Source organism: Portibacter lacus, from assembly GCF_021533215.1.
GTDB lineage: Bacteria > Bacteroidota > Bacteroidia > Chitinophagales > Saprospiraceae > Portibacter > Portibacter lacus.
Genome location: NZ_JAJNKA010000001.1, coordinates 461371 through 576713, shown reverse-complemented (window position 1 = coordinate 576713; position 115343 = coordinate 461371). Strand labels below are relative to the sequence as shown.

The window sequence follows — 115343 nt, the reverse complement described above, 5'->3', positions numbered from 1 at the left end:
GAGTTTTCCTCCCACATTTGAGAAAGAACTCAAGTCCGTTGAACTTGTTGAAGATGAAATAGATATTGAGCAAAGTCTAAAATTAATATTATCAACTAGACCTGGGGAGAGACTTACTAATCCAGAGTTTGGATGTGCTATACACGAATATTTATTCGAACCAATAAATGCAACTCTAGAATACTTCTTAAGAGATGCAATCCAGAAATCAATTTTATATTTTGAACCCCGAATTACCTTAAACGAAGTTATAATCGAAACCGACCGTGAATTTGAAGGAATTGTGGATATTAAATTAGAATATACCATAAGAAAAATCAACGTCAGGAGTAATATTGTCTTTCCTTTTTATAAATTAGAGGGAACTCTCGTAGACGAGGACAATATTTAGATTTTAACTTTACAGCCCAATTGAAAATAAATGAAGGAAGTACTACACAATAGTTCCTCTTTTTTCGGTAATGGTACACATCAATCTGCCCGACTACTAAAGGCTCTAGACCCTAATTATGTAAAATTAGAAGACAGAGATATGGCAATTATGCTTGCCTTTATCGCAGATCTAAGTGAACATATTAAGTACTATAATTTAGAAGACGAAGAAGACGGTAACTGGAACGAATTTTATACCTCAGATATCTCTATCGTTCTTGCTTCTATAATTAGTACTGACTTAGAAAAAATAGAAGAACGTTTCAACCTAATCATCGAGAATTTCTATAAAAATCAAAATTTCGATTCTAGATATACTGAATTTAGTAATCTAGTCTATTTGATTTATGAATCATTTACCAAATTCAACAAATGGTATCTGGATATATCTAAAATAAATATCCAATCTAAAAGATTTGAAAGCACTGTAGAATATGAATTCCACAATGTTATCGAAGAAAAAATTAAAGCCCCTTTTCATCGTTTTAAATCTTACATCCTTGCACTCAATGGTGATAAAGTAATTAACAAAAAAATAAACTTTGATTTCGGAAAGTATAACCTTATCTGGGATCATGAAGATATAAAAGAAGATAATATATTTTTCGGTAAAGATAAATTAGAGAAAATCACTTCTGCAATGCTACAATTTAGATTAGTGTTCAGATCTTTATACAATTCTCTACATTATTCTGTCTACCATTTCGAAAAGTACTTTATAAACTCGCTAAAATTCAAGAGCGATCATCATCCTAACATTGGCCTTTTAATAGCTTTTCTTAAGTTATTTAACCATGTTCAAGATGATTATAATTCTATTAGCTCTAGGCTGCTGAATTACTACTATAAGAAATATTTAAAATTAGAACCTAGAGGTCCTGTTGCAGATAAAGCATTCGTTAATTTCAAATTGTCATCCTTTCTCGATCGATTTCATTTGCCCAAAGGAACTAGACTAAGTACAAAAATTAACATCGATGGTGTAGATGTGGTATTTGAAACATCGAAAGACTTAGAAATAACTCGAGCTAGTATCAATTCATTCAGAACATTATACTTGAGTAGAATCGATGACCTAGATACTAGTCATTATAAATTAGTTAGTCATATCTACTCCGCGCCAGTTGCTAATTCGAAAGACGGTATAGGCGGTAAATTCGAAAACATATATGATGAGTGGCCCATCTTCGGTGAAGAGCAAGAGTACAAGCCACAAGGTCAAAATACAATGAAGAATGCAGAGATTGGTTTTGCTATCGCATCTCCAATTCTTGATTTAGCAGAAGGTAGAAGAGAAGTGACATTACGATTAAATTTCACTCCTGAATCAACCAGAATCTTCAAGCGTTTGGTGTATGACGTTCATGAAAAGGTTAATGCAAGTAAAGAAGCAGATGAGCCCATGAACACCATCGAAGAAACTTTCTATAAAAGAATCTTTAATCAAGTAGATACAACTAGAAACTTTAGAATTTACTTAACTGGTGAACAAGAATGGATAGAAGTTGATCCAAGTACCATTACCATCAGAGCAGTAGGTGAAGGAAATTGGTTATACGATTTCTCTAAAAATATAGAAGATTGTATAGAAATCATGAATTCGTTAGAAATCAAGTTTTCTATTTCTAAAGCCAAACCTGCAATTGTTCCATTTAATTCTAAAAAAATAACACATGAATACTTTGACACCGACTTTCCGGTGATGAAAGTAATCATCAATGATAATAAGCAACCATTTTCCTATTCATTTTTGCAAAATCTGATTGTCCAAGATGTAGACATTAAGGTGAAAGTTGATCAGATTAGGAACTACCATGTCTATGATGAATCTTATAGCCTACAATCCGGTAGAAACATTTTCCCATTTGGAAATAATCCAGGCAGAAACGCCAGATCCTACATTGGGATACCTGAAATGTTCAGAAAAAATGTAACCAATGCTACTTTCCAGTTTAACTGGGCTAACATGCCAGAAACAGTATATCTGTTCAAAAACAGATATGCTGGATATAGCGAACCCGTTCATCCGTCTGAGCTTAAAATAAGATTCGGAGCTATTAATGATTATGAAGTAGTTACTAATTATGATGAATCGTTATCATTTCCATTTTTCCCGACAACTAACGGTGATTTAGAAATTCACGATGAAACGGATATCAATGAAAGTACTTTTGAGTTAAATGAGTACGCATTCGAAAATTTGGATATTCTACCAGATCCATTTCTAGCAGATGAAAACCCTCTTGACGAAAATACTAAGACTGGGTATTTTGTTTTAGAGATTTTAGAACCTCGTAATGCTTTTTCTCATAATGTTTATCAAAATGAAATTCAAGAAGCTTTAAATAGAAATATTACAAACCCCAAAGAGCAAAAGAAATTTCCATTGGAGCCTGTAACTCCTTTTGCTAGAAATATAAATATATCATATGAAGCGGAAGCTTCATTCAACGTTACATTCGGAGATCAACGAATTCCAGAAGAGTACTTCTATATTCATCCATTTGGTATTGAAAAAACATATTATGATGGTTCACCGGATAAAGACGGATTACTTCCTCAGTATGAAGATGATGGCTACCTATTCATAGGCTTAGAAAATATTAACGCTCCTGAATCTATTTCCATTTACTTCGAACTATCCTCGAAAAAAACAAAAACACTTAATGTAACAACACCACCACAAGTTGAGTGGAGATACCTTTCTTATAATAATTGGTATCCGATGGATGAAAGTAAAGTGCTTTTTGATGGCACAGAAGGATTCACCAAATCTGGTATTGTAAGATTACAATTACCGATGAAAATCAATGATAAAAATGATATTCTAGATTATGGGACCTACTGGTTGTCTGCTTCTCTAAGTGGAGATACTGAATTGGTCTGTCATGTCATCGATATCCAAGAACATGCCGTAACAGCAAATTGGGTAATTAATCCAGAAATAGAAGAAAGGCTAAGAGAACCGCTACCTCCTTTTTCCATTGATTCCCTAGAAAATAGTATTGCGCAGATATCATCTGTTCGACAAGGATTCGAATCATTCGGCGGAATTCCATCTGAGAATGATGAAGAATTTTTCGCGCGAGTAAGTGAAAGGATTAGACATAAAGGTAGAGGAATTACACATTGGGATTTAGAACGACTAGTGCTGGAAAAATTTTATGAAGTCCAACAAACAAAGTGTATCTCCTACCTAAGTAACCCACTGGAAGATAACCATATTGAAACAGTAGAAGAATACATCAATCTCGAAAAGAGTAAAGAAGATTACAACGGTGTTCAACATAAAGATGGTATAAAAATAGTGGTTATACCTCGGAAAAAAACCTACTTTAAAAATTTGACGCCTAAATTCTCATTGAATCAACTCATGCATTTTCAGGAGGAATTATCACAGCTCATTTCTCCTTTTACATCAGTAAAAATGATTAATCCACATTATGAATATGTGAGGATTATATGCAATGTGAAATTTGTAGAAAACATGAATAATGGACAAACTTTAGAAAGGTTGTCCAAAGATATCGATAATTTCATTTCTCCATGGATTAGTGATGATTCTAAGCCCATCATCATTGGTGGATCTATTAATGAAAATGTAATCCAGAATTTCATTAAAGGACTTCCTTATGTTAAATTCTTAACCAAATTTTCTATCATCCATATTATTGAAGAAGATGGTATATATAAGCTTCATGACACAGCTATGGAAAGTGATATTGTTTCTATTATTAAAGCTAGACCATGGGGTGTACTCCTTCCGGATGAAAGCCATGAAATAGAAATGGTAGAATATGAAGAAGAAGAACCACCTTCACAGCGTGTTAATACCGATGAAATTATTAGGTTCCAAGATAAAGTTAATATCTTAGGTGAAAAGAAATACATTAAGATAAAAAACCCTATTTTGGAAAAAGAAGCATTTATTGAAGAGGAAGAAGACACGAATTACGAGGTAAGCATTAAAATTTAAGAAATGGCCCAGCATACTAGATCCGAATTATACAAAATATATAAAGGAGGTTTTCATGATAAAGCCTTCGAACACTTAGTAGATAGTGCACTTAATATTAAAGACGATGGATTAGGAATTAATCCAGAACAAGGTCTTGTATTAACGGCTAAAGGTCCTTCGAAAAAACTAGCCAGTTTTTATCAAAGAATAAGTGATAAATCGACTCCCTTGTGGAGTATTTCACTCGACAATGAAAGAGGAGGTAAAGGACTAAATTTCTTAGAGGGCGATACTAGTCGACTATTTATTAAAGAAGGAGGAAGAGTTGGTATCAATACCGAAAATCCTAATTACCAGTTAGATGTTAATGGTTTAATTGCTGTAAAAGGAATCGTAGGTGCATATGCATCTGGAAAAGCGTTAGCTGACTCGAAGTGGCATACGATGGCTAAGATGACAAACCTAGATGGCTGTCAAGCTTATGAAATCATAGCACATATAGTAGATGAAAAAGATAAACGTTTCGGACTTACCATAGGTACTGTTTTAATGACCTATGGAAAAAGAGGTTATAAAACAAAAGTTATTTCTGTAGAATCGGCAAATAGATGGTTATTTGGTCGATTCTGGAATAAGATCAAATTCAGATGGATTATCGATGACCTGAATACTGAACCTGGTAAGTTAAAATACATGTGTCAGATTAAAACTAAAGGTCACTATGGTATGAAAGATGGTCAGCCTAAAGAAATCTTTTATAGAATTAAAAGAATCTGGGACATGGACTACGAATTAGAGGCCTATCCTAAAACCAACTGGGAAGAAACTAAAATAGCAAGACCTGTTTCTTCGAGTGGTAATGTTTCTGGCAGGCAAGAGGCTGTACCAGTGAAAAGGTCAGGAGGAATAGCGATTAAACGAAAATAAGATGGACACCATAAATTTGTCATTGACATTAGAAGAAACCAACATAATTATTAAATCTCTTGCGAAAGAACCCTTCCAAGATGTATTCGAATTAATTGGTAAAATCAATGAACAAGCAGATGGTCAGCTCAAAAAATTGAAAACATAATGTCTAGCTTAGAACCGAAAAGCATAAAGAAAAATAGAGTACTTCCTAAAAGTATGGACTTCAGGAGTCTGAAACGGGAAGGTATTGAACATATCCAAAACCTTTCTGGAAAGATCTGGACAGATTATAATGAACATGATCCTGGAATTACGATTCTAGAAAATCTATGTTTTGCCATTACTGAGTTAGGATACAAGTCGAATTTTTCCATTCCAGATTTATTTTTCAGTAAAAACGGAAATGATCGAGCTTTCACAAAAACCTTCTACAAACCTACAGAAGTTCTACCAGCTGCACCTGTAACTACATTTGATTATAGAAAACTGTTAATTGATAATATCAAAGAAGTTAAAAATGCATGGTTACTTCCTAAAAAAACGAGTTCTCTAGGAGCTAAAATAACAGGACTTTACGAAGTGCTCTTATTACTAGACGAAGAAAAATATGATAGAGCTTACATCACGAATAAAGTGATGAAACTGCTCAATGCTAATAGAAATCTTTGCGAAGATTTCGAATCAATAAGAATTCTTGAACCAGATCAGATAAGCATAGACGCTGATATTTCTATTTCACCAAATTCAGTAGGTGAGGCAATTATAGCTAGAATTATTAGTAAACTCCTAGATCATTTCGCACCGCAGATTTCACTCTACAACCTAGATGAAATGATCGCGAAGGGATATACCTATGAAGATGCTTTTAACAATCCGCCTGTAGAAAATGGATTCGTTCTGGATTCTGAGCTTGAAAAATCAAGCCTGCAGAAAGTCAATAAATTATTTAAGTCTGACTTGATTAAGATCATCACAGAAACTGAAGGTGTAGAAGAAGTGATCAATTTCACCGTATTTAAAAATGGTAAAGAAGTTACCACTGAGCTTATCCAGTTAGACTTGTACAAAATTCCGAATTTAGATATTCCTAAAATTTTATCGAGTAAGTCGATTTCTCTTTATGCTGGTGAGATTTTATACGCTCCAGATGAAGACGTTATACAATATACTTTAGATACCATTAGAAATAGAGATTCTATCCAGCATAAGCGTTTTATCGACTTAGATATAGAAGATACCGTATCGTCTAAGGATAAAGATGAAATAGAATATTACTACTCCATTCAGAATTCGTTTCCTAGGAATTATGGTATTACAGACTTCGGATTAATGGGGAAGCTTACTGATAAAAGAAAAGCTCAAGTGAAACAACTGAGAGCATATCTCTATATCTTCGAGCAAATCATGGCTAATTATTTAAGTCAATTGGTCAATGTAGATAAACTACTTTCTACGGATGAGACTTTAGAAGATACCTATTTTTATCAGAAATTAGATTACATCAATGGTTTCGACGATATCATCGGAAACAAGGATGACTATCATGCTAAATTCAGTGATATCTTAGGCAAATACGACCATAAATATGAACGTCGAAATAGATTCTTAGATCATCTGTTAGCTAGATTCGGAGAAGAATTCCTATCTGAAGCGTACTCTGCTATTCACAGAGAATCTAGTGCTTTTGCTAAGAAAAATTTCTTAAAAAACACTATCGATGCTAAGCTAAAATATATCAAGAATTACATTGAAATAGGACGAGATAAAGCACTTGGATTTAATAAAACAGGTGATTTTTCTGACGAAGAGAATGTCTCCGGTTTGAAAAAGAAAATCTGTCTTCTTTTCAATATTAAAAACTACGGATATAAGAGATTATCTGAAATTAAAAATTCTAAAGATTTAGAGGTTTCTGAAACAAAAATCGGTAAAAAATCTAGCAAAAAATCAGGCCAATTTAATTTCAGCTCTAATAATAAGAATATCCTTTCTGAAATTCTAGCTTATGGTGTTGACCGAGCTAATTATCACTTAGAAAGTACTGAAAAAGAAACGGTTATCTTCTTTGAGAATCCTGTTTCCAGGGAATCCATAGAGATCTATAAAGGCAAAAACATTAAAGATTGCGAAGAAGATTTAACAAAATTAATCGCTAAGCTAACGACTTACAATAACCAGTCTGAAGGCTTTCACATTATAGAACATCTATTGTTAAGAGATGTAGATTCTAGGTATGCGTTTTCCTACCTGAGCGACAATAATGTGATGTTGCAGAGTGAATTCAAGTATCTAGATCCAGATACAGATCAACTGGGTTTTATAGCTGACTTAATACAGTTTGGTAAATCCAAGAAAAATTATAAAGTTTCTAAGGCTAGTGATAAAACATTTGCATTAACCTTAACCGATGACTCTGGTAACGTTATTGTCAAAAATGAAACCTTCATATTAAAAAAATCAGCTGAAGATGCGATACCCGTTATCGTAGAAGAAATTAAAGCAACAACAATAGATAGTCCGCAGTTACAATTCAGACTACAACACGAACAAGACATTGGAAAGATAAAGGCTTATGATGAAGATCCATTTTCGCTCCAATTGAGTTTTGTTATTCCTTCATGGTCAGGAAGGTTTAATAGCAATCGGATGAAGTATTTATTCGAAAATATAGTTAAGATGAATGCTCCGGCCCATTTGAAATTCAATTTTTTATGGCTAGGTATTGAAGATCTTTCTACTTTTGAAAAATACTATGAATTATGGTTAACAGAACGTTGTAAAGAAGAACCTAAGCAACCGTTATTAGACAATTTGAGCCATATTTTGATGTTGTTAATTAAAAAATTCAGTGACAAAACCATTGATAAAAATCTAGAAAAAGAATTAGCAGCATCGTTGAAAGAAATCAAGTAATTCTTGGCATCTAAAGAAAAATTAACGATACATAAACTTGTATTCAATATACAAGTAGCTGACAAGGATGCTTTCAAGCATTTTGCAGATCGATTTAGTAAATTATGCAATCGTACACTACCTAATAGGTTAGACAAGATTCTTGAAAAGCATAAAATTCCTAACGGTAGACTAATTATTAAAAAATTAAACATTGACCTAGGGGAAATACCTCAGCACAGTTTTGAAAAAGTCATTGCTGATGCTATCACGAAGGAGTTCGACAAGTACCTAAAAAAATACATTGCAGAGATAACAGAACAAATTACAACTGCAAAATTTAGTACTTCTGCTGGAGGAAGAATTACAGTCAACACATCACTTTTTGACTTTGAATCTGAAATTTACATCAATCGAAGTGTTGATATATCCAGACAAATTCAAGATCCGGCCATTTTAGATAAATCCTATATTCCAGCCATCTTAGAAAAAAAGCCGAAAGCTCAAAAACAATTACTGAAACCTCCGAGTGTAGATGCCATTCCTGAAGACATAACATCACTGATCGAAGCAATTAACCAAGCTGGAAAAAAAGTTACTCCTAAAGATCCGGGAGCAGAAACAACATCAAAAGCATTAGTACAAGACGAGACCGTCAGTATTAAAACGAGTACTGAAACCAAGCAGATAGTGCCTACTACAAGAGCGCTCACAAAAGCCATTAAACAAGCAGATGAAAAGCAAATCGTAGCCCTACTTCAAGCCCAAAGTACTATACCAGCCGACAAGAAACTAAAAGCTATACAATTCCTTAAAGAAATTCCTGCTGATCTACCTCCTAAGACATTGACAGACCTAGAAAAGGTTTTTCTTTATCATATTAGATATGGTCGTCTTCCTTCTAATATCAAGTATGAGTTAGGAATGCAGATGCTAGATATTCTAAATATTAATCAACTCGATGTTAGGTTTTTCGAGGACTTGAAAAAGCATATAGATAGAGACGAACGTGCTAAGGAACGTTTGATCAGATTAACCGACAAGGCTAATAAAGCAAGTTTGATTAAAAAACAGATTCTTAAAACCAGAGAATTGGAACAATTTGACCCTAGAATTCCAAAATCATTCGAGGACTACTTCACCGCGTTAATGCTCGGTCGAGATTTAGATACCTTCTCTCCAGAGATGAGAAGATATAACTTGAATGATATGATACGGTTTTTCTACGCTGATCATCCGCAAAAACTCAGAGCTATTATCAAGTTTTTACTAGTGGATTACCCATCTCAAGAATCTACAAAAGATAGGCTACACAAGTTCTTTGGGCAGATAGGGAAAAGCTCTATTGTTAAGATTATAGGTTCTTACGTTAGGAAAGCAGGTTATGTAAATAAAGCCTTGAATAATCTTAATAAGGATAGTGAAAGAGGTATCAAAGATGCCCACGAAGCCGTTTTGCTTGCCTTTCTACTGGGGGAAAATCCGGTTGAAAAATTAAAGGATTCTGGATTTAAAGATTTACTCGGGAAAGATGAAGACCTGAATATTATGCCACGAGTTTTCTTAAGCGAAGAGCCTACTTATAAGGTTGAGAAATATGAAAATCAAGATTTAGTCGATTATTATTTAAGATATGGAACACTCCCCCACTCTAGTTCTACGGATGTTATCTCTTTAGATAAACTATCTATTTCGATATTGATGCTTTCCGGTGAGCAGATTAAAAAAATCCCATATTTTAGAGATCGAATGTTCGAGCAGAACTTAAAGCAAACAGCTGTTGGACAAATTTCAATGAAAGCACTAGAACATATATTAGAAGCACTAGTTCCTGATCGTGCGAAAGATGTTATTAGTAAATTCAATTACTTTAGGATAAATATCAAAAGTGGTGTTCCTGAATCCTTCCAGAAAAGCTTTCTTATGCACTATGCATTGAAGAGTTCTCCTAGAAGCTATTTAGAAGAAATGGTACAGTATTGGAAAAAGGAATTTGGAGATGCAGATGAAATAATAAAAAGAAGGTGGAATGTCAATGAAGAGCTTGGTAAGGAATTAAATAAACTCTTATACATTAAAAAGGAAACACTGGCTGAGCAGATCAAGGTAGATCCTGAATTTGAAAATTATTCTCAGGACATCAGTGTGAAAAATGCAGGGTTGGTAATTGTATGGCCATTTCTTAAGGTTTACTTTAATATGTTAGACCTCTTAAACGCTAAAGGTGACTTCAGATCTAAGGATGAAAGAGCAAGAGCATGCCATCTTTTACAGTATTTAGCAGTGAAACAATCAGGAGGAGAAGAGTTCTATTACCCACTTAACAAAATTTTAACAGGCTATCCTTTAGACGAGCCGCTGCCTTACGAAATTACGATGACGCAAAAAGAAATAGACGTTTCTAACGCCTTGTTAAAAAACATCGTAAAACAATGGAACGCTTTAAAAGGCTCTAGTGTTGATGCTTTAAGAGGATCGTTCTTGATTCGAGATGGAATTATTGTTCCTGCTCCGAATGGATGGTTATTAACCGTCGAGAAAAAAGCCTACGATATTTTGCTTGATAAATTACCTTGGGGAATAGGAATGATTAAACTTTCATGGGCGCCATATGTGCTAAGTGTTGAGTGGGATAGAAATATTATGTAACTTTAGATTGTATTAGATCGTCTTCATATAAATTATTCTTTGAATGATAAATAATAAAATCATGAATATTAAATCGATAGTAACTCTACTATTTTTATTTTCATTAGCGTTTACATCAAATGCGCAGATAGATTTAAGTAAAATAGCTCGAGATGCCAAAAAAACAGTAAACAAGCGAGTAGATAGAAATATCGATCGTGCTATAGATAACACATTAGATGAAACGGAAGATGTTATAAGAGGCAAGAAGAAAAAGAAGAGAGGCAAAAATGCGGATAAAGACGATGACATTTATTATGAAGGAGATGGTGAAGCAAGAGTTATTAAGGAAGTAAATCCGAATAGTTTTAAAGGTCAATTTTTAATCACTAGAGATGTAGAAGGTGCAGAAGATCAAAGCAATATGTATACGATTGCTATGCAAGATTATGAAACCGTCATTAGACCTTTAATGGTTAAAAAGCCACACAATCTTATTATCTATAATAAGCAGGATGAAACTCAGACTACGATTAACAATGAAATGTATAATGGTAAAGCATTAAGAGACTGGATTTCTCTTGGAGAAGAAGATTCTAAGAAAAAACTTGCTGTTGCTGAGCGAACTGATGATATAGAGACTATCGGTGGCTACATCGCTAGGAAATACATCATCGATCACCGCGATTACGAAGGTGAAATATGGTTTACGAAAGAAATAGATGCTGACATTAGCGTTATCAACAATCTTTTGGAGCTGGATGATTTATATCTAGAACCAGGCTTAGGATTTCCATTGAGAATGAATCTTATCTATGATGATGAGCGTACAGTTAATTTTGCTGTAACTGATATTAAAGAGGAAGCGGATAAAGCTTTATTTGATATATCTAACTATCAATTAGTAGATATGACGGATTTGGAAGTTGGTAATTAATGGAGAACAGTACTGTCGAAAACCCAATACTAAAACTTGAGAACAATTCTAAAACGCTTTTAGAAGAGTTAAAATGGCTGCATTTAGTCTTAGATACTAGATTCAAACTCTATTTTAATCAGCCGTGTGATTATAAAAGCATACATGATATTCCAGTCCCAGCGATTGTCGAAGGAGCCTCAGTTTATGCAGATGTGATTAAGTATTACAATGTGTCCGTAGAAGAGAGAATCATCATTTTATTAGCTATTTCTCCACATGTATGTCCACAGATATTAGACGTATTTTTCACTAAAAATGAAAAGTACGGTCGGGGATTTACTGAATTTGGAGGTGTCAAAGGAAATCAACATAGTGGATTTATTCCTACGGGAGAAACTGCTGCCTTTGTTATCGCTGGAAATGATATCCTAGGCAAGATTAAGGTAATGAACATCTTTGATCCTGATCATTACTTTTCGAAGTATAAAATCATTAGTCTAGATAAGGATAAAAGCAATGAGCCAATACTCAGCGGTATATTATCTATTACGCCAGACTATCTATCCTATTTCACAAATGGGACTCAATACAAGCCTAATTTTTCATCTGAATTTCCTGCACAGCAGATCGAGACCAAATTAGAATGGGAAGACCTCGTTATCGAAGAGTTTCTGATGGATGAAATCCAAGAAATAATGGTCTGGATTAAGAATTATTCAAAGATCTTAAATGAATGGGGGCTTGCTAAAGTTTTGAAACCTGGTTATAGAAGTTTATTCTACGGTCCTCCAGGAACGGGTAAAACAATGACTGCATCTCTTCTGGGAAAGACAACAGGTCTAGATGTGTTCAGAATAGATCTTTCTAAAATAGTTTCTAAATACATTGGTGAAACTGAAAAAAATCTAGCCAACATTTTTGATCAAGCAGAGAATAAGAATTGGATTTTATTCTTTGACGAAGCAGATGCAATTTTTGGAAAAAGAACTTCTACTTCTGATTCGAAAGATAGGTATGCTAACCAAGAGATAGCTTATTTACTTCAGAGAATAGAAGATTTTCCTGGTGTGCTGATACTTGCTACCAACTTGAAGAGTAATATGGATGATGCCTTCGCTAGGAGGTTTCAGTCGATGATTTATTTTCCAACCCCAGGTCCTCAATTAAGAATGAGACTTTGGGAAAATGCATTTAAAGGTTTTGAAATCGATGAAAACGTAGACTTATGGCCAATTTCGAAGTCATATGAAGTTACCGGTGGATCTATAATCAATGTCCTCAGACACTGTGCCTTGAATGCTGTGACGAGAAATGAGAAGAAAATATATCAAGAAGACATTATAGAAGGAATCAAAAAGGAATTTAGAAAAGAAGGAAAGACAGTATAAATAGTCTTTAGTTCCCAGTTTTTTCATTATCCGTGAATAAGAGATTTCATACTTCATTTAATACTGCATAAAAGATCTTCATATTGAGTTTTAAAATGCGCAAATTAAAATTTGTTCGCTTTCGCCATTTCAATTCATTTTTCAATCATCTGATATCCTCGAATATAACGGGATCATTCCTTTAGCTTAAGAGCTAATCATCAACTCTCTTAACTCTTTAACAAAAAAAGTCCTCCTTCACTAGTAAAAGCAAAGGAGGACGCATTATTTAGACTATATGTCTTTGACTATTTTATTACTACCATTTTCTTAGTAGCAGTATGATCTTCAGTCTGTAAAGTATAGTATAATACTCCATTGGCACCTAGATCCTGAGTATTCAACTCAATATAATTCTCACCTTTAATATAATCTCCAGTGATGGATTGAATCAGTTTTCCAGTTACATCAAATACACTCAACGCTGCTGCCTCATCTTGAGACAACTCAAACTTAATTGTTGTGTATCCTTGGAATGGATTCGGTGTATTCTGATAAAGAACAAATTCATTTCCTGTATTAGGGTTACTTCTAGTTTCCAGATTTACTTCCAGTACATCGTCAGCGGAATATGCTTCAGCTTTTGTTATCGTAGAAGTGAATGCTAATGCATTAGATACATTGATTCCTTCTTTCACATTTGCTGTGATGTAGAACAATGGCTCATCCTGCGCTACAGTACTTCCTTGGTAATTATCCCAACTAGTAGTAATTATTCCTTCTGAAGCTCTAATGGTTCCGAAGTTTACATCAGACATTTCTAATGCACCTCCTTTTACGCTAACAAATTCAAGTTTATCAGATAATTCCATAGAAAACTGATAAGCTATTATGTTATCGAAGTTATTAGCATATACAGGGATTTCAACAACAGATCCAGCCTTTAGGAAGGTACTATTGATACTAAAATCAAGTGATTTGTTACTTCTAACGGTTGCGTTCATACGCTGATTAGCAACCACAGTACCATTTACATCACCCACTTTAACACCAACGAAGTCGATATTCATATCTGAATTCAGGTTGTTAATATCATAAGACTCTCTGAATTTCTCTGTAAGTGGATTAACTGCATCAATGAATTGGTAGTTTCTATCTACAAATCTCCATGATTCATTTCCATTAAATCCTTTAGCAATTCCTAAGATCGTCTTTCTAAGTCCTAATAAATCTGCAGCAGTAAGCTTTCCATCATTATTGATATCAGCAGCTACAATCTTATAAGGAGAATCTAGTAAACCAAGACCAAGTATATGACGTTGAATCAATACTAAATCAATAGTTGATACCCCGTTCAAGTGATCTACATCCATCGATGGATGCATAACATAGTTACCGCCAGTCTTCATATTATCAAACAAGTAATATCCATCCGCATCAGTCTGAGCAGCAACCATATCTTGATTTAAAATTTCTATGCTTACTTGCTCGATAGACTCATTAGACTCTGTTGCAATCGTTCCTCCTACATTCAACAATGCATTTTCCTCTTCTTCCTCTTCTTCTTCACCTGAGAAACCTGGACATACACTTAAGTTATCCTGAATATTAATGAATGATGAACAGAAATCCTGTACAAGAGAACCATCAGGTAAGGTAGCTGTTGCCCAAATTTCCACATCTTGTTGTCCGATATCAGCACAAGTATACGTTCTATTTGCATCTGCTGGATCAGGAGAAAATGAAACAGTCACATCGTATCCACAACCATGGAAACTTCCTGCATCAAAATCAGATGCCCATATTTCTATCATTCCTGCATCAGGTACATTATCATTGTCTGTATCAACTGACATAATTTCAATTGCTAATCCGTTATAGCAATATGGTGTAGGAGTCTTACAGCTTTCCACTGTAAATAACTGCTCACATCTTGTCAAGTTTCCACATTTATCTTCAACAGTCCAGATAATTCTATGACTTCCTATAGGATAATCACCTGTAGCATCTATTATAGATACTTCTTTATCACCTATTGAATCAATTTCAGAACCAGATTGAATCAAACTTGTAGTATCTAATGATCCATCATTATTTAAATCAATTGAATATTGCCATGCTAGTGCACTTGCTGGTGTACAATCATCGCTAGCAGCCATTCTTAGAGTTACATTTCCATCAGCACATTCTCCATCAAATGTACATTCTGTAATAGCATCACATGATAACTCTAAAGTAGGAGCTACCGTATTGATTACCATAATTACCTGTTGGTAAGAAGATCTAGCGTCTTCACACCAATCCGCTACAGTGAAAGTTCTAATAATTTTAAAACAAGATGTTGAAGAGGCATTAAATATTTCAAATACCATATCATCATAATCGATACCTACCATATCACAAGCATCTTCATTAAGTGCAGGTCTTCCAGTAACATCAGGGCTAACTTCAGGTAAGTTTTCTGTTGCCATTCCCATTGATAAAGGTAGGCAAGAATTAAGAGTTACATCAGCTGGCCACTCTACATCATTCACTACATCGAAAGCGTCATCATTCACAAATGTGATATTCTGAGAAACTTGTTTAAATCCTCCATTAGCATCTGGTATAGAAAAATATCTTGTTAGAATTCCTGTATTACATGAAGTAGTAGCATCATAAAAAGATCTAATAATTTCATCTGTACCAGCTCCACAATTATCTACTGCAGTCGCATCACCGAAAGCTGCTATTAGGCCAGCTTCAGATAATTCAAATGGGAAATCACATTCTACAATTGTATCATTAGGAGCTGTAATATTAGCTGTTAGTTTGTCCTGAACTTCTACATTAACCATGCACTCATTCGTATTTCCAGCTTGATCTGTAACTCGGAATATAACGATTGCGTTCGTTCCTAAATCAGAACAGCAAAACTGAACAGCGCTTGAAAACTCATCAGCTTCAATTCCACAAGCCGCACCATTATCCATTCTTTTAACAGACATAGCAGGATTAGCTAATCCACATTCATCATAACTACCATCATCAAATGAAAGTGCTGAAACACTTGTTAATCCATTTGGATTAGAAGATAGAGAAACTACTGTATTCTGATCACAAACTGCAACTGGAGCATTATTATCTGCCACAAAAACAGTAAAGGTTTCAGAAGATGAATTCAAACATGCATCATATGCAGTTGCAGTAATAACATTCTCACCTACGTTAAGTGTAATTAATTCACTACCATCATAATCTTCTATAAATCCTCCAGGATAAGAGATATCTATACTAGAAACTTCTTTACAATTATCAGTAGCTTGAATCTGAGGAAGTAAATAAGCTGCTTGACATTCAAAGCCTGTTGTAGTTGAAATTGAAATATCATTTAAAGCAGCAATTTCTGGACCTTGATCGTCTACTATTTCTATAATTTGAGTTTGTTCAGTTATTTCATCTATTCCACATACCCATTCAGAGATCGTGAAAGTTCTCATCACTTTAGTAACACAACCAACTTCAGGTAATACTAAGTCGTTATAAGTAACTACTGTATTACAATTGAAATTAAGAGCTGGTAAAAGATTAACACCATCTAAAGATGGAACTCCAGAAAAAGATGGATCTGGGATAATACTGCCTGGCTCTAATCTTGGGTAATCACCATCACATGCTAAGGCATTAGCGGTAGATACTCTTAAATTTGCTGGAAATATGATAGCATCTGTATCTATTCTTTGTATTGTTACGGTTCTAGTACAAGGGTTTTCAGAAGTATTACCTTGTGCATCAGTAGCAGTAAAAGTTTGATCGTATTCCTTTAAGAAATCATCTGTACAAAGATTTCTATCAGGTGATTGACTGATCAAATTAATAATTGGTGCAGTTCCACATTCAATATTTTCAAATGTAGGAGCTGGTGCATTATCAGCTGAACATGATACGGTAATATCATCACATTCTATAGTAGGTGCAAGTTTATCTTCTAATACAATAACACCCCAACATCTATTAATGCTACCATTATCATCAGCTTCTATTTCAATGATAATATCTTGATTAATGTAAGTACCATCTAATAATGCAGTTGGCCCTTGAGCAATAGGTGCACCATTCATGGTTAACTTTGCTATTACGGTAAAGACACCATCAGGGCAAGAGGCACCATCATCACTTAAAATCATTTGAGCAGTAATATCTGCTTCGCAGTTTTCGTCCAATGAAACTTGTTGTTTCCCTCCACAAGACAACTCACATGCATTTGCAAGTGCCGGGCTAAAAATTATAGCAACTACTACGAGAATAGTTGATAAACACTGTTCAAAGAACCGAAATGTAAAATTCGCTTTCTTCATGAGACTTCTATAGTTTACTTAAAATGAGTTAATAATTAACTGTAGTCAGCAGTCAACAATAAATTAAAATGTAGTTATTAAATACCTTAGACGAAAAGTCCAAAATCACACAGAGCAGTCGTTTCTCCATGCTATATTATTCTTATATATCACTCAGATTTGTGCAGGTCAGATAAAATGACCCATAAACAGTTGGCTTGTTTCTAAATACAAATATAATATTTTTATAATATGTAATAGTACCTTATTTTAGGTATTTAATATATATGAGAATTTTAATGTAAAAACGGATAGGAAATAATAAGTGCGAATACAGAGCATATAGGAGCTCTACGTAGAAAAACAAAGAAATCGAGGTGATACATTAGGGAACATAAAATCCACTAAAGATTGATTAACGAGTAAAATCTAGTGAAATAGAAGCATCAATTAGGAGATAATAGAAGTAAAAGAAAATTCTACATTAAAAGTATAGATTACTATAAAATAACAATTTGGAAGAAAAAAAATTAAACTTAATATAGTAGGATTACCATGAGTTAAGCACATAAAAAAAGCCCCCCTCTAGAAAACTAGAGAGAGGCCATCCCAAAAACCGATTTTATCTTCGGCTTGCTAAGAAGGAGATTAGATCGATATTACTCGATGATAATCATTTTCTTAGTAGCTGTGAAATCATCAGAATCTAACTGGTAGTAAAGAACACCTGAAGCGTTTAAGTTTTGAACAGTAATACTGTTAAATCCTTTAACACCTGTTTCAGTTGTTGTGTACAATACTTTTCCAGTTACATCATATACCTTAAGTGTTGCGTTAGCAGCAGAAGGTAATTCGTATCCGATAACTGTAGCACCTTTGAACGGGTTAGGCTCATTCTGGTAAAGTGCGTAAGAAGCTGCATTATTTTCATTCGTTCTGAATGTTGCATCTACATTACTTACTTCAAGAGAAGCACCTACATAAGCTTCAGCAGCAGTATTCTTAGAAGAAACATTAATCATGTCGCTTAAAGAACCAGCAGTTGTAGCTGTAAATTTAACTGTGAATAATACTTCGTTAGCGTCAACAGTTGCTCCTCTTACATTGTCGTAAGAAGTTGTGATAACACCTTCAGAGATTTTATTCAACCCAAAGTTAGCTTCAGTCACGTTTAATGCGCCTGGTACGATGTCATTGAAAGTTAATCCTTTAGCAAATTCTAAAGTAAACTGGTATCCGTAAACTTCATTGAAGTCTGCAGAAGTAAATTCTAATTCAACTATCTCACCAGCAGCAAAGTCTGCATTATTTAAATCAAATGTTACAGCTTTGTTAGATCTTACAGTAGCGTTAGTATTGCTGCTTAAAGATACATTACTGTTAACATCACCAACTTTAATTGCTACGAAATTCTCAGACATAACATCTGTTTCTAAGCTTTCAATATTGATTACTTCATCAAAAGGGAATGGATTAGATGCATCAGCAAACTGGAAGTCAGCGTCAACAAATCTCCACGCTTCGTTAGAAGGTAGTTTATTCTCGTTGTATAATCCTAAGATTAATTTTCTCAATTGTAATAAATCAGCAACTTTGATACTTCCATCATTGTTGATGTCAGCAGCAATTCTCTTATATGGAGAATCTAAAGATTCAATATTTAAGATGTGCTTCTGAATTAATACTAAATCCAATGTAGATACTCCATTCATGTGGCTATCATCTCTTACTGAAGAGATTTCATAGCTTAAGAAAGCAGGATTGTTATTGAATGCATAGTTTCCGTCAGCGTCAGTATTAGCATACTTAGGGAATTCAGGATTAGCTGCCATTGCTTCAACAACAACATTATCAACAGAATTTCCTTCTTCAGTAGCAACTTTACCACCTACATTAAGTAATGCACCATCAACATCTGGACATCCACCTAAGTTATCTTGTAATCTAAAGCTTGCAGTACAGTAATCGAAATTACCAGCCTCATCTTCAACATACAATCTAACATCGATAGTAGCTGCAACTCCGTTTGCGATATACTCACAACCAAATTCCCAACCATAAACTGTTTCACCATCTGTTACATTAGTTACAGTTACTTTTGATTTCTCAAGATTCGCTCTTGGGTTATCAGTTTCATCTACAACATCTTGCTCAGGTAAAATAGTTACTGTTACATCAGTACATGCATCAAAAGAACCTCTATCAAAATCAGAAGCCCACATTGTAACTGATCCATTTCCTAACATTACAGCAGAAGCTAATCCGTCATAACAGTAAGGAGTAGGAGCTTTTTCATCTTTGATTTCTAATCCGAAAGGACAATCTTTAGAAGAAATGTTACCACATCCGTCAGAAACAATCCAAGTAATTATGTGATTTCCTTCTGGGAAAGAAGTTAAACCTAAATCAGCAGGAGTCACTGAAGAACCTTCACCTTGTGCATCGATGTCACCATCTGCATCAACATCAAGTCTCCAAGACCATCCAAAAAACTGAGAATCAGTAGTACAAGCATCAGTTGCTGTTGCAGTTAATGCACCAGTTAATGTTTCACCACATCCAACTACAGCTCCGTCACCACATTCGATGATTGGACCTTCTGTGTCAAATAAGTCATATTCTACATATAATTCAAAGTATCCGTTTTCAGCAACGAAAGGATTAACCTCCCATGTCTTAGGATCTGTAGATGGTTTGTGTAAGTAATTTTCTTGGAATACACACTGGTCAATAATTTCCCAATGAGCTAAGATTTTCTTACATCCTCCACCATTAAAGTTAAATGTATCTAAAGAAAGATTAATTCCTACTTCTGAACAAAGGTTATCAATATTTACAACAGGAGGAGTAATAGTTACACCGTCACAGTTATCGATAGTGATTGCGCCAAAGTTCTGAGTTTCAACGAAAGTTCCGTCTTCAGTATCATCAATTTGATCGTAGTTTGTATCACACCAGTGGTAACCAATAGAGTTATCAGGATTAACTACAGTCGCTTCTGGAGAACCAGCTGGGAAAGTAATATCATCACATGATAAGATGTTCTCATCTAAAACAACAACATCAATAGTCTGAGTACAAGTAGCAGTTTTACCATTAACAGTGTTTGTTACAACAACTGTTCTTTCGATTTCACCGTCTCCACATACTTCACCACCTGTTAATTGAACAGATTGCTCAACATTACAAGTAGCAGCTCCGATTGACTCACCAAATAATGCATTTACTTTAGCAACGTCAGCTTCAGATAAAGGACCTGCGTCAACTAAATCTTGAATAGCTACTAAATCAATACAATTAATAGAAGTATTAGCAGGTACTGCACATGCTGGTGGCAATTTATCTTGAACGATAACTTCTACCATTGCAGTATTACAGTAATCTCCAGTATTTCCTATCTCTCCATCCATGTTTGCATCATCACAAACTCTGAATACAACCATTACTGGTATTTGATCTCCGTTTTCGTCAAACTGAACATCTTCACAACAGAAATGTACATAATCAAACCATAGTCCTGTTGCTCCTGTTTCAGAGTCATCAGTTCCATCTTCGTTTTCTAAATCATCATCATCACCTGGAATAACTCCTTCTCCTGGAAGGTCTCCAGAACAAGCAGAACCCATTCTTTGTACTGACATTGCAATCGGTCCACAACCATCGTGTGATCCATCATCAAATGTACTAGCATAAATTTTTGCTAATCCACCTTCATTATACTGAGATAAAGAAACTACAGTATGTGCATCTGCTACAACAACTGGAGGAACCATATCCGCTACAGTTACTAAGAAAGTATCAATAGAAGTGTTTCCACAACAGTCAGAGTAATTTACATATACTTCAACTTCTTCTCCTGGCATTGTTTTAGCAACAGAAGGTAAGATTAAAACGTTTCCTACGATTGTTCCTTCAGAAGAACCATAAGAAGCAGTAATTGCTGAAGAAGCTGAACAGTTATCAGTTGCAGCTGCTGCAGGTAATGTATAAGTAGCACCACAACCCCAAAGGTCTGTACTAATAGTTACATCAGGTAACTCAGTTGCTACTGGAGCAATTGTATCTGCTACCTTAATAATTTGATTGTATTCTAAGATATCACCTGAACACCAGTCTAAAATAGTCCACTCTCTTACTACTTTGAAAGAAGGATTATTTTGTAAACATGGTTCACCTGCATCATAGCAAATTTCGATTCTTAAATCTTCGAATTCTGCATTGATCGTTCCACACTCAAATCCACCAGGTCTTCCAGTATATAACAATTCTGGGTTAGACGCACTTGGATCCGGTGAAGGATGACCATTAGCTAATAAGTTATAAAGAGCTAAATCACTACACTGGATCATTCCACTGTCAACAACAGTATATGCAACTCCATTAATAGTAACTTCAGGTCTAACTACACCATCTCTATCACCTAAACCATCATAAAATGGAGGTAAAGAAAGATCAGCAAGATCTTCAGGATTCAATGTTACTGATTGAGAACAAGTAGCAACATTTCCTTTTCTGTCAGTTACTCTATAAGTTCTTGTAATAACATCCATTACACACATTTCATTAACTCTTGCATCTGAAGAATCAATAGAAATAGTTGTACATTCAATGATAGAAGCTACCATTCCTCCTACTGTAGGAGTAATAAAGATAGTACCATCATCAACATAATCATCACAGTCGATAGTTACATCCGGCGCACAAACGATTGCTGGCGGAGCTTTGTCCTCCAATGCAAATACACCCCAACAAGAATTTGTAGGAGCATCAACTGTACCTTGGATTAAACTGTATGTGATATCCATTACCATACCACTTGCCTGAAATGCAGGAATTAATGTCACATCGATATTAACAGTTGCAGTTCCATTTCCAGTCAAAGCAGCTGCAGGAAGTCCATCTATATAGACAACATCAGCGTTAAGACCGAAAGTCGCAACGTTTACATCAACAGAACACAGTGCTGGATCTGGTGAAATATTCACGCTTCCTACACAGGAAGGTGCCGCTTGTCCGCTCAGGTTAACAGAGAAGAACAAACTTAAGAATAAGAACAAAGAGCTAGCAACATTTACGCCACGCATCTTAGTCCTCTTCAAATGAAAGAAGGTAAAATTCGCCTTATTCATGAGATTGAGTTTTGGTTATTAAATATATTTTAATTCAAAAAAAAGTTAGCCTTATTTAACTTAAGACAAAAAAATTTGGAATTACCCTAGTAAAACTTGTGTAAGTACTATCTACCTTTCGTCAAAAATAAATAGCCTTTAAAATAATTGTAGTTTTCGTTGTCTTATTATAAATAGAATACTTAGGAACACTTTTGCCCCAGCACTCACAAACACAAAGATACATTTTCGATCTTGTGATTTAATACCAACATTTTGGTATTTTTCATATTATAGAAATGTTTCATATCTAAGTAATCTAAATACTAATCCATTACAATATCTATTGTTTCTTATTTATTCATTATTTCTTCTTGATTCAACCTGCTTATGTTAAATCCTAGCGTTATTTCATGCATTCCATTATGATAAGCCTGTGACTCCTCTAGTGATACATTATATGAATAGAACACTTTAAAGTTATTCACCTGTGTGCCTAGCAAAAAGCCAAAGCGGTCATAACCCAGTGCATAAGATAATCCTCCTATTAATTGCTCTTCCATAAATCCAAATTTTAGATTCACATCTGCATGGAATGGTACACCTCTCAATTGCTTAATAAAAAGGGACGGCTCTATATAAAAGTCATAATTTGGAACATCATACTGATAACCTAAGTGAAGGATATAATTAATTGTACGTGCTGATTCTCCACCATTATCATCTAATCTTGCCCTAACTAAACCAGGTAACACTAATCCAAATTTTATATTATCATTAAAAGTCCCATATGTTGCAACAGCTACATCAAAGAATCTTGCTCCAGCTAAACGATCCTTTATCAATGGATCATCATAGCTTACTAATGGAGAAGTTAAAGCTGGACCAGATAATCCAAACTGTAAATATTCTGTAGCTATCCCAAAACTGATTTCATAATTTTCCGCTGGAATTTTATACGCAAACGACAACTGTCCTTTAATCGTCTCCTCTGCAGCAAATCCATCTCTAAATAAGATTCCACCTAATGAAAGTCGATTTGCAATCGGACCATCATACGAAAGTGTAAGTGCTTTAGGCCCATTATCGAAGCCCGCCCACTTATTATTGTAATTAAGTACTATGCCATGATCACCGCTAAAACCAGTCGCTGCTGGATTCACTAGCACAGGATTCACAAAGTGGTGAGTATATACACTTCTCTCTTGCGCATTCCCATTCAGGAACATACCCATTATTAATACTAAAGCTATTATTATTCTGTTCATGTTATTGCTTTGAAAGTTAAGGATTTTATTCCAGTTAAAACTGATCTCTTATAATACTTACTGTTCCTTTCTTAATTTCTTTAGAGCCATCTCCATTAGTGATTTCTAATATCCATAGATATCCACCATCTGGTAATTCATCTCCATTACTATTGGTTCCTAACCAAGTATTATCATAACTATCTTGTGAAAAAACCGTTTTCCCCCATCTATCGAATACGAGTAACTTATTAGCAAAGTCATCAGAACACATAATGATAAATTCATCATTATTTCCATCTCCATTTGGCGTTATAATTGTTCTAGAAGTAAAACATTCACCCCCATCACATATAATCTGTATATTTTCTCTAGCTGCTGTACATCCCCTTGCATCAGTTACCAGAACATTATACTTACCATCTCCAAGATTTGATAGTCTCTTTCCTGTACCCGTAACATTCCAAGTAAAAGTATATTCAGGTGTACCTCCTAGTGCTTCTACTTCTATAAATCCATCTTGATTACCAGAAGTACAGTTCATTTTATTTTGAATTTCAATGGTAAGTGGATCTGGATCACCTACCGTTATCGGATAAGTAATACTTTCTCCACTATCATCAGTGATTTCAAATGTATAGTCTCCAGGACATAAGCCTGTTACTGGGAATGTAATACCTGAATCATTTAGTTTATAAGTATATCCACCAGAACCTCCACTGACTGTTCCTTCTATTACACCATCACAAACTCCATTACATGAGGCATCAAATTCACCTGTTCTAACAAAGTTTATTGTATTCGAATTAACTTGAATAGGATCAGAAGTTACGCTACAGTTGTTTTCATCAGTAACCATTACCGTATAAGTTGCTGAAGCTAGCCCGCTAATATCCTCTGTTAACTGACCTCCTGACCAAACATATGAGTAAGGTCCAACTCCACCTGTTACTGTTATATCAATTGCACCGTTATCTCCATCGGAAGCCGTAGTCATACTTGATATCATTATTTCAGCTGGCTGACCTACAGTAACCGATCCTGTCCCTGTTAATGCAGGATTTGAAGAATCTGTTATGGTATAATTATAGTCACCAGCGGCAAGACCACTTATATCTTCTGTTGTGTAATCACCGGATGGACCTGACCACGTAATCGTGTAAGGACCAGTTCCCCCGCAAAAATCTATATCGATTGCTCCATCATCATCACCGAAACATCTATTATCTGTCACCTCTACATTACATGCTCCTGGACCATTAGCATTAATGGTAAAACACGTCTCAGCAACACAACCATTAGCATCCGTTGCAGTTACACAGTATTCACCTGCGCATAACTCTGTTCGAATAGCACCTGTAGAAGCATTTTCCCACAAGAAAGTATACGGACCAGTTCCTCCTATCATTTCCAGATTAATACTTCCATCACACGACTCATCTTCATCAGACTTAGAACCTCCGAAAACAATTGTTCCTGGATCTTCTAGTGTAAATGTTCTTGTTTCTTGGCAACTTGCACCATCATCTATTTCTAAGGTATAAGTTCCTGCTGCAACATTTTCAAGATCACAAGAGCTGCTTTCTTGAATAACTGTTCCTGCACTATTTTTCCATATACAGTTATAAGTTACTCCTGGGCTCCCCACATTCACAAGTATATTTCCGTCTGCTTCACCTGGACAGCTTGGTTTCTCTAATGAGCGAATAGCTATGCTACATCCATCACAATCGATCTTCACAGATCCTGATGTTCTGCTAACAGGTACTAAATCATTCGAAGAATTACTCACTTCGATTGCGAAAAACGGATCACTTGTAAAATCGATAGATGATGTTGCGTCGCAATCTCCTTTTGCTTCTAAGCAAACCTCAAAAATTACTGTACCATCTGCAACTGTTGCACTAGAAGCATTACTCCATGATATTCTTATTCTATCATCATCTTTCAATGTTAAGTTATCATCAGATAACTGATCAAGGTTAAGTGATTTCACTTCTGTAAACAGTAGTTGAGTTGGATCCCATTTCACTACAAACTGCATCGTCTGAATGCTATTAAAATTGGCAACTGAAATAGGTACACAACCAGTCTCACCCATATTAATATTAATATCATCTGCGATTAACATAAAATCATTAGGATTTCCCATTCCTTCTATCGTAAATGATCCTTGGTTAACTTCATATGGAACCGCATTTTCATCTGAGTTTGTAAATTCAATTTCAGAAGTTGCTGGATCAACAATCTCTACATCACTTACATCTCCACCACTTCCTATAGCATCAAAGCACAATTCCAATAATGTTCCTTCTAAAGTTACTGGATTCATTACTGAATTATCAAACCATAATACATTTACTTCTCCTGCTTCCGAATTATTATCTGCTATATTTCCTGAAGAAAAATCAGGTAAATTTGCATTTTGAAAGCCTGTATATTTTATTATAGATGGGTCGAATTTCACACCAAAAACAACTCCTTGAATATCTATAAAATTACTTACTGTAATCGGTACACATTTATTATCTCCTGAATTAGCTGTTACATCGTCTACTGTAATAACTAGATCATCACCTCCGCTATTACATCCTGTGCCATTAATAGAAGCTTCTCCATTTTCAGGTGTCGCTCCCACATTATTCGTATTACTATCAGAAAATTCAATTACCGTAGGCGTATTCGATAATTTCACATCGGAAACATCACAAGCACTACCAATAGCATTCAACCTTAATGTGAACATTCTTGTATTATCAGCTAATGTTTCTGGTTGGGTATTCGTTTTACTCCAAGAAACAGTAATAACTCCTGCATCTCCACCACTTGCTGGTGTGCCTATTCCTCCTGCCGTAAATTGATCTAAATCAGTTGTAACATTTACAATAGAATTAAACGAAAACTTTGTTTCATCCCAGTCGATAGAATATTGAAAAGCAATAATATCGGAAAAGTTATCAAACGTAACATCCATGTCAACTGTTCCTCCTACGTCTGTTGCATCGTCACTAATCTTAACGACGACCTGAGCAGTAGAAACTTGAATTATTGCGAATAGTCCAAGTAAAAATAGAGCGCATTTCTTTACCATGTTATAGGGACTTTTTGTGATTTGCATATTAATTTTTTAATTGTAAAATACGGACACAAAGATAGAAATAGTTTTATCATAAACTCATTTCTAAGATTTTCCAGACTCGTATTTCATGTATATTAAAACCAATATTCGTGCCACTTGAATTCAAGTAGGCTAATATTAGCAATTATCCTAATACAATACTTATGCCAAGTTGTTATCTATGGCGAACCTAACTAGCGAAACTGTATTGTGTACTCCTAATTTTCTCATGATATTTTTTTTATGTACTCCTACTGTTTGCTCGCTAATAAATAATAGTTCTCCAATTTCAATATTTGATTTTGCCAAAACTATTTGTTCTAGCACCTCTTTTTCTCTCTTGGTCAATTTTTGTTTAATCTGATAATGATCACCAAAAAGGTTCTGTCTTACCTCAGATTTAGGTTTATGTCCTATTTTAGGGGTAAGTCTTAAACCTTCTGTCATAAAGGTCTTCCCTTTTAGTACTTCACTTATTCCCTTTTCCACTTCTTCAAGTGTTGTATTTTTCAAGAAATAAGCATCGATACCACTTTGAAACGATTCTCTTACAACCTTCGTATTATCAAACGTCGATAATATTGCAATTTTCGTATCTTTTCTTAACCTCCTAATCTTCCTAATCTGCTTTTGTTCTTCCAGTAGCTTCATATCTAACTCCAAAAAAAGCAGATCAACTTTTGCACTTTGGTCTTTTTTCAAAAGGTCATCAAAGCTTAGACTAAGAAAGTTAAACTTATGTTGCTCCATGTTATTCAGTAATAATTTAAATCCTTCGGTAAAGAGATTTTGACTGTCTATTATTACTGTATTTAACATAAAGAAAAGTAAGATTTCGTGATTCCTAAATATACACCAGACTTTGATTAAGCATAGGCTAAAACATTAGATGCAAATTAGATGCCAGCTATTTACAAAACCATGATAAGTAAACATTCAATAGTTTTATATTTGCTAAAATATGGGCAAATACATAAGTTATATCACATTTAGAATCTTCCTTTTCATTTTTAAACTACTTCCTTTCTGGGTAGTATACAAAATCGCTGATTTACTTTACTTTCTATTATTCAGAGTTACTGGATATAGAAAAAAAGTTATCGTTACAAACTTAAAAAATTCTTTTCCTGATAAGTCCGATGCAGACATTAATTTGATTGCCAAATCCGCATATAAAAACCTAGCGGACATTATGGTGGAAGGGATTAAAGGTGCTTCTATGAATAAAAAGCAAATCATGGATCGTTACAGATTTATGAATCCTGAATTATTAGATGGCTGCTTTGAATCTGAGCAATCAGTTATTCTTGTGGCTGGGCATTACAACAACTGGGAATGGGCTGCATTATCACCACCCTACTTCATAAAACATCACACTGTTGCGCTCTATAAAAAGTTACATAATAAATACTTAGAAGATTATATGAAAAGAACCAGGTCCCATACTGGTGAATCGCTTTACGAATTAAAAGAGACGCAATTGGCTTTTGATAAGCATGTTCATGCAAATCCACCAGCTTTATTTCTCCTTGCTGCTGACCAAAGTCCGTCTAATACCGCGTCTGGTTATTGGATTGATTTTCTCAATCAAAAAACTCCTTGTCTTCATGGACCTGAGAAATATGCTAGACTATACAACATGCCCATTGTCTATTGCTGTCCTATTCGTAAAGGCCGGGGCAAATATGAATTAGTATTAGAATGGCTCGTTACAGATCCGAATGAATTTGGTGATGGCCAAATTACGCTCGCATTTATGCACCGTCTAGAAAAGGATATTCTAGAAAATCCAGGGAGCTGGCTATGGAGTCATAAGCGATGGAAACATCAATATAATGGGGAGGAAGTAGTAGATAATATCTAGTAAAACTCTTGGTTTCACATGAAGAACCTGCCAGATTACCAGCGGAACTTGTCCGATTACCAGGGGATGCTATGAATATTTTTTAATGTTGAATGGTCTGCTGCATAAAAGATGCCCGCAAATCACACAGATTAACGCAAATTTAAAACATAAAATCAAGTACATTTCCTGCTTTCACAAAAAGCCTAATCTCAGAAATATAGGGACAGCTTAGATGGAATAGCTGAATAGTAAAAAACTCTCGATACCACACATGAATAGCTTGCCCGATTACCAGCGGAACTTGTCCTATTACCAGCGGACACTATGAATGTTTTTTTTAATGTTGAATGGACTGCTGCATAAAAGATGCCCGCAAATCACACAGATTAACGCAGATTTTAAAACATAAAAGTCAAGTACATTTCCTGCTTTCACAAAAAGCCTAATCTCAGAAATATAGGGACAGCTTAGATGGCATAGCTGGATAGTAAAAACTCTCGATACCACATGAATAACTTGCCAGATTACCAGCGGAACTTGTCCGATTACCAGCGGACACTATGAATGTTTTTTTAATGTTGAATGGTCTGCTGCATAAAAAGATGCCCGCAAATCACACAGATTAACGCAGATTTAAAACATAAAGTCACGTTCATTTCCTGCTTTCACAAAAAGCCTAATCTCAGAAATATAGGGACAGCTAAGATGGCATAGCTGGATAGTAAAAAACTCTTGGTTTCACATGAAGAACCTGCCAGATTACCAGCGGACACTATGAATGTTTTTTTAATGTTGAATGGTCTGCTGCATAAAAAGATGCCCGCAAATCACACAGATTAACGCAGATTTAAAACATAAAGTCACGTTCATTTCCTGTTTTCATAAAAATAGCCTAATCTCAGAAATACAGGAACAGCATAGATGGCATAGCTGGATAGTAAAAAACTCTTGGTTTCACATGAAGAACCTGTCCGTTTACCAGCGGATATTATGAATATTTTTTTAATGTTGAATGGTCTGCTGCATAAAAAGATGCCCGCAAATCACACAGATTAACGCAGATTTAAAACATAAAGTCACGTTCATTTCCTGTTTTCATAAAAAAACCTAATCTCAGAAATACAGGAACAGCATAGATGGCATGGCAGGATAGTAAAAAACTCTCGGTACCACATGAATAACTTGCCCGATTACCAGCGGAACTTGTCCGATTACCAGCGGATGCTATGAATATTTTTTGATAGGGTGTGTAAATTAGAGAAAAGTGGACAGTGAAAAAGTGACCCGCAGATTACGCAAATCTCTAAGCTTATGTCTGTAATTCTTTAGATGGAAAACTCTTAAGGATAACGAGAAAATAAATACCTGATAATATTTACTTAATGGCTTTAACGACTGTGAAAATTCCTATGTCATTCTCAAGCTTAAAGTTATAAGCGCCCTTTGGTAAATCATTAAAATAATTTACTGGGATGATATTATCACCTTTTGTGATTTCGACTGTAGCACTTCTGATAAGCCTACCCATATTATCAAATAACTGAAGACTAAGCTCTGAATCTCTTTCAGTATAAACTTTAATGTTAGTTTCTCCATTGATAATAGGATTAGGGAAAATTGCTGCATTTAGTTGCAATCTTTCTAAATCCGGACCATTAGGAATGTTTTCATGCAACATCGCAAGAAAAACATTCTCTTGCATTAGCTCAATATCTGTATTTCTAGATATTACATGATACAACTTCGTATTCGTGATTTGTTCCTTTTCACTATTGGATAACAAAGGATCATTCAGGTAGAAGAAACGATCTCCATCTCTAATCATTCTAAACTGTCTAGCTAGAATCGTAATTCCTAACTCTCCGTAAGTAGCATTATTCTTGTGATCTTCCGCCAACATTCCAACATACGGATCTATATTGTTAATATTTCCGTAAATCTGTTCCATTTTAGCGGTAACAGTTGGATCAGCACAAATATCTGAAAACTGGTTTATCGCTGGCAAACCTAAATCTTGTCTTACCGTGTTGTAATCCGAAATCCCTCTATCTCTGCCTCTATTAATATTAATAGCAGCAATATCCATTCCTCCTTCACCAGGTTCTCCTAATCTGAAGTTCCTAATATCATCGATCATTTTACAATCAGCTTCTTGTTGCAACTGAGTTCCCATCCCCTTAAGGAATGGCTCGATTCCACCTGAAAGCCAAACTGCATCTGGATTGTAATATCCGTCTCTATATGAAAGAGATCCTAATATTTCATCTCCATTATTATTCATTCTAATAACATTAGAATTGATAAATGTGGCTCCCATATCAAATGCAGCAGCAGAGAAAATATTAGAAATCGAAGGATCTATTAATTCATTATAACCTTGATACGGAGGAATACTAATTCCTTGCGCAGGTAACCATTCATTGTATACGATAGACTGTAGAATTCCAGAGGTAATCCTTTTCGCATGTTGATAAATCTCTTCATCATTCCAGTCTGGCCTATTATTCTTTATAATATCACAATTACGATTATGCTCTCTCACAAATAGAGTGTGTAAGCCAATTAGCAATGGCGTCTTATTTGCTCTTGTATCTCCAGCAACATAATACTTGACTAATTTATGAGTTTCATCTTTCATGAATGGTGCAGAAACATCAACTGGAGAATTAAACTTACCATCTGTCGTATTCCATGGTAATAAATTATTCTCAGAAACTTTCAACTTACCATCAACGTGACTTCTTAACCAGTTAGCTCTTTCCTCATCAACTCCATAAATGGCTGAACCATCTAAAAAAGCTGTATTTTCATTAACATATCTTCTAGGATTTCCTTCCTCAGTGCCAGTACTTTCAGCATATCTGCTTCTAGTCATCAAAATCTTTTCATTCGGAAGGAAAAATTCGTCATCTGCGGGAGGAGTAATATCTAGATTCTCACTAAGATCAGAAGCGTCTGCATTTTTAATCAAGTGAATCTCGTGATCAATAAATAACCCGAAAACCCAATTGTAATCACTAAGCAGTGCCTTATTATTCATGATTTCCTCCTGAGCAAACAATAAATTGCTAATTACTCTAGGATTTTCTCTATCTGGAGCCGATGGCATAGAATAACCATCTGCAAAATCTACCTTTGTTATATTATTTAAAATCGTTCCCGATGCACCTTTACTTGCATTGAGGGTATTATTTCCTGAACCATCTAAAGTCCTTGTATCTTGACTATATCCATATACACTAACAAGTGCAAGAAGTGCACATAGGAAAAATCTAAAAGTTGTATATCTACTGTTCTGCTTCATGAGATAATCAATCAAAGGGCAAAGATAAACATTTAGCTAAATATGTCTACCATTTATATGTTTAATTTTGCACAAAAACCACTGAACATATTACAAATATATGTAATATGTGCTTAATTTATTGAATTCAAATTGCATTTTTTTCATTTTTTTAGAATATGCGAAGTCGGTAATCGTTACTTATAGCACGAATAGAACTTTTCGCAAAGTTACTTTATGAGAATCTTTTTAATCTTTTTTATTGGCCTAAGTACCTACATGTCTGCCTTTGCGCAAGGTGACTTGTCTAATATCAGGTTAAAAAAAATAAACGTAAAAGATTCTCCGATTCCTCTAGACACCTTAAGTGTCGTAAGTGGATCACTGCAATTATTTCAAGGCGACTCATTAATAAATGATCAATTTTTATTTAATATTTTTAATGATAGTCTACATATTAGACCAATAAACCCTGATGATACCACTATCTCAGATAGTATAAATATTATGTATAGGGTTTTTCCTGTTCGCTTTGGAATTCCTTATTCTCATCTAGACAGCACTAAAGTTCTTCCGCGACCAGATGAAATATATATTGGTTATGATTTCAATATTTATGACCAAAAAGACAACGAATTACTATTTTCTAAAGGTCTAGAATATGATGGTAGTTTTTCTAGAGGACTTTCTTTTGGTAATAGCCAAAGCTTGGTACTGAATTCTAGTTTTAATCTACAACTAGGTGGAAAATTGTCAGATGACTTAGAAATTCTAGCTTCCATTTCTGATGCTAACATTCCTATTCAGCCTGAAGGAACGACGCAGCAGCTTCAAGATTTCGATAAAGTATTCATCCAACTAAAAAGAAAAAACACTACCCTCCTCGCCGGTGATTATGAAATAGCGCGTCCTAATTCATACTTTATTAATTATTATAAAAAGCTGCAAGGAGTTTCTGTTATCCAAGAAAATGACTTCGGTAAAAATGGCAGTCTATTCCAAAAAGGAAGTGCAGCGATTTCTAGAGGTAAATTTTCAAGAAACACGCTAAAAGTTGCAGAGGGAAATCAAGGTCCGTATAAGTTAACCGGTAGCGAGGGAGAACGATTTTTAATTATTCTTTCCGGAACTGAAAAGGTTTACTTCGATGGTAAATTGCTAACTAGAGGTGAAGAAAATGATTATGTTATCTTTTACGATAGAGCAGAAATTATTTTCACCACGAATAGACTTGTCACAAAAGATAGTAGGATTATTGTCGAATTCGAATACGCTGATCAGAAATACCTGCGATCTTTATACCAATACAACTCCGCATATAAAAAAGGGAAATTTAATCTCGATTTCAATATGGTTAGTGAACAAGATAGCAAAAGCACTACTGGTAATATTGAACTAGATTCTACTGACCTGTTTCTACTTAGTCAAGCTGGCGACCAAGACGAAACCGCGATTCGGTCAGGAGTTAGGACCAACTTAGATGAATACAGCGCAAATCAAATTTATTATAAAAAAGAATACAATCCTATCCTTGCTGACTCCATTCTTGTTTTCACTAGCAATCCTGACAGTGCGAAATATCAAGCAAGCTTTTCAGATGTTGGTGAAAAGGCAGGATCCTATGCCATAAATACCGCCATAAATGCAAACGGAAGAGTGTATAAATTTGTCGGCCCAGGGCAGGGTAACTATGAACCTTTTATTAGACTTGTAGCTCCTGAACAGAAACAAATGTATGCACTAAAAGGAACCTACTCCTTTAACAAAAATGCTAGAGCTAATATGGAATTAGGAATGTCCTATTTTGATCTGAATAGGTTTTCTGAGATTCAGGATAATGATAATGTTGGCTTAAGTGGCAGAATGGAATTTGTTAATAAAATAGCTTTCGGAAAAAAGAAAAACTGGACCTTTTCTCCACAATTGCTCGTGGAATCCAAGGGAGAGAATTTCAGAGCATTTAATCCTTACAGAAATGCGGAATTTAATAGAGACTGGAATGTGGATCCTGAAGTCTTAACTGGTGAGTTTCTCGGTGATTTCGGATTCAATCTGAAGCAAGTGAAAGATCTTGCTTCTCTGGGGTACACTTATTCTAATTTTTCCCAGTTTGGTTTCTATGAAGGAAACAGGCATAACGTTACTGCCAATGCTAAGAATAGTGGATTCGAAGTGAACTTTAACAACAACTACTTAACATCTACTTCGAAAACAATTAACACAACATTTGCAAGGCCAAAAATCAATATTACTAAGAAATTCTCTAAGCTGGATAACTGGAGCATTGGTTATTATAGAGAGCAAGAAAGGAATGAAATTAGACAACTACAAGTGGATACTCTGAACGCGACCAGCTTCCTATATGACTATTCCAAGTTCTTCATAAAGAGTGATGAAAAAGATAAATTTAGATTCGGTGTAGGCTTTAATCAACGAAACGATTACTCTCCTAAGCCTGGGGAATTCACATTGACCACTACTGCCAATGAATATGAATTAAATGGAAGTTGGAACTTAAAGACTTTCTCCTCTGCGAGCTGGGCATTTACCTTTAGAGATTTAATGATTCGCGATGAAACATTGACTGAAGAAACCAATAACACGGTCTTGCTAGGAAATCTAAATCACATTCTTCGATTCTGGAAAGGCGCATTTAATAGCAGTATCAATTATAAAGTTTCCAGTGGTCAAGAGCCCAAAATAGAATTTGACTTTCGGGAAGTTCTACCTGGAGAAGGAGAGTACATCTGGATCGATGATGGAGACGGTGTTCAACAACGAAATGAATTCCAAATTGCACCGTATAAGGATGAAGCTAACTTCGTTAGAATTAATCTATTCAACAATGAATTTATAAGAACGAATAACTCGGGCTTAACCCAATCCTTGAGAATCGAGCCAAAAATTTTCTTCCGAGCTCAAAAGGAGAAAACTAGGGTTAAAAATTTCATTTCCAGATGGTCTATCATTTCGAATTACCGCTTAGACAATAAGAACAAAGGAAGTAGTAATGTTTTTTCTACAAGCCAATTTACGGATCAAGATACATCCTTGGTTAGCTATAGTTCTTTATACAATGGCATCTTATTTTTCAATAAAGGAAATCCAAAGTTTGACTCGCAAGTAGGAATGCGAAATAACAACAATAAACTTGTGCAAACCCAGGGCTATGAGCAAAGGGGGTTCAAGGAATACTACTGGAGAAATAGAATAGCCATAAGTAGAAATGTGGATTTCATCGTAATCGCAACTTTAGCTCAGCGGTCACTTACCTCCGAAACGTATTCTAATAATGACTTCCTGATAAAAGGTAACCGAGTAGAACCTCAACTTGCTTACCGAATAGGCCAGCAATTCCGTCTGAATGTTGACTACAAGTATGAAAACAAAGAGAATCTGGACGGCTTAGAAGGAGAAGCAGCGCTAATTAACGATCTCAACCTTGGTCTGACTTATTCTCAGAAAAGCGACTCTCGTATTATGGCCGAAATAAAATATGCCGATGTCAATTATAATGGCGTGCCTAATACTTCCTTAGAGTTGAGTATGCTAGACGGCCTTAAGGATGGCCAAAACATATTATGGTCTATAGACTACTCTAAACGAATTCGTAAAAATATAGATGTCAGTATTTCCTATGAAGGCAGAAAGACAGGAGATAAAGACACTGTTCACGTGGGTAGAGCTCAAGTAAAGAGTAGTTTCTAGATGTACATAACAGAGGAATAATCTAAAAATCTACTTATAAAGTTGGAAGACTTTCTAACTTTGTTTCCATTTTTTCGTTAATGAATACAATATCTAGTTCTAAATCATATCCATGAAAATATTTTCTGCAACACTAATTTTTCTATTCATTGTCAATGTTTCTGTAGGACAATCCTATTTCAAACCTATTCTTGAGTCAGATCTAACATTGTCAAATAGGAATCAACGTTCTATTATTCCGAATAAATACAGCGTTGCTCAGTTGGATATCAATGCAATTAAAAACTACCTAACTCAGAATGTTAGCGCAGATGGCGACTATAAAAAGATCACTCTTTTTAATCCAGCTGGTGAAATGGAAGAATATGTTGTGAAGGAGGTTAAGATGATGGAAGACGGAATTGCCGCTAGATATCCTAACATAAGAACATATAAAGGTTACAATCCACATAATAAAAGAGCAAAAATAAATTTAGGTATCAGCAACACCGGTTTCTATGCGACGGTTGCTTCTCCGGGTGCTAGTTATTCGATAGACCGATATGCAGACAAAGAGGATCGCTTTTATATTTCTTATTTCTTGAGTGATTTCGTAGATGAAAATGCCATGAGTTACACTTGTGGGACTTTGGCTTCAGAAATTAAAGAAAGTGAGCTAAGTGTTTCTACGAGAAGTACAGGTGAGAACCTTCCATTAAGAACTTATCGATTCGCTCTGGCATGTACTGGAGAGTTTGGTGCCTTTTATGGGCCTTCGAAAGAAGATGTCCTAGGCGAAATGATGAAATCTGTGAACAGAATGAATCAAGCTTTAGAGAATGATTTCGCAATTCGATTAATCATTGTTGATGAAAATGACCAATTAATCTTTTCAGATGCTGACACAGATCCATACCCTGATGGCAATACAGGTGGAACACTTTTAAGTGAGAACACGAAAGTAATAAGCGATCGAATTGGCTTTGCTAATTTTGATATCGGACATGTATATACGAGAGGATGTGACGATACTGGAGGAATAGCATTTATCAGAAGTGCCTGTTCAGGAAATAAAGGTGGCGGAGTTACTTGTCATTATAGCAATGATATTACTGCAATGGCCATCAGAGTTGCTGCGCATGAAGTCGGCCACCAACTGGGTTCTAATCATACCTTTAACAATTGTAATGGAAATGAAAGTTCTAGTACAGCATACGAGCCAGGCAGTGGAAGCACTATAATGTCTTATGGAGGTTTATGCGGTTCTGAATTGAATGTTGTGGGTGTGGCTGACGATTATTATCATGTGAGTTCCCTCATAGAAATAACCGAATATACGAGAGCATTTTTTGGTAACAATTGTGCTACATTAGTCGAAACAACTAATAATATTCCAGAAGTTAATATTCCTATAGAAGGTGGTTTTTCCATTCCGATCAGTACACCATTTGAATTAACTGGCATTGCAACAGATGATCCTGAAGATGAACTCACCTACAACTGGGAGCAATTCAATCTAGGCCCAAAGGCCACTCCAGGGGAGCCAGTAGATAATAGTCCTTTATTTATTTCTGCGTATCCGAATACTAGCCCTACAAGAGTTTTTCCTAAGATAGAGTCCATAATAACTAATGTTTATGACAAAACGGAAGTGCTCCCAACTTATGACAGAGATCTTAATTTCCAATTCATCGCTAGAGATAACAATACAGAATCTGGTGGTGTTGCTTGGGAAGAAATTGAATTTTATGCAAGTTCTTCAGCAGGACCATTTTTAGTTTCTTTTCCAGATAGTGCCGTCACAGTGCATGCTGGAGAGGAAATAGAGATCACTTGGGAGGTAGCGAATACAGATAATGATATTATTAATTGCCAATCTGTAGATATTTTCTTATCGACCGACGGTGGATTCACCTATGATTATCCGATCCTCACAGGAACTCCTAATGATGGAATAGAGAAAATATTTGTTCCTAACGTTGTCACCACACAGGCACGATTTAAAATAAAAGCAGCTAACAATATCTTTTTTGATATTTCTAACCAGAACATCACGATAGAAGAAGCAGAGAATCCAGGTTTTATCTTTACTTATTCGCCTAGTTATACTAGAAACTGTGTCCCAGATGATATCGTTCTCGATTTCGGTTCAGAAGCTTTATTGGATTTTAGCGAAGACATTTCTTTCAAGGTAACAAGCGGAATTGTAGAAGGTATGGAGGTCAATTTTGACAAGAATGTAATTAATCCCGGAGAATCAAACAGTGCAACTATTAGTTTCTCAGATCCATCTATCAGTGGAATAATAAAACTTGACATAGAAGCGCAGACCACGAGTGATACGGTGAGAAGATCTATAACTTTAGATTTACTTAGTTCAGATTTTTCTGACATCGCTGCAGTTACTCCACTACTTGGGTCTTCAGGAAATGTCGTTTCATCGCAATTCACATGGCTACCTGATTCAGATGCAAGTGAGTATACATTTAAGATTTCAGACAATCCATCATTCCGTGAAGATTTATCAGGATACCTTTATGAATTCTCTACCCAAGATACCTTCCTAAACCTACCTGATATACTATCAAAAAACACTGTTTATTACTGGACAGTAATCGGAGTAAATGAATGCGTAGAATCAGCACCAAGTGAAATATACACTTTTGCTACGGAGTCTGTAAGCTGCTCCACTTACGAATACAACGATGTTCCTTTAGGTATATCTCAATCTGGAGTAATTACCATAGATATGCCGATCGAAGTTATCGGCGAGGGCCAAGTAAAGGACGTAAACATTCAGAAAATAAGAGGTTCGCATTCATGGGTAAGCGAATTAAAAGGAGAGCTAACCAGTCCCGCTGGAACTAAAGTGCTTTTATTTAATAAAAAATGCGGAAACCAATCCGACTTTAATGCCGGATTTGATGACGATGCATTAACAGGAATAACTTGCCCGCTTAATCAAGGTAAGTTTTACCAACCAGAAGAGAAGTTAGATACTTTCATCGGTGAGGATATAGCTGGCAAATGGCTGTTCAGTCTGACCGATACGAAAGTTGGTAACGGTGGGTCCGTCCAAGAATACACTTTAGAGCTTTGTTCTAATGCAGTCCTTGAAAATCCGTACATCGTAAATAATATAGAAATGCCACTTCCTTCCGGTGTGGGCAGACGAATTTCAAGTGACTTTCTATTATCTGAAGATGATAACAACACGAACGATGAACTAGTGTATACTCTAGTTTCATTGCCAGAAAATGGTATGCTTCTGATTAATAATGATACGTTATATGTAGGAAGTCAATTTTCGCAATTAGACATCGATAATCTTTCTTTAAGATATTCTAACAACGGTGAAGGAGATAATGATTACTTTAAATTTACGGTAGAAGATGGCGAAGGTGGCTGGATAGCGCTAACCACATTTGATATCGTGATCGATAACAATACTGTTTTAGGAGTTGATGAAATTAGCCAACTGGCTTTCGATATATTCCCGAATCCGGCCTCTGGTCATTTCAGCATTGTATTTGATGGTATTCAAGATAATCTGAATGTTTCCTTAGTAGATGTAGCAGGTAGAAAAATAAAGCATTCCATTCTTACTAGAAATGATCAATTAGAAGTTAATATCACTGGAATTCAGAAAGGGATTTACTTTGTCGTTGTAGAAAGTGATCAGTATAAAGGCGTTCGAAAAATAGTGGTAGAATAAGATAAGGCATTTGATTTATGTCAATGTTGATTCTTGTAAATATCAAGAACTGATCTTAATAACAGAGCGTATCTAGCGGAAAGTTAGTCTAGAACTATTAAGGTTGCATTACTATTTCAATGCTAAGCCATGCTTGGCATAAAACAGCGTCTGTATTAATCCTCGTGCACCCATAAAAATGAGCATTGCCAGCCAAATATCTTTGATTCCAAAGAAGTATTCCATTCCAAAATAGCTTCCTAGGTAAATTAAGATTGAAATAACCATTGCATTTCTCATAGACTGTGAAGCTGTTAATCCTATAAATATGCCATCCCAGATATAACAAGCAAAAGATACAATCGGAAGCAAAATCACCCAAACTATCATACTCTTGGTTTTTTCTATAACATCCGCTTGATTGCTAAATAAACGAATGATATGATCCCCTAATCCCCAAAAAACTATTGTAAATAAGATCGCAAAGCCCAGTCCCCATGAGAACAAATACCGAATCGACTTTTTGGTATTTCGCTCATCACTAGCTCCATGAAATTTACCAACTAAGCTTTCCGCAGCATAAGCAAAACCATCTATTGCGTAGCTCATCCAGTTCATAAATTGTAGCAAAATAACATTGGCCGCTAAAAACAATTCTCCTTCTAGAGCAGCCTGACTATATAAGAATGCAAATGCAAAAGTCAAGCAGATCGTTCTTAGAAATATATCTCTATTGATATTTAAGAAGCGACCTATTTTCTCCTTTGCAATAAGTAACTTAAGCGGAATCCGCTCCACATAAATCCGGTACTGCCAAGCAATTATAAAGAGTGCAAGAAAAAATCCGAGATACTGAGCAATCACTGTTCCTAGTGCAACACCTCGAATACCATATCCTTGAATCTTAACCAGATAGTAACTTAGAATTATATTCGTCAAATTAATGACAACCGTTATCAACAAAGGAATCTTGGCATTTTGCATCCCGAAGTACCAACCAAGCAACGCGTATAATCCTAGAGAAGCAGGAGCCGCCCATATTCGAGTAAAGAAATAATCATTTACAAAGGATTGTTGATCAGCAGGGACATTCATTAAGTACGAGGAAGCCTGAGCGATCGGCAACATTAATAGCATGATCAAAGCTGCGATAACAAAAGATAACAATAATGATCGTTGTAGTAATGCAGAAATCTCATGCTGATCTTTTCGTCCATACGCCTGGGCTGTCATTCCTGTCGTCCCCATCCTAAGAAATCCGAAATTCCAGTACACAAAATTGAAGATCATAGAACCTATTCCTACCGCGCCTAATTCTACTGCTGAGAGGTGCCCCATTAGAATTGTATCGACCGAAGAAAGCAATGGTATAGAGATATTACTTATGATATTCGGAATAGCTAGACGTAGAATTTCTTTGTTCATATACTATAAATGCACAATATATCATTGATTAATCACCTTTAATAACTATCTTTCGCCTTTCAAATTTTATTTATTATTGGCAAGTTCAATTTTCAAATTTTTGACAAGTAAGTCTTTTATAAAAAATCTGTTTTTTATAGGCCTGTTTTTTCTGGCTATCTTTTTTTTAGTATTGCTATGGTTACGTATGTACACTAATCATGGACAGAAATTGGTATTACCAAATTATGTAGAAATGTCACTTTCAGAAGCTACATCAGCTGCAGAGGAAGAAAGTTTTCACCTGATTGTGAATGATTCAGTACATATGATTGGAAAACCAGGAGGCATAATCATTGACCAAAATCCTAAACCAGATTCGAAGGTTAAGGAAAATAGGAAGGTGTATGTGACGACGACTAAGTATATCGCTGATCAGATAAAAGTGAGCGCACTACCAAGTCTTTACGGTCGTGATTTCGAGCGAAAAAGCAAAGAACTTTCTTTTATGGATCTAAACGCAGCTGTAAAAGATTACGTTTACGATCCAGGTGAACCCAACCATATCCTAGAAGTTTACTACAAAGGAGAACGAATCATTTCAAGTGAAGGTAGAGATGCAGATATCAATATCGAGAAGGGCGGAACACTTGAGTTTGTACTTAGTAAAAGGTACGGTGGAGAAATGGGTATTCCGAATGTAGAATGTATGGAATACGAATCAGCTTTCTTTTTAATAGAAAACTTAAAGTTGAAAGTAAGTGAGATCATTAATTCCGGAGTCATTACAGACCAGTCTACGGCATATGTAATTGCACAGGACCCAGCATTCACGCCTGACGGACTCATTCAGATCGGAGACGAAATAAAATTAACCATCAGTCAGGAGAAGCCTGCAAATTGTAATTAGAAATGGACATTCAAATAGAAGAGTTAAAAGATAAATTAGATGCGAATGAGGAATTCGTACTTATCGATGTAAGAGAAGATCATGAGAGAGCAGAATTCAATGTCGGCGGCACACATATTCCACTTGGTTCTCTTCCATTAAACATAGAAGATCTCGAAGAATATAAGGATCAAGAAATTGTAGTTTACTGCCGTTCTGGAAACAGAAGTGGTCAAGCCAAAGCTTACATGGAACAATTAGGTTTTAAAAATGTCCGAAACCTGATTGGCGGAATGTTAGAATGGAATAGGAGACTAGGATAGATGGTTTTCAGTAGTGCAATCTTCCTCGTTTATTTTCTACCCGTTGCACTAATATCTTATTGGATTACTCCAAATCGTTTTAAAAATCTCACGGCGCTAATATTTAGCTTGTTTTTCTTTTTCTGGGGAGCTCCGCAATTCACACCAATACTTATAGTTAGTATCATTGCTGATTTTTACTTGAGTAAAAACATGAGGCAAGATGGCGTAGGAAAAAAGTCTTATCTGCTAATTTCACTCATACTTAATATTGGATTACTCGCTTATTTCAAATATGCGAATTTCTTTATTACCAATCTTGGTTTTACGTGGGAAACCATAGTGTTGCCGCTAGGGATTTCATTTTTCACCTTTCAAAAGATCAGTTACATCGTTGATGTATATCAAGGTAAAAACCCACCCTTCAAGAAAATTCAAGATTTTGCGTTATACATTCTTTTCTTTCCTCAGCTCATTGCAGGACCTATCGTTAGATATGGAGAAATAAAAACACAGATCGAAAATATAAAAGATCGATTCCGTGCTGATCAGATCACGCAAGGGTTCTATCGATTTTCAGTAGGACTTACTAAGAAAGTTTTTATTGCCGACCAAATTGCCGAAGTCGCAGATCGTGTGTTTCGGATCGATCCAGAAATGTTAACCATGGGACAAGCATGGCTTGGTGCAATAGCATATGCTTTTCAGATCTACTTTGATTTTTCAGGATATACAGATATGGCATTAGGGATCGGGTTAATGATGGGTTTCCGCCTACCCGAAAATTTTAATTATCCTTATATCTCTAGAAATTTTACAGAATTCTGGAGGAGATGGCACATGACATTGAGTGCATGGATGAAAGATTATCTATATATTCCACTTGGCGGGAATCAGGTAAACTCAAAACTCAGGTTGTATTTAAACTTGTGGATTGTATTTTTATTATCTGGTTTCTGGCATGGAGCAGAATGGAATTTTATCGTTTGGGGATTGTATAATGGCTTATTTCTAGTCATCGATCGAATTTCCAATCGGAAAATTGGATGGCTACCAACCTTCTTATTTGTACTGATCGGTTGGGTTATTTTCAGAGCTGACTCTATGGGTGCAGCGTTTATTCATATTTATAAGATGTTTGATTTTGAAAGTATTTCTACCTTAATACAAATGCCTCGCTTCTTATATGAAAGACAGTTGAGTGTACTATTATTTGCAGCTATGCTAAGTTTTCTGCCTTCTTCGAAAAAAGTACGAATATTAGTTTCAAAAGCAGAATTAACTTTGAAGAAATTTTCGGTGGTTCAGACACTCCTTGCCATACTGTTTTTTGCTTTCAGCTTATCCATCGTCCTTTCATCAGATTTGCAATCATTTATATACTTTAGATTCTAATCGTATGAAAGCTCTCCAAGTCATATTAATTATTCTTACGCTTTTAGTAAGTATCATCCTGCAGCTTATTCCTAACTTAGAAGTTGCGCCACTGAAAGGTTTCATTCCAGTAGAAGCTAAGCCTACTTTAACGAAGAAGGCCTTATTTGATTTCACGTTTCAAGACCAGTCCGAGAAATTCCTCAAGCAGAATATTCGATGGACACCATCGGCTGTAAGATTCCACAATCAATTGAAGTACGATATTTATGGCGAATTAAGGCCAGGCATGATCGAAGGTAAAGATGGTTACTTATTTGAATCAGGTTACATTGAATCTTACCTAGGTAAAGACTATATTGGCAAAGATTCCATCTGGGCGCAAACGAAAAAGTTAAAAGCAAAAATTGACACACTAGAAAAAAAAGGAACTAAAGTATTGGTTGCATTAGCAATTAATAAAGCCATGATACACCTTGATAAGCTACCAGAAAAGATTCAAAATACACCCCCTGATACTACAAATTATGAATCGTATCTAGAGGCTTTCCAATATTACGACATCCCCTACATTGATCTACATGAATATATTAAAAACTTAGCTCCGGAATTTGATCATCCATTGACCTATAAAAATGGAATACACTGGAGTAAGTTTGGTGGATTACTTGCGGCTGATACCTTAAACAAAAAAATGGGAGCGTTACTAGGCAAGAAGCTAAATAAAGTACATTTCGATTCCATTACAATCACTGATATTCCAGCGAAAGAAGATGTTGACATAGGTGAAAGTCTGAACTTAATACAGCCATTAGCCAAGGAAATGTATCATTATCCAGAATATTCGTTGCGAGCAGATTCGACTTTATATAAACCTAAAGTTCTGATGATCGGAGATAGTTTTTGCTGGACACTGTGGGGACAGTGGGTACCGCATGAGTACTGGGATATGAAAAGTAGGTTTTTATATTACAACCGAGAATTATGGGAACTGACCGAAACAGAAGATCATGGAACTTGGGTCAATAGAGCAAAACGAAATGCGTTACTCGATGATGCCGAAGTTGTGCTATTGCTGTATTCTACCTTTAATTTAAATAATCTAGGAACTGGTTTTATCGATGACTAATATCTAGAATTTATTCTTCCACATCATCGATTCTACTGGACGAATCGTTCTTTCTGTGTACTTAGCATTCTTCTTTTTATTATAGTAATTATTCACTTCTCCATCTATCATGAAGTAAATCAACTGGCCGATCGGCATTCCTGCATAAACTCTTACTGGTTTAGTGCACGATATTTCAAGGGTCCAGGTATTACAGAAGCCAACGTCACCTTTTCCAGCAGTTGCATGGATATCGATTCCTAATCTTCCTACGCTAGACTTTCCTTCTAAGAATGGAACAGAGTTGTGTGTCTCTGTATACTCTTCCGTTACACCAAGATAAAGTTCACCTGGTTGCAAAACATAACCTTCTTCACCGATAATAATCTCAGTGATCTTATTGTGTTTTTTCGCATCTAGCACCTCATCATCATAGACTGCTAAGTACTTTCCTAGATGGACATCGTACGAGTTCGTACCCAAACACTCAGGACGATAAGGTTCGACTACAATTTCACCATTTTCGATGGCACGCTTTATACTTACATCTGTTAAAATCATTCGGGTTAAATTTCGTAGCTGCAAAGAAACAAAAATTCTTCGATTACTCCTTTTTTCATTTGCGACCAAGTTCTAAAATTGACCTAAAAACGATTTTTACTTCTAATAAAAAATCAAAAATTACCGACGATGTGCAGTAAATCGATTGAAAAACCCTTTTCAGAGCTGCTGAATCTTTGGTTGAAATTAAAATTGACGTACATTTGAGTATGTCGTTATATCTAAGCAAAACTGTTTTTGAAAGTGCGAAGTTGGGTGTCTGGGAAATTGCGGAAGAGGAACAGTATTTTTCAGATGCGCTTGCCTTGACCGATGAGGAGCATTTGTTTGTGGACAGCATGAAAGGCCGAAGGAAAATCGAATGGCTTTCATCTAGGCACCTGATTCACTTGATGTCTGCTCGAACTGAACGGGCGGAGATATTAAAAGACGAACATGGGAAACCATATATCCACGATTCAGAACACCATATTTCTTTCAGTCATTCACACGGAATGTCAGCGGCGATTGCTTCCTTGAAACCTGTGGGAATAGACATTCAGTACATTGTTCCGAAGATCACGCGAATTGCTCCTAAATTCATGAACGAAGTAGAAGTGTCAAACATTGACAAAATGGATAAGTCTCTGCACCTAGATGTGATGCATATTATATGGGGAGCTAAGGAATCCTTATTCAAGGCATACGGAAAAAAATCTGTTGATTTCAAGAAGCACATGACACTACACATTACGGAATGGAATGGTGAAGCGGGGAGTTTTTCAGGTCAATTTGATAAAGCTGACTACTGCAAGAATTTTCGATTAGAAGCGATGAAGATTTTGAATCACATCTTAGTTTATGCTGAAGAAACAAATGAAGTAATCGAATAGATTGCATAATAAATATCAAGAAATGAAGAAGATTTTATTTATCGCATTAGTTGTATTTCTAGGCGCTTGTCGAGAAGAAAAGACTGTGCAAGTAGAAGAAGAACCAGTGCTCAGTACAGAGCTTCCGCAAGGATTTCACGATTTTTATGATCAATTTCATAGTGATTCCAATTTTCAAATGCAACACATCATTTTTCCATTGAAAGGGACCGCTACTAAAAAAGATTCGATGGAAACCATAACGCTGGATAAAGAGTATGTAGCGGAGAACTGGAAACTGCATAAGCCATTTAATGCGGATGCTGGATTCAATAGAAGTTTTACCGCAATGGGAGATCTGGTGATAGAAAAAATGCAGGATGATATGGGTTTGTTTACCATCGAGCGTAGATGGGGAAAGGTAGATTCGACATGGAGCTTGATCTATTATGGGACGACAGAAAAAACGTGGTAGGAAGTGTTAAAGACTTAAGTTTATAGATTCGATCCTTTATAAACTGCCCTACTATTCTTAGATTCTTTACAGGTATTTATGGCTTATCAGATAATTTTTCACATAGTCCGTCACACCATCCTCCAAACTTGAAAATTCAATTTCCCCCATTTCATCGGATAATTTCACCATGTTTGCTTCCGTGAAGTATTGATAATTATCTCTAATATCTTTAGGAATGTCAATGTATTCTATATTGGGTGTGATATCCATCGCATCGAATGTAGCCGTAACTAAGTCTAGAAAGCTTCTTGCTTTTCCTGTTCCTAAGTTATAGATACCAGATTTGATCGGGTTCTGCATTAAACTTACGATTGTAGAACAAACATCTTTCACATAGATGAAGTCTCTGAGTTGCATTCCATTTTCGAAATCGGCTCTGTGAGATCTGAAAAGTTTCATTTTTCCCGTTTCCTTGATCTGATTATAAGCATGAAATATAACCGAAGCCATTCGTGCTTTATGGTATTCGTTAGGACCGTAAACGTTGAAAAATTTGAGACCAATCCAATTCGTCGGAGCTTCATCTTGTTCTAAAAGCCATTCATCAAAAATCTGCTTAGATCTTCCATATTCATTAAGAGGCTTCAGCACAGAAATATCTTCCATCTGGTCACTGAACCCAAATGCGCCATCACCATAGGTCGCTGCACTGGAAGCATATATTAGTTGGATTTGGTGCTTAGCACACAACTCCCATATTTGCTTCGAATAGTCAATGTTTAATTCTAGGAAAATCTGAGGATCAGGATCAACAGTATCCGTTCTCGCACCTAAATGAATAATAGTGTCCAGCTCATTTGCATTCGTTTCGATAAACTTAAAAGCTTCCTTTCGATCAACTTTCAGAATACCTTCTTTATGAATATAGTTTGCTTCTTTATATTCCTGATCAAAGTCATCGATCGCAATGATATCGCTAATTTGTTCACTTTGCAAGTAACTTATCATGCATGAACCAATAAAACCAGCAGCTCCTGTAACTATAATCATAAATTATGCTTCTGCTTCTTCGTAAGCCTCTATAGAAGGACATGTACAAATTAGATTTCTATCTCCATAAGCATTGTCCACGCGCCTTACTGAAGCCCAAAACTTACTGCTTCTTAAATAATCAAGCGGATATGCTGCTTTCGATCTTTCATATGGCAAGTTCCATTCATCTGAAGTTAACATACCAAGCGTGTGTGGAGCATTCACCAAAACATTATTTTCTGGATCTGCTTTTCCTTCTGCGATTTCATTTAACTCTTTCTTTATTTCTAACAGTGCATCGCAGAATCGATCTAATTCCTCTATGCCTTCACTTTCCGTAGGCTCGATCATTAACGTTCCTGCTACTGGAAAGGACAATGTCGGCGCATGGAAGCCATAATCTATTAACCTCTTAGCAATATCTTCTGCAGTAATATTAAGGCTCTTGAATGGATTCATATCGATAATCAACTCATGTGCCGCCCTACCCTTCTCACCAGTATATAGAACTTGGTATTCAGACTCCAGTCTCGCCTTAATATAATTCGCATTAAGAATTGCATATTTCGTAGCCGCTGTAAGTCCTTTCGCTCCAAGCATTTTAATATAACCATATGATATGAGCAATATACTTGCGCTACCGTATGGTGCTGAAGAAACAGCTTTTATCGCATTCTCTCCTCCGCAATCCGCGTATTTATGTCCTGGCAAAAATGGTTTTAGTTTATCATTCACACAGATCGGTCCCATTCCAGGTCCTCCACCACCGTGGGGAATAGCGAATGTCTTGTGTAAATTCAAGTGGCAAACATCCGCATTGATATGACCAGGAGAAGTAAGTCCTACCTGAGCATTCATATTCGCTCCATCCATATAAACTAGCCCCCCATTATCATGAATGATCTGACAGATTTCTTTGATCCGTGATTCGAAAACCCCATGAGTCGATGGATAAGTTACCATCAAAGCTGCTAAATCATTCTGATGTTTCTCCGCTTTCTCTTTTAAATCCTCTACATCAATATTTCCATGGTCATCACATTTAACAACGACCACTTTCATACCAGTCATTACCGCACTTGCTGGATTTGTTCCATGTGCAGATGAAGGAATTAAAGCAATATTTCTATGCGCATTTCCATGGTGTTTATGGTATGCTGAAATAGTCAGCAAACCAGTATATTCTCCTTGTGCACCAGAATTAGGTTGCAAAGAACAAGCTGTAAATCCAGTGATTACGCTGAGATCTTTCTCTAACTGCTTGATCATTTCTAGATACCCTTTCGTCTGGTGAACAGGTGCGAATGGGTGTATATTTGCAAACTCTGGAGCACTTACGGGAATTAATTCCGAAGCTGCATTTAATTTCATCGTGCAAGAACCAAGTGGAATCATGGTATGCATTAAGGAAAGATCCTTATTTTCTAAAGACTTAATATATCGCATCATCTTCGTTTCTGAATGATGAGCATTAAATATTTCATGTGTTAAATATTCCGAAGTTCTCTGAAGTGACTGAGGAATTTGGAAATCATCTAACATCACGTTATGATCGATAGCTCCGGTCTTGAATTTCGAGAAAAAACTTAGCAAATTCCTTACTTGCGCATCCGAAACAGTTTCATCGATAGAAACTCGAATCTGTGCATCATCATAAAAGAAGTTGATATTTTTCTCTGTTGCTGCATTCTTGATATCATTAATCAATGTATCATTTGCATTAATGGAAATCGTATCGAAGAAATGTTCATTCGCCATTTCGTAGCCTAGTGATTTCAGGCCTGCATATAAGAATGCTGTTCTTTGGTGTACATTTTCAGCAATCGTTTTAATCCCATCAGGACCATGATAAACGGCATACATACCTGCCATAATCGCAAGCAATGCTTGAGCAGTACAAATATTAGAAGTTGCTTTATCTCTTTTGATGTGTTGCTCTCTCGTCTGCAATGCCATACGCAAAGCGAAATTACCATCTATATCTTTAGACACACCTATGATTCTTCCTGGAATGCTTCTTTTGAATTCCTCTCTTGTCGCAAAATAGGCTGCATGTGGACCACCGAAACCCATAGGGACGCCGAATCTTTGTGTTAATCCTACCACTGCATCTGCTCCAAACTCTCCTGGAGGAGTGATCAATGCCAAACTCAATAAATCAGCAGCAAAAATAGAATAAATCCCTTTTTCGTTCAATACTTCTGTGAAAGCTCTGAAGTCTGTGATTTCTCCTTCTTTATTAGGATATTGTAGTAGTACTGCAAAGTAATTGTCTTCTATGTCAATGTCTTTCCAGTCTCCAACAACTACTTCTACATCAATAGGTAATGCTCTGGTATAGAGAATATCTATCGTCTGGTCAAACACACCATTGTCAACAAATATTTTATTGATCGGCTCGTCTTTTACTCTCTTATTCTTAATGCTATAAAACATGGCCATTGCTTCTGCTGCTGCAGTGCCTTCATCTAAAAGTGAAGCATTTGCTAGCGGCATTCCTGTAAGATCTGAAAGCATCGTCTGATAATTCAATAACGCTTCTAATCTTCCCTGAGAGATTTCAGCTTGGTATGGTGTATACTGTGTATACCATCCTGGATTCTGAAAAATATTTCTAGAAATCACGGAAGGAGTAATCGTTCCGTAATAACCTTGACCGATATAATTTTCTGCGATAATGTTCTTAGCACCTAGTGCTTCGATGTGCTGCAGATATTCGAATTCAGAGAGCGCTTCATCAATTTCTAAGGACTTTATCATCCTAATATCTGTAGGAATAGTTTCGTCTATTAGCGTATCTAAACTGTCAATTTTTAAGGTCTGTAACATTTCGTACAGTGCCTCTTTAGTTGGACCAATGTGTCTATCACTAAACTGATCCCCTTTAGATGTTATCTGCATATCGTATGGCTTGGTTTATAACAGCTGCAAAGCTATTAATTTCAAAACAAAACATTGTTATTGTTTATAGAATAAATATATATTAAGTAAATATAATTTTTTCATATTTGTTTAGAAGGGAGGGGGCGAATGAAACGCAATAATCAATAAACTAAATAGTAAAAGAAGAACATCAAATGAAAATTAACGGTTGTCATTTCATCTAAGGTCTTAATTGTAAATTTTAGGGCCACACATACGGTGCCTATAAATTCGTTTTGCCAATCCTTATATTAAAATTTAAATTCTATGGAGCACTGTAATATATAGGTCAGCATTGACTAGTTATCAATCCTGCACTTCAACATAAATCACACTCTACAAGAATCTGCACACTAGCATCTACAGTGTAGTAATATACAACTGCGAAACTGATGTATCACATTCAGCTATAAGATTGAAAAATAGACATTACATTCTCAGCGCCAGAATAAAATTTTGAAAACGAATAGGAACCTATATACCGAAAGCAGCTTTTACTTTGTCTACATAATCCAGTTTCTCCCAAGTGAAAGTTTCTACTTCCATTTCCTTAGTATTCCCTGAACCGTCTGTAAAGCTTACCGTCTTAGTTTCTGGACTTCTACCCATGTGACCATAAGCAGCAGTTTCAGAATAAATAGGAGTTCTTAATTTAAGACGAGTTTCAATCGCATATGGACGCATATCAAAAATGTCATAAATCTTGTCGGCGATGTCGCCATCCGAAATTTTCACATTAGAAGTACCATAAGTATTGATGTATAAGTTGGTAGGTTTCACGACACCGATTGCATAAGAAACTTGAACCAGTACTTCAGAACAAAGTCCTGCCGCTACCATATTCTTTGCAATATGTCTTGTCGCATAAGCAGCAGATCTATCCACTTTAGAAGGATCTTTTCCAGAGAAAGCTCCTCCACCATGCGCGCCTTTTCCACCATAAGTATCTACGATTATTTTTCTTCCTGTTAAACCCGTATCACCATGTGGTCCTCCGATTACGAATTTTCCAGTTGGGTTAATATGATATACAACATCATCTGTGAATAAAGCCTGAATTTCAGGTGAAAGTTGGCTTTTCACACTCGGAATAATGACTTCTACGATATCTTTCTTAATCTGAGCAAGCATCTTTTCATCCTCATCGAAATCATCATGTTGCGTAGAAACTACTATACTATCTATTTTTTGTGGCTTATTATCATCAGAATATTCGATAGTAACTTGTGACTTAGCATCGGGTCTTAGGTAAGTAAGAATCTTTCCTTCTTTTCTTACTCTCGCAAGCTCTTCTAATATTTTATGAGAAATATCTAATGCAAGTGGCATGTAGTTCTCTGTTTCGTTCGTCGCATAGCCAAACATCATTCCTTGGTCACCCGCTCCTTGCTCTTCTTTACTTGCTCTATCTACTCCTTGATTAATATCTGGAGATTGTTCATGGATAGCTGAAAATACACCACACGAATTCGCCTCAAACATATATTCTGACTTGGTATAACCAATTCTTTTGATTACATCTCTTGCAATGGTCTGCACATCAAGATAAGTATTGGATTTCACCTCACCTGCAAGAACTACTTGCCCTGTGGTTACCAAAGTCTCACATGCTACTTTAGATTCAGGATCGAATGCAATAAAGTGATCAACTAATGCATCAGAAATTTGATCAGCAACTTTATCAGGATGTCCCTCAGATACAGATTCAGAAGTAAATAAATAAGCCATTATATATATTTAGATTATTATCAATTTATAAATAGACCGCAAAGATATTATTTATATAGAAATCATTTAATATAACACGTTAATAATGATCGATTTCCTATAAATCCTTCTAATTTATCACCGATAGTAACAGGCCCTACACCTGCTGGAGTGCCTGTATATAATAGGTCTCCCTTATTAAGAGTGAAGTATCTAGACACATAAGATATGAGGTAATCAAACGAAAAAATTAAATCTTTCGAGTTTCCGACTTGCACTGCTTCTTCGTTTTTTGTCAATTTGAAATCAATATTCCTTTCATCTAAATCTTCCTTCGAAATGAATTCGCCGACGATAGCTGAATTATCGAAGGCCTTCGCAATTTCCCATGGATGACCTTTTTCTTTACATCTATTCTGAACATCTCTTGCTGTAAAGTCAATCCCAAGTCCAATTTCTTCGTAATAACTACTCGCAAATTTTTCTGCAACATGTTTGCCATTCTTAACGATCTTGAGTACCAATTCTAATTCGTAGTGAATGTCATTGCTAAATTCTGGAATGTAAAACTCATTTCCGTTTCTTGGAATGGCCGTTTTAGGCTTCATAAAAATCAATGGTTCCTTCGGGACCGGATTGCTTAATTCCTTTGCGTGATCAATGTAATTTCTTCCGATGCAAATTATTTTCATGTTGATTTACGATTTTGGATTTACGATTTACGATTTACGATTTCAGATTTCAGATTTCAGATTTCAGATTTTAACTTCAGACTCAAGACTCACGTCTCACGACTTACGACTCAAGACTCACGACTCACGACTCACAATTTCACATTCAACAATCCTACCAGATCTTTCACCTCCCTTAACGTTTCCTGTGCTCTCTTTCTAATCTCAGCAGAAGATTGCTTTACCTGATATTTGATATCTTTCTTATTCTTAACTACATCACTTTTCTGATCTTTGAATTGATCCGTTAGTAGCACCAATTGATCAGCAGTCGCAGCTTTCAAATCCGAATATTTAAGATTTCCGGCATTGTAGTCATGAGTTAGACTTTCATGCGCTTGTGCACCACCACTAATTTTCAATAGCTCGAACAGATTGTAAACCCCTTCAGACATTTTTCCTTCTACTGCATCTCCGGCATCCGTTACTGCTGACTTAATTTGTTTCCTTATCCTTGCTTCATCCTGGAATAAAGAAATATAGTGTTTCTCCCCAGCAGATTTACTCATTTTTCTCAATGGATCCGCTGTAGATCTAATTTTAGGGGTTTCTGTGTAAAGTCCTTCTGGCAGAACAAAGTATTCTTTCCCTACAGAGTGATTGAATCTCCCAGCGATATCTCGTGTTAATTCTAGATGCTGCTCTTGGTCTTTTCCAACTGGTACATAATCCGCTCTATAAATCAATATATCTGCTGCTTGTAGTACTGGATAATCCAGTAAACCTACAGAAATATACTTATCACTTCCTGACTCACTCACCTGCGAACTCTTGTCTTTGAATTGGGTCATTCTTGTCAACTGACCATATGAACAAAAGCAATTAAATATCCATCCCAGTTCTGAATGTTCTGGAATTAAAGATTGGACGAAAAGATTCTCCGCTTTAACTCCCACTGCTAGCAAATTGAAAATCAACTCCCAAGTGTTGTTTCTCAACTTCTTAATGTCATAGGGCATGGTCATCGCATGATAGTCCACAACACCGTAGTAGCATTTGTAATCTTTCTGCAGATCTACCCAGTTTTTTACAGCACCAAAGTAGTTCCCTAAGTGCATGTCACCAGTGGGTTGTATACAAGAGAGTACGCTTTTCATCTAGTCTTTTGTTATTTGTTATTTATTATTAGCCTTCTACTTCGACCAATTTTACTTTACGGCAATTACAGAAATCTCTACATTGACATATTTCGGTAAGTTAGCGACTTCCACTAATTCCCTTGCTGGAGCAGTATCTTCATCAAAATATTCTGCATACACTGCATTAATTCTACTGTACATTTCCATATCAGCGACAAAAACAGAACACTTAACGATATTATCGAAAGTCATATCAGCTGCTTCAAGCACAGCTGTCAAATTTTTCATGACTTGATGTGTTTCCGTTTCAATATCAGAGGTGATTAATTCCCCACTTGATGGATCTAAGGCAATCTGTCCAGAAACATAAAGTGTATTTCCAGCCATCACGGACTGATTATAAGGTCCAACAGGTGAAGGCGCTTTCTCTGTGTTTATAATTTTTTTCATTGGATTGATTTTTTATTGTTAGGTAAAAATGCGGCTAAGAATTCGAATAAATCTTACATTTTCTTCAATCAAGCTATGGCTATCCCAAAAAATGTAGAATTTAGTCAAGTGAAAATATTTTCAAAAAAACACAAATAGCCCCTAATCCATAAAGGAAAAGGAGCTATTCTATATTTCTTAAGTGGAAGTTTATACTTCCTCTGCTGCTTGTATCACTACCTTACCCTTATAGAACATACTACCTTCTGACCAGTAAGCTCTGTGGTAAAGATGTGCTTCACCTGTATTTTTACAGATAGCAATCTGAGGAGCAGTCGCCTTTTTGTGCGTTCTTCTCTTTCTTTTTCTCTGTTTTGAGATCCTCGACTTTGGATGTGCCATATCCCTATATTTTTAGTTTAACTTAATATCTTTTAATGCGTCCCAGATTTTACTCTGTTCCTCTATTTCTTCTTCTTCTAATTTTTCAGATTGTTCTTCGAGTTCATCGTAGTAATCTAAAACTTTTTGATCACAAAACTCATAATCATTTGCTTCACAATCAATGGTATTTGATATCGGTAGAGAGAGTGAAACAAATTCATAAATCAGATTAGCAACATTCAGATTGGTTTCTTCAGTACTAATATAAATTACTTCGTCGGTATCTTCTTTACCAAAATCATCAAATTTGACAACTATTCTTTCCATTGCTTCCACTGGAACATCTATAGATGCTAAACATCGATCACAAGGATTATTTATCGAACCTTTAATTTCAAATTCAAGGTCCAACATGGTTTCCTTCTTATCCATGTTCACTTTTATGTCAAATTTCCCTTTCTCAACAACACTATCTTCAAAATTAGCAAAGAAATTATCGTCCACTTGAAAATGATATTCATGAAGACCTAATTTCGCCGTTTTAAAGGGAATGTTGAAAATATTATGACTCTTCATAACAATTTACTTTTCAAAAGGAGTGCAAAGATAATATTTACAATGGGAATCAGAAATTAAAGTTGAATATTTTCAAAGTATTAAAAATTAATATGAAAATAATTTATGTTACCTCTGATTCCACATAATTTTAATATTCATTTTAAAACATAAACCTATAAGACAAAAATGACAAATTTGAAAAAAACTTAACATTGCAAATAATGATTTATTAGTAATTAAATATTAACATAGTGAATTAACACCTTATTTAATTTTTTAACATTTTAAATTATTTATATGAAAAAATTTTAAATTCTAGGGCTTTTCATTTCTTTAATAATGATTACCCCCAATTTAATTTCTCAAAGCTGTTCCCCACCGACTGATCCGATGGCAAACAGCGCTTTATTTAATGGCATGCAAATTCCATGCGCTTGGACCTTGAGTAATGGAAATCAAAATATCATTATTGCAATTATGGATAAATATATCGATGATGAACATTTTGATTTGGTGGGAAAAATTCCATACAAATATGGTACAAACAACCCTATAAATCAAGATCTTAATCATGGTGTACAGTCTGTTGGAGCTGCGGTTGGTATCCGAAATAATGGAACTTGCAGTGCTGGTTCTGGCGGAAACTCAAGAGTAGCTGCTTATAGGGGGCAGTATGCTAATAATAGTAATATTATTGATGCATCAAATAAAGGTTATCAAATTATAAGCATTTCTGCTTGGAATACTATTTCTAGAGCAACTATGGTAACAGCAACTCAAAATGGAACTGTTGTATTAGTTGCTGGTCTAGATTAATATCACCAGGCCTATGAAGATGTACCTGGTGTAATACATGTAGGAAGATGCTATAGAAATGGACAATACAATCAATACAATAGTTCAGGAGGTTCAGGACACAATCAGAATCTTGATGTTCTAGTTGACACTGAAGGATTAAATAGTACAAAGGAAGGACAAGGTTGTGGTCCTGGTGGAAATGGTATAACAGCAGGGACGTCAATGGGAACTCCATTATTAGCTGGTGTAGTTTCGCTCATGATCGATGTAAATCCTTGCCTTACACCTGCAGCTATAGAAGAAATTCTTGTACAAACTGCAGATCCTATTCCACCAAATGCAAACTCGAGTATAACAAGAGCAGGTAAGATAAATGCTTATGCTGCAGTTCAAATGGCTCAAAATTTATCTCAAAACAAAGTTTATGCTGGAACACAGACTATAGAAAATGACTATATTTCAGGAGATCTTACAATCATTTGCTTATGATAAATTACAGATGGATCATTGAGTCTCACGGAAAGTGATAACATCAGGCACTGATCTAATGTGTCGCTTTTCAAGCTAGGATTTGTGGGACGCGAAAAAGTGATGCATTTCTATGGAAGTCAGTCTATCAAATCATTACCATCAAAGCACGTCATTCATGGTTCCCTACTTTCCTTTTATTTTTTGATTAAATTTCGTCCTAAAAAATTTCCTAGGATCACTGGAGATGATTCTATCAAATTTTTTAAACTCAAAGCTCACCACTCAATGCTTTCCCCCTCTAAACAATATTCACTTCATAGTTCTTACCATCCCATTTTTCAGATTCTTTCCAATAAATAGTAAATTTGAGTTGCCCTTCTTCCATCGATTCCGTAGGTAGATCCGTATAATGAATCCCCAAACACATATCCTCTGTGTCTACTTCATTAACGGTCTTCCAGTCATCCTTCGTCCATTTGATGAATGCAGGTGAAACCGTCTCAATTCTCAACTTCCTTCCTTTGGCAAAATCCTTAATTTTTAATTCTTTCCTCCAGATCGTCACCTCCGCTTGTACTCCATCATCCACCAAATACCCAAATACCCATAAATATTCTGCTCATCCTCTGAAAAAGCGACCAAATTCTCCATGATTTCTGGCGTTATTTCTGAAAGTGAATCTAGAAAGGTTTTGATCTGATTTTTAGTCATCTCCTTCAAGTTAGATGATAAATACAAAGCTGCCTTTTCTGTCGACAAACTTAACTTATTCACCAAAAGTGTTTTGGTATTCGAATCAAAGCCCGCATAATTTGAATAAATCGAATCTACAAAAGTTGTGTTCTTCCATATTTCTAAAGGTAATTCCTTCAAAATCCAAGCTCGATCTAATGGTCTTGCCTGCAGAATTACCATTGTCACTTCCTTTAAATATCTAGTAAAATCTTGATCGTCAAATTGCTTTATCGCATAAACCTGATAATCAGAAATTCCAGATTCCATGAAATCCTGAGCTAATGCTGGCGTATAAATGCCAGACAAATTTTCCTTTATTCTTACGCTAATTTCTCCATTGGCCAATTGCCATAGCGTAAAACAAGAATACAAAGCACCTTCTACAACCGTCTCTTTGATCTCTTTCTTCGTAGCTCCACTTATCCCATCCACCTCCTTTCCTTTAAACTCAATAACTTTTTCTCTTTTCTTACTAGGATCATATAAATCGGTCAGTTTCTTGCCTTCTAATTTGGAATATGGATCAGCAAGTAATCGATCTAGTTTTTCATAATCTTGTTCTGTAAATAAATCGTGGTCAAATTTGCTCAAAAGTTCATCTGGATATACACCGAAACCTGAATATTGACCTAAAAGATCCCAGTACAACTCTATGAACAGTGGCTTACATAGTCCGTCAATGCACACATCCGCTAAGACATCCGCATAGTATATCTGAGGAATCCCGCTGTCATTATACAACAAATAAACTTCCTGACCATACAGCGTATCTAATCCATGATCAATAAATGTTAACTCACTTTCCACCCAGTCCTTTTGCAAGCGATCTCCAGAAAGAAACTTGGTGGGATTCTTCGGAAGATGGCTATACCCAAGGATGCTGACCATTAATACGAAAGTGATGATAAATTTCAATTCCTCTTATGGTTTAAGATATTTCTGATCTTCAATAAGTTGCATGTATTCTGCTAGGTACTTTTCGTAAACGTCCCGCGGATTAGCATTGTATTTCTTACAAATAGAAGCTGCAAAACCTACCGCTGCTCCCATCTGACCTGTTGTTCTCATTACTCTTGGACCACCCAGGCCCACGTGTGAACAACTAAAATTCCTCCCAGCCATAAACAAGTTACTAATGTTCCGAGAATATAAACTTCGGTAAGGAATATAGTATTTCGGTGTTCTATAAAACAAGGCCTTCGAAAGAAAATCTGGTTTACTTTCGTCTTTTAAGTTTTGCTGAAAATGAATGTCAACTTCTCTTTCTTCCTGTACAACTGAATCTTGAAATTTGGTTAATCCTGTTACATCATTGAAGGTAAATACATGATCCCCAATTAATCGTCTAGACTCTCGTTTCCCTACCAGATAAGATACCCAATCCAAAGCATATTCATCATTTTCGGTGAGTTCTTTGGCATTAGAAAAAGAACCATAAATAGCCTTTAACATATGGTCTCTAATTTCTTCTGCATCGTCAATTTGGTGTAAGTCATTTCTGGAAAACTCCCAATACCATTCCCCTGCGACAGCCTTATGCTCTTGAGCTACAGGTTTTGCCCAGGGAACATCAGGGAACTCACTTTTAGCAGCCCTCTTTGACGTTTGAAACAGAATCGAAGATCCCATAACCACATTATCCGCCTTCTCCGGACTCCATAATTCACCGTGCTTCGTCCATTCCTCTCCATATTTATACACACTTTCTCGCCCATAGGAATAATCCGCTCCTGCCCAATAACCAATCCATCCATCTCCCGTCGCATCAACGAACAAAGGAGCTTCGAACCTGATTCTTTCTCCTGTATGCGTATGTCTAGCATCCACATATTTAATTTCTTCATTTTCTGCATGCGCATCATATGCTCTCCAGTTTAAATGAAGATCAATATTCTGATAACTCTTTACATTAAGGTCTCGTTTTTCCTGATCTTTTTCTGCTTCGATCGAGCCATTCGGATAATGCTCTGTATCTATTTTTCTAAGAATTCGCTCGTATTTCCCGTAAATTCCAAGCGTATGAACTCTTATTTCACTGCTCGCATTTCCACCAAGTAAAGGTCGATCATGAATCAATGCAACTTTAAGCCCTTCTTCTGCTGCCGCAATTGCCGCTGCACAACCTGCTATTCCTCCACCAGTGATAACTAAATCATAATGCTGCGTTTTAGCAGGAACCATTGGCTCTTTTCCGATTTCCTGTCTCCAGGCCAATAACTCTTCCCATTCATTCGGAGGAACATCCGTACCTTTTGTAAAATAAATCGCATCACATCGACCATTAAATCCTGTCAGATCAACTAATTCGATAACATTGACCTTCTTATCAAAAGTTACACTACCTGCTTTCTGCCAATTCCATTCTGGAATCACACCCAACTCTTGGCTTAACTGAATCCCATTGACCTTTAAGAAAAAACGGCCCGGCGCATCCCAAGGTCCAGGCGCCCAATCTTTAGTTCGAACCCAAACTTGGTATTCCCCTTTACTTGTAACTTCTATTTCTGTAGATGCATTCCGAACTGGAATACCCATGCCATGTGCCATTAAATAAGAAGATCCAACTTGCTCAACAAATTGAGGATCTACAACCCATCCTCCTTTATCAGAAAATGACTCTGCTTCTATTAAAAATCGATCTTGCGCAAAAGAAGTCGCAATACTTATAACCAAGCTTAGGAAAACAATTAAAGTTCTTTTCATATTTGATTGTAGATTTCTTGAAGGGAAAGTTTATCATCCATTTCAACCTGCAACTTCATCAAATCTTCAAACATCGACTTTACTCGATCGTGCTGATCATCATTGGCAGCAATATTCGTAATTTCTTCAGGATCTTCAGTAAGGTCAAATAACAACACCGTTTCGCTTTTAGGATAAACAATGAGCTTGTAACCATCTTTTCTGATCATTCGCTGAACATTAATATATGCACCATATATTTCGTCGTAATTCTTTTCTTTCGATATTCCCTTTGCTTGCGGCAGGAAACTTTTGAACTCCACGTAATCTGGTTTTTCAATTCCCGCTATGTCTAAAGAAGTCGCCATAATATCTTGTAGATATACATCTGAATCAATACGTTCTCCTTTGGGAATACCTGGACCCATCACCATCATAGGTGGTCGCACGCTGTGATCATACATAGACTGCTTGCCGATTAATCCATGCTTCCCTACTGCTAATCCGTGATCCGCCGAAAAGAAAATATAGGTATTATCCATTTTCCCAGAAGCTTCTAAAGCATCCAATATTTCTCCGATCTGTGCATCTAAGTGTGTGATGATTGCGTAATATTCTTTAATATTTACTTTAACTGCATATTCTGTTCTTGGATAAGGAGCCAAGGCTTCATCTCTAAGTCCACGTCCATTCCCCATTAATTCCTTATCAGGATATTCAGGTAAAAAACTTGCTGGAACTGATATATTATCCAATGAATACATATCTAAATATTCTTGTGGTGCTTGTCTTGGGTCATGAGGTGCATTAAATGCTAAGTACATGAAGAACGGATTGTCTTTATCCTTCGCCATGTCGATGTATTCTAGCGCATCATCTTTTAAAACTTCACTCCAGTGTTTTCCGCCTTCCCAGAAACCTCCAAACTTTGGATCTGCTGGATCCCAAGAATCATCATCCTCGCTCTTCGGTCGATTATAACCTACTGGCATGATATCGTCCGCAGTTACTAATCTACCATCTATTTTTTGCTTCCCAACTACTTCATTAAATTTCCGTCCAACTTGAGCTTTCCCCCAAGCGTCCTTCGGCATTCCTGGTCTGATGTGCTTCGAATGTTGGAAAACTTTATCTGCAGGTGCTCCCACATGCCACTTTCCAGTCATGTATGTATCATATCCACCTTTCTCCATTAGCTTTCCCCAAGTATTATGGATGGCAACCGTATCATCCTTACCCCAGTTCTTTTTATATTCATTTGCTCTCCACAAGTGTCTACCTGAGATCATCATCGCTCTAGAAGCTGCGCAAATGGCACCATTCCATCCACCCATGTTATAAGTATGTGTAAAGCTTGTTCCGTTCTGGACTAGTCTATCCAAGTTAGGGGTGTGAATTTCTTCATTTCCGAGCGCATGGATTGCGGTATAGGTCATGTCATCAGCAAAGAGGAAAACGATATTGGGCTTTCCATCTTCCGTTGTTTTCTTTTCATCTGACTTACAACTTACAGTAAGTAATGCTATCAGTAAAAAATAAATAGGAATTCTTTTCATCTGAGAAAATTAGTATTAATTTTTAAAAATATTAAGGTTTCACTGCGCTTATGCACATAAAAGAAGGAAACTTATTGAGTCTATCATAATATCTGCGATCTGCTTTCTTAAATTCTTCCGTGGGTTTCGGTTCTAGTACTTTTTCGAGCATAAATCCAGCTTGCAAAATCGGGTTAATGCATTCCGCAAGTGGTCGACGATAACTGTTAACTTCTACAGGTTTTCCGAAACCGCCCCACTCCGCCCGAACATGCTCCACTTCGAAATACTTCTCAGACTTAAAGTAAGTGTATTCAAAAAATGGATGTTCTATCGAAATAACCAATTGGCCACCTGCCTTTAAAACTCTAAAAAATTCAGACATCGTTATCGTCCAGTCTTCTAAATAATGCAAGGCCAATGCACACAATACTACATCCATTTCACCATCTTCGATCTTATCAAATGGCTCCGAAATATCATGTACATAGAATTGATCATTTCCTGGATTTCTTTCTTTTGCAAATGCGATCATTTTCGGACTGATATCGTAACCGATTACTTCTGCTCCTGCTCCACTTAAGATCTCAGCGTATTTTCCCGGGCCACAAGCTGCATCTAATATTTTCTTTCCTTTGACTTCTTTTAAGAGGCTGAGGGTATTAGGTCTATCGTAGTAAGCATTATGCGGTTTATGGTCAATTTTATTATTATAACTTTTTGCCAATTTTTCATAAGCTTGAAAAATTTTCTTTTTAATTTCCATTTTACTTATGTTTTATGCTACATATTGATTTCAATGAATACAATTTCTTGGATAATATGCAACATATTCATTTTTTTCTCCCTATTTTTATGGGAATGTTAACGTTAACACACTAATTTTAGTAATTTACTATTTTTATCATATAAAGACAGTTATCTGAATATGATTTTGCAAAATAAACTATAAATAAACGATGAAAACTTACTTACGATCTATTCCCTTCTTATTCTTTTTTATGTCAATGTTTTTTCTTGCCACAGGCCAAGATAGGCAAGGAAATATTGTCGAATACTTTGGCAAAGAAAAGGTGAATGAAATAAATGAAGGAAAACTCTTTCACGTCTTCCAAAAAGGTCTGGCTGTAAAAGTCCAAGGCAGAGCTCCTATCAACTTCCCTAAGGATCAAGTTTTTGATAAATTCTTAAATGATGGCAGTTACAATCCAAGTGCAGGTGATATTTTTGATATCGACGGAAGAGGAGATGCCATGAAATGGGAAGCGATTAGTGTAGACTCCACTAGTTCATTCAGTGATCGAAGTTTGCGGTCTTCATTTGTATATTTATCGTTTACATCAGAAAAAGAAAAGATCGTTTTATTCGAAGCATCGGGTCATTCTGTGGCGTTGGTCAATGGTTTTCCTCATGAAGGTGATCATTACGATTTTGGATATTCTTTGATTCCGATCAAGCTAAAAAAGGGTCTTAATACCTTTGTAATGAAAGTAGGAAGGTTCCCAAGAATACGAGCAAGGCTAATAGAGCCAAGTGCTCCCCAGTTATTTACTTCAAGAGACATGACCTTACCAGATATTCTGAATGAGGAATCCATGCAATATTTAGGTGGAATTAGGGTTGTTAATTCTAGTGAAGAATGGATTAAAAACTCAAGCGTAAAAGCAGCGTTAGAGGGCAAATCTGATGGCTTAAGATTAGGACTAATTGACTTGCCACCTTTATCAGTAACTAAAATTGCATTCAGAACTCCAACAATCGGAGGGCTTTCGGAAGAAGAAGCTTTAATAAACCTTGATCTTATTGATTCAAAGGGAAAATCTCTTGCGGCTACGGAGGTAACATTGAAAGTAAAATCAAAAAATGATTACCATAAGCGCACTTTCTTAAGTGAAATAGACAACAGTGTTCAGTATTTCAGTGTCACTCCGACAACAGAGCCTGCAACTGAAAATCAGGCGCTATTTCTTTCGGTGCACGGCGCGTCTGTAGAGGCCACGAATCAAGCTCGAGCATATAAAAAGAAAGATTGGGGGACGTTAATTGCTCCGACGAACAGAAGACCGTTTGGGTTTGCGTGGGAAGATTGGGGTCGAATCGATGCAATGGAAGTTTTAGCCGAGGCAAAATCAATTTACAAGCCGGATCCACAGAAAGTTTATTTAACAGGACACTCGATGGGTGGACATGGAACATGGTACTTAGGTGCAACCTATCCTGATCATTTTGCGGCAATTGCACCATGTGCTGGATATCCTGATTTATTAGAATACCGTAACAGTTTCACAAGGAGATTAAGAACAATGAATGCGGAACAACTGAAGCGATTCGGAATGACTCCAGAAATGGTCGCAGAAATGAGTAATCCACCTGCTTTATTGCCAATGGACGCGATGGTTCAGAGAGCTGGAAATCCTTCTAGAACGTTAAAAATTAAACGAAATTACTTACATCTGGGTGTTTATATTCTTCATGGAGAAAAAGACAATGTTGTACCGACTTTCATCGCACAAGATATGAGAAAAACGTTGGGTGAATATCACAATGATTTTGTTTATTATGAGTACCCTGATGGTACACACTGGTATGGAGATCACAGCGTGGACTGGCCACAGTTATTTGATTTTTTCAAAGCACGAAAAATTCCAGAAACCAGTTCTTTAAAGAAATTAGAATTCTATACCACATCGCCAGGTGTTTCTGCTAGTTCTCACTTTGTTACTATTCAACAGCAGGAGAAGCCTTTCGAGTTAAGTAGTTTCAATTTCAATAATGAGGAAGGATTCACGATTGATTTTGAAAATACAGCGACTGCTGAGCTTGATTTGTCAAGTTTCGAAAGTGTTCCAGAAACAATTGTAGTGAATGACCAAGAAATAAAAACTGGAAGTGCTAAAAAATTGGTTTTAAAACATGTAGATGACAAGTGGGAAATAGGAAGCGCTGCACCGAAAAGTGAGAAAGGGCCACACAGAAATGGTGGCTTTAAGGATGCTTTTAGAAATAATGTGGTTTTTGTTTATGGAACGAAAGGGAGTGCGCAAGAGAATGATTGGAATAAAATGAAGGCTATGTTTGATGCGGAAACGTTCTATTATAGAGCAAATGGGAAAGTGGAAGTGATCCGTGATACTGATTTTTCGGCGGCGACTTACAAGGATAGAAACGTTGTTATTTACGGAAATAGTGATAGCAATGGAGCGTGGAAAGCGCTTCTAAAAGATTGTCCGATACAGGTAGAAACAGGAAAAGTAGTTATCAATGGAGTAACTCTTAGTGGAAAACAATGGGGAAGTTATTTTGTATATCCAAGACAGGATAGTGATGTAGCGACAATCGGTGTTGTTACTGGAACTGGACTTGCGGGCATGAAGGCGACTTATCCGAATCACTATATGGTTAACGGGACCTCGTTTCCTGACTTTACTTTGTTTGATTCTTCGGCATTACAGATTGGCTTAGATGCTATTAAGTGTGCTGGATTTTTTGGCAATGACTGGAGTATGGAGACAGGAGATTTCCAGTGGAAGTAAGAACGACGATGCCGAAGGCTGGAATACGACAGTTTTCCAAGGAGTGAACCGCGAAAGCGGCTGCGGCCGCTAGTTAGTGGATAGTGGATAGAGGAAAAAACTCCATAGAATCAACTTTAGTGAGCCTAACAGATAGGCTAAAACAACATCTGCCCTTACTCAGAATTCCTGATGTTATCGCTTTTAGCGATGACATCAATCTTGCAAGGAAGTATTAGAAGTCTTACGATTCTAAAAAATAGAAATTTCGCCAAGGCGCGGAGTTCGCAGAGGAATCAAGCGTGGAAAGTAAGAGAAGCAAGAAAACATTGTAATTAGATCACTGAGCCCGAGAGACGAAGGGATCGCTGGGCTCAAGTTGTAACATTAGGATTCCTCGATTAGCTCGCCGATCCGTACACTTCGTTTCGGCTCGACGATCTAGTATTCTGTTTCTATTCTACCACTAAAGACCTTACACCCTGTCCGCTTACCAACGGATTCTCGCTTACTCACAAGACTCCTCTTAAAAAATGTCAGGTCGAGTTTAATTCAAAATCGCTTAATCACAGTTCATCGGATCACTGGAGATGAGACGATCAAGTGGTTTTCCTAAACCATCTTACTCTATCAACTCCAACATCTCCGTACCAGCTAATAAGAATGCGCCGACTCCATATACTTCCGTCATTTCAGCAGTCACTTTTTTAGGATCCTCTCCTATTGGCTGAACCCAACCAAGTTTACCATCTGGATGAACTGCACTCACTAATGCTTCCCATGACTTTGTCACCACCGGTAAGTATTTATCTTTTTCTAATAATCCAGAATTAATCCCATATGCTAGTGCATAACAGAAAAATGCGCTAGAACTCGTTTCAGGATTCGGGTAACTTCCTGGATCAAGCATACTTGCATGCCAGAATCCCTCCTTACCTTGACATTCAACAACTTTCTCCGACATTTCCTTGAAAAGCTCCTCATAGAATGGTCTATATTTACTGTCCTTCGGTAAGTCTTTAAGCATCGAAACCAATCCACCTAACACCCATCCATTCCCTCGGCCCCAAAAGATCTTTTCTCCATTCGATTCCAATTTTACATCTGGAAAAAACCGGTGATCTCTATAAAACAAATGTTCCTCTTGGTCATATAAAAAATCATACGTCGCCTTAAATTCTTGATCCATGAAGGACAAATACTTATCATCGCCAGTAATATTGGCCATTTTTACATATACAGGTGGTGCCATAAATAATGCATCACACCACGACCAACGTTCCAATGTTTGCGCATCTCTATAATTCAAAAGCAATGTTCCCTTCGAAGGATTATTGATCACATAATCTAGTCTCGCTTTAGTCGGCCCCAGAATTCGGTAACTATTTTTATCAGCTTTCTTTTCCTCATACATATCTAAGTACATCTGACTGACGACCACATCATCTGCATGATACATTCGATAATACGGTTGCCAATGAAATTTCCAACCGATCCTATTTAACCAATCCAAATATTTCTTATCTGAACTTGTCTTAGCCCAAGTCATCATCCCAGCATAAAGTGCTCCATTCGTCCAGTCTAAAGTATGATGCTTCACCAAATGAAAATTATCGATCTGCCAATCCGCAACTGCCGTCAAAACCGCTTTTACGGAATCTTCAGAAATTTTCCCACTAAACTTATTTGCTGGTTGGTTTCCTTTAATAGCCGTGTGAAATTTAGTGTAGTGCTCGTAGTGATCTACATTCATCCAAAGCACTCTCGGTGATAATTCTTTCGGCGCATTTCTTACGACGACAGGTCGAATATTATCTCTTAACGAATTTGTAGTTACTGAGTTAGATGAAAAGGACTTACCATTATCCATTGTCGTCCATTCTTCTATTTCATATCGATCGTTATGCGGTTTCGAAAGATAAACTGTATTCGTTTTATTATGGTCAATGGAAATGCCACCAGAATAATGTGGTTCCCGATTTCTCTCCTCCTTTTTCCTTACAAATCGTGGAAATGAACTTCCTGCACTACAGATTTGATTAGTAATCCATTCCTTACCATTCCATATTCCATAATTATAAAAATGGTTGGTTTCTTCAGGCATGGTGGTAAATGCGATTACTGGATTGCTTTGCTCATTTAAAGCGATATCCCAGATCCAAGCTCTTTGGTTATGTTCTACTCCGTCATAAGCCTTGGGAATGGATTCCTGTCTAATAGGCAAATGATTAACATCGCCTAATACTTTGCCACTAGCATCATAAAAACTTCCACCTTCATATCGCAAATAATAGATAGAGTTCTGACTTTCATCTCGTGGATGTCCATCGGTAAATGCAAAATGAATATTAGCTATACCATCTGAAACAACTTTAGTATAAGGGCGATTAGAACTAACATTTATCTCTTTCGAAACGAAAGATTTTGGCTTAGACCAATTCTTTCCTAAATCATCAGATGTGATGTAAGAAGGTTTCCAGTCATACCCACCTCTATAAAACAAATATATCCGATTCGCCTCACCGCTCAACAATACAGGATTGGTATAGCAACTCATTTTTCCTAAATTCAATGAATTCACTTTTCCAAACTTAGATATGTCTTCTGGCAATTCTGAAGTGGTATAATAAAGTAAGCCATTATGTTTCGTAAAGAAAACCATTAATCTCCCATCAGGGAGGAATAGAATGGAAGGATTCACATGGTCATCTACCTCAAGATTTTTGTAAATGGTGTGCCTGGATTCTAGACCAGATTTATGATCCTTAGATGTAATTACAATGTCTCCTTCTGAAGTTACAAATCCAGTATAAGTGCATTCTTTTTTCCCTTGATGATATACTGATCTTGGATCGGAGAACCAGCACCAAGATCCATCTTCAGATAATGTCTTGTAGTCTTCTGCTCTTTGTCCACTCGCAAAGATATAGCTACAGATAAAGAAAAAGGATAGTAAAATTCTTAATTGCATAAGTTCCTGTATTTTCATGGTCATATTCCCTTAAATGTGCATTATACATCATTTAAGAGTTAGGATTTTATTGATACTTTATTAAAATATCTATGTAAATATCCAAGACTTTTATTCATCAATGATCATTGATTCTAAATATACAAAAGAAGTTGAAAGAAGGTAGAATTATGAATAAAAAGCCAGCAATAAATCAAGGATTACGATTGTAATCTCAGAAATTCAGCCCTTATTTTTTCCCAGCTTTCTCTAGTTATTTTTCCCATAAAATAATAAGAGATTTTGATCATGCTATCGTTATAGAAATTTTGCTTTTCGAGTTTTTCTAAAATTGACTTCACTAACCAATCTTCTTTAAAGCCACTCCACGCTCCAGCGACACTAATCAAATTGGTTTTCAATATGGGAAAGACTTCATACTTATCGATGGCTTGAACTTCAGCTAATGAATATGGACTTTCATTGATAATTTTCGCAATATTCTTGTGCTGATAATCCTGTAATTCAGTATCTAAATAAAGATTAGAAATAGCGATCCAGATTGGTTTCCGCTTGACTAAGTCCTTTTTATTAAAAGGTATTTTCTTCATCCTGACTTGCTTTTCTTTATTCATTCAAGTCTAAAATTGACATAAAAGAAAGTGATATCAAAATCTCAAATATCAAGAAACGTAAAAATCCCTTAGACCACTTATGATATTCTGAACGGCATAAGAAGCAAGGATAAGTCCCATAATTTTACTAATCACCGTAATCCCATATGTTCCGATAACCTCCTGTACTTTGTTAGCCGCCAAAAGAATGAGGGCTGTTACTGCAACGACTACCATAACCATTACAGTTGTAACTGCTTGCTGCTGAAAGCCATATAAATGATTATCTGTCATAATAACCACAGCCATAATTGCTCCAGGTGATGCGATAGAAGGTATGGCAACAGGAAATATAACCACATGTTTATAATCTGTAATTCCTTTCTTTTCTGACTCTGGTTTTCCATCTCCAAAAATCATCGTTAATGCGAAGAGAAATAATATTACTCCTCCTGAAATCTGAAATGCATCCAGAGATACGTCCATCCCTTCAAAAATAATCTGACCAACTACAATAAAGAATAGTAAAATCCCAAACGCGACAAAAGATGCGCGGATGGCGATTCTTTTTCTATATTTCAAGTCAAACTCTTTCGTTGCTTCAAGATAGACTGGAACGGATCCAATAGGATCTATTACAGCGAATAAAAAGAAAAATGTTGCAAATAGTTCTGCCATAAATTACTTAATTCGTTTGCCCTCCGTTGTAAAAGAGAGGCCTTGAGTTGCTTGCATAGAATTCATTACCCCTTCGAAAAGTGGCTCCGGACTGCCTTTCGGGATATACCAATCGATCATAAAATTAGCTCCAGTTCCTCCTTCGGAATCCGTTTGCTCGATGACGATTTCTATGGTTTCCATCGGAGCTAAGTAAACTACATTTTTAAAATATGATCTAAGCTTGTCTCCTTCTGTATTAAAATACTCGATTCTGGACAGGTATATTGTATCTGTTTCGCTCGTATTTCGAAGGCTAATCATTGCCGTCAAATTGTATTTCTTTGCTAGGGTAAAACTATATATTTGAGAATATACAGACAGGTATGAAGAGCCGAATTCAAGAGAATCTAAATTAGGCAATTCAATACTTCTTTCCGACCAATTTTCTGGGTCTATTTTAATAGGAGGTTTTTCGATAGGTTCACAACCGAATAGCATGAATAATACAAAGAAAGGTAAAAGCTTCATACTAAGGCGAATGGAACTTTTAGTATCAATATTCGAAATATCCGTTTTTTTTAACATAAGATGCGGGGGTTGGTATGTGTTATATTGTTGTTTCGAAGCTCAATTTCTTACCTTGAAAAAGCAAATAAGTCTGATTCATTTCTTTAGAAACAGGACTAAATTACGGACTATAGATCCTTTTCAAAGTTGAAATTGAATTCAGCCGCTAATTTAGAAAGAATAATTAAACATCCCCTTTGTTTTGAGATTATCATTGTGCAATAACATCAATTTATTACTCGGAGATTTTTTAAAATCAATACTTATTTTTTCTTCTATCTTTCTGAATATTCTTTATCATTTTTCCAAAATCTTTTTCTTTCTTTTTCCGATCAATTTTATTCGCCTCAAAGTACATTTTCTCTTTCTCTAATTTCCGAAAATTATCATATGCAGCTTCATCTATTTCTCCATTCTCTAAGGCTGCCAATACAGCACAACCTCTTTCCTCTACGTGCCTACAGTCCGAGTACTTGCACTGATTTGCGTATTCCATTATCGTGTCAAAAGTAATTTCTAATCCTTGATTACTGTCAGAAATTCCAACCTCCCTCATTCCTGGATTATCAATAATGATCGCACCATTTTCTAAGACTGATAATTCTCTATGACTTGTTGTGTGTCGACCCTTGTTGACACTCGTACTGATTTCACTCGTTTCCATCACATCAGCACCAGCAAGATTGTTAAGTAAGGTAGATTTCCCTACACCAGAAGACCCTAACAAACAATAAGTTTTTCCTTTTTTTATATACGGAGTTAACGCTTTGTAACCACCAGCGTCATGACTAACGCAAACAACGGGAACATCCTTCATACGTGTATGGACAGATCCGATATATTCATTCAGAACTTTTTCATCCACCAGATCGATCTTACTCAATACTATAATCGGCGATACTCGAGAAGCATTACAAATGATTAAATATCTCTCAAGTCTATTCAAATTGAAATCACGATCCACCGCTTGAACTATGATGCCATAATCTATATTCGTAGCGATAATCTGGACATCGCTAGATTTCCCCACAGCTTGGCGTTCTATGACTGAATACCTTGGAAAAATTCCATGAATTAAGGCTTTGCCTTCATCGTATTCAGAAAAAGCGACCCAGTCTCCGACAGCAGGAAAGTCATATCGCGTTTCGGCTGTAAATCTCAGCCTTCCTAGCAATTCGGCTTCGTATTCAGCTTCTGGAGTCTTAATGGTATATCGCTCTTTATGTTCTGAAATGATCCTTCCAAAATCAAATGCTGCAAATCCATTTTCTTTCCGCTGATCCTCTAAAACCTCATTATAACCTAAATCTTCTATGGTCATTTGTTGATTAATTTGAAAATAAAACGTTTGGTTTCTATCTGGTGTGTCTTGCACATCTTTCCATCTCACCTTTTCCTTGCCATTTTTTCATTAAAATGTGCACTTCTTGCTAACTGCTCTTCCACATTCCATTCAAAATTAAACCTATTTTTCAAAAATTCCTTAATAGGACCAAGACCTATTTCTGCCCTTCTTTTGTCAATATTTACAGGGTCATAAACTGGCCAAACATTGAAACTTTTAGTTTCTGGATAATATTTCATCTGACCACCATAGATTTGTAACTCACCACTTTCTGTTGCAATGCGATCCTCAGTCCTTGCCAGTAGTTGAGGATCTAGGTTTCCATCCATTACAGCAGCTTTCATCATCGGCAGGTATTTGATTCTAATGCAATTATCTGAATGTTGAATAACATTACATATGGTTCTATTTCCTCTTACACCGATGATCTCCTTCTTAGGCCAACCGAAATTATCTAAAAGCTCTATTATCTTCTGCTCATTAATTTCATGATTGTGCTCATAAATAAGTTGTTGCTCATTGGCCAATTCAGATTCTATTCCATACAGGTCTATTAAACTATCTCGACGGGTAATAGGCTCTTGTTCAGATCTGAAAACAGCATCTAACATAGAGATTAATTCCATATCTGAATATCTTTCATTTCGGTCGCTACGCTCAATTTGTGCCTGCGTCTCCTTCAGAAAAGCACAAATTACAAGAAGAACAATTATTAAATGTTTAGATGAGAGCATCTGATTTTTTTTAATTTTAAGTAAAGTAAAATCCATTTACCAATATAGATTCTAGAGCACATGCTTTAGGTGTAAAGACCTATCTCGTCGCACACTGCTTACATCACAGTTCAATTTAAAACTATCTACTTCTTCATGGCTTCTTTCCAAACTTTCCCCGGCTCTGTCAGGTTGTAATCCCAATCTTTCAGCAACATTGGTGACCATTCCGCATCGAATACCCATACACAATATGAGATTCCTTTCTTTTCTGCATACCCTAGAATACTTTCCACATAACTTGGATCACTTATCACGGGAATATGCGCTCCCTTATCACCTTCTTCACAATATCCTATCTCGGTAAGAACAACTGGATAATGATCAGCAACATGGCCGAAATCAGCTTCCCATTGCACTTCCCATGGCTTCTTTCTTTTTTGAGGATAGGGATGACTCACGTATGCAATATTATCAGCATTAATAGGATCATTCACAACATCTGTTAAGAAATAAGCCCAATTAAAACCTGCGACTAAAGGAATATTCTTCGCTCCATGAGCTCGAATGATAATAATAAGTTCTTCCATGATTTCCTTCCATTGCTCCCATGAACAAGTCCCATACTTTCCGCTTCCAGTCGTCGGTTCATTAAAAAGTTCGAACATCGCTACAGTTGAATGATCACCATAACGTTTCGCAATTGCTGTCCAAAATTCGAAAGTCTCTTTTTTTGTGGTGTTGTACATTTCATGTTGGAACAATTCTGAGCGAAGATTTCCTATACTATGCCAATCAAGAATCACATAAAGCCCTTCTTTCCTAGCCATTTCAATTCCGTTATCCAACAATTCAAAATAGGCTTCTTCACCTCTTGCTCTCCATGCTTTCGGGTGGATCGGAAACCTAACCATATTCGTATTCCAGCTTTTTATCTGGCTAAAATATTCTTGATTCCAGTGGCCTTGCTTCTCTAACTTATCAGGATCACTTGCATCTAAAGCTTTGAATACGATGGTCTCATTATTTTCAGTAACAAATCGATTACCATCGACTTTGATCCAAGGTAAGTCTTGACTTTGAAGGGCTGAAAAATTGAAAGTTAAGACAATGAATAGAAACAAAAGTCTTTGAAATTGATTTCTTGGTAATTTATATACTTCTCTGATTTGATAATTAATGAATTCCATATACACAATATATTCAATTTTAATATCAGACTTAAAACAATCTTAAAAAAAAGGCTAGTTCTCAGAAAAGAACTAGCCTATCATATTTTTCTATTACAAAAGAAGCGAAAATACATCTATTCTTATTTTAGATACGAATTAAGCATCCATAATGTTTTCTCAGTCTGAGAGATATAATCACTCATTAGACTTACGGTTCCTTCATCATCAGCACTTGCCGCTAAGGAAAGTATACTTCTTTCTTTTTTGATCAATGTAGAAAAATTCTTTACTACAATTTTCACACCTTTAATACCATTCGCAACGCCACATTCTTCTTTGATTTGAGCAGTTTTCAAATAATCAGTAAATGTATGTAATGGCTCTCCTTCCAGCGTCAAAATTCGTTCTGCAATTTCATCTACTTTCAGAATCGCATCGTTGTATAATTCTTCAAATTTTATGTGAAGTTCAAAAAATTCTTTTCCTTTAATATTCCAGTGCAGCCCTCTCAAATTCTGATAAAACAATTGATAATTAGCTAATAAATCATTTAATTTCACTACTAACTTTTGAGCTTTTTGTTGGTCTATTCCTACTAGATTTTTCATATTATTGTATTGATATATTGTTAATCGGATATCGTGTGGGCATCATATATTTCGGTGCTACATCACGATTATTATCTTCATATATATAACAATTCTAAGGTCGAGAAGGTTGTAGGAAAACGGCGGTATATTAGTGGGTGTATGAAGATTTTTATTCTTAGTAACATTATAAAATTCACAGTATTTTTAGCATTGCAAAACTTCTTACTTCCTACTCCCCTTCCACGTACCTCTTGAATCTGTCCAGGATCATCTGCCAGCCTCCCTTTTGCATTTCCATAGGGTTCTCGTTTTCCGCATCAAATACTGTCGTCACCTTGGTTTTACCATCTAATTCTTCAAATGTAGTCGTTACTTTTCTACCGTCAGCTAAACCATAAGTAATCTTTTCTTGATCAACAACATCCTCATATACACCCTCAAAATCAAACCCAAAGCTACCATCTTTTGCTTCCATTCTAGATTTAAATTTGCCTCCAACTCGCAAATCATTCTCTGCGCTTGGGCAATGCCAGTCATCACCAGCAAAATTCCAATGTGTAATGTGCTCCGGTTCATTATACCACAACCATATCTTCTTTATATCATCATCAATGATGGTTTCGATTGTTATCTTTCTAAAACTCATATTCTTGATTTATTTTCTTTAAGATTATGTGAAATTCTACATTGACCATTTCTCCTGTTCCAACTCGAAAACCGTTTTTCTTCATACCTTCCTGAACGAATCCCAACTTCTGTGCAACTTTTTTGCTACCAATGTTCTCTTCTGCTATCCTTAAAAACACCTTATTCATCCCGAGGTCATCAAAACAAAATCTTACTGCGGTTCTTATCTGTTCAGTCATTATCCCCTTCCCTTCATACGCTTGATCTATGAAATATCCAATCTCACATTTCTTAAGATCCCATTCAATGTTTTTTACATTGACATAAGCAATTATATGCTTCGAATCAAAAACCCCAAACAGATACTTTTCTTTCTTCCTACGCTGCTCATCCGCCTCAATTAAATGAGCCAAACTATCTTCTAATGTTTCATTCGCTGCCACTGTATTAGGAAAATATCTTTTTAATCTATCTCTATTTCTATCAAACAGCTGATGAAATTCAATAAAATCAAAGTGTGTCAAGGCATCTTGTCTATATTCTGTATTCAAGGTTTCGAGATATTATCAACTGATAAAAAGCTCAAGTAAAACCAATCAATTCCCTGTATAAAATCCTAAATAATTGAATTTCATCTTTATCGAACATCCGGCACTTTAAAAGCTTTAGAAAGATAAAAAATAATCATGGATATTAATGCATTAAGAAAAAAGGAACTTAGCAACTTGTATGCAATTTTCAAACAGTCTAACAACTACTTTAATAAAGCCGCAATCAGTTTTCTAACGGATAAGAATCAGTTAATGCTCACTTACTTTATCAAGTTTTCAGGTGAGTTACAAGAAAATATAACGTTACTCCTTAACGATCTAAGTATAAATCCAGGAAATACAAAGGATGCAATCGTCCAAGAAATTACTGAGAATCTGAATGAAATTATTAGGATGAATATTCAATCAGAAGTTATGGAAATCGGATATCTCATGTCCGTGAATAGATTAATGGGTTACCAAATAGCTAATCTAGAAAACCTAAGCTTTTTCAGGAATGGTGATGAAAAATTAGAAGCGCTTATAGAAGCAACTGAAGAATTCAAAAATATCCAACAAAGCATTTTCTAGCCTAATCGGTACATTCTCATTTCTGTTATTATTAATATCTTTGAATAACGCTTTATCTCAAAATTTTGATTTAATGAAACTAAAAAGAGTTAGTACATTCATTTTTGCCTGGTGTCTAATTTCCCAGATTTGCGCCCAGCAATGGACGAACGTTAATGAATCCCTTGGAAATGTTTCCGATGTTACAGAATTTGATGGTAAGATATATACCATTTCCAATCTTGGACTATTTTCAGTTTCAGAAGACAACGGAGAAAACTGGACCATTAAAGATATCAGAAATGTATCTACATTGGATAATCCAATTTTCATGACCATCGCTTTCTTCGATGACAAAAATGGAATAATAGGAATTAGAAATCCTTTTAATTCTTACCAACTCTTATCTACAGCCGATTCTGGTGATAACTGGGCAATATTAGAACATGAAAATAATGAAAGTTGCAGTACTGGATTCATGCCACTAAAAATTACAGTGGTTAATGATACTACTGCTGTACTAGTCCCTTTAAATGCTGCACATCTAAGAGTAACGAAAAATCGAGGAAGTTCATGGGAGTGCATCAACAGCTTTATTAGCCCTAGTGCACTTCAGAAAATAGAAATTCTCAATGAGAAAGAATGGTTCTACAATGATAATGCAGGTCTAAATTATACTGATGATGGCGGTCAGACATGGAAAATCATAAAGAAAAACTACTTGATAGATTTTCAAATTTGTCCGGACAGCGTGGTTTTTGGTCTTAGCCCTTATTATGATTCACCTAATGGTATACCAATATTCTATTCTAGTAAAGATAATTTTGCTACTTACGACTCCATTTCTTTAGATATATTTTCTGGGGAATTTATTAATTTATTTCTAGTTACTTCTGAAAATGAAATTTTTATGATTATTGGCGACAAAGCTTATTTCTCTAAAGACCAAGCTCAAAGTTTTAAACTCATCCAGGAATTTAACAATGAACCCATTAGGACACATTTTATCAATGATAAATGGTACTTATCCGGAAGAGGACTTTGGGAGCTCGATCCATCTGTATCAAACATTAAGCATACTCAAATAGCAAATCAATTATTCTTTCCAAATCCTGTAATCGATGAAATTAAATTAAACGATAATCAATACGAATATTATAATATCATAAGTATTGACGGAAAAACAATCGCATCAGGAACCGTGCAGAGCTCAGCGATCGATGTAACTCATCTTCAATCTGGCATGTATTTTCTCCAATTATCTAGCGAAAAGAGCTTTGTGGGCGTGCCATTTATTAAGTAGAAAACTAATTCAAATTTTAGTGGCCAATTTTTCTCCAATTTTCCCACCGATATAAGCCATCGGAATATATGCAAGAGCGATATCAGCAATAGCAAACCAAGTAGGACCTGGCAACATATAATTGATCATGATTCCACCTAGCAGAAAGAGACCACCTATTCCCATCGCAAATTTCATCTTATTATTAGCAGCATATACACATGCAATTGCCGCACCCACTAAAGTCCCTAGAGCATGCGCGAGAAAAGGAAAGATAAAGTGTTTCGCATCTAGAGATGGCATCATTTCGGCATAAGCCTCCATATCACTAGGATCTAATCCACTAATAGGCAGAACAGTATGACCTAATTGTATAAGTCCCATGTTAACAAAACTCCCACCGATCCATCCTGCAACAACGGCTAAAACATTCCTTAAAATTGGGTTCATAAAGCGCTCATTTTATTTATAGTTAATATAAGAGTGGTGAGTTAACCCATTAAATTTACAAAAATCATTAAGAATTCAGTATCTGTATCAGAATATATAGATAAGCAAAAGACCTAACTTGCAATCCGTGATCTAAAATTGACCATTATAAATTTCTAAAATCATTTCTGTTGCATTTTTCGCAGATTCTCCCGTGATCAGAGGATCCTTACCCGTCTGGATCGATTCTACAAAATCATTCAATATAGTTTCGTGATTCGTTGTGTCATTCACCAAGGCATTAGAAGAACCAGTATGTTTATTGTCACTAGCGGTCGCGGAAGTTGGATTTTCTACTCCATCCATCTCCCAATGTGTGATCACATCATTCTCTAAGATTACATATCCTTTATCAGAATACAATTCTAGCTTCGCTGGAAACCCTGGTTTAGTTGCCGTAGAGGCAGTAATTGTCCCGATCATTCCTGATTTATGAAGACAAATAACCGCACCATGGTCTTCTACTTCTATATCATGAACAAATGTAGACAATGCACTCACGAGTTTTATCGGCTTACCAAAGTACCAATAGTATAAATCTATATAATGACAAGCTTGTTGTATGAAGGGTCCACCTCCATCTATATCATAGGTTCCTCGATAAGGTGCAGACTCATAATACGCGTCATCTCGATAGTTTTTCACGGCAAGATCTACAGAAAAAATTCTCCCTAATTTATTCTCATTGATCAATTTCTTGATCGCTGGATTATCAGAACTATATCTTCGCTGATACGCAACACCTAATTTCACTTCATTAGCCTTACACGCATCAATCATCTGATCGATTGCTTCTACGGTAATGTCAATAGGTTTTTCACACAGCACATGCTTCTTCAGCGCTGCCGCTTCTATCGCGCTATGGTGGTGCAGACCATTAGGCGTGCAAATGATTATCGCATCGAAGTCAACGGTGACTTCTGAAATACTAGGAAATGATGGAAGGTGACTGTACTTGCTTATTTTTTTCATAGACGAAGATACCACGCCAACTAATTCAGCATTCTGTACTTTCTGCAGCGCATCGCCATAAGTATTCGCAATATTTCCGCTACCAATAATTACAAATTTTACATTTTCGTCTCCCATTCTATAACATTTTCATATTGTCTTTAAAAACTTACTTCACCATCATGATATTAATCCCATCTCGAATTGGTAGTATCACGTTTTCTACTCTAGGATGAGCTTTCACATACTCATTAAATTCATGAATATGAAAAGTCATTTTGTCTTTTTTGTCTTCTAATATTTTACCTTTCCAGAGCACATTATCCGATAAAATTACGCCGCCTTTACTAACCTTGCTCAGTAATAAATCCAATTGTTCTTTGTAATCTTTCTTTCCTGCGTCCATGAAAACAAAATCGAAAGTGGTGTTGATATTCTGAATAACTTCATTTCCATCTCCGTAATAACAAGTTATCTTTTCCCCTAATCCAGATCTTTCAAAATATTTCTCATGAAAATAACTAAATTCTTCTTTTTTTTCAATCGTATAAACCATTCCGTCGTCCTCTAAACCAGAAGCAAGACACATCGTAGCATACCCTGTAAAAGTGCCGATTTCAAGAATGCTTTTCGATTTAAACAACTTCACAAGTAATCTAAGCATTTGTCCTTGAAGCGGGCTTGAAATCATATGCGGCCTCATGGTTTTCAAGTAAGTTTCTCGCCGTAGTTCTTTCAGGTAAGAAGGTAAGTCTGTTCCATTAGATACACAGTATTCGTATAATTCTTCTTCATTCATATTAATTTCCTTTTTCTCCTTCTCATTAGTAAAGGATAGATGGTAACTGCTGCAATGATAATTACAACACCAAGGTAGAATTCTAAGTTAAGTTCTTTGTGCTCTTTCAATAAAAAAACAGCCAGAAATATTCCGTATACTGGTTCTAGATTGATCGTTAATGCAGAAGCGAATGCACTGATATAGTTTAATGCTTTCATAGCCATTACATAGGCCAATGTAGTGCATAATAATGCCAGAATCAAAAGATAAACCCAATCCATATTACTTGGCCAGAATGCCTCTATCGGCTGCCACATATGATAAATAGGCAAGAGCAAGGAAAGAAAGATCCATGCGCCACCTAACTCCAGAAAACTGATGATACGCTCCTTCCCGTCCACAATGTATTTTTTGTTTAGACTCGTAAAAATGGCTGCTAGAAATGCTGATAGTAGTCCCAGAAAAACACCGATCACATAACCATCCTCTATATTATTCACTATGAGAATCATGGCTGGAACTATGATTAATCCAATCACAACTTCTATCCATTCAAATTTTCTTTTCATAATGATGGGCTCGACCAACGAGACAAAAAACGAAGTACATGCTAGCGCGACTAATGTAATGGAGGCGTTAGAATACTGGATGGCTGCAAAGAAAAGAACCCAATGAAGACTTGTGATGATTCCTATTCCCATAAATCGAAGAATTTGATTTTTTGAAAAGGAACCTAAGTGGCGAATGGATTTAATTATAAAAATAAAACTGATGGATGTAATTAACAATCTCCACCATACAATAACGATTGCAGGAAGGTCCATTAAATCACCCAAAATCGCTGTAAACCCAAACAGCAGCACCGCTAAGTGAAGTTCTAAATATGCTCTTTTCTGTTTATCCACTACTTTAATGCATTTGCAAGACTTCACAATGATCACTATTTTTTTGTAAACTTCCTGCTCAATTATTAATTATAAATTTCAATATTTAGGTATTTCTAGTATTTTTGATCGGATTCTAAAACTAATTACAACTTACAATGACAATTAAGCGAGGAGATAAAGCACCCGATTTCTCTTTGTACTCGTCAGACAAGGAAAAGGTAAGCCTCAGTGACTACCACGGAAAGAATGTTATTATTCTTTTTTTTCCCTTGGCGTTTACTAGTGTTTGTACGAATGAACTATGTTCTATTCGTGATGAGAAAAGCAAATATGATGATTTAAATGCTGAGGTATTAGGTATATCAATTGACACGGTGATGGTTTTAGATAAATTCAAAACAGAACAAGGTTACAATTTTAAATTACTTTCTGATTTCAATAAGGAAGTGTGCCGCGCATACGGTTCTTACTATGATGAATTCGTACTAGGAATGAAAGGAGTAGCTAAACGTTCTGCATTTGTAATAGACAAAGAAGGTATTGTAAAATATGCTGAAGTATTAGACAATGCTGGAGAACAGCCTAATTTTGACAACGTCAAAAAAACTTTAACTGAACTAAACTAATTGCCCTTATGAACATTTTCGAATCCTTAGAACTGGAAGAGGTTCAAATTGCCGAAGAAATTACAGACATCGGTAATCTTTCCGAATTGATTGTATACAATGATGACTTCAATACCTTTGACTGGGTAATTGAATCTTTTATTCAAGTATGTAATCACGCTTTCACTCAAGCAGAACAGCTTTCTTTAATGGTACACTTTAAAGGAAAAGCTATTGTTAAGACAGGTGAATACGAAAAATTAAAACCGATGAAAGATGCTCTTATAGATAGAGGTCTTTCTGCTGCAATCGAAAGTATGGCAGGATCTAGAAAATAGATCATGCCTATTTTTCATATTTCGGAAGAACAACCTATTTTTCCGGACCCTTCTTTAGCTGATGATCAGGGCTTACTTGGTATTGGCGGAAATCTAGACCCAGAAACGCTGATCATGGCATACTCGGAAGGTATCTTCCCGTGGTATAACGAACACGATCCCATACTCTGGTGGTCTCCTAATCCGCGTTTCGTTTTATTTCCTGGTGATCTCAAGGTCAGCAAAAGTATGCGTCCCTACTTTAATCAGAAAAAGTTTGATCTCACCTTAGACACGCATTTTAAGGACGTGATCATAGCATGTTCTCGAATCCCAAGAGCAGGTCAAGGTGGCACTTGGATCACTAATGAAATGATCGATGCTTATTGTAGGTTACATGAAGCTGGATTCGCTCATTCTGTAGAAGTGTGGTCTGATGGCAAACTTGCTGGAGGTTTATATGGCGTCTCCCTAGGAAGGATGTTTTTCGGTGAATCCATGTTTACCCTTATTCCTAATGCTTCTAAATTTGGCTTTATTTCTTTGGTCAAAATACTGCAGTCAAAAGGGTTTAATTTAATAGACTGCCAACAAGAAACTAAACATTTAGAGCGTTTAGGTGCAAAAAAATTAAAAAGAAATGTATTTTTGGAGCTACTGTCGGAAAACTATAAACTCGAGAATTTAAAAGGGAAATGGACCTCCTGGCTTTAAAAGCGTCCTTTAAATAACACATCATGCGATATATTTTAGCCTTACTCATCTTTGGGATTATCAGCTGTAGTCCTAAACAGAAAGACAATTCAAACATTGCAAATCCAGCAGAAACCCCCGAGACAACTACAACAGATCCATCATCTGATTGGGAGAATGTTAAGGTATCAGAATTAAAAGAAATCGGTTATTATCCCGCTTTTCTTCCTTCTGGAAATGAAATCATTTTTTCAACTTCAAACTACCAAGGTCTCTATCTTTATAATCTTAAAGATCAAAGCAAAACAGAATTAACCACTGCAAGAGGTGCAGGATATAATCCTCAAATTAAAGATGAAAGTATCCTATACGAAGTAAAATCAAAGACAACTTCATATGAGTCTATCGACCTTAATAGCAAGAAGTCAAATGTCCTTGCGGACGTAGAAGGTGGATCGCTTAAAGCTTACGCAAGTAAAGCAAGTAGTGGACCAGTAGCGGTTGTAGCAAGTGATCTTAATTCGATCGACCTTTATAAAAATGGAAAAGTTATTAAATCTATATCTCCTGCAGGTTATAAAAACATCGTTAACGCAACTGTCTCACCAAATGGGGAAAATATACTCTTAGAAGTATCTGGCAAAGGTGGTTTTATAGTAGACCTCGATGGGAAACTAACTCATAACCTAGGCGATCTAGATAAACCGTCTTGGATTAATGATAATGAAATCCTTTATGCTAAAATTAAAGATGACGGTATGAAAACGACCGGAGGAGAAATCTTTATTAAAAATATAAGCACACAAAAAGAATACCGAATAAGTTCTGAATTTAAGGGAATCCTTGAAAATCCAAAATCAAATAGTGAAGGAGATCAAGTTATTGCAAACACTCCTGACGGTAAAATTATTTTAATTTCCAAAAATTAACAACTATGAAACTTTTTAAACTTTATTTAGTAATTATTCTTGCTGGGGTTTGCACCTCCTTGTCTGCCCAGTTAGAAGGAACTAGGATTTGTCTAGATCCAGGACATGGAGGACACGATAGTAATGATAGAGAAACAGAATTAGGGATAGACACACTATACTACGAGTCTGACGCTAACTGGGATGCTGTTTTACATATGGAAAGGCTACTCAAGAATCTGGGTGCAGAAGTTAAAGTTACTAGAACAACAAACGATCCAGATGCGGAAGATAGAGATCCTTCGCTTGCGGATCGCGTTCAAGTAGGAAATGCATTTAACGCTGATTACTTTCACTCTTTCCACACGAATGGATTTAGTAATCCTGATATCAATTACACACTAATTCTATATCCAGGACCAGAAGACGGAACTGCAGATTTTCCAGAATCTTTAGTAATGGGCGAGTACATGTCTGTAGAATTGTACAAGTACATGAAGACAAAGTCTACATCTTATAGAGCTGATATCCCATTCACAGGATTTACTAACGGACTAGGTGTTTTGAACGGATTAAATATGCCAGGAACATTATCTGAAGCTTCATTTCATTCTAATATCAATGAAGGACGAAGACTGATGAATACGCATTACCGATTAGGAGCTGCTTATGGCTTAACTAAATCATTCTTGCAATATTTCGAAAAGGATAGTCTTCCTACGGGAGAATTGGGTGGTGCTGTGACAGATTCACAAGGCAATCCGCTTAATGATGTACAGGTAACGTTTAATGCGGGAACTGACGATGAGAAAACGTATACAACAGACCAGTTTAAAAATGGATTTTACTTCTTTGATTCAATAGCTCCTGGTGATTATGATGTGATCGTAGAAAAAACTGATTATGATACACAAGAATTAACCATAACTGTTAAGAAAGGAGAATATACAGAAGCAGATGTAACCTTGATCAGATTTGGTAATCCTCCTTCAGATCCACATTTAACTTCTATTCAAACTGTAGCAGACGGAGACGGTGTATACGCAAGCTGGCTGGCTAACCCAGAAACTACTTTCGGTGGATATAGACTTTATTATGCGACGAATGACGATATGGATACATGGGCACTAGCTGCTGATGAAAGTACATTGACTATTGAGACAACTGAAATATCTATAGCTAACCAAGCTGATTTCGTAGACGTTCCTGAAGGGCCGGTTAATCACTTTAGATTAGTAGGTGTTTCTGTTACTGGTGAAGAAAGTGGATACGGTGATATTTATTCTAAGTCAAGTAATAATGATGGACCTAAAGTTTTAATTATTGATGGTTTTGATAGAATCTCTGGTTCTTATAAGGAAACCACTCACAATTTTGTGACAGGTTATTTGATAGGCTTAAGAAATTCACAAGAACTTGATATCAGTTCCATGGAAAACGAAAAGGTTGCTGAAGATTCTACGATCTTAAACCAATATGATTTAATTGTATGGTTCGTAGGAGATGATTCTACAGTAGACGAAACATTTTCAACTAAAGAACAAGGTTATATTAAGAGTTACTTAAACAATGGAGGTCATTTAGTTGCATCCGGTTCAGAAATAGGTTGGGATCTTGACAATAAAGGAAGTGAAGATGATAAAGCATTTGTCAATGATTACTTAAAGGTAGATTATGCTGGAGACGGTTCTGTAGACTACACACCAGCCACTGGTATTGATTCGACTGTTTTTGAAGGTGTATTGGTTCAGTTTGGGTTAATCTATGTAGAAGATTATCCAGATGAATTTAATCCTGTTGAGGGAGCAACAGCGCTAATGAAGTACAAAGATCCAGGAGGAACTGCAGCAGTTGGGTACAAAGGCGTATTTCCAGAAGGAACTACAGCAGGCGGAGTTGTTACTATGGGAATTACCTTAGAATCTGCTTTGGTCGAAGATCAAGAAGATCTACTAGGACAAATTTTAATATACTTCGGTATAGGAGAGGACGTTGTTTCAACTGATGACTTAGCGTTATCTCACAACGTTGACTTAGCGGTAAAACCTAACCCAAGCTCAAATGGGGCAATTTTAACATTGACCTCACCAAATACTATTCTGGATCAAGTTCAATTGACTGCAGTTAACATCAATGGTGAAATCATACTTAACAAAAGCATCCATATGAATTCAAATAGCAGAACAATAGCACTTCCTTCAGAACAATGGCCAGCGGGTACATATTTCTTATCCGTTGCAAGTGAAAACGATATTAACACATTATTATTTATCAAATTATAACAACACAAGAATGAAAAACATAAACATATTATTCACCTTAATCATCTGCTTTATTTTTCAGGCAGGTAGTGCCTTAGCACAAACAGGTAGTCCACAATTAACTTCTATTCAAACGGTCGAGGACAATGATGGAGTTTACGCAAGCTGGGTAGGTTCTGATACAACTGCTGTAGGATATAGACTTTACTATGCGACGAATGATTCTTTGAATTCGTGGGCTTTAGCTGCTGATGAAACAACATTGACATCTGATCAGACAGAAATTTCAATTGCTTCACAGAGCGATTTCGTGGATGTTCCAGATACTACTGTTTATCACTTTAGATTGGTTGCTGTTTCTGGCACTGGAGAAGAAAGTGATATTAGTGACACTTATTCAAAATCAAGCTTTAGTGGCAATGATAAAGTTTTAATTGTCGATGGTTTTGATAGAATTTCCGGATCGTATAAAGAAGCTTCACACGATTTTGTGACGGGTTACTTAATAGGTTTAAGAAACTCTCAAAATTTAGATATTAGCTCTTTGTCACATGATAAAATTGCAGAAGATTCAACGATTCTTAGTCAGTATGACTTAGTTGTGTGGTTCTTAGGTGATAATTCTACAGTAGACGAAACGTTTTCTACTGCAGAACAAGGATACGTTAAGGCTTACCTAAATAATGGAGGTAAATTAGTTGTTTCTGGTTCAGAATTAGGTTGGGATCTTGAAAATAAAGGAAGTGAAGACGATAAAGCATTTATCAATCAATATCTAAAAGCAATTTATGCAGGAGATGGAGATATTAGTTTCACACCTGCATCTGGAATTGACTCTACTATTTTTGAAGGTTTAGAAATTCCATTTGGTGTAACTTATGTAGAAGATTATCCAGATGAATTCACACCTGCAGAAGGAGCAACCGCGCTTCTTAAGTATAATGCTCCAGGAGGAAATGCAGCTGTAGGATACAGAGGATTATTTCCTGAAGGTACAGTAGAAGGTGGAGTGATTACAATGGGTATTACGTTAGAGACTGCTCTTGTAGAAGATCAAGAAGCTTTATTAAGTAAAATTTTAGACTACTTTGAAATAGTACAACATGTAAGTGCTCCTTCAGATCCACAATTAACTTCTATTCAGACGGTAGAAGGTGGCGATGGCGTATATGCAAGTTGGTTGGCTAATCCAGAACCATCTTTCGGTGGATATAGACTTTATTATGCGACGAATGATTCATTGAATTCGTGGGCATTGGCTGCTGACGAGACCACATTGACATTAGACATAACTGAGGTATCGATAGCTTCGCAAAGTGATTTTGTGGATGTTCCAGAAGGACCAGTTCATCACTTTAGATTGGCTGCTGTTTCCGTGACAGGTGCAGAAAGTGGTTTCGGAGATACGTATTCAAGAGCTAGCAATAGTGAAAATGAAAAAGTATTAATCGTAGATGGTTTCGACAGAACATCAGGATCTTACAGCGAAGCAACGCACGATTTTGTTACGGGTTATTTAATGGGTTTAAGAAACTCACAAGACTTAGATATCAGCTCAATGGCAAATGAGAAGATTGCTGAAGACTCAACTGTCCTAAACCAGTTCGACTTAGTCATATGGTTCTTAGGAGATGAGTCTACAGTGGACGAAACATTAACTACTGCAGAACAAGGCTACATAAAAAGCTACCTTCAAAATGGTGGAAAATTAGTTGTTTCAGGTTCAGAATTAGGTTGGGATCTTGATAATAAAGGAAGTTTAGACGATAAAGCATTTATCAATGAATATCTAAAAGCAGCATATGCAGAAGATGGAGATGCTAGTTTCTCACCAGCAACTGGAATTGACTCCACTGTGTTTGCAGGAGTTGTAGTTCAATTTGGGACAATTTATGTGGAAGATTACCCAGATGCATTCAATCCATCAGAAGGAGCAACTGCACTTATGAATTATGCTGCACCTGGAGGAACTGCTGCTATAGGATATAAAGGATTATTTCCAGAAGGAACGGAAGAAGGAGGAGTTATTACAACAGGGATTACTATTGAATCAGCACCTCTTGCAGATCAAGAAGATCTACTAAGACAAATATTAATCTATTTCGAAATAGGACAAGATGTTGTAGGAACAGAAGAACTAGCGCTTTCTAATGATGTTCAATTGTTAGTCTATCCTAACCCAAGTACATCTACTTCTAACTTGACATTGACCTCATTAAACAACATTCAGGGTCAAGCACAATTAAGAGTCGTTAGTATCGATGGTAAAGTGATGCTTAATGATGAAGTACAGTTATCATCTAATAAAACGTCTATCAGCATTCCTTCAGAAGAATGGCCTACTGGTACATATATTATCTCTGTTGCTACTGACAGGAATATAGAAACATTACAATTTATCAAGTTATAAAGAATTTAAGAATGAAGAATATATATATTTTATACTCGTTATTGATCTGCTTTATTTTTCAGGCAGGTAGTGGAATTGCACAAAGTAGTAATCCACAATTACTTGGCATAAAAGGACATAATACCCAGTTTGCTAAAGATGGTAAAACGGTTATTTATAATTCTGTAACTAAGGAAATTAGATCTTTCGATATCGAAGCAACAGCGGACAGGTTAATTGCTGGGCAATCAAGTCTTTTTGTTATCGATGGACAAAATGTTATTGTCAAAGATGATAAGAAGGAATATGCTGTAAGTCTAAAATCTGGAAAGCAAAGTAGTCTAGGAAACAAAACCAAAGGCATTTCTGCTTGGCATGCTAGTGATCTTCGATCTATTGTCATTATGAATAATGGTAGTAAAAATGTAATTCAACCTATAGGAGAGCAGGATTACATTAATGTTTCGCTTTCTCCTGATAAGTCTAAAATAATATTTAGAGCAACTGGACTAGGAAGTTATGTTTCTGATCTAGAAGGAAATATTATTAAAGAAATCAAGGGAGCGGAATTTCCTTCGTGGGTGAATGATGATGAGATCGTATATGCAATGATCGAAGATGACGGATACCAGTACGAATCATCGGAAATTTTCATAGAAAACATTAAGGATAATACAAGAAAAGAATTAACTCAGAAAACTGATTTAATTCCTTTGTATCCATCCGTAAATCAAAATGGTACAAAATTAATATTTAGTACACCAGAAAATGATGTATATTTAATTAATCTATAAGTACAAATAAATACTATCTCAGCTGACAAAGTCATTTATGTCAGCTGAGATTTTTTTCTTTTGCCAAATGATCATTTTACCAATAAAGTATTCTTTTCTTTGCATTTTTACCGCATTTCAGAGCTTTTCAGCCACTATCTTCCTTTCGCAAATAAGATCACTCATAACTTCCTTATTCATCAAAAGCAAGGCCACCCTATTTCTATTCTCTTTAATGATATAAAGCTATTCCATGATCATTGTTTCACAGATCGTTTTGCGTCATACCTAAACAACTAAAAGGATAGCGCTAGCTTTTATAATCGTAAATAACCTAGCTTGATTCTAAAGAAACAATTGAGAGCAATAAAAAAGGGCAGCTTCCTATGGAAACCACCCTTCGTATATTTTCGATTAAGTAATGTCTTATCTAAAGTTAACAGCAACTGTCTCACCGATCCAGCAACCTACATTTACTCTATCTCCTTTTTTTACTTTTCTCATAAATGCTTCCTCTTGAGATGGAAGAGAAGCATAATACTTACTCATTCTTGACTTAGCATCTTCTTCTACTTCTGGATCTATTGATTTAGCATATCCATACTTTTCTATAGCTGCGATAATCGCTAATCTCTGATTCCAAGAATCTCCACATGTTCTTGCAGTTGCTCCGTACATATCTCCGATTAACATATAAGGTCGCCCCCAGTTTGGTCTAGCTTCTGCAGCCTTTCTAGCTTCTGCTCTTGCAGCCGCATATTTTTTCATTTTTCTATATAAGATAGAAGATTTAGCGAAGTGATACGTTGCTTTCTTGTCCATATCCTCTTCATTAGCTAAAGCTTCGTCATATTTATCAAGTGCTCCTTGGAAGTCACCATCATCATATAACTTCTTAGCCATGATTGCTGGATTATTTGCTTCGAATTCAGCTTTCTTTTCTGCATTTACTTTAGCAGCCCAAACCTCATACTTCTCCTTCATCTCCATCATAATCGGAAGGTCATCTGCACAACCTCTTCTTTTCAATTCATTGTATAGATCTTTAACATTCTCGATGTTGTCTGGATCCTCCTCATATTCTGGTCTTAATTTTTCTAGGAAGTAATCACAATCGAAAATACTTCTTTCGATTTGTGCAAATTTTCCATTTACTGCATCGATAGCTTGCTGGTAGTAAGCACCATATTTATCACTATTAACAACATTATATTCAGCAATTTCATTTAGAAGTTTATGAACTGCTCTTGCTTTCTCAGCATCTACTTTTTCAGCAATGTACTGATCAACGATCATATAACCAAGTGGTGTTAATACTGTATATTCTACATTATTTCCACCTGTTTCTATCGCTTCTTCTAAGACTGCAATATTCGTAGTATATGGTTGTCTTAACTCATAATACATATCGTAACCTTTTCTCCCTTGTAAGTATGAGATTCTATTAGAATAGCAATCTTCAGAAGCATCACATTTTAGCTTAATGGCTTTGTTTCTATAGCATTCGATTGCTTGATCATAAAGCTCTAAAATTTTAGCCGCATATTCTTTTTTCTGCGCTTCGTCTGTCTCAGCTTTGTATAACTGTTTATATAATTTTATACCATCTGTATAATGAAAATCTCTAAGCCCATCTGCTGCAGGAGCAATACCATAAGCTATTTGCCAATTTTCAAAAGCAATTTTAAAATCATCAGTTTTAAGGGCCGCTCTATAGATCGAGTGCGCATTTTCAGCCGCATCTTTCTGAGACGAACCTATCCAGGTTTCGCATTGAGCATTTACACCTGCAAATGTAAATGCAATCATTATAAGTGTTAAAATAGCATTTCTAAACATCATCACTTTGTTTAAGTTTCGCAAAAATTATTGTCTTAATTGTATTTTCTTTTAATAAACCACTGATCATCATTGAACGTGAATCCAAGTGTAACTTTTCCATATCTTTCTTGAATAGGTGTCCCTGTTCCTTTAACTCCAAATCTAAAAGCAGCGTTAATATGAGAAATTTTTCGCTGATAATAAAATGGAAAGCTTGCGCCGAGGTTAATTCCAGTATCAGTTATTTGAATATTGTCAATGACTTGAGGATCCTTTTGGTAGAATACGCCGAATTTATAGGCAATTCTTTTAAAGTAATTATTGAATGATTTCACATCGGGACGGTATGACCCTCCTAATGTTAACTTCCAAGAATCCATTAAAGTTTCATTTCTTACAGAATTTCTGTATTGGCTCCAAGCTCCGTATTCGTAATTGAACCCAATTACATACTTGTTATCACCGTAATAAGTTGCTCCGAATCCTAACTCTGCAGGCAAAGTTCCTTCTCCTTTTACGCCTAAATCAGAAACTAGTGTATCCGTCAAAGTAAGAGAAGTATAAAGGCTTTCTTTGGTAACATCATTAATAGAATAAAACTTCTGTGCAGAATTACCATAGACACCAATATTCAACACTTTAGTTTTTACACTCTTATCTTTTTCATAGGCATCCTTATTGATAAACCAACTGTATATCATTCCTGCATCCCAGATGAATCCATTTACATTGTAGTCAATAGCATATCTATTTTCAAAAGTATAGATGTCATCTTCGAAATAAATATTCTCATTGAAATTAATATTCCCGAATAAGTACCCAACATTAGCACCAAAACTGAAAGATTTATACTTCGCAGCATTCCCCCACATCATTTTATAGGTACCGCCATATCCTTCGAAATTATTTTGATAACTCCCCAGATTCGAATCGTTCTGTATCGTACTGATGTTGTAACCGACCGTCGAATGAGGCTTAAGAAACAAACTCATTCCAAATTTCCAGTCTCTTTTTATTGGATCCAGAGATGCGTTAATCGGATTTCTTAAGGGAAAACCTAACACTAGATAATCTAGATTCCCATGCCAACCTAAATTTTTATTCTCTCCGTCACTAGTTTGCTGGTACCTTGCACTTACGCCCATTTCATAGGCCGCTGAGTTTAAAAATGCATAACTCGCCGGGTTTTTGATATTAATATGAAAAGGATCTATGTAAGAAGCACCTAGACCACCGAACCCTTGGTAAAATGCTAGGTCATCTGAATGAAGATTACCTATTCCGAAGCTAGAAAATGGTGAGTTATCTACTTGCTGTGCTCCAGCCATAAAAGGCAATAACACACTGCATATCAATAGATATTTTATTTTATTGTACATTAAAATTCATTATTTCATTTAATCCTATAAGGACCAAATTTGGATTTACAAATATATCAGAATCAAATTTCTTTGCAAAAAAATCAGCATCTCCACCTGTTAAAGTAGTTCGAATACCTTTATACTTCTGCTTAATTCTTTCTATAAACGATTCAATTTCCAAAAGTGTACCTATAGTTGCTCCATTTTGAAGCGCTTCTTCTGTTGTTTCTCCTAATAATTGATCTAAACTGCCACGTTTTACTAGCGGTAGCCTAGCCGTATAATCATTCATTGACTTTAATCTTAATTCCACTCCGGGACTAATATTTCCACCAACAAATAATTTTGACTTCAAAATAACATCGAATGTTATACAAGTACCGATATCTATAACACAGTGATCTAATTCTGGTTCGAGTGCATTAGCACCAACTACAGCTGCTATTCGATCTCTCCCCAATGTATCAGGTGTTTTATATCCAATTTCAATCGGCAACTTCGTACTGGTATTTAATACGAGTAGATGATAATTCCGGTCTAAGTGGTGCATTATCGACTTTGGTAGCTTCCCACTCGCTCCGACAATCACTTTTTCAAAGTCATATTTTTTCTTTATCTCTTTGATAAGAGAAACATATATTTTCTGGACTACATCTTTATGTAGAACCTTATTGTTATCTACAATTGCAAGTTTAGCAAATGAATTTCCTATATCTATGCAAAGATTCACAATTTGTTAATGCTTAAAATGTCTAGTGCCGGTAAATACCATAGATACTCCTCTTTTGTTACACTCATCTATGCTTAATTGATCTTTAATCGATCCGCCTGGCTGTACAACAGCTTTAATCCCTGCTTCACTTGCTATTTCCACACAATCTGGAAATGGGAAAAAAGCATCTGATGCCATCACTGAACCTTCTAAGTCAAATCCAAAGTTCTGCGCTTTAGCAATTGCTTGTCTGCATGCATCCACTCTAGAAGTCTGACCACAGCCCATTCCTAGGAGTTGTCCATCCCTTGCTAAAACGATAGTATTAGACTTTAAGTGCTTTACACATTTGTTAGCGAATTTCAGATCTTTAATCTGAGCTTCTGTTGGTGCTTTATCGGTCTTCGTTTCGAAGGTCAATTTTTCCGCACTTTTCATATCTGTATCCTGCATAATCACACCATTAAGTAGTGACTTGAATGACTTTTTATGCGTATGCCATTCATTAATTTTCAGGAGGATTCTTTTCTTTTTCTTACTGAGAAGTTCTCTTGCTTCTGCCGTAAAGTCTGGCGCAATAAGTACTTCGTAAAAAATCTTGTTAATTTCTTCAGCTGTTGCTAAATCTACCGTTGTATTGCTGATGAGTATTCCACCAAAAGCCGAAACAGGATCTCCTGCAAGTGCACCTTTCCATGCTTCTAATATAGTTGGTCGAGTTGCAACGCCACAAGGATTCGTATGCTTAAGTACTGCGAAAGTAGGCGCATCGTCTTTGAATTCTGCCATTAAATTCACAGCAGCATCTACGTCTACGAGGTTATTATAGGATAATTCTTTATCGCCACTTTTCTCGAACATATTGTTCAACTCCCCAAAGTAGATTCCTTGTTGGTGTGGATTTTCTCCATATCTAAGTTGTTGAGATTGGTGAATCGACTGCTTGAAAGTGATATCATCTGACTCTTCATCGAAGTAATTAAAAATGGCTACATCATAGTTAGAGCTCACTTTAAATGATCTTCGTGCTAATTCTTTTCGCTGAGCTAAGGTCGTAGCACCTTGATGCTCTTCCATACATTCAACGAAGTATGCATAATCTTCTACAGATGGAACGACAACTACATCTTTATAGTTCTTTCCTGCTGCTCTGATCAATGAAATTCCTCCGATATCTATTTTCTCAATGATGGTATTTTCATCATTTGTACTCTTCACCGTTTCTTCGAATGGATACAAGTCCACAATCACACAGTCTATTTCTGGAATATCGTACTCCGCTAATTGACCTAAATGATCTTCTTCTCTTCTTGCTAAGATTCCTCCGAAAACCTTCGGGTGAAGGGTCTTAACTCTACCATCTAATATGGATGGATAGCTCGTTAGATCCTCTACTCGTTCTACTTTCACACCCAGTTTTTCTATAAATTCTTGAGTGCCGCCAGTCGAATAAATGGTTACATTGTTTTTCTTAAAAGCTTCTATAATCGGTTCGAGTCCATCTTTATGGTAGACGGAAATTAGTGCAGAATTAATCTTCTTCAAAGTCTCAGCTTAGTTTATTTTATAAAAGATGCGCAAATGTAAGAAATTTGAATGGATGACCTTTACTTAAAGCTTAACTATTTTCAAGTAGTGTGCAAAGTTTAATTTTCTAAAAGTCAATATTTAATGTTCAATTTTAATGATCTATAATTTACAAAAGAAACACGCTGTCCCAATTTGCTTTTAGCACCTTTCTTTCTATAGGTTATAATAAACAATTAAATACTAAGGCATATAGCCATACTTTAACTACATATTGTTACATTTAGGCTTTAATTTCAATAACCTCAATCCCAAAAACTGAATGAAATCATTTTCAATTTTTATCCTATTCAATTTTTTACTCTTTTTCTTTCCGACTATTTCACTTGCACAAGATGCCTATGATGTCTGTTCAGGTGCGGTTTTCTTAGAAGTTGATACAGATTGCAACTCAGAAATATTTAGCTTTTCTGGAAATACTGGTGACCCAGATGAATGCGATGATGTAGGTGTTTGGTTTGCAGTAGTTATTCCAGCATCTGGAAGCATTCACTTTTCAACTACCAATATAGGAACAAATGATGATACGGAAATAAAGGTATTTCAGGGCACTTGTGACAACCTTATACTTATGAGTGAAGATTGCCAAGATGATGATAATTCTGGATATGAAAATCATGAAGAAATAGAATTTTCAGGATTACTATCTGGAGATACTTTGTATTTCTTAGTAGATGATAGAGGTGAAAGTGGAACCTTTGGGGTTTGTACTTATGATCCCGCTTCCATACAAATCCCATCAGATATATGTGCTACTGCAACCCCTCTAAATGTTGGGGCTTCGTGTGAATTACAAATTTTCACATTTGATGGATCTACAGGTAATGGTGAGGGAGAATCTGATGAATGTGCAGATCGTGGAGTTTGGTTTCAAGCCATCGTTCCCGAAAATGGTATTATCATATTTACCACTTCCGCACCAGGAAATATTACAGATACAGAGATAAAAGCTTTTTCAGGTACTTGCGATGATTTAGTTCTATTAAGTGATGATTGTCAAGATGAAGATAATACAGAACATGATAATCATGAAAGAATATTCTTATCAGGACTTACTCCTGGGGAAACAATATACTTTGTAGTAGATGATAGAGGTGGAATTGAAAATGATCCTGACTTTGAGTTTGAGATAGGAGAGGCTAATTTCCGGCCTATTGGGGCTGAAACTACTTTTAGTGCTTGTGCTTTTTCACCTGCTCCTTGTGATGCTGAGCCTAATAAATTCTCAGTTAACTTTGATAATACCTTAGAAGATTTGTGTAGAAATGGGTCATTTGATGTTGTTGGTTCTACTGGAACTTATAATAGCGAAGCATTATTGATGGATGAAACAGTCTATTGCTTTGGCAATGAAGACGGCTTGTCTTACTCAACCGATGCCCTAGATATATGCAATGAATATTCTATAGAATTGTATTTTAAATTTGATCAATATTCAGGATATCAAAGAATTATTGACTTCTCTAACGGTAGTTTAGATGAAGGTTTGTACACAGATGAGGATGAGTTAACATTTTATGATTATTCTGAAACCAATCCTGCTGTATTTACCTCAACTTCAGAATACTATCATGTTGTTCTTACTTACTCCAATTATGAATTTGTATTGTATGTTAACGGTGTTTTATACGAGACCATAAGTGATGACGAAAATATAGGATTCAACCCTGCGAGCTTTATCTTTTTCAAGGATGATGGAGACGAAGATGAAAGTGGATGTGTTAGAATGCTTAATATATACAACTATGCTGTAACACCAGCAATGGTTAGCGAAATGGCACTTGCCCCTACGGCCGAAGACTGTCCTTTGATAGCTAGCGCTATTCCTACGATGTCACAATGGGGAATCATTCTATTATCATTACTGATGCTGATTTTTGGGATCGTGTCTTTGAAACAAAAAAGAATTGCTTTTTCTGAATAGATATTAAGCACATGACTTTTTGAATACCTGTTCGCTTGGTACAAGTGTTAACTTATGGATCTTTTCGCCAAACGGATGAAACAACGTCAGTATTCAATTCATCCTACAACTTAACCATCTTCTTGACACCAATATGCTGATTATTTACCTTAAATCGCACAAAATAGGTGCCTGGTAGAAGGCTGTGGATATCTAGAACACTAGATCCCTTGTCTTTTATTTGAACAAAGTCAATTTTACTGCCCCAAGCGTCTAAAAGTTCTACTGTTATGCCCTTATCCAGGTCATAATTATTACTGATGTATAGGTAGTCCTGTGCAGGATTTGGATATACTGTTAAAGCAATCTTTTCGTATGCAGTATTGATATACGTCCCAGAAACACCATTATTTATTTCCCATAATACAAATTCTAAATGCACAGCTTCGTGCCCATCTATTCTTTGTAATGGCGACTGATCTTCGATGCTTACTAATAATTCGTTACTTCCTTCCACAAGATCATCAGCAGTTACCATTAATGTATCCTCTACTGAATCTAAGAGCACTCCATTCAGCGCCCAGCTTACAGCTAGGGAATTAGGATCCGGTTTTATTAAATCAACTTTAAAAGTAAGCGGTAACTCACCTCCCAGAACATCTTGCTCTTCTGGAAAATAACTCAAGATCGGAGAAACAATAATATGTATATTCTCAATGATCCCTTCTATGCAGACTGGACAAAACGGCTTACCAAGTGCTCTCATTAAGCAATTTTCATGTGGTCGATACCAGTTCTCAGCATTTCCACTGCAACAGTGCTGATAGATACCAACGTTTTTATAATCTAGCCAATTCTTCCATTTCACTTGACTTGGATCTGTAATTGCTGTCATATTAATTCCTTCTCTTGCATATTGATCTCCTGCATAATATTCATCGATAAGGCTTGCGAAGGAATGGCCGATCTCATGAATTACAATTTCATTAGCAGAAACATGCAAAGATGAGGTAGCGAAAACACCGCCACTTCCACCGTAAAAGTTAGAATTTACTAAGACGATTACTTGATCATACGTAGGAAAATTAGATGCTAAAACATTGAATATTTTGGTTGAATTACTCGGAACCAACAATCTGTGAATTCCAAAAGCATCAAAGGTCGACCCGAAGTAATTATCAACTTCTTTTATCACATGAGCCGGCTCACTGACATCACTGGCATTTCCAGGATGACTCGCCCCGCTTTCATTAGAAGGCACTTTAATGGCGAATACATTAAAATAGTTTTTGTAGTTTTCAAAAGGTTCTTTAGCAAAAAGCGCATTCGAAGCATTTATGGCATCTACAACAAATTTATCCAACTCACTTTCCTGATAACCATCACTTAAAATGACAAAATTAATATGCTTATCACTATCTCCATTGTACAAAATGGTATCTACATCAAATACTTGAGCATTAATGCTGTAGAAGCAACAAATTATTAGAAGGAGTGTGAATATGTTTTTCATCGTTAATCCAGTTCAGTGATGTTCATTATTAAAAGTTCGGTGGAGGCATCATTATATTCCTTAACCATGATAAACTTCGTATCTGAATGCAGATTGATCCGAGCGGTAAATTCTGCATTTTCAACTTCTACCGTCTTCTTTTGCATCATGCCACTTTCATCAGCATATTCTACGACTCTTATCCGCGGATTAGGAATATGCATTCCGTCTAAGACCAATTTATCTTTGTTTAACTGTACCAGAATAAGATCACCATTGACCTTAGTTTCATCATGCTGAGGTCTAGACTTAAACTTGCCAGCCGTTACCGTTTTACTTTCTAACTGAAAGTCCTCACCATTATATTTATATGAAATAAATAAAATCTGAGGACCAGATAATTTCTCTGGAGAATTATCAGTGGCTGCTTGACCAGGCTTGCAAGAATAAAAAATGACAGGAGAAATAAAAATTGTCAGTAGTAGCGTTACGAATAAGCCTTTTTTCATTCAATAAAAATAATATAATTTTCCAACTAATCTCAACGGCGCATTCTTATAGATCATAAGCAATATGTCTTACCTCTATTGACTTAATGCTTAACCTTCTAGAAAAAATAAAAAAATTTAACGCATGAATATATGATCATGTATTGACATGTTGATTTTTTTGCCATATATTTATAACAACCAATGAATCAAGAAATTATGAATAGCCCAGCCAAGCTTAGCCCAGTGAAATGCATCTGCTGTATTTCTATTATTCCAGTCATTTACTTGATAGGAATATTTATTAAAACACTCTTTTAGCTTATTGAACTTTTAGAACAAGTCCCTTTAAGTACTTGCCTTCTGGATGAAAAATATTCACAGGATGATCAGCACCTTGTGACATCCTATATAATATCTGACAATCACGACCCGATTCTATAGCAGCTGCTGTAATCGTATCCTGAAACAACTGAACATCGATCACTTGAGAGCATGAAAAAGTAAAAATCATTCCGCCTTTCTTAACTTTATCGATTGCAGCTTTATTCACTCTTTTATATGCTTGTACAGCATTGTGTTTCTTCCGCTGATTCTTAGCAAATGCAGGTGGATCTACAACGATAATATCATATTCGTCGTCCTTGATTTGCTTCAGGTATTGATTAACATCTTCCGTGAGGGATTCATGAATAGACGACTTCCCTGTTAATGCTACATTTTCATTAAGCATTGCAATCGCCTTTTTAGAAGAATCTATGGAGCATACTGCTTTTGCAGAATTATTCAGCGCGTAGATGGAAAATCCTCCAGTATAGCAATACAGATTCAGAACTGATTTGCCTTTTGCAAATTCTCCAAGCAATTTTCTGTTATCTCGCTGATCTAGAAAAAATCCAGTTTTCTGACTTTCGATTAATTCAATCTGGAATTTATGTCCGTTTTCTAGAATTTGCACAGCATTGCTCTCCCCTTTGAGAAATTCATCTTCTACACTTCTAGAATAAGGATCAGGTAGTACATTTTTACTTTTATCGTATATGATAGAAATTTCTGGAAGATGCTTCTCTATAGATTTTTTTATAAGGTCAATTTGGCGGTGAATTCCAGTTGTATGACACTGAATAACAACCGCATTATTGTATCGATCTATGATTAAGCCAGAAGCTCCGTCTCCTTCTCCGTGAAATAATCGAAAAGCATTTGTTTCATCAGAAGGTAGATTCAATGACTTCCTTAAATTAATAGCTTTCAGTATCAAGTCATCCCAAAACTTCTGATCGATTTCGATCTTTTCAAAACTTAGAATCCTTAGCATAATACTTCCTTCTTGGAAATACCCGATCGCTTGAAAGTCACCTTTCTGAGACTGTATTTCTACAATATCTCCTTCTTCACAATGATCATAATCTATTACTCCTCTTGAAAATATCCATGGATGCTTTCTTTTTATAGAGGCTATTCTATCGTTCTTTATCTTTACTATTGGATTCATGCTGCAAAATTAAGAAAGGAAATTCAACAAATGCTATAACCTCTTTCCTAATGGCAAATAAATATTGATACTATATACCATTTGCTCTTCCGAAGAAGTAAATTGCTCTATTCTAGGTCGTTTCATAAGAATGTTTGATATTACATTTTCAAATTATAAATGCTCCAAATTTCATATTCTATGTCCCAAAACTCAAACATTGATCAATTTGCGCCATTTTTCGAAGTGATCAATAAAAATTTTAAAGTTTTAGATCGTCCATCAAAAGAACAATTTCATTTTTGGTACGGAAACAAGAAAACAGTCATCAGCCTATTCAAAGGCATGTCTTTTCCATCTATAGAAGACCAAGAAAAAATAGGCAAAATTAAAGCCGATAAACTACTAGTATTATGCTCTTCAAGCGAAGCTGACAAGATGTTTTACGGAGCAACGATTCTTTCCCTGAAATCTAAAGAACAAGCAGAAATGATCAGTTTCGTTGTTCATCCAAACCATAGACATCAAGAATATGGTAGCCGTTTAATGGAAGCCACATACAAAATGAGTGAATTGCTCAAGCTCAAAACTATTTCTCTGCAATATAGAACGTATTGGCAATCGATAGCAGAATGGGAGCAATTGCTCGATAAAACGGGATGGTCAGAAAGCAAACTACTTTTATATTATTTCACGCTTCCTGATATCAATACCCAATTCGAGAAAGATTGGTTTAAGAATGCTGTTATTTCGGCACCTTATTCCGTAGAAGCATGGAATGAGTCGAGTTTTACTCAACTCAAAGAGACTTTAATTAGAGAAGATTGGCAAGGAAAAGTTCCGGCTACCCTGAACCCATTTCAGATGACAAAAATGGTTTTGCCTCATTCTAGTCTTCTGCTTAAGAAAGGAGATGAAGTGGTCGGTTGGCTGATTTGTCACTTATTGCAAAAAGATATTGTACAAGCGACTACCCTTTACGTCCATCCAGATAAAGCGAAAGGACAAGGTATGGCGTTAATGGCGGAAGCAAGTAGAAGGAGAAAACTAGGTGCACAAGTGATTTTCATGGTTGAAAAACACAACAAGATCATGCTAAACTTAGTCAATAAGCATTTCGCAGGTGGAAAGACAAATCAGTATGAATTACTATCAAGACAAAAGAAAATTGAATAAAGAAGCTGTTTAAACCTCCTTTTGGGGAGCTAGTCCCAGCAAAGCTCTCGCATTTCTTTCTTTAATACCAACGATCCCAAATATTAAGAAAATTAAACTTAGTATAATCAATCCCCACTCGCTTAATGTAGGTACGGCATCTCCAGGTCCTGGATTCACACATGCTGGAGCAATTTCTGTAGCGGTATCAAAACAGAACACTTCTTCACTTATTTCTGCAGATTCGGACTTTAGTCCTAGGTACATATTGAGGTTACCATCACCATCTAAATCACCAAAATTAAAAATTGGCAACGCAAATCCTTCCCCTTCTTCCTCATTAAAATCATATCCAAAGAAAGGGTTTTCTTCATCATCCACTTCAACATAAGTACCATCTAATTTCGTAAATAAACTTATTAACAACGCCTCTTCCTCTTCTTCATTACCAAGAATCAATTCATCTAAGCCGTCACCATTTAAATCTACAAAATAAGGAACACTGAAAGGTCCTTCTCCAAAAGGTATGTTCTCAAACATGGCGACCATCGCCTCACTTTCCACATATGACCCATCTACAAGGTCAAAAATTGTTACTTCGGATTCAGGTTCTCCTTCATTTCCTCCGCCAAAAATAATGTTAGGAATGATGAGCATCTCATCTTCACAATCATCATCTATATTAGCAAAAGCAACATAGGAAATTCCATTTTCGCTTACCATCTCAAGGTTTTTATCCTCAGGTACTACGAATCCAACTTCAGTATTGGCATAACAAATCACCTCACCTTTTTCAGCACCTAGCACTAAATCCAGTCTGCCATTATTGTTCGCATCTCCTAAAGCAAAATTGAAAAATGGTGGTATCCCACCATCTGAAAAATCTTCATTAAAGATTGCTAATGGATTGTCTTCACCTTCTAATTCTATAAATTCGCCTTCATCATTCTCAAAATATTGTAGATAATATCCTTCAGATTCAACATAAGAAATAACTATAAGATCTTCATCTCCATCATTGTCTAAATCTCCTGCAAGAGGATATCTTGCGTATAAATTAAATTCTCCACCATCCCCTTCACTTGGAGGGAAAGGGATCAATTCTATTTCATCAAAAGCACTTGCATCACAGTCCCCTGTTATCGGAAATTCAAACTGTGCATTTGTAGAAAGACTTGCTAATAATGCTATTCCTAAGCTACCTGCAACTTTAACACCTCTAGATCTTAACAATCTAAGTAAATGTAAAATCCGGGAGATAAGATATTGTTTTTTCTGATAAGACCAATTCGTAAAACGCCCACTCTCAATGCTTTTTTTAAGCTTAGAAATTTGCTTTTTATACGAACGGATAAGATTGGAAAAGTTATTTTTGGGGATAAATTCCATTGGTTTATTTTTGTTTTGCACTCATTACTCTTCAAATGTACTCAAATATGTTCTCCAAACTATTGAAATGTTAAAATAATTCGGATTAATAAGAAACATATTCTTACAAGTCAGACAAAAACTTGCAGCTTTCCCCCTTACTGGCTGTTATAAATCATACCACACCTTGTCAGGTTTGCTCGTCCACTTATTTCCTTTTACTCTAAACCTGTATGGCCAGTTAGAACATTCTTCAGCCGTAGACATTCCTACCCGAGGTCCTACAAGAATCTCCTCTTCAGATAACTCAGGCCAGCCAGTTTCTATCCAGATATCACTAGAAATTGTTAGATCCGTTGCATCATATTTCTTATGCATACCCATTGCAATACTAAATTTTCCTGGACCATTGGTCACTGCTTTGATCATCGAAGGTTTTCCCCGTCTTTCAAGCATTACATCTTGACCATCTAGTGGTTCCACGGCCCTTATGAGTATACAATGCGCGGTACCTTCTGGCCCTGTGATCACATTGAATAAATGATACATCCCATAAATGATATAGATATAACCTGTTCCCGGAGGACTAAACATGGTAACCGTTCGGGGAGTGACTTTATTCCCAAATGCGTGACTTGCTTTATCTTCAGGCGCTTTATAAGCTTCCGTTTCGACAATTATTCCAGATGTGAATTGACCTCCTATATCCGAGCACAGTTTCTTACCCAGTAAAGATTTACTAATCTCTAAAATATCTTCACCTTCATAAAAACTGCGTGGCAACACCATCTAACTTCGCTTGCTATAATTAGGAGCTTCCTTAGTAATGGTAATATTATGTGGATGCGATTCTATAATTCCAGCATTGGATATCTGTGAAAATTGTGCTTTTTGTAGATCTTCTATCGTTCTAGCACCACAATATCCCATTCCAGCTCTTAATCCACCGATGTACTGAACCATCACTTCTTCTAAGTATCCTTTATAAGAAACTCGCCCCTCTATACCTTCTGGAACCAATTTTTTGATATCATCTTCTACATCCTGAAAGTAACGATCTTTAGATCCTAATTCCATAGCTCCTATAGATCCCATTCCTCTATAAATCTTAAACTTTCTTCCTTCGTAAATAACCGTTTCGCCTGGCGCTTCTTCTACACCCGCAAAAAGTGAACCTCCCATGATGGTAGATGCGCCAGCAACAATCGCTTTAGCAATATCTCCAGTATATCTGATTCCTCCATCACCGATGATCGGAACTCCACTTCCTTTTATCGCTTCCGCAGCATTATATATCGCTGTTAATTGCGGCACTCCTACACCAGCTACGATTCTGGTGGTACAGATACTACCTGGACCTACACCTACTTTCACACCATCTGCTCCTGCATCTACTAACGCTTTCGCACCAGATCCAGTGGCGACATTCCCTCCGATAACTTGTAAGTCTGGATACGTTTGTTTTACTTCTTTTACTGCATTTAGAACTCCTATAGAATGACCGTGTGCAGTATCTATTGTTATAACATCTACACTTACACTTCTTAATGCTTGAATCCTATCATGCATATCAGCCGTTACACCTACTGCAGCTCCTACCATTAATCGACCATATGAATCCTTTATAGAATTAGGATAATCGGTCAATTTTAAAATATCCTTATAGGTAATCAGACCCATTAGTATATTATTCTGATCTACAACTGGTAGTTTTTCAATTTTGAATTGCTGTAAAATGTCTTTTGCTTGATCTAGCGTTGTTCCGACTGGAGCGGTAATTAAATTCTCCTTAGTCATAATATCGCTGACCTTAATCCCCATCTGTTTTTCAAATCGAAGATCTCTATTGGTCAGAATACCAACTAATTTCTGATCATTATTTACTATCGGTATTCCGCCTATCTTATAGGTAGCCATTAACTGCTGAGCTTCACCTATCTTCGCGTCAGGACCAAGTGTCACTGGATCGATGATCATTCCACTTTCAGACCTTTTCACTTTCCTCACTTGATCCGTCTGAGCCTCGATCGACATGTTCTTATGAATCATTCCGATTCCTCCTTGACGAGCAATGGCAATCGCTAATCTATATTCCGTAACCGTATCCATCGCTGCCGATACAATAGGCACATTAATGGTAATATCACGCGTTAGCTTTGATTTAATTTCTACATCTCTTGGTAAAACTTCTGAGTAAGCAGGGATTAAAAGTACGTCGTCAAAGGTTAGACTTTCCTGCAAGAATTTGGTGGTGCTATTATTTCGTTCCATGCGCAAAGATAATCTTAAGATTTTTTTATGAAACTAATTGGACATTAAATTTTATTTTTTTTCTAAAAGACATCATTTTGATGCATACGAAACAACCTAATTATAAGGCGTATCACCATAGTTAAGCATTCCTAACTCGAGTACTTAGTATTAAATCACTTCACACTAAGCATTACTTTTTCTTTTACCTATCTTTATATTTTCAATTTCAAATTTACCTTTGCAAGCATGATTCAAGTTTTCGATGACAACTATTTTATGAAACAAGCCATAGCTGAAGCTGAAATCGCTATGGAAAAAGACGAAGTGCCTGTAGGTGCAGTAATCGTTAGCCAACAACGGATCATTGCTAGATCTCATAATCAAACAGAAATCCTAAAAGATGTAACAGCCCACGCTGAAATGATCGGCATTACTTCCGCCAGTTCTTATCTTGGCGCAAAATACCTACAAGATTGTACGATCTACATAACACTAGAACCATGTGTCATGTGTGCTGGAGCACTAAGATGGGCGCAAATAGGAAAAATTGTCTATGGCGCTACGGATGATAAAGCTGGATTCACGAGAATAGGCCGAGAATTACTCCATCCAAAAACCAAGCTTGCATTCGGAATAAAACACGAAGAATGCTCAGCCATGATGTCTGACTTTTTCAAGAAAAAAAGATAGAACTTTCCGAGTTAATCTAATATCTTAATCTGTATATCTTTATAGTAAACCTCACACGTAGGATCGTGTGCTTGAATTCCTACAGTTCCCTCTCCTATTCTTCTTCCACCCATTTCCCAATCTTTAGGCTGAGTCCAATCCACTGTTATAACACCGTTTACTTTGATCACTATTCTATTCCCTACTACTTTTATGTAGTAATCAAACCACTCGCCATCTGTAGAAGGTGCACTTTCTCGAAGCATAAATATCTCCCCTTTTTCATCCACTTTTACCAAGAAAGGTTCCACTACAGCTTCAGGTGCCCACATATTGACAATATTATAAAGACTACCGGTTTTCCTCGGATCAGAATGTCTAGAATTTACTTGTGCTTCGAAACCTTTAGCTGGCCAGCCCGACTTCTGGTAAGCCGTTTGAAAGTATACACCTGAATTAGACTTCTCATTCGTCATAATTCTCATCTTCAATTCAAAATCTTTAAAATTGGCATCGCCCACAGACCCTGTATAAAACAAGTGTGCTTTTCCTCCTCGAGCAACTAACTTTCCATCTTCCACTAAAAAGGAGGATGCATTTTCTTCTGTTGCCGTCCATCCATCCAGGGATGTTCCGTTAAAAAGAGATACAAATCCTTCATCTGCATTTTGAGCTGATAAGCTGAATGTACATATCGTTATAATTGCTACTATTAAAAATTTAAACTGCATATTCTTTCGTATTATAAGGCCCAAGCTACTTGTTATTTGTTTCTTCACAAAATTTTAGTTGAGTTTCAATTATTTATTTTGAATATAGCCATCTTAATGCATCTTCTAGTTCTTGCTTCCAGAAAGTCTCACTATGTGTTCCTCCTTCCACATTGGCAAAGAAAATATTCTTTTCAGGATGTCCGCTTTTCTTAATCAATTCGTACATTTCCACAGCAGGCTTCACCATATTATTGCCCTCTTTACTTCCCACGATGATATATAGTTTAGTATCTTTAAGTACCGGTTTTTCTTCGGTCAATGTATAAATTTCATCAGCGTACCAATAGGACGGTGAGAAAATCCCCACTTTACCAATTACATCAGGAAATGAATATTGAGCATAATGAGACACGAGCCCACCCATAGAACTTCCCATCATTGCAGTATTCTCTCGATCTCCTTTAGTCCTATAATTTTGGTCAATGTATGGTTTCACTTGATTGAGAATAAAGGATAGGTATTCTCTTGCTTCTGATACTCCATATTTTTCGTGATCCCAAGGACCCATTTCATGCATCCGATCTCCTTGTCCGTTATCGATTCCAACGACAATCAAGTCCAATTTCATTTTATTCAAGATTTCATCGACTCCCCACTCTCCTACATAGGATGTAACATCATCAAATAAATTCTGACCATCATGCATGTACAATACAGGATAATTCTTGGTCGAAACATCATAATCCATAGGTAGGTAAAGCCTCACCTTTCTACTCCGATCTAGACCATCAATGGTAAAGACCGTATCTAGAACGATGACATTGCTAGCAGCTGTCGATGCTCTTACTTGAGATGGTGTATTCTGACCAGTTGCCGTAGTGAATGATAACCACATACAAAACCATAAAAGAAATTTACTGAACAATATTGGCTTCATATGACTTTAATGTTAAAATGTAGAAGGAAAGATAGTGCATTTATTTCAATTGAAATTCATAGAGCGTTTCGCTTTAATAATGCCTTTTCTTTCAGACACAATGTTCAGGATGAATAATAATATTAAGAACCATACGCTTATAACATTCGGAAAAGTCGCTGAATTACAGCGACTTTTCCATTTATACTCGTATATATGTAAAGTTAAATGATGAACATGATCAAATCCCTTTTATTTATATTATTGTTAACAGGCTGCGGTGGGCTTATGGATAATGAAACAGAGAAAGAAGAAGAAAAAGAATCAATGGAAGAAAACGCTTCCGCTGTGAATTACTTAGCGCTAGGTGACAGTTATACGATCGGAGAAAGTGTCGGAGAAAAAGAACGCTTTCCCTATCAGTTGATTCACTCTGAATTAACCGAACCTCATGAATTAGGAAAATACAAAATCATTGCTAAAACTGGATGGACCACTCGAGATTTACTGAATGCAATGGATAAGGAAAATCTTGTTGCTGGTGACTATGATTTCATCACCCTACTGATCGGCGTGAACAATCAATACCAAGGGAAAGATTTCGAGCTTTTCAAAACTGAGTTTAATGAATTAATGGATCGCGCTACTTCTTTACTGAACGGAGATGCATCCAAAGTGATTGTCGTTTCTATTCCTGATTATAGTGTCACACCATTTGCTGGAAATTCTAATAAAGACAAAATAGCTCGTGAAATAAAAGAATACAACGACTATAAAGAGAAAGTAGCAAAAGAGCGAGGTGCTCCGTATGTATACATTACTGATTTAACTCAGAATGCTGCATCTGATCTAAGTCTGCTGGCCGGTGATCAATTACACCCGTCAGGAAAATCTTATGGTCAATGGGTGGAGAGAATCCTTCCTGTTCTGAATAACATAGTATTCGAATAACATCATATTTATGTGGACATGTCCTAAATGCGAGCGCCGATTCAAGCACGACAATCAATCTCACTATTGTACTACTAAATCTATCGATGATCTATTCGAAGGAAAACCAGAAGACTTGATACTCGCTTTTGATAAAATACTTGTCGATGTCTTCGAATTTGGAGATATAAGTATCGGCGCTTCCGTTAATACCGTCATTTTCACTAACAAGAAAGCCTTCCTAATTCTTAGGCCAATGTCTAAAGTTTTAGACCTTAAATTCTACTATCATGAACCGCTGAAAAGTGCGAAGTTTCATAAAGTCGGAGAATATGGGAAGAAGTTCTATCATCACATTAGGGTAAAAGACGAATTCGAAGTGGATGATGAAGTCATTCAGTTACTTAAGAAGGGTTATAATCATGGTTTAAAATAAATTATATCAAGCCCGAACATGTCTAGCCTTTTTCCACTAATACTAACAGTTGTTATTAACTAGGGCTTTTATATTTAAAGCAAAACTGCTATCTTAGTAGTATACCAATATTCTTCTCTTCTATATCATAGAACCTTCATTTGTGAAGTGAGAAATCTATCATTAGAATGTTCATTCTTAAAATTCGTAATCATGAAAATTGACCAAAATACTTTTAAAGCAACATTAGAAACTGGTAATGGGGACCTACAAATTATCCACCTTGGAAAAGTTGCAGAAAAGTACCCTCAAATCAAAAAGCTGCCTTTTTCTATCAAAATCTTACTGGAGAATGCGCTTAGAAATTATGATGGTTTCATGGTAAATGATGAGCATATTCAGAACTTAATTAACTGGAATCCAAAAGGAAACGACTTATCCGTCCCTTATAAACCAGCTAGAGTGTTAATGCAGGATTTTACTGGTGTACCAGCAGTGGTGGATATTGCAGCCATTCGATCAGAAGCCATCAAAAAAGGAAAAGATGGTTCGAAGATCAATCCGAAAGTTCCTGTTGATTTGGTTATCGACCATTCCGTGCAGGTTGATTTTTTTGGAACTGATTATGCTTATAAGAAGAACGTAGAATTTGAATATAAAAGGAATGGTGAACGGTACGAATTACTAAAATGGGCGCAATCTGCCTTTGATAATTTCACCGTAGTGCCTCCTGGAATGGGAATATGTCATCAGGTCAATTTAGAATATCTTGCTAAGGGCGTTATCAATAGAGAAGGCTGGGCATTCCCCGATACACTTGTCGGAACCGATTCTCACACTCCTATGGTTAATGGGATAGGTGTTGTTGGTTGGGGTGTGGGTGGTATAGAAGCGGAAGCGGCATTACTAGGTCAGCCTATTTACTTTTCTTCACCGAAAGTTATTGGACTAGAATTACTCGGAAGACTACCAGAAGGTATTACGGCCACAGACATGGTGCTCGAGATTACGCAAAAATTAAGAGTCTATGGTGTAGTCGGTGATTTTGTGGAAGTATTCGGAGCAGGATTAGATCACTTATCTGTTCCCGATCGAGCAACTATTTCTAATATGTCTCCAGAGTTCGGTTGTACCGTAACATACTTTCCTATAGATGATCAGACCATAAGCTACATGGAGAAAACTAACAGAGATGAACGTCAACTAAAACTTGTAGAAAACTATTGCCGAACCAACCTTCTATGGAGGACAGGCAAGGAAGAAATAGAGTATTCAGATGTCATCAAAGTAGATCTAAACAAACTGGAGCCCACCGTTTCTGGACCTAAAAGACCACAAGATAAAATACTAGTTAAAGATTTGAAATCTAAGTTCGGATCTTTGCTGAGCGAAGTTCATGGTAGAGATTATGTACCTTTAGAAGAACGAGAGGCTTGGTATTCAGAAGGTGGCTCAGGTACCGCAAGAAATAAAAAATTTAGAGGAGATGAGCACGATAACGTAGAGGTTATCGTAGAAGATAACAAATTAAAATCTGTCCGACTTAAGAAAGATAATCAGGAATATATTCTCAGTGATGGCTCCATTGTCGTTGCTGCTATTACTTCGTGTACCAATACTTCGAATCCATCCGTCATGATAGGTGCTGGACTTGTTGCACGAAAAGCGATAGAGAAAGGACTTGATGCTAAGCCTTGGGTTAAAACTTCCTTGGCGCCAGGTTCTAAGGTGGTAACTGACTATCTAAGAAGATCTGGGTTACTCAAAGATCTCGAAGCGCTCAGGTTTCATGTAGTAGGTTACGGTTGCACAACTTGTATCGGTAATTCTGGACCACTGCCTTCACATATCGATAAAGCTATCGACCAAAGTGAACTAGTGGTTGCGTCCGTACTGAGTGGAAATAGAAATTTCGAAGCAAGAATACATCCTAAGATCCAAATGAATTTTCTTGCATCTCCTATGCTAGTCGTGGCTTATGCAATTGCTGGTCGCGTAGATATAGATTTAATGAACGAGCCACTGACTACAGATTCGAATGGTCAAGATGTATTCCTAAGAGATATCTGGCCTACTCAAGCCGAAATTCAAGAAGTGATCACAAGCGCAACCTCTAAGGAAGACTATGCTAAAGAGTATAGTGTAATTTTTGATGGTGAAGAACAATGGCAGAATCTACCAGCTCCGAAAGGCCTAGACTATGCCTGGAGAGAAGATTCTAGTTACATTAAGCAAATACCTTTTTTCAAAGATATAAGCGAGCATCCTGAACCTCTCATGGATATAAAAGATGCAAGAGTTCTACTGAAACTAGGTGAATCTGTAACAACTGATCATATTTCACCAGCTGGATCTTTTTCATCAACTAGCCCAGCAGGGCAGTATTTAGTAGATCTTGGAATTGAACCAAGCATGTTTAATTCTTATGGATCAAGACGTGGAAATCACGAAGTAATGATGAGAGGAACATTTGCCAATGTTAGAATTAACAACCAAATAGCTAGCAAGTCTGGAGGCTACACCACTTATTTTCCGGAAAATAAAGAAATGACCGTATACGATGCCTCTATGAAGTATCAAGAAAGTGGCACACCTTTAATTGTTATTGCTGGGGCAGAATACGGATCAGGCTCTTCGAGAGATTGGGCAGCAAAAGGTACTAGTCTTCTTGGTGTAAGAGCAGTTATTGCAAGTTCTTACGAGAGAATTCATAGGTCTAACTTGGTTGGACTGGGAGTAATACCCTTAGAATTCTTGGACGGTAACGATGCAACTACATTGGGACTATCTGGTCAAGAGGTCATCAACATTACAGGCATCGAAGCTGGATTAAGTCCAGGAAAGAAATTAAATGTTACTGCAAAAAAAGAAGATGGTTCCGAAATTCAGTTCCAAGTCATTGTTAGATTAGACTCAGAAATTGAAATTGAATATCTAAAGCATGGAGGCATATTACAATATGTATTGAGGCAATTTTTAAAGGAGTAAGAAAAATATAAAATATTGATTGTGCTTTAAAAATTATTAGAAATAATTTAAGTTTTATTAAATTGTAAGTAAGATTCCTAAGACAACGAACTCATACAAGACTATATAAAATGACATTTGAATTACAATCCACTTTATCTTTTCGCTCTATTTTAATTAGATTTACTAAATGATGCGAAATTTAATAGTGACCTCCTTTTTCCTTTTATTATTACTAGGAGCGTGCCAACAAGAAATTGAAAATTATGATGAACTTGTAAGTGATGCAAGTATTGTTAATGATTATATGGAGCAACTTACGGATGTCATCGTTCACGATATTTTCTCACCACCAGTTGCTGCACGGAATTATGTTTATCCAAGTATAGCAGGGTACGAAGTTATTAGGCATCTTGATCCAAACCTACAGAGTTTTGCTGGTAGATTGAATGGATTATCCAAAATTCCTGAGCCAGACTCAGATAAAAAGATATCATTCCATTTAGCGTCACTTCAAGCATTTCACTTAGTTAGCAAAGCGCTTATCTTTTCAGAAGACTCACTTCATAACTTTCATACCAATTTCATTAAAGAATTAGATACTAAAGGATTCCCTAAAGAAGTTAAAGAAAACTCATTGGCGTATGGAAAAAAAGTTTCTGATGCGATTTTAAAATGGTCAAGTACGGATAATTATAAAGAAACTAGGTCATTTCCTAAATATACTGTAGATTATGAGGCTGGTACATGGAAACCAACACCTCCAGCATACTTATCAAGCATAGAACCACACTGGAACAAAATCAGAACAATGGTTCTCGATTCGGCAACACAATTTATTCCAAAACCACCTACAAAATTTGACCTTACTAAAGGATCTAAATTTTACATTGAAATGATGGAAGTGTATGATGCCGTAGCAAAAGCGGATAAAGAAATGACAGAAATTGCTAATTTCTGGGATTGCAATCCTTACAAAATGAATCAGACTGGTCATGTAATGTTCGCGACTAAAAAAATAACACCTGGTGGGCATTGGATTGGAATAACTAAAATAGCTTCAGAAAAATCTAATTTAAGTTTTGAAAAAACCTTCGAAGCATACGCAATATGTTCTATAGCTTTGTTTGACGGTTTTATAAGTTGCTGGGATGAAAAGTACCGTTCGAAACTTATTAGACCTGAAACAGTGATCAATGAACACTTTGACGAAAACTGGTTACCTATTCTACAGACACCACCATTTCCAGAACACACTAGTGGACACTCTGTTATTTCCCGTGCTGCAGCTGTTGTCTTAACAGATATATTTGGTGAAAATTTTGCATTTGAAGATGATACGGAGTTACAATATGGTTTACCTATTCGGTCATTTGAATCATTTAAAGCTGCATCAGAAGAAGCTGCTATTAGTAGACTATACGGTGGAATACATTATCGGCCTGCAATTGATTATGGTGTAGAACAAGGAGAGAAAGTAGGAAATTTCATTGTAAAAAAACTAGAAATATAGCACATCATTATAGCCTTATGATATTGTGCTATAAAATATGAAAAACTTAGGTATTAACGTGAAATACTCACATAAATACTAGCTAATAAAAATTAAAGAGGAAAAGATAAGTGATCTCATAAAGAGCTTAAGATCACTCATTATAGGATATCATTTTAAATGATGTCCATTTTTTTAATCAATCATATTTTATAATATAATTATAAGGAATAAAAATGTATAAACTATTTCGAATCGTTCGTCCTGAAAGAAGTACCTGCATATCGATATTGCCTAATGATAATCCAGAATTGTGCTTATAATTGACAATACAACACTTATTTATCAATTCACCATTGTACTTATTTTTCTTGCAACGGTTATATTTTACTTAGCAATGTTTTTTTATTCTAAAAAATTAACTTCTTCTATACTTAAGCAAAAAGAAACAGAACAAGCTTTAGTAGTTACAAACCTAAATCTAAATAATATTAAAATTGCAAATGAGAAAATTCAACTTGCTGAGCTTGCTGAGAAAGAGAAATCAATGCGATTAGAACAAGAACGAGATCATAAAATAAAAGAACTTGTTTCAAATACACTTTTAATTAATCAACAATATGAAGTACTCAATAGAATAGATGAAGAGTTAAAATTTATACATACTGAAGCTGAGGGGAAAGTAAAGACTTCATCTAATAAAATAAGGAGAATTATAAAAACGAATCTGTCCATCGATGATAACTGGAAAGATTTCAAAATTCAATTCGAGCAGCTGCATTCTGATTTTTTCTACCGAATGAAAACTAGATTTCCCAAATTAACTGAGAATGATTTACGTCACTGTGCATTTATCAAGATGAGAATGAACACGAAAGAAATAGCAAGGTTACTCAACATCAATCCAACTAGCGTTCAAATTTCCCGAGTCAGGATGAAGAAGAAAATGAAATTAGAATCAGAAACAGACTTGAAGGAATTCATCCAAGATTTTTAGAATGGAAAGCACAATCAGCATAAATTATAGTGATTATTTTATCATACTACTCTTTTTTGTCTTTGTAGGAACAATTGGGTATTCTGTAAGTAGCAGAAACCCTAATCCTGAACAGTTATACTTTGCAGGAAGAAGCTTGAATTGGCCAATAATAGGATTTTCGATTCTAGCTTCCAATATTTCGACATTGACCATGCTTGGCCTTACTGCTGACGCATACTTATATGGAGTTTCATCATCATCATACGAATGGGTAGCTTCACTTGTTCTTATTGTTTTAGCAGTTTTTATTGCTCCTATATACCTTAAGAACAAGATTAATACTGTCCCGGAGTACTTTAACAAGAGGTATGGCCGAATCGTCCAAAAATATTTCTCGATAGTAAGTTTAATCATCAGTTCTACAGTGCATATCGCTGGACCGTTATTTGCAGGGGCCGTTTTAATTAATTTATTCATTCCTGAAGTATCCGTTTGGCAGGCCTCAGTTGCTGTTGCCATCTTTTCTTCTGCTTATACTGCGTTTGGCGGAATGAGTGCTGTAGTATATACCGATTTTTTCCAAGCAATTCTTTTTCTAATGATATCAATTATCATCTGTTTTGCATTGTTTGCCCAACATGATTTTTCATTTATTTCTGTAATAAAATCTACGCCAACCGACCATTTCAAAATGGTTAACCCAATCGATAACGGTTATTTGCCGTGGCTTGGCTTAGTAACAGGCTTACCAATTTTGGGGTTTTATTATTGGTGCACAGATCAAGTTATCGTGCAGCGAATCATTTCAGCGAGGAACCTAAAACAAGCACAATACGGAATTTTTTTTGGAGCATTTCTTAAATTATCCATACTATTTGTCATTATTCTACCAGGCATAATGGCTATTCATGTTTTCCCAGAAGTATCGAAGTCTCAAGACCTTTACGCTATCATCATTAAAGAATTAATTCCTAATGGTGTTATCGGTTTGATTCTAGCTGGATTATTAGCTGCAATGATATCTTCTATTGACTCCTCCATAAATTCATCTGCAACGCTAATAGTCTATGATTTCATAAAGCCGAAATTTCCTAAGTTAAGTAACCGACGATTAGTCTTTATTGGGAGAATAACCGTGTGCTTAATCATGTTTATTTCGCTAGCCTGGACACCTATTATTGATCATTCTAACGGTATATGGGCTTATGCACAAACAGTGCTTACCTATTTAACTCCTCCATTAGTATGTATACTATTTTTTGGAATATTTTCTTCTAGAGGTAACCAAAAAGTTGCATTATTTACATTAATCGGAGGGCACCTAAGTAGCTTAATTCTATTTATCCTTCAGTTTTATGAAATTATTTCTATTCATTTTACCATTTTAGCAGGTTTTATATTTCTAATAAGCATAATATTATACCAAGTGGGGCTACTTACTCAAACTTCAGATACAAATCATGATAAGCAACTTAATTTCAAATTTGCAATCTACAGACCTTCAAAATTTATAATCAAATTAGCGATAGCAGTTATCATTTCAACCTTACTTTCCATTTTACCTTTTCTTATAAAACAGTTCTAAATAATTCATCTAGTAGTATCTCGTTGCAAGTGATTCACATTTGTAGCCAATATTAAAGTTGAAAAAATAGATTTTGTAAGTACATCTCTCCAATAATGATCAATAATTTTTCATAGTATTTCACAATCAGATTATATCTATGTTTCCAACAATGAAGATAAAATGGAAGAAACGACCTATTACAATATCACCTATTTGAAATATTACACTGATTTTACAATAAAGTCGTTTTATTATATCAGTATTTACTAAAAATGTAATATTTTGTATCACATTCATTACTTCATTAACTATTAAATTCTGTTTTATGCTATAACAAACCTATTACAAAAAAACACACCATACCGATATTACATACTGAATATCAAAACTTTACAATTAAATAGAGCCATTAACACCCTTTACCAAACAACCAAAAAAAGTAATCAAACGAACGGAATACCAAGTAGCTTGTATTAAGTTTGTTTGGATTAAAACAAATGTGTTTTTGTAAATTTTATTTAAGAATAATTTAAAGTATGGAAAAAATGAACTCTCACTTAAGGAAGTCTCTTTTGACGATTTTCCTTGGACTTATTATTTCATTCAGCTTATCTGCTCAAAGAACCATAACTGGTTTAGTTACTGATGCAGAAACTGGTGAAGCTTTAATAGGTGCCAATGTTATCGTTACTGGATCTTCAATTGGAACCATCACTGACATTGATGGGAAGTATTCTTTAGGAGTCCCTGAAGATGCTGTATCTTTAACTTTCACGTATACTGGTTTTACAGACCAGTTAGCACCTATTACAGGGGACGTTGTAAACATTGCGCTTTCAGCTGGTGAAATCCTAGACGAAATAGTTGTAGTAGGATATGGAACCGTTAGAAAGTCTGATGCAACAGGAGCTGTTGTAAATGTTACGGAAGAAGATTTCAACAAAGGCGTTGTAACTTCCCCAGAACAATTAATACAAGGACGAGCAGCCGGTGTACAAATTACCACTGCAAGTGGTGAGCCTGGAGCTGGATCAAGCATCCGAATAAGAGGTGCTGGATCTATTAGAAATGGAAATAACCCATTATTTGTTGTCGATGGTGTTCCATTAAATGGCTCCCAATCCACTGCAGGAGGAAATGACTCAGGTCTAGGTTCTTCATCTGCAAGAAATCCTCTTAATTTTTTAAACCCGAATGATATTGCAAGCATAGATATTTTAAAAGATGCTTCAGCTACAGCAATTTATGGGTCTAGAGGTGCTAATGGAGTAGTAATTATTACTACAAAAAAAGGAAGTCAACAAGCTAACACTGTTGATTACTCTTTTAATCTTGGATTTAGTGCAATCACTAAAAAGTATGACTTATTGAATGCAGATGAATTTTTAGCTGCATATACTGATTTTAATGGAGCAGCTGCTGCAGCATCTTTAGATGGTGGTGCAGATACAGATTGGCAGGATGAAATACTTCGTACTG

Annotated in this window: 86 protein-coding genes (2 of these 86 only partly in view); 39 read left to right on the top strand and 47 right to left on the bottom strand. The window is 36.0% G+C overall.

Translation table 11 applies throughout. The annotated features are described in order from the left end of the window. The 8 genes in view from L2586_RS02050 to L2586_RS02015 are tightly spaced (at most 43 nt apart) and all read left to right on the top strand, a layout consistent with a single transcriptional unit that may run on beyond the window. Positions 1-391, top strand: partial view of a GPW/gp25 family protein gene (locus L2586_RS02050; protein WP_235291099.1) — the 3' portion only. The gene continues 35 nt to the left of window position 1, outside the view; only the last 391 of its 426 coding nucleotides appear in the window; its start codon lies beyond the left edge, outside the window; the stop codon is at positions 389-391. Positions 392-421: 30 nt separating this feature from the next. Next, positions 422-4408 carry a hypothetical protein gene (locus L2586_RS02045; protein WP_235291098.1) on the top strand — a complete coding sequence of 1329 codons (3987 nt, stop codon included), beginning with the start codon at positions 422-424 and terminating at the stop codon, positions 4406-4408. Positions 4409-4411: 3 nt separating this feature from the next. Beyond that, a complete protein-coding gene (locus tag L2586_RS02040) occupies positions 4412-5317 on the top strand; it encodes a hypothetical protein (RefSeq protein WP_235291097.1) in 906 nt (301 codons plus the stop codon). A gap of 1 nt (position 5318) precedes the next feature. Then, the gene (locus tag L2586_RS02035) at positions 5319-5465 is read left to right on the top strand and encodes a hypothetical protein (protein ID WP_235291096.1); all 147 of its coding nucleotides are present in this window, start codon (positions 5319-5321) and stop codon (positions 5463-5465) included. Next, complete coding sequence (locus L2586_RS02030) at positions 5465-8215, top strand: hypothetical protein (protein WP_235291095.1); 2751 nt, start codon at positions 5465-5467, stop codon at positions 8213-8215. Before L2586_RS02035 ends, L2586_RS02030 begins: the two co-directional genes overlap by 1 nt. Positions 8216-8218: 3 nt before the next feature. Then, complete coding sequence (locus L2586_RS02025) at positions 8219-10843, top strand: contractile injection system tape measure protein (RefSeq protein WP_235291094.1); 2625 nt, start codon at positions 8219-8221, stop codon at positions 10841-10843. Between the two features lie 43 nt (positions 10844-10886). Beyond that, positions 10887-11759, top strand: a complete 873-nt coding sequence (locus tag L2586_RS02020; protein ID WP_235291093.1) for a hypothetical protein — start codon at positions 10887-10889, stop codon at positions 11757-11759. Beyond that, a complete protein-coding gene (locus tag L2586_RS02015) occupies positions 11759-13129 on the top strand; it encodes an ATP-binding protein (protein ID WP_235291092.1) in 1371 nt (456 codons plus the stop codon). Before L2586_RS02020 ends, L2586_RS02015 begins: the two co-directional genes overlap by 1 nt. A 287-nt stretch (positions 13130-13416) precedes the next feature. Here L2586_RS02015 and L2586_RS02010 read toward each other — a convergent pair whose 3' ends face one another. The 5 genes from L2586_RS02010 to L2586_RS01990 form a co-directional block, all read right to left on the bottom strand. Continuing rightward, positions 13417-17445, bottom strand: a complete 4029-nt coding sequence (locus L2586_RS02010) for a T9SS type A sorting domain-containing protein (protein WP_235291091.1) — start codon at positions 17443-17445, stop codon at positions 13417-13419. Positions 17446-18083: 638 nt separating this feature from the next. After that, positions 18084-22553 carry a T9SS type A sorting domain-containing protein gene (locus L2586_RS02005; protein WP_235291090.1) on the bottom strand — a complete coding sequence of 1490 codons (4470 nt, stop codon included), beginning with the start codon at positions 22551-22553 and terminating at the stop codon, positions 18084-18086. 332 nt (positions 22554-22885) lie between these two features. Beyond that, positions 22886-23800 carry a PorP/SprF family type IX secretion system membrane protein gene (locus L2586_RS02000; protein WP_235291089.1) on the bottom strand — a complete coding sequence of 305 codons (915 nt, stop codon included), beginning with the start codon at positions 23798-23800 and terminating at the stop codon, positions 22886-22888. Positions 23801-23834: 34 nt separating this feature from the next. After that, complete coding sequence (locus tag L2586_RS01995) at positions 23835-26897, bottom strand: T9SS type B sorting domain-containing protein (RefSeq protein ID WP_235291088.1); 3063 nt, start codon at positions 26895-26897, stop codon at positions 23835-23837. Positions 26898-27059: 162 nt separating this feature from the next. After that, positions 27060-27716, bottom strand: coding sequence for a response regulator transcription factor (locus L2586_RS01990; RefSeq protein ID WP_235291087.1), 657 nt, complete (start codon positions 27714-27716; stop codon positions 27060-27062). Between the two features lie 142 nt (positions 27717-27858). Here L2586_RS01990 and L2586_RS01985 point away from each other — a divergent pair, with 142 nt between their 5' ends. Then, entirely contained in the window at positions 27859-28761 is a 903-nt protein-coding gene (locus L2586_RS01985; protein ID WP_235291086.1) for a lysophospholipid acyltransferase family protein, read from the top strand. Positions 28762-30118: 1357 nt separating this feature from the next. Here the strand turns inward: L2586_RS01985 and L2586_RS01980 are convergent. Continuing rightward, positions 30119-32047 carry a peroxidase family protein gene (locus tag L2586_RS01980; protein ID WP_235291085.1) on the bottom strand — a complete coding sequence of 643 codons (1929 nt, stop codon included), beginning with the start codon at positions 32045-32047 and terminating at the stop codon, positions 30119-30121. 216 nt (positions 32048-32263) lie between these two features. Here L2586_RS01980 and L2586_RS01975 point away from each other — a divergent pair, with 216 nt between their 5' ends. Beyond that, entirely contained in the window at positions 32264-35734 is a 3471-nt protein-coding gene (locus L2586_RS01975; RefSeq protein ID WP_235291084.1) for a hypothetical protein, read from the top strand. Between the two features lie 112 nt (positions 35735-35846). Continuing rightward, positions 35847-39428 carry a reprolysin-like metallopeptidase gene (locus tag L2586_RS01970; protein WP_235291083.1) on the top strand — a complete coding sequence of 1194 codons (3582 nt, stop codon included), beginning with the start codon at positions 35847-35849 and terminating at the stop codon, positions 39426-39428. A 111-nt stretch (positions 39429-39539) separates the two neighbouring features. On the opposite strand, the gene L2586_RS01965 is transcribed toward L2586_RS01970, so the two are convergent. Beyond that, complete coding sequence (locus tag L2586_RS01965; protein WP_235291082.1) at positions 39540-40832, bottom strand: MATE family efflux transporter; 1293 nt, start codon at positions 40830-40832, stop codon at positions 39540-39542. A gap of 187 nt (positions 40833-41019) precedes the next feature. Here L2586_RS01965 and L2586_RS01960 point away from each other — a divergent pair, with 187 nt between their 5' ends. The 4 genes from L2586_RS01960 (at position 41020) to L2586_RS01945 (ending at position 44505) form a co-directional block, all read left to right on the top strand. Then, positions 41020-41721, top strand: coding sequence for a PASTA domain-containing protein (locus tag L2586_RS01960; RefSeq protein WP_262914088.1), 702 nt, complete (start codon positions 41020-41022; stop codon positions 41719-41721). Between the two features lie 2 nt (positions 41722-41723). Further along, positions 41724-42023 (top strand): rhodanese-like domain-containing protein, encoded by a 300-nt coding sequence (locus L2586_RS01955; RefSeq protein WP_235291080.1) that lies wholly within the window; start codon positions 41724-41726, stop codon positions 42021-42023. Between the two features lie 108 nt (positions 42024-42131). Then, positions 42132-43397, top strand: coding sequence for an MBOAT family O-acyltransferase (locus L2586_RS01950; protein WP_235291079.1), 1266 nt, complete (start codon positions 42132-42134; stop codon positions 43395-43397). A 4-nt stretch (positions 43398-43401) separates the two neighbouring features. Continuing rightward, positions 43402-44505 (top strand): alginate O-acetyltransferase AlgX-related protein, encoded by a 1104-nt coding sequence (locus L2586_RS01945; protein ID WP_235291078.1) that lies wholly within the window; start codon positions 43402-43404, stop codon positions 44503-44505. Positions 44506-44508: 3 nt separating this feature from the next. Here L2586_RS01945 and dcd read toward each other — a convergent pair whose 3' ends face one another. Beyond that, entirely contained in the window at positions 44509-45045 is a 537-nt protein-coding gene (dcd, locus tag L2586_RS01940) for a dCTP deaminase (RefSeq protein WP_235291077.1), read from the bottom strand. A 209-nt stretch (positions 45046-45254) separates the two neighbouring features. On the opposite strand from dcd, the gene L2586_RS01935 reads away from it, so the two are divergent. Both L2586_RS01935 and L2586_RS01930 read left to right on the top strand, forming a co-directional pair. Next, positions 45255-45917 carry a 4'-phosphopantetheinyl transferase family protein gene (locus tag L2586_RS01935; protein ID WP_235291200.1) on the top strand — a complete coding sequence of 221 codons (663 nt, stop codon included), beginning with the start codon at positions 45255-45257 and terminating at the stop codon, positions 45915-45917. Between the two features lie 22 nt (positions 45918-45939). After that, positions 45940-46371 (top strand): hypothetical protein, encoded by a 432-nt coding sequence (locus L2586_RS01930; RefSeq protein ID WP_235291076.1) that lies wholly within the window; start codon positions 45940-45942, stop codon positions 46369-46371. A 66-nt stretch (positions 46372-46437) separates the two neighbouring features. On the opposite strand, the gene rfaD is transcribed toward L2586_RS01930, so the two are convergent. The 8 genes from rfaD to L2586_RS01890 all read right to left on the bottom strand — a co-directional run bounded on the left by rfaD (position 46438) and on the right by L2586_RS01890 (position 55213). Further along, positions 46438-47403 (bottom strand): ADP-glyceromanno-heptose 6-epimerase, encoded by a 966-nt coding sequence (gene rfaD / locus L2586_RS01925; RefSeq protein ID WP_235291075.1) that lies wholly within the window; start codon positions 47401-47403, stop codon positions 46438-46440. Between the two features lie 3 nt (positions 47404-47406). Beyond that, entirely contained in the window at positions 47407-50286 is a 2880-nt protein-coding gene (gene gcvP, locus L2586_RS01920; protein WP_235291074.1) for an aminomethyl-transferring glycine dehydrogenase, read from the bottom strand. A 495-nt stretch (positions 50287-50781) separates the two neighbouring features. After that, positions 50782-52035, bottom strand: a complete 1254-nt coding sequence (gene metK / locus L2586_RS01915; protein ID WP_235291073.1) for a methionine adenosyltransferase — start codon at positions 52033-52035, stop codon at positions 50782-50784. Between the two features lie 62 nt (positions 52036-52097). Beyond that, entirely contained in the window at positions 52098-52706 is a 609-nt protein-coding gene (locus L2586_RS01910) for a fumarylacetoacetate hydrolase family protein (RefSeq protein WP_235291072.1), read from the bottom strand. 131 nt (positions 52707-52837) lie between these two features. Further along, positions 52838-53842 carry a tryptophan--tRNA ligase gene (trpS, locus tag L2586_RS01905; protein ID WP_235291071.1) on the bottom strand — a complete coding sequence of 335 codons (1005 nt, stop codon included), beginning with the start codon at positions 53840-53842 and terminating at the stop codon, positions 52838-52840. Positions 53843-53893: 51 nt separating this feature from the next. Then, complete coding sequence (locus tag L2586_RS01900; RefSeq protein ID WP_235291070.1) at positions 53894-54274, bottom strand: Rid family detoxifying hydrolase; 381 nt, start codon at positions 54272-54274, stop codon at positions 53894-53896. Positions 54275-54463: 189 nt separating this feature from the next. Then, a complete protein-coding gene (rpmF, locus tag L2586_RS01895; RefSeq protein WP_235291069.1) occupies positions 54464-54655 on the bottom strand; it encodes a 50S ribosomal protein L32 in 192 nt (63 codons plus the stop codon). A 12-nt stretch (positions 54656-54667) separates the two neighbouring features. Beyond that, positions 54668-55213: a YceD family protein gene (locus L2586_RS01890; RefSeq protein WP_235291068.1), complete on the bottom strand. Its 546-nt coding sequence runs from the start codon at positions 55211-55213 to the stop codon at positions 54668-54670. A gap of 321 nt (positions 55214-55534) precedes the next feature. Between L2586_RS01890 and L2586_RS24755 the strand changes: the two genes are divergently transcribed. Together L2586_RS24755 and L2586_RS24750 are read left to right on the top strand one after the other, a co-directional pair. Next, positions 55535-56011 (top strand): S8 family serine peptidase, encoded by a 477-nt coding sequence (locus tag L2586_RS24755; RefSeq protein ID WP_348535546.1) that lies wholly within the window; start codon positions 55535-55537, stop codon positions 56009-56011. Positions 56012-56044: 33 nt separating this feature from the next. After that, positions 56045-56482 carry a S8/S53 family peptidase gene (locus tag L2586_RS24750; RefSeq protein WP_348535549.1) on the top strand — a complete coding sequence of 146 codons (438 nt, stop codon included), beginning with the start codon at positions 56045-56047 and terminating at the stop codon, positions 56480-56482. A gap of 280 nt (positions 56483-56762) precedes the next feature. Here L2586_RS24750 and L2586_RS01880 read toward each other — a convergent pair whose 3' ends face one another. The 5 genes from L2586_RS01880 to L2586_RS01860 are packed head-to-tail and all read right to left on the bottom strand — an operon-like array spanning position 56763 to position 62182. Continuing rightward, complete coding sequence (locus tag L2586_RS01880) at positions 56763-57053, bottom strand: hypothetical protein (RefSeq protein WP_235291067.1); 291 nt, start codon at positions 57051-57053, stop codon at positions 56763-56765. Then, positions 57026-58114: a hypothetical protein gene (locus tag L2586_RS01875; RefSeq protein ID WP_235291066.1), complete on the bottom strand. Its 1089-nt coding sequence runs from the start codon at positions 58112-58114 to the stop codon at positions 57026-57028. The genes L2586_RS01880 and L2586_RS01875 overlap by 28 nt, the downstream gene beginning before the upstream one ends. Before the next feature lie 6 nt (positions 58115-58120). Next, the gene (locus L2586_RS01870) at positions 58121-59902 is read right to left on the bottom strand and encodes an FAD-dependent oxidoreductase (protein WP_235291065.1); all 1782 of its coding nucleotides are present in this window, start codon (positions 59900-59902) and stop codon (positions 58121-58123) included. Beyond that, positions 59899-61437 (bottom strand): sulfatase-like hydrolase/transferase, encoded by a 1539-nt coding sequence (locus L2586_RS01865; RefSeq protein WP_235291064.1) that lies wholly within the window; start codon positions 61435-61437, stop codon positions 59899-59901. Before L2586_RS01865 ends, L2586_RS01870 begins: the two co-directional genes overlap by 4 nt. A 31-nt stretch (positions 61438-61468) precedes the next feature. Further along, positions 61469-62182: a class I SAM-dependent methyltransferase gene (locus tag L2586_RS01860; RefSeq protein WP_235291063.1), complete on the bottom strand. Its 714-nt coding sequence runs from the start codon at positions 62180-62182 to the stop codon at positions 61469-61471. A 193-nt stretch (positions 62183-62375) separates the two neighbouring features. Here L2586_RS01860 and L2586_RS01855 point away from each other — a divergent pair, with 193 nt between their 5' ends. Beyond that, positions 62376-64949, top strand: coding sequence for a carboxylesterase family protein (locus tag L2586_RS01855; RefSeq protein WP_235291062.1), 2574 nt, complete (start codon positions 62376-62378; stop codon positions 64947-64949). 601 nt (positions 64950-65550) lie between these two features. Here L2586_RS01855 and L2586_RS01850 read toward each other — a convergent pair. The 10 genes from L2586_RS01850 to L2586_RS01805 all read right to left on the bottom strand — a co-directional run bounded on the left by L2586_RS01850 (position 65551) and on the right by L2586_RS01805 (position 74717). Next, a complete protein-coding gene (locus tag L2586_RS01850; RefSeq protein ID WP_235291061.1) occupies positions 65551-67899 on the bottom strand; it encodes a glycoside hydrolase family 88 protein in 2349 nt (782 codons plus the stop codon). A gap of 200 nt (positions 67900-68099) precedes the next feature. Continuing rightward, positions 68100-68513 carry a DUF7079 family protein gene (locus tag L2586_RS01845; RefSeq protein ID WP_235291060.1) on the bottom strand — a complete coding sequence of 138 codons (414 nt, stop codon included), beginning with the start codon at positions 68511-68513 and terminating at the stop codon, positions 68100-68102. Positions 68514-68561: 48 nt separating this feature from the next. Then, entirely contained in the window at positions 68562-69170 is a 609-nt protein-coding gene (locus L2586_RS01840; protein WP_235291059.1) for a MarC family protein, read from the bottom strand. Between the two features lie 3 nt (positions 69171-69173). Continuing rightward, positions 69174-69737, bottom strand: coding sequence for a DUF3124 domain-containing protein (locus tag L2586_RS01835; protein ID WP_235291058.1), 564 nt, complete (start codon positions 69735-69737; stop codon positions 69174-69176). Positions 69738-69975: 238 nt separating this feature from the next. Further along, positions 69976-71040, bottom strand: coding sequence for a ribosome small subunit-dependent GTPase A (rsgA, locus tag L2586_RS01830; protein WP_235291057.1), 1065 nt, complete (start codon positions 71038-71040; stop codon positions 69976-69978). Between the two features lie 65 nt (positions 71041-71105). Next, a complete protein-coding gene (locus L2586_RS01825) occupies positions 71106-71798 on the bottom strand; it encodes a DUF6624 domain-containing protein (protein WP_235291056.1) in 693 nt (230 codons plus the stop codon). 125 nt (positions 71799-71923) lie between these two features. Continuing rightward, on the bottom strand, positions 71924-72967 hold the full coding sequence (locus L2586_RS01820; protein WP_235291055.1) for a glycoside hydrolase family 5 protein: 1044 nt from the start codon (positions 72965-72967) through the stop codon (positions 71924-71926). A gap of 122 nt (positions 72968-73089) precedes the next feature. Next, complete coding sequence (locus L2586_RS01815; protein WP_235291054.1) at positions 73090-73557, bottom strand: Dps family protein; 468 nt, start codon at positions 73555-73557, stop codon at positions 73090-73092. A gap of 211 nt (positions 73558-73768) precedes the next feature. Continuing rightward, a complete protein-coding gene (locus L2586_RS01810; RefSeq protein WP_235291053.1) occupies positions 73769-74185 on the bottom strand; it encodes an SRPBCC family protein in 417 nt (138 codons plus the stop codon). After that, entirely contained in the window at positions 74175-74717 is a 543-nt protein-coding gene (locus tag L2586_RS01805) for a GNAT family N-acetyltransferase (RefSeq protein ID WP_235291052.1), read from the bottom strand. Before L2586_RS01805 ends, L2586_RS01810 begins: the two co-directional genes overlap by 11 nt. 135 nt (positions 74718-74852) lie before the next feature. Here L2586_RS01805 and L2586_RS01800 point away from each other — a divergent pair, with 135 nt between their 5' ends. Together L2586_RS01800 and L2586_RS01795 are read left to right on the top strand one after the other, a co-directional pair. Continuing rightward, positions 74853-75287, top strand: a complete 435-nt coding sequence (locus tag L2586_RS01800; RefSeq protein WP_235291051.1) for a hypothetical protein — start codon at positions 74853-74855, stop codon at positions 75285-75287. Between the two features lie 73 nt (positions 75288-75360). After that, on the top strand, positions 75361-76569 hold the full coding sequence (locus L2586_RS01795) for a T9SS type A sorting domain-containing protein (RefSeq protein ID WP_235291050.1): 1209 nt from the start codon (positions 75361-75363) through the stop codon (positions 76567-76569). Positions 76570-76578: 9 nt separating this feature from the next. On the opposite strand, the gene L2586_RS01790 is transcribed toward L2586_RS01795, so the two are convergent. From L2586_RS01790 to L2586_RS24610, 4 genes are all read right to left on the bottom strand, one after another. Beyond that, complete coding sequence (locus tag L2586_RS01790; protein ID WP_235291049.1) at positions 76579-76998, bottom strand: hypothetical protein; 420 nt, start codon at positions 76996-76998, stop codon at positions 76579-76581. A 132-nt stretch (positions 76999-77130) separates the two neighbouring features. Then, positions 77131-78126 carry a Gfo/Idh/MocA family protein gene (locus L2586_RS01785; protein WP_235291048.1) on the bottom strand — a complete coding sequence of 332 codons (996 nt, stop codon included), beginning with the start codon at positions 78124-78126 and terminating at the stop codon, positions 77131-77133. A 31-nt stretch (positions 78127-78157) separates the two neighbouring features. Beyond that, the gene (locus L2586_RS01780) at positions 78158-78787 is read right to left on the bottom strand and encodes an O-methyltransferase (protein WP_235291047.1); all 630 of its coding nucleotides are present in this window, start codon (positions 78785-78787) and stop codon (positions 78158-78160) included. Further along, positions 78784-79674, bottom strand: coding sequence for a DMT family transporter (locus L2586_RS24610; protein ID WP_235291046.1), 891 nt, complete (start codon positions 79672-79674; stop codon positions 78784-78786). Before L2586_RS24610 ends, L2586_RS01780 begins: the two co-directional genes overlap by 4 nt. Positions 79675-79811: 137 nt before the next feature. Between L2586_RS24610 and L2586_RS01770 the strand changes: the two genes are divergently transcribed. Genes L2586_RS01770 through L2586_RS01740 form a run of 7 tightly spaced genes read left to right on the top strand, consistent with a single transcriptional unit; the run spans position 79812 to position 87623 of the window. Continuing rightward, entirely contained in the window at positions 79812-80282 is a 471-nt protein-coding gene (locus L2586_RS01770) for a redoxin domain-containing protein (RefSeq protein WP_235291045.1), read from the top strand. An 8-nt stretch (positions 80283-80290) separates the two neighbouring features. Beyond that, on the top strand, positions 80291-80599 hold the full coding sequence (locus tag L2586_RS01765) for an ATP-dependent Clp protease adaptor ClpS (RefSeq protein WP_235291044.1): 309 nt from the start codon (positions 80291-80293) through the stop codon (positions 80597-80599). 3 nt (positions 80600-80602) lie between these two features. After that, entirely contained in the window at positions 80603-81292 is a 690-nt protein-coding gene (gene aat, locus L2586_RS01760) for a leucyl/phenylalanyl-tRNA--protein transferase (RefSeq protein WP_235291043.1), read from the top strand. 23 nt (positions 81293-81315) lie between these two features. After that, positions 81316-82200, top strand: coding sequence for a hypothetical protein (locus tag L2586_RS01755; RefSeq protein WP_235291042.1), 885 nt, complete (start codon positions 81316-81318; stop codon positions 82198-82200). A gap of 5 nt (positions 82201-82205) precedes the next feature. Further along, the gene (locus L2586_RS01750) at positions 82206-84461 is read left to right on the top strand and encodes an N-acetylmuramoyl-L-alanine amidase (RefSeq protein ID WP_235291041.1); all 2256 of its coding nucleotides are present in this window, start codon (positions 82206-82208) and stop codon (positions 84459-84461) included. Positions 84462-84471: 10 nt separating this feature from the next. Continuing rightward, a complete protein-coding gene (locus tag L2586_RS01745) occupies positions 84472-86850 on the top strand; it encodes a T9SS type A sorting domain-containing protein (protein WP_235291040.1) in 2379 nt (792 codons plus the stop codon). 11 nt (positions 86851-86861) lie between these two features. Further along, positions 86862-87623, top strand: a complete 762-nt coding sequence (locus L2586_RS01740; protein WP_235291039.1) for a TolB family protein — start codon at positions 86862-86864, stop codon at positions 87621-87623. 405 nt (positions 87624-88028) lie between these two features. Here the strand turns inward: L2586_RS01740 and L2586_RS01735 are convergent, their stop codons facing one another. The 4 genes from L2586_RS01735 to purH form a co-directional block, all read right to left on the bottom strand. Continuing rightward, the gene (locus tag L2586_RS01735) at positions 88029-89411 is read right to left on the bottom strand and encodes a hypothetical protein (protein WP_235291038.1); all 1383 of its coding nucleotides are present in this window, start codon (positions 89409-89411) and stop codon (positions 88029-88031) included. A gap of 65 nt (positions 89412-89476) precedes the next feature. Next, positions 89477-90802 carry a hypothetical protein gene (locus L2586_RS01730; RefSeq protein WP_235291037.1) on the bottom strand — a complete coding sequence of 442 codons (1326 nt, stop codon included), beginning with the start codon at positions 90800-90802 and terminating at the stop codon, positions 89477-89479. After that, a complete protein-coding gene (locus tag L2586_RS01725; protein WP_235291036.1) occupies positions 90792-91514 on the bottom strand; it encodes a type III pantothenate kinase in 723 nt (240 codons plus the stop codon). Before L2586_RS01725 ends, L2586_RS01730 begins: the two co-directional genes overlap by 11 nt. Positions 91515-91520: 6 nt before the next feature. Further along, on the bottom strand, positions 91521-93041 hold the full coding sequence (gene purH / locus L2586_RS01720; protein ID WP_235291035.1) for a bifunctional phosphoribosylaminoimidazolecarboxamide formyltransferase/IMP cyclohydrolase: 1521 nt from the start codon (positions 93039-93041) through the stop codon (positions 91521-91523). 304 nt (positions 93042-93345) lie between these two features. Here purH and L2586_RS01715 point away from each other — a divergent pair, with 304 nt between their 5' ends. Beyond that, positions 93346-95007, top strand: coding sequence for a LamG domain-containing protein (locus tag L2586_RS01715; protein WP_235291034.1), 1662 nt, complete (start codon positions 93346-93348; stop codon positions 95005-95007). A gap of 103 nt (positions 95008-95110) precedes the next feature. Here L2586_RS01715 and L2586_RS01710 read toward each other — a convergent pair whose 3' ends face one another. From L2586_RS01710 to L2586_RS01700, 3 genes are all read right to left on the bottom strand, one after another. Beyond that, complete coding sequence (locus tag L2586_RS01710; protein ID WP_235291033.1) at positions 95111-96499, bottom strand: M64 family metallopeptidase; 1389 nt, start codon at positions 96497-96499, stop codon at positions 95111-95113. A gap of 2 nt (positions 96500-96501) precedes the next feature. Next, positions 96502-96987 carry a hypothetical protein gene (locus L2586_RS01705; protein WP_235291032.1) on the bottom strand — a complete coding sequence of 162 codons (486 nt, stop codon included), beginning with the start codon at positions 96985-96987 and terminating at the stop codon, positions 96502-96504. Positions 96988-97288: 301 nt separating this feature from the next. Further along, on the bottom strand, positions 97289-98461 hold the full coding sequence (locus L2586_RS01700; RefSeq protein ID WP_235291031.1) for a class I SAM-dependent rRNA methyltransferase: 1173 nt from the start codon (positions 98459-98461) through the stop codon (positions 97289-97291). Positions 98462-98641: 180 nt separating this feature from the next. Between L2586_RS01700 and L2586_RS01695 the strand changes: the two genes are divergently transcribed. Continuing rightward, positions 98642-99616: a GNAT family N-acetyltransferase gene (locus L2586_RS01695; RefSeq protein WP_235291030.1), complete on the top strand. Its 975-nt coding sequence runs from the start codon at positions 98642-98644 to the stop codon at positions 99614-99616. Positions 99617-99625: 9 nt separating this feature from the next. Here the strand turns inward: L2586_RS01695 and L2586_RS01690 are convergent, their stop codons facing one another. The 3 genes from L2586_RS01690 to guaB form a co-directional block, all read right to left on the bottom strand. After that, positions 99626-100984, bottom strand: coding sequence for an FG-GAP repeat domain-containing protein (locus tag L2586_RS01690; RefSeq protein WP_235291029.1), 1359 nt, complete (start codon positions 100982-100984; stop codon positions 99626-99628). A 147-nt stretch (positions 100985-101131) separates the two neighbouring features. After that, the gene (locus L2586_RS01685; RefSeq protein WP_235291028.1) at positions 101132-101752 is read right to left on the bottom strand and encodes a DNA-3-methyladenine glycosylase; all 621 of its coding nucleotides are present in this window, start codon (positions 101750-101752) and stop codon (positions 101132-101134) included. Beyond that, on the bottom strand, positions 101753-103234 hold the full coding sequence (guaB, locus tag L2586_RS01680) for an IMP dehydrogenase (RefSeq protein ID WP_235291027.1): 1482 nt from the start codon (positions 103232-103234) through the stop codon (positions 101753-101755). It abuts the gene before it with no gap. A gap of 228 nt (positions 103235-103462) precedes the next feature. Between guaB and L2586_RS01675 the strand changes: the two genes are divergently transcribed. Next, positions 103463-103906: a nucleoside deaminase gene (locus L2586_RS01675; RefSeq protein WP_262914087.1), complete on the top strand. Its 444-nt coding sequence runs from the start codon at positions 103463-103465 to the stop codon at positions 103904-103906. 11 nt (positions 103907-103917) lie between these two features. Here the strand turns inward: L2586_RS01675 and L2586_RS01670 are convergent, their stop codons facing one another. Both L2586_RS01670 and L2586_RS01665 read right to left on the bottom strand, forming a co-directional pair. Beyond that, positions 103918-104616: a 3-keto-disaccharide hydrolase gene (locus tag L2586_RS01670; RefSeq protein ID WP_235291026.1), complete on the bottom strand. Its 699-nt coding sequence runs from the start codon at positions 104614-104616 to the stop codon at positions 103918-103920. A 73-nt stretch (positions 104617-104689) separates the two neighbouring features. After that, positions 104690-105535 carry an alpha/beta hydrolase gene (locus tag L2586_RS01665; protein WP_235291025.1) on the bottom strand — a complete coding sequence of 282 codons (846 nt, stop codon included), beginning with the start codon at positions 105533-105535 and terminating at the stop codon, positions 104690-104692. A gap of 216 nt (positions 105536-105751) precedes the next feature. Between L2586_RS01665 and L2586_RS01660 the strand changes: the two genes are divergently transcribed. From L2586_RS01660 to L2586_RS01630, 7 genes are all read left to right on the top strand, one after another. Further along, the gene (locus L2586_RS01660) at positions 105752-106465 is read left to right on the top strand and encodes an SGNH/GDSL hydrolase family protein (protein WP_235291024.1); all 714 of its coding nucleotides are present in this window, start codon (positions 105752-105754) and stop codon (positions 106463-106465) included. 10 nt (positions 106466-106475) lie between these two features. Next, positions 106476-106880 carry a DUF5655 domain-containing protein gene (locus L2586_RS01655; protein ID WP_235291023.1) on the top strand — a complete coding sequence of 135 codons (405 nt, stop codon included), beginning with the start codon at positions 106476-106478 and terminating at the stop codon, positions 106878-106880. Positions 106881-107072: 192 nt separating this feature from the next. Then, positions 107073-109847 (top strand): aconitate hydratase AcnA, encoded by a 2775-nt coding sequence (gene acnA, locus L2586_RS01650; protein ID WP_235291022.1) that lies wholly within the window; start codon positions 107073-107075, stop codon positions 109845-109847. A 172-nt stretch (positions 109848-110019) separates the two neighbouring features. Beyond that, positions 110020-111339: a vanadium-dependent haloperoxidase gene (locus tag L2586_RS01645; RefSeq protein WP_235291021.1), complete on the top strand. Its 1320-nt coding sequence runs from the start codon at positions 110020-110022 to the stop codon at positions 111337-111339. A 292-nt stretch (positions 111340-111631) separates the two neighbouring features. Continuing rightward, positions 111632-112315, top strand: coding sequence for a helix-turn-helix transcriptional regulator (locus tag L2586_RS01640; RefSeq protein ID WP_235291020.1), 684 nt, complete (start codon positions 111632-111634; stop codon positions 112313-112315). 1 nt (position 112316) lies between these two features. After that, on the top strand, positions 112317-113882 hold the full coding sequence (locus tag L2586_RS01635; RefSeq protein ID WP_235291019.1) for a sodium:solute symporter family transporter: 1566 nt from the start codon (positions 112317-112319) through the stop codon (positions 113880-113882). A 518-nt stretch (positions 113883-114400) separates the two neighbouring features. Continuing rightward, positions 114401-115343 carry the beginning of a SusC/RagA family TonB-linked outer membrane protein gene (locus L2586_RS01630; RefSeq protein WP_235291018.1) on the top strand. It continues 2054 nt past the right edge of the window, so the window shows 943 of its 2997 coding nt (coding positions 1-943); the start codon lies at positions 114401-114403; its stop codon lies off the right edge, out of view.

What these genes read in the sequence shown, in the direction of transcription:
- L2586_RS01960 (WP_262914088.1), top strand. Translation starts at nt 41,020, where the DNA reads ATGTACACTAATCATGGACAGAAATTGGTATTACCAAATTATGTAGAA.
- L2586_RS01795 (WP_235291050.1), top strand. Translation starts at nt 75,361, where the DNA reads ATGAAACTAAAAAGAGTTAGTACATTCATTTTTGCCTGGTGTCTAATT.
- L2586_RS01690 (WP_235291029.1), bottom strand. Translation starts at nt 100,984, where the DNA reads ATGGAATTTATCCCCAAAAATAACTTTTCCAATCTTATCCGTTCGTAT.
- aat (WP_235291043.1), top strand. Translation starts at nt 80,603, where the DNA reads ATGCCTATTTTTCATATTTCGGAAGAACAACCTATTTTTCCGGACCCT.
- L2586_RS01860 (WP_235291063.1), bottom strand. Translation starts at nt 62,182, where the DNA reads ATGGAAATTAAAAAGAAAATTTTTCAAGCTTATGAAAAATTGGCAAAA.
- L2586_RS02020 (WP_235291093.1), top strand. Translation starts at nt 10,887, where the DNA reads ATGATAAATAATAAAATCATGAATATTAAATCGATAGTAACTCTACTA.
- L2586_RS01865 (WP_235291064.1), bottom strand. Translation starts at nt 61,437, where the DNA reads ATGAAAAGAATTCCTATTTATTTTTTACTGATAGCATTACTTACTGTA.
- trpS (WP_235291071.1), bottom strand. Translation starts at nt 53,842, where the DNA reads ATGAAAAGCGTACTCTCTTGTATACAACCCACTGGTGACATGCACTTA.
- L2586_RS01850 (WP_235291061.1), bottom strand. Translation starts at nt 67,899, where the DNA reads ATGCAATTAAGAATTTTACTATCCTTTTTCTTTATCTGTAGCTATATC.
- guaB (WP_235291027.1), bottom strand. Translation starts at nt 103,234, where the DNA reads ATGGAACGAAATAATAGCACCACCAAATTCTTGCAGGAAAGTCTAACC.
- L2586_RS01910 (WP_235291072.1), bottom strand. Translation starts at nt 52,706, where the DNA reads ATGAAAATAATTTGCATCGGAAGAAATTACATTGATCACGCAAAGGAA.
- L2586_RS01735 (WP_235291038.1), bottom strand. Translation starts at nt 89,411, where the DNA reads ATGATTGCATTTACATTTGCAGGTGTAAATGCTCAATGCGAAACCTGG.
- L2586_RS01995 (WP_235291088.1), bottom strand. Translation starts at nt 26,897, where the DNA reads ATGCAAATCACAAAAAGTCCCTATAACATGGTAAAGAAATGCGCTCTA.
- L2586_RS01670 (WP_235291026.1), bottom strand. Translation starts at nt 104,616, where the DNA reads ATGCAGTTTAAATTTTTAATAGTAGCAATTATAACGATATGTACATTC.
- acnA (WP_235291022.1), top strand. Translation starts at nt 107,073, where the DNA reads ATGAAAATTGACCAAAATACTTTTAAAGCAACATTAGAAACTGGTAAT.
- L2586_RS01765 (WP_235291044.1), top strand. Translation starts at nt 80,291, where the DNA reads ATGAACATTTTCGAATCCTTAGAACTGGAAGAGGTTCAAATTGCCGAA.
- L2586_RS01845 (WP_235291060.1), bottom strand. Translation starts at nt 68,513, where the DNA reads ATGAATAAAGAAAAGCAAGTCAGGATGAAGAAAATACCTTTTAATAAA.
- L2586_RS01855 (WP_235291062.1), top strand. Translation starts at nt 62,376, where the DNA reads ATGAAAACTTACTTACGATCTATTCCCTTCTTATTCTTTTTTATGTCA.
- L2586_RS01820 (WP_235291055.1), bottom strand. Translation starts at nt 72,967, where the DNA reads ATGGAATTCATTAATTATCAAATCAGAGAAGTATATAAATTACCAAGA.
- L2586_RS01745 (WP_235291040.1), top strand. Translation starts at nt 84,472, where the DNA reads ATGAAAAACATAAACATATTATTCACCTTAATCATCTGCTTTATTTTT.
- L2586_RS01750 (WP_235291041.1), top strand. Translation starts at nt 82,206, where the DNA reads ATGAAACTTTTTAAACTTTATTTAGTAATTATTCTTGCTGGGGTTTGC.
- L2586_RS01685 (WP_235291028.1), bottom strand. Translation starts at nt 101,752, where the DNA reads ATGGTGTTGCCACGCAGTTTTTATGAAGGTGAAGATATTTTAGAGATT.
- L2586_RS02015 (WP_235291092.1), top strand. Translation starts at nt 11,759, where the DNA reads ATGGAGAACAGTACTGTCGAAAACCCAATACTAAAACTTGAGAACAAT.
- L2586_RS01835 (WP_235291058.1), bottom strand. Translation starts at nt 69,737, where the DNA reads ATGTTAAAAAAAACGGATATTTCGAATATTGATACTAAAAGTTCCATT.
- L2586_RS01780 (WP_235291047.1), bottom strand. Translation starts at nt 78,787, where the DNA reads ATGAATGAAGAAGAATTATACGAATACTGTGTATCTAATGGAACAGAC.
- L2586_RS01755 (WP_235291042.1), top strand. Translation starts at nt 81,316, where the DNA reads ATGCGATATATTTTAGCCTTACTCATCTTTGGGATTATCAGCTGTAGT.
- L2586_RS02005 (WP_235291090.1), bottom strand. Translation starts at nt 22,553, where the DNA reads ATGAATAAGGCGAATTTTACCTTCTTTCATTTGAAGAGGACTAAGATG.
- L2586_RS01710 (WP_235291033.1), bottom strand. Translation starts at nt 96,499, where the DNA reads ATGAAAAACATATTCACACTCCTTCTAATAATTTGTTGCTTCTACAGC.
- L2586_RS01945 (WP_235291078.1), top strand. Translation starts at nt 43,402, where the DNA reads ATGAAAGCTCTCCAAGTCATATTAATTATTCTTACGCTTTTAGTAAGT.
- L2586_RS01955 (WP_235291080.1), top strand. Translation starts at nt 41,724, where the DNA reads ATGGACATTCAAATAGAAGAGTTAAAAGATAAATTAGATGCGAATGAG.
- L2586_RS01815 (WP_235291054.1), bottom strand. Translation starts at nt 73,557, where the DNA reads ATGAAAAATCTAGTAGGAATAGACCAACAAAAAGCTCAAAAGTTAGTA.
- L2586_RS01810 (WP_235291053.1), bottom strand. Translation starts at nt 74,185, where the DNA reads ATGAGTTTTAGAAAGATAACAATCGAAACCATCATTGATGATGATATA.
- L2586_RS01970 (WP_235291083.1), top strand. Translation starts at nt 35,847, where the DNA reads ATGAAAATATTTTCTGCAACACTAATTTTTCTATTCATTGTCAATGTT.
- L2586_RS01800 (WP_235291051.1), top strand. Translation starts at nt 74,853, where the DNA reads ATGGATATTAATGCATTAAGAAAAAAGGAACTTAGCAACTTGTATGCA.
- L2586_RS01890 (WP_235291068.1), bottom strand. Translation starts at nt 55,213, where the DNA reads ATGAAGAGTCATAATATTTTCAACATTCCCTTTAAAACGGCGAAATTA.
- L2586_RS01790 (WP_235291049.1), bottom strand. Translation starts at nt 76,998, where the DNA reads ATGAACCCAATTTTAAGGAATGTTTTAGCCGTTGTTGCAGGATGGATC.
- L2586_RS01730 (WP_235291037.1), bottom strand. Translation starts at nt 90,802, where the DNA reads ATGTACAATAAAATAAAATATCTATTGATATGCAGTGTGTTATTGCCT.
- L2586_RS01825 (WP_235291056.1), bottom strand. Translation starts at nt 71,798, where the DNA reads ATGCTCTCATCTAAACATTTAATAATTGTTCTTCTTGTAATTTGTGCT.
- L2586_RS02000 (WP_235291089.1), bottom strand. Translation starts at nt 23,800, where the DNA reads ATGAACAGAATAATAATAGCTTTAGTATTAATAATGGGTATGTTCCTG.
- L2586_RS01840 (WP_235291059.1), bottom strand. Translation starts at nt 69,170, where the DNA reads ATGGCAGAACTATTTGCAACATTTTTCTTTTTATTCGCTGTAATAGAT.
- L2586_RS01715 (WP_235291034.1), top strand. Translation starts at nt 93,346, where the DNA reads ATGAAATCATTTTCAATTTTTATCCTATTCAATTTTTTACTCTTTTTC.
- L2586_RS01900 (WP_235291070.1), bottom strand. Translation starts at nt 54,274, where the DNA reads ATGAAAAAAATTATAAACACAGAGAAAGCGCCTTCACCTGTTGGACCT.
- L2586_RS01975 (WP_235291084.1), top strand. Translation starts at nt 32,264, where the DNA reads ATGAGAATCTTTTTAATCTTTTTTATTGGCCTAAGTACCTACATGTCT.
- L2586_RS01635 (WP_235291019.1), top strand. Translation starts at nt 112,317, where the DNA reads ATGGAAAGCACAATCAGCATAAATTATAGTGATTATTTTATCATACTA.
- L2586_RS01740 (WP_235291039.1), top strand. Translation starts at nt 86,862, where the DNA reads ATGAAGAATATATATATTTTATACTCGTTATTGATCTGCTTTATTTTT.
- rfaD (WP_235291075.1), bottom strand. Translation starts at nt 47,403, where the DNA reads ATGATTATAGTTACAGGAGCTGCTGGTTTTATTGGTTCATGCATGATA.
- L2586_RS02045 (WP_235291098.1), top strand. Translation starts at nt 422, where the DNA reads ATGAAGGAAGTACTACACAATAGTTCCTCTTTTTTCGGTAATGGTACA.
- L2586_RS01870 (WP_235291065.1), bottom strand. Translation starts at nt 59,902, where the DNA reads ATGAAAAGAACTTTAATTGTTTTCCTAAGCTTGGTTATAAGTATTGCG.
- L2586_RS01965 (WP_235291082.1), bottom strand. Translation starts at nt 40,832, where the DNA reads ATGAACAAAGAAATTCTACGTCTAGCTATTCCGAATATCATAAGTAAT.
- L2586_RS01980 (WP_235291085.1), bottom strand. Translation starts at nt 32,047, where the DNA reads ATGAAGCAGAACAGTAGATATACAACTTTTAGATTTTTCCTATGTGCA.
- L2586_RS02040 (WP_235291097.1), top strand. Translation starts at nt 4,412, where the DNA reads ATGGCCCAGCATACTAGATCCGAATTATACAAAATATATAAAGGAGGT.
- L2586_RS01990 (WP_235291087.1), bottom strand. Translation starts at nt 27,716, where the DNA reads ATGTTAAATACAGTAATAATAGACAGTCAAAATCTCTTTACCGAAGGA.
- L2586_RS02030 (WP_235291095.1), top strand. Translation starts at nt 5,465, where the DNA reads ATGTCTAGCTTAGAACCGAAAAGCATAAAGAAAAATAGAGTACTTCCT.
- L2586_RS01660 (WP_235291024.1), top strand. Translation starts at nt 105,752, where the DNA reads ATGATCAAATCCCTTTTATTTATATTATTGTTAACAGGCTGCGGTGGG.
- L2586_RS01675 (WP_262914087.1), top strand. Translation starts at nt 103,463, where the DNA reads ATGATTCAAGTTTTCGATGACAACTATTTTATGAAACAAGCCATAGCT.
- L2586_RS01705 (WP_235291032.1), bottom strand. Translation starts at nt 96,987, where the DNA reads ATGAAAAAAGGCTTATTCGTAACGCTACTACTGACAATTTTTATTTCT.
- rpmF (WP_235291069.1), bottom strand. Translation starts at nt 54,655, where the DNA reads ATGGCACATCCAAAGTCGAGGATCTCAAAACAGAGAAAAAGAAAGAGA.
- L2586_RS24755 (WP_348535546.1), top strand. Translation starts at nt 55,535, where the DNA reads ATGATTACCCCCAATTTAATTTCTCAAAGCTGTTCCCCACCGACTGAT.
- L2586_RS01930 (WP_235291076.1), top strand. Translation starts at nt 45,940, where the DNA reads ATGAAGAAGATTTTATTTATCGCATTAGTTGTATTTCTAGGCGCTTGT.
- L2586_RS01665 (WP_235291025.1), bottom strand. Translation starts at nt 105,535, where the DNA reads ATGAAGCCAATATTGTTCAGTAAATTTCTTTTATGGTTTTGTATGTGG.
- L2586_RS01985 (WP_235291086.1), top strand. Translation starts at nt 27,859, where the DNA reads ATGGGCAAATACATAAGTTATATCACATTTAGAATCTTCCTTTTCATT.
- metK (WP_235291073.1), bottom strand. Translation starts at nt 52,035, where the DNA reads ATGGCTTATTTATTTACTTCTGAATCTGTATCTGAGGGACATCCTGAT.
- gcvP (WP_235291074.1), bottom strand. Translation starts at nt 50,286, where the DNA reads ATGCAGATAACATCTAAAGGGGATCAGTTTAGTGATAGACACATTGGT.
- L2586_RS01700 (WP_235291031.1), bottom strand. Translation starts at nt 98,461, where the DNA reads ATGAATCCAATAGTAAAGATAAAGAACGATAGAATAGCCTCTATAAAA.
- L2586_RS01935 (WP_235291200.1), top strand. Translation starts at nt 45,255, where the DNA reads ATGTCGTTATATCTAAGCAAAACTGTTTTTGAAAGTGCGAAGTTGGGT.
- L2586_RS01785 (WP_235291048.1), bottom strand. Translation starts at nt 78,126, where the DNA reads ATGGGAGACGAAAATGTAAAATTTGTAATTATTGGTAGCGGAAATATT.
- rsgA (WP_235291057.1), bottom strand. Translation starts at nt 71,040, where the DNA reads ATGACCATAGAAGATTTAGGTTATAATGAGGTTTTAGAGGATCAGCGG.
- L2586_RS01655 (WP_235291023.1), top strand. Translation starts at nt 106,476, where the DNA reads ATGTGGACATGTCCTAAATGCGAGCGCCGATTCAAGCACGACAATCAA.
- L2586_RS02035 (WP_235291096.1), top strand. Translation starts at nt 5,319, where the DNA reads ATGGACACCATAAATTTGTCATTGACATTAGAAGAAACCAACATAATT.
- L2586_RS02010 (WP_235291091.1), bottom strand. Translation starts at nt 17,445, where the DNA reads ATGAAGAAAGCGAATTTTACATTTCGGTTCTTTGAACAGTGTTTATCA.
- L2586_RS01770 (WP_235291045.1), top strand. Translation starts at nt 79,812, where the DNA reads ATGACAATTAAGCGAGGAGATAAAGCACCCGATTTCTCTTTGTACTCG.
- L2586_RS01695 (WP_235291030.1), top strand. Translation starts at nt 98,642, where the DNA reads ATGTCCCAAAACTCAAACATTGATCAATTTGCGCCATTTTTCGAAGTG.
- dcd (WP_235291077.1), bottom strand. Translation starts at nt 45,045, where the DNA reads ATGATTTTAACAGATGTAAGTATAAAGCGTGCCATCGAAAATGGTGAA.
- L2586_RS01645 (WP_235291021.1), top strand. Translation starts at nt 110,020, where the DNA reads ATGCGAAATTTAATAGTGACCTCCTTTTTCCTTTTATTATTACTAGGA.